The following is a 115343-nucleotide window of genomic DNA, read 5'->3' on the forward strand; positions in this document are numbered from 1 at the left end:
CCCGGAGTCTCGTACTTCAGAGCATCTTGTTGGCCAACCGCTTGACGCATGAAAGCCAATTCCTCATCCGACATGCCAGAGAGTGAAAACTCACTCAGCTCATTTTCCATCTCCATCAGTGCTGCAACAGTGGCATCGGCTCGAACCTGAGCGTCAAACACCACGACGCCAGTTTCAAGATTGCCGGAGAAATAGCCTTGAGCGCCATAGGTATAACCTTTGTCTTCGCGCAGATTTTGATTGAGACGGCTGTTGAAATTGCCCGCTAAGTTGAAGTTGGCTAACTGAGCGAGGAACATTTCACCCGTGGCATCATAAGGTAGGCCGAGTCGAACCATGCGAATGACACTTTGCGGTGCCCCCGGCTTGTCAACCAGATAGATCTTCTGCTCTGTCTGCGCTTTGACTACTTGCGGACGATACAGCGGGGCTACGTCGTCTTTCCACGCTTTCCAAAAGGCCAACTGTTTGTTCACGTCTCGCTTGCTCAGATCGCCGACCACCACAATTTGCGCGCTCTGCGGCGTGTAATGAGACTGGTAGAAGGCTTTCACATCGTCGAGTGTCAACGCTTGCAAAGAAGCAAGCGTGCCATCACTGGAACGGGCAAATAAGGTATCGCCAAACACCACTTGGCGAGTGGCTTGTGACGCCATCCAGCTCGGCTGCTGCTGTTGATACACCGCCCCTTCAATCATCTGTTTCTGCGCTCGGGCAAAGTCCTCTTCTTTGAAAGCGGGCGATTGAACCATTTCTTGCAAAATCTGCAGCGTAGCTGGGAGGTTTTTCTCCAATGCAGACAAGGTAACATTGGTGGTGTAACGCTCTGCCGAAACAGAGATGGTGCTGCCAAGTTTATCGAGTTCCGCTTGAATCTCCTCGGCGCTGCGCTTGCTGGTCCCTTCGTGCAACATCGCCGCGGTTAACTTGGCAAGCCCTTCTTGGCCTTTCGCCTCGAAGCGGCTTCCGGCCGGAAACTTAAACTGCATCAACACCGTGGGGGTTTCATCGCTAACGGCTCCGAGCAGTTCACTGCCGTTGTCAAAATGCAGTTTGTAGAGCTCCGGCATTTGCGCTTTGACTGCTTCACCAACGGGTGGCATTACCGAGCGGTCAAAATCATCCTGCGCTTTACGATAAACCAATTGATCGTCGCTAATTTTCTGATATTCGGGCAGGGTGCGAGCTGGCGTAACAAAGTTGGCTTTTTGTACCGCCAAATCGGTGCGCCCTTTGGGCACCACACTTAAGGTCACCTTGTTTTTGCCAGCAATGAAGTCCTGATAGGCCTGATTGACTGACTCTGGTGTCACCGCTCGCAGTTGATCAAGCTGATCTTCAATGCGATCGGGTTGACCAAAGAAGGTTTCATTGGCCGCAAGTTGACTCACTTTGCCGCTGACACTTTGCAACGCAAATACAGCATCCGCTTCCGCTTTGCCAGTAATTTGCTCTAAACGGCTTTGATCTGCTCCTTTCTGCTCAAATTGCTCCATTGTCTGCATCAACTCTTGATAGAGTTTACTCAGATCGCCTTTCTCTCCCGAATCGCCCATCGCATACACGTAAAACGTGCAAGACAGTTCAGCACAATCTTGGAATGCGCCTGCATCAACCGCTTTTTGCGTCTTGATCAGGTTTTGATAGAGCAAGCTATTATTCCCTGAGCCAAGCAAACTCGCCAGCGCATCCAAGGACGCTTGATGTTCTTCGCCATTGTAAGTTGTCGGCCAACCAATCATCACCATCGGCTGACGAATGCGATCCTCTAAAGTGATAAAGCGGTTTTCGGCCAGTGTGGCAGGTTGCTTCGGTGCGTTTTCTACCTCTGGACCACGGGGAATCGAGCCAAAATATTTGTTCACCCACTGCAAGGTTTGCTCGGTATCAATGTCGCCACCAATGGTGATCACCGCATTGTTTGGCCCATACCAGCGTAAGAAGAAGGCTTTTAGATCATTGACATCCACACGGTCAAGATCTTCAACATAACCAATGGTTTGCCAAGAATAAGGGTGACCTTCCGGATACATGGCTTCGGCCATGCGCTCCCAAATCAAACCATAAGGACGGTTGTCATAGCGCTGCGCACGTTCGTTCTTCACCGTATCTCGCTGAATCTCAAACTTACGCTGAGAAACCGCATCGAGAAGAAAGCCCATACGATCCGACTCCAACCAGAGCATTTTCTCTAGTTGATTGGCTGGGACGGTTTCAAAATAGTTGGTTCGATCGCGGTTAGTGGTGCCATTGAGGCTGCCGCCCGCTTCGGTAATGATCTTAAAGTGCTGCTGATCGCCCACGTTCTCAGAACCTTGAAACATCATGTGCTCAAAGAAATGAGCGAAACCCGATTTTCCGACCTCTTCACGAGCCGATCCCACATGGTAAGTGACATCCACATGCACTAAGGGATCAGAATGGTCCGGAGAAAGAATCACCGTTAAGCCATTGGCAAGACGATATTTTTCGTAGGGAATTTTGACCTTGCCAGATTGCGCTTCTGATTCTTCAACCAATGTCACGCCTTCAGGCAGCGAGGAGAAAAAGGGCACGGAAACCGATTTTACCGACGCACAGCCTGCCAGCACGAACAGCGAGCAAGCACTTAGCATAAATTTTTTCATGCGTTTTCCTTAGAACAAACCGAAATAGAGAGCCGACAGCACGCTGTAGCGGACGGCTTTGCCCAGCGCAATCAGCACTAGACAAGGAAGAAATTTCATACGCAGCCAACCAGCCGCCAAACAGAGCGGATCACCAATCACGGGCAACCAGCTGAAAAAAAGCGCGACATATCCATAGTTGGAGAGCCACCTCATAGCGGTATGACCTTGTTTTTCTTGCTGAGTTCGATTCGGTAGTAAGTAACCCAGCCAATAATTGCTCAGCCCACCGAGGGTATTGCCCAGCGTGGCGATGAAAATCACCTGAACAACCGGAAACTGCTGCAAAGATAAGGTCGCGATCAAGCCGGCTTCTGAACCACCGGGCAGCAAGGTGGCACTTAAAAAACCAGTGAAAAAAAGCACCCAAAGGGCAGAGTCAGAAAACCACAAGGCAAACTGAGCGAAACCTTGATTAAAGGCATCTAGCATTGCATATCAAGCAGTACCTTGCCTCGCGTGTGCCCTGATTCGATCTGTTGGTGCGCCGCCGCCACTTCTGTCATAGGAAATACCTGTTGAATTTCGCTTTTCAACAGACCAACGCCTACCATATACAGCAGGGTGTTTAACTGCTCCGGAGTAGGTTCAACCAACATACCAGAGGCCTCAAAACCGAGCATTTTCGCTTTTTCGCAGATCATCTCCGCCGTCAGCGTGGGCACAGTGATGACTCGCGCATTATCCTTGAGACATTTGAGCGCATCCAAGGCGACTTCGCCACCGACGAGATCGATCAACACATCAACCTCCTGAAGGCGCTCAGACGCAGGAGCAAACTGGTAATTAATCGCGTGCGCGCCTAGTGTGGCCATGTAATCAAGATTGCGTTCACTACAGGTGGTGTACACTTCCGCTTTCGCTGCCACGGCAATTTGCACTGCAATGTGGCCCACGCCTCCTGCCCCGGCGAGAATTAACACCCGCTCCCCTTCTTTGACGCCCGCTTTATTGATTGCCTGAGCCGCCGTTTGCCCGGCTAACGGCAAGGCTGCCGCCGCTTCCAGCGTCACCGAATCGGGTACTCTGCTCAATTGGCACTCGTCTACACACAGATACTGGCTGTAACCACCCCCTTGAAAAGGGAAACCCACAAAGCCTGCAACGGCATCTCCCACGGCAAAATTATAGGCACCATCACCACAGCTCACCACTTTGCCGGCAATGTCATAACCCGGTGTCCAAGGCAGCTTTTCTTTGTTTTGCGCGGCGGCCCAACCTAGCCCTGCTCGAGTTTTGACGTCGATGGGATTGACTCCGGCAAAAGAGACTTTCACCAATACCTGCCCAGCTTGGGGCTGAGGCACCTCAGAACTACGTATTGCCAGAACCTCTGGTCCACCAAATTTGCTAATGACGATTTGCTTATTTTCCATAACGGGCATTCTCTACCGATAAAAAGAAAGGGATGCGAAAGCATCCCCTTGACTATAAACCATTTTGTTTCTTGGCGTTAACCGTGAAAAGACAATTTGACCGACATTTCACGTAACACAGTGTTAACCCACTAACGCCAACAAAATCCCTGCGGCTACCGCACTACCAAGTACACCTGCCACGTTTGGCCCCATCGCGTGCATCAGCAAAAAGTTCTGCGGGTTGGCCTCAAGCCCGACCTTGTTTACCACACGAGCCGCCATAGGTACAGCCGAAACCCCAGCCGCACCAATTAGCGGGTTGATGTCTTCTTTGGAGAACTTGTTCAACACTTTCGCCATTAAAACCCCTGCACCAGTGCCGATGCTAAAGGCCACCGCTCCCAACGCTAAAATACCGAGCGTTTCAATATTGAGGAACTTATCCGCCTGAAGCTTCGAGCCCACCCCAAGGCCAAGGAAGATGGTCACGATGTTGATAAGCTCGTTCTGCGCTGTCTTGGACAAACGTTCCACCACACCAGCTTCACGCATCAAGTTTCCTAAGCAGAACATACCCACTAGCGGTGTCGCCGAAGGTAAAAACAGGATGGTCATCAGCAATACCGCTAGAGGGAAGAGAACTTTCTCAATTTTGCTCACATGACGCAACTGCGCCATTTTGATCTTGCGCTCTTCCACTGTGGTCAGTGCTTTCATGATCGGTGGCTGTATGATTGGCACCAGTGCCATGTAGCTGTAGGCGGCCACCGCAATCGCTCCCAAGAGATCAGGAGAGAGTCGGCTGGCGAGGAAAATCGCCGTCGGGCCATCAGCACCGCCGATAATCGCTATCGAAGAGGCGTCCGCCATGGTGAATTCCATGCCCGGAACATAGTTGAGTAAAATCGCACCAAATAGAGTGGCAAAAATACCAAACTGCGCCGCAGCGCCCAAGAGTAGCGTTTTCGGGTTCGCGATCAACGCACCAAAGTCAGTCATCGCTCCCACGCCCATAAAGATCAGCAATGGGAACACGCCCGTCTCAATACCGACGTGGTAAACGTAATAAAGTAGACCACCCGGCTCGGTAAAACCTGCGTTGGGGATATTGGCCAAGATGGCACCAAAGCCAATCGGCAATAAAAGTAAGGGTTCAAAGCCCTTGCTGATCGCCAAAAACAGCAGCAAGCAGCCAACGGCGATCATGCAGATCTGGCCAAACTCAAAATGCGCGATCCCCGTTTCAGACCAGAGAGTTAATAATCCGTCCATGGTTCTCCCTTATGCCAGACTCAGCAGTGGTGCGCCAACAGTGACGGAATCCCCTTCTTTTACATTGAGCTCTTGCACAATGCCGCTGCGGGCAGCGCGGATTTCCGTTTCCATCTTCATCGCTTCCAAAATCAGCAGGATATCGCCTTCTTCCACCGGAGCGCCTGCTTGCACGTGTACTTTGAAAATATTCCCGGCCAAAGGCGCAGAAACGGCTTCAGCGTCGGCACTGGCTGGCAATGGTGTCGCGGGAGTTGCTGGGGTGGGAACAACACTTGGCGTTACAGAAGTCAGCTGGCCTTCAGGTCCCACTTCAACGTGGAACACCTGACCATCCACACGCACGCTGTAAGCTTCCACTTTGCCGCTGCTTGCTTTCGCGGGCGCGGCTGGTTTGACATCGTCAGCGCTTGGCATAGGCTCAAAGGCTTCTGGGTTACCGCGATTTTTCAAAAACTTCAGACCGACTTGAGGGAAAAGTGCATAAGTGAGCACATCATCCACACTCTCTTCAGCCAAACGAATACCTTCAGCCTGCGCTTTTGCTAGCAACTCGTCCGTCAACACCTCAAGCTCTGCTTGTAACAAATCTGCCGGACGACACACCACTGGCTCTGCGCCATTGAGAACACGCGCTTGCAATTCAGCATTGACTGGTGCAGGTGCTGCGCCATATTCCCCTTTCAGAACGCCCGCCGTTTCTTTGGTGATGCTCTTATAGCGCTCACCAGTGAGCACGTTGATCACCGCCTGAGTGCCGACAATCTGCGAGGTAGGTGTGACCAAAGGGATAAAACCCAGATCTTCACGCACACGAGGGATCTCTTGCAGTACTTCGTCAATGCGATCCGCAGCGCCTTGCTCTTTGAGCTGGCTCTCCATGTTCGTCAACATACCACCGGGCACTTGAGCAATCAGAATGCGCGAATCCACCCCTTTCAACTGACCTTCAAATTTTGCGTACTTTTTACGCACTTCACGAAAGTAAGCCGCAATAGGTTCGAGCTGTTCAAGCTGCAAATTGGTATCCCGCTCGGTTCCTTGAAGCATCGCCACCACCGTTTCTGTAGGCGTGTGACCGTAAGTACAGCTCATTGAGGAAATCGCCGTATCAAGAATATCGATGCCCGCTTCAACCGCTTTTATCGCCGTTGCCGTTGAGAGACCAGTAGTCGCATGGCAGTGCAGCGCGAGTGGGAGGTCACAAGACGCTTTGATGCGCGTAATCAGCTCTTGCGCTTCATACGGCTTAAGTAACCCCGACATATCTTTAATGCACAGCGAATGGCAGCCCAGATCTTCGAGACGTTTAGCGAGATCGACCCAAGTGTCCGCATTGTGAACTGGGCTTGTGGTGTAAGAGAGTGTGCCTTGTGCATGGGCGCCAACATCAATGGTTGCCTTGACCGCCTTTTGAAAGTTGCGTACATCATTCATCGCATCAAAGATACGAAAGACATCCATCCCATTGGTATGTGCGCGCTCGACAAACTTTTCCACCACGTCATCCGCGTAGTGACGGTAACCCAACAGATTTTGTCCACGCAGTAACATCTGCATTGGCGTGTTTGGCATCGCCTTTTTCAGTGCACGTAAACGTTCCCAAGGGTCTTCTCCTAGAAAACGGATACAAGCATCGAACGTTGCACCGCCCCAGGTTTCTAACGACCAATAACCCACTTTGTCTAACTCAGCTGCGATAGGCAGCATATCTTCAATACGCATACGCGTAGCAAACAGTGACTGATGGGCATCACGAAGTACCACATCGGTAATAGCTAGTGGTTTAGACATGCTCATAAACTCCTTTTAATCCTTTCATTTGCTACTTTGCAATCGAGGCGCGATGCTGTTGAATCGCCGCAGAGATTGCCGCCACAACCTGTGGGCTGACAGTGGATGAGGTTGATTGATTTGCTTTAGTCGTTTTCGCTGCAACGAGCTTCTCTGGTACTTCTTGTGGTACCAATGTCGACATGAATCGAATAAGAAAAATAAGAATGGTGAGAAAAATAAACACGACCCCCATCCCTGTAACCATCAGGGTGGCCGCCTCTATTAATTGGCTTCCAATATTTGTCATTTTGCTTCCTTTCTGTGTCATCCTGACAACATCAGAATCGCTATTTCAGCGCTTCTGATTAACCGATTATCTAGAACGGTTAAATTTTGTCAATTTTGTTTAATGAAGGTTTCCGAACAGACCACAATACAGGTTGTTTTTTCACCACACAGATCACATAACTTGAAACAATTCGCCACTTTTTTCTGATTTAAGGTGGACATTAACCACTTTACTGTAGTGAAAGCACTAAAACTGCGATGAAGCTAAAGAAAAGAGAATAACCATTTGAAAAATAAGAAAAGTAAAAACAGAAAAATTTAACAAAATAGCAACAAAAAGAGCATTCATTGAGTGGCAAAGCGCTGGGAAATCGCCTTAGTCGAGAAGAGTAAATCGAAGCGCAAATCAAACCGCTTGCAGCGAGAGAAAGAATAAGTCGGTTAGCAGGAAAAGAAAAAGCCTCGCGAACTGCGAGGCTTTGTCAAAATGGCGCGCTCGAGAGGATTCGAACCTCTGACCGCCTGGTTCGTAGCCAGGTACTCTATCCAGCTGAGCTACGAGCGCGCAATAAACTGTTTTCACCTCAACACTTTTCCTAGAGTAAGAAAAGTGGCGCGTCCGAGAGGATTCGAACCTCTGACCGCCTGGTTCGTAGCCAGGTACTCTATCCAGCTGAGCTACGGACGCGCAGGTGTTTTGATATCGACACAAAAATGAGTCGCTATCAGGAACCAAAGTCCCTTAATAATGGCGCGCTCGAGAGGATTCGAACCTCTGACCGCCTGGTTCGTAGCCAGGTACTCTATCCAGCTGAGCTACGAGCGCGCAATAGACTGTTTTCACCTAAACACTTTTCCTAGAGTGAGAAAAGTGGCGCGTCCGAGAGGATTCGAACCTCTGACCGCCTGGTTCGTAGCCAGGTACTCTATCCAGCTGAGCTACGGACGCGCAGGTGTTTGATATCGGATTTCCAATATCAGGAACTGACGTTCCTTTATATTTGAGAAGAATGGCGCGCTCGAGAGGATTCGAACCTCTGACCGCCTGGTTCGTAGCCAGGTACTCTATCCAGCTGAGCTACGAGCGCGCAATATTCTCTTCAGAAAGAGATGTGAAGTCTATCACAAACAATTTCTTTTGGAACAAAAAAATTGACTCACTTGTCAATAAATGGCGGTGAAGGAGGGATTCGAACCCTCGATACGGGATAAACCGTATACTCCCTTAGCAGGGGAGCGCCTTCAGCCTCTCGGCCACCTCACCGTTTTTTGTTCCGATTTACGATCTGGCGCGCTCGAGAGGATTCGAACCTCTGACCGCCTGGTTCGTAGCCAGGTACTCTATCCAGCTGAGCTACGAGCGCGCATTGTATCGTAAAACGATGTTCGCAAGAATGGCGGTGAAGGAGGGATTCGAACCCTCGATACGGGATAAACCGTATACTCCCTTAGCAGGGGAGCGCCTTCAGCCTCTCGGCCACCTCACCGTCTTGCGGAGGCACATATTACGATTTACCAAAAATAAGTCAAACAATTTCTTTGAAAAAATAGCGCCCTATCGACCAACCGTTGCACATTTAACCAAAACGCATGAGAAATGAACTTTCACTAATAAAAACTAAGCTTTTCAAGCCGAACAACAAAGGCTAATCGAGAGAAAACGGATTCACGCTAAAATAAAAAAAGGCTGACCCACAGGCCAGCCTTATTCAATCAAAGCTTCTGTTTAGTAGTTGCCCGATGCAACGTTACCAGTACCTTTTTCAGCTTGAATGCGCATGTAGATTTCTTCACGGTGAACGGATACTTCTTTCGGAGCATTCACACCGATACGTACCTGGTTGCCTTTAACGCCCAACACAGTTACTGTCACTTCGTCACCAATCATTAGTGTTTCGCCAACGCGGCGAGTCAAAATTAGCATTCTTTGCTCCTTGAGTATTCTCTAAATTTCTTGTTACGAAACTATTATCCAACAAAAGTTATATTTTCGTAAACTACCTTATTTTGGAAAATCAACCCAAAAAGGCTTGTTTCTGCTGAATGTTTAACGCTTCGTCAGAAGTAATGTAAGCATCATGCAGTACATTTGCTGCCAGATCGACACTCTCAGGAGATACAACTAACATACTGGACAACGGAGTCACTGAACAATGGTTGATACTAATCCCTTGTTCAATAAGCGCATCACATGCGTGTTGCATCAACGAGCTCGCTTCCAGACCTACGACAGTCAGCAAGCTTACTGCTTCACTATTACGGATTTTATCGCTGAAGACTAGATCCAACTTAGCACATGCATCTTGTTTTATCAGGATACCTGCCCAATCTGCTTCTTCGATCACATTCCAGATTTCGATGCCTAACATCTGACACTGCTTAGTCAAGCTAGACACCGTTTCTTTGGAGACTTTGATCAGAGCTAAGTCACGTTGCAGAGCAATACCACATACCGTCTGTGTGCCTGTTTCCCCTTTCACTAAGCTGCCTTGATTGACATCAAAAGTCGAAAGAACACGTAGCGGCACACAGTGCTTCCAAGCGTATTGTACGCAAGGCAGATGCAGTACTTTGGCTCCTTTTCTGGCCATCTCTTCCATCGATGGAAAATCGATAATGTCCAGTTTCTGAGCATTTTTAACCACACGTGGATCACACGTATATATCCCATCAACGTCGGTAAAGATTTGACATTCATCTGCTGACAACGCACCAGCCAATGTCACAGCGCTGGTGTCAGAGCCGCCTCGACCTAAAGTGGTGATATCCCCATTTTCATTCACACCTTGAAATCCAGCCACTATCACAATTTGGTCTTGCGCAAGCAGTTCCATGATAGGGGCCGTATCAATGTGTTTAATCGTCGCGTCATTGTGTTGGTTATCCGTCACAATGTTCGCTTGTGCTCCGGTAAGTGAGCGTGCGGCATAACCCAGTTTATTTAGGGTCATGGCCAGCAGAGCCATAGACACTTGCTCACCAGCAGAGAGCAAAACATCAAGTTCACGAGCCGTTGGTACAGCGTCAACCTGCTTGGCTAACGCAACTAGGCGGTTAGTTTCACCCGCCATAGCAGAAACAACAACGACAACTTGATTACCATCATTTTTCGCCTTAATGATGTGTTCGGCCACAGTATGAATTGTGTCAATTGAACCCATTGAGGTTCCGCCGAACTTTTGCACGATAAGGGATTTTTTCACCAGTCTTCACCTTCCCAAGACCAAAGTCTCATTAGGACCACTTCCTATTTACATCGGTAAATCATCCGCAGTAGTTACAATAAAAACCAAGCGATTTAATTGGTTTGTTTAAAATTGCACCAATTAAACCACTTGGTTGACAGAAAAAAATTACGCTCAATCAAAGAAAGCTTTGATTGAGCGTAGGATTTATAAATTACAGACGCTCAGCCAGCCAAGCGTCAACAGACTCTAATGCAGCTGGCAAGGCTCCTGCATCAGTACCGCCAGCCTGCGCCATATCAGGACGACCACCACCTTTACCGCCAACTTGTTGAGCCACCATGTTGACCAACTCACCCGCTTTCACTTTGCTGGTTAAATCGTTGGTAACGCCAGCGATAAGGCCCACTTTCTCGTCCGCCACATTGCCAAGCATGATGATGCCACTGCCAAGCTGGTTTTTCAGCTCATCCACCATACCGCGTAGCGCTTTGTTATCTGCGCCATCAAGCTTGGCGACAAGCACGTTTACGCCTGCGATTTGCTTGACTTGATCAGTCAAACTGGCACTGGCTTGTGAAGCCAGTTTATCTTTGAGCTGCTGAATCTCTTTCTCTAGATTTTTGGCTTTGCTTGCCGCTTCGGCCAACTTCTCTTCGTATTTGCGCGTTTGATTGTCTAGTGCGTCCAGCGCACCTTCACCCGTCACGGCTTCAATACGACGGATACCCGCAGCAATACCACCTTCAGAGATGATTTTAAACAGACCAATATCGCCGGTGTTCGATGCGTGGATACCACCACACAGTTCCGTTGAGAAATCCCCCATAGAGAGCACACGCACTTGGTCGTCGTACTTCTCACCAAACAGCGCCATCGCCCCTTTCTGCTTCGCCGCTTCAATATCCATGATATCGGTTTGGATGGTGTGGTTACGACGGATCTGGGCGTTCACTAAACGCTCCACTTCTTTAAGCTCAGCAGGCGTCACCGCTTCTAAGTGAGAGAAGTCAAAACGTAAGCTTTCCGCTTTAACCAGCGAGCCTTTTTGCGCTACGTGCTCACCTAACACTTGACGAAGCGCCGCGTGCAACAGGTGAGTGGCCGAGTGGTTGAGGGAGATAGCCGCACGACGCTCTGCGTCTACTTGAGCGTTGACTTGCTCACCTTTCGCCAGAACACCTTCAACCATTACGCCGTGGTGGGCAATCGCGTTTGCCAGCTTCTGCGTATCTTCCACACGGAATAGACCCGCTTCAGTTTGCAGCACGCCTGCATCGCCACATTGACCACCAGACTCTGCGTAGAAAGGCGTTTCTTGTAAAATCACGATCGCTTTGTCACCCGCGGAAAGCGCTTGCGCTTCTTCACCTTCGACAAACAGAGCAACCACATCACTCACGCCATGGGTTGCCGAGTAGCCACAAAACTCAGACTGGGCGTCAACTTTGATTTTCGCATTGTAATCGGTGCCAAACTGGCCCGCTTCGCGTGCACGTTGACGCTGCTCTTCCATCGCTTTTTCAAAGCCAGCTTCATCGATAGTGAAGTCACGCTCACGTGCCACATCGTTAGTCAGATCGGCTGGAAAACCATAAGTATCGTAGAGTTTGAACACGGTTTCGCCGTCAAGCACTTTGCCATCCAGAGCATCAAGCGCATCGTTAAGGATCGACATACCACGCTCAAGCGTACGGCCAAAGTTTTCTTCTTCAATACGCAGTACTTTTTCCACTAACGCTTGCTGTTTTTTGAGCTCGTCGCCAGCCGTCCCCATCACCTCAGCCAGAACACCGACTAATTGATGGAAGAATGCACCCTGTGCGCCCAATTTGTTACCGTGGCGAACCGCACGACGGATAATACGACGTAGTACATAACCACGACCTTCGTTAGAGGGCATTACACCATCAACAATCAGGAAGGCACACGAACGGATGTGGTCTGCAATCACGCGCAAAGATTGGTTCGAAAGGTCTTGGTAACCAATAACCTCTGCCGCCGCTTTGATGAGTTTTTGGAACACATCGATTTCGTAGTTTGAGTGTACGCCTTGCATGATGGCCGAAATACGCTCGATCCCCATTCCCGTATCCACTGATGGCTTAGGTAACGGCTCCATTGTGCCATCGGCATGACGGTTGAACTGCATGAAAACGTTGTTCCAGATTTCGATGAAACGGTCGCCATCTTCTTCTGGAGAACCTGGAGGCCCCCCCCAAATGTGTTCGCCGTGATCGTAGAAGATTTCTGTACATGGACCGCATGGGCCGGTATCGCCCATTTGCCAGAAGTTGTCTGACTCAAACTTCTTGCCACCTTTTTTGTCACCGATACGGATGATGCGATCGGCTGCCACACCCACTTTTTGATGCCAAATGTCAAAGGCTTCGTCGTCCGTTTCATAAACAGTGACGAGGAGGCGTTCTTTGGGAAGTTGCAGAACTTCAGTCAAAAATTCCCATGCATAAGCAATCGCGTCTTCTTTGAAATAGTCGCCAAAGCTGAAGTTACCTAGCATTTCGAAAAAAGTATGGTGACGGGCAGTAAAACCGACGTTTTCTAGGTCGTTGTGTTTACCACCAGCACGTACACAGCGTTGGGCCGTAGTCGCTCGTGTGTAGGCGCGTTTTTCTAAACCTAAGAAACAATCTTTAAATTGGTTCATGCCCGCGTTAGTGAACAGCAGGGTTGGGTCGTTATGCGGTACTAACGATGAACTTTCTACGATTTGGTGTCCTTTGCTTTCAAAGAACTTGAGGAACGCATTGCGAACCTCATCAGTGCTCATGTACATGCAGCTCTTCCTGAAAATAGTCGAGTTAGAATTTTGCCGTATTGTAGATCATGCTTAAAGCTTCGACTAGTTTTCTTGCGGAAAAGACGATATGAAATGGAAAAACCGTAAATAGGCAGAAAAATAATACTTATTCACGGCTGACGAGCAAGAAACTGGACACAATCAACTGCATGGAGAGTTACTCTTCCTCAGAAAGTGCATAGCTGATTTGCTCAAAAGAAAAGCCTCGATATTGAAGAAAACGTACTTGTTTGGCATAGGCTTTTTGATCACTCGCCTGCTGGCCTTTAAATTTTTTCCATGCGGTCTGTTTAGCCAATTCAAACCAATCTTGAGGTTCATTGGCCAGCGCTTGTTCAATGATGGCATCAGAGACGCGTTTTTGCGTCAGCTCTTGGCGAACTCGACGCTCCCCATGCCCTTTTGCGACATGCTGGCGGATTTGGCTCTCGGCAAAGCGCTGCTCATCCAAATAGCCATGTTCAACACAAAAAGCAATTACTGTATCGGCTTCTTCACTGGCGTAACCTTTGGCGATCAGCTTCTGCCTTAACTCATATTGACCATGGTCGCGCCGACTCAGGAGTTGAATCGCTGCCTCTTTGCACGTTTGCGCCGTCGAATAATGGGAATACATAAAAATTGACCTGTAAAAAAGCCCTGCACAGCAGGGCTTTGGAATATCGCTAAGATGATTAAAACTCTTCTTGCTCTGGCGCTTCCTCTGCCAGTTCTGCGCCTTCTAGCGGAGTAGGAGAGAGCAACATTTCACGCAGTTTGGTATCCAATACTTTCGCGACTTCAACATGTTCTTTCAGATACTTACAGGCATTTGCTTTACCTTGACCGATCTTATCACCGTTGTAGCTGTACCAAGCACCTGATTTCTCGATCAATTTACATTTCACGCCGAGATCAATCAGCTCACCTTCGCGGTTAAAGCCTTGGCCATACATGATCTGAGTGTTAGCTTCTTTAAATGGCGCAGCGATCTTGTTTTTCACCACTTTGATGCGCGTTTCGTTACCCACCACTTCGTCGCCTTCTTTGATAGATCCCGTACGACGGATATCCAAACGAACAGAAGCGTAGAATTTCAGCGCGTTACCACCGGTTGTCGTTTCGGGATTACCAAACATCACACCGATCTTCATACGGATCTGGTTGATGAAGATACACATACAGTTAGATTGCTTAAGGTTGCCCGTGAGTTTACGCATCGCTTGAGAGAGCATACGAGCCTGGAGCCCCATGTGCGAATCGCCCATCTCACCTTCGATCTCAGCTTTTGGTGTCAACGCTGCAACGGAGTCAACAACAATCACGTCGACCGCACCAGAGCGTGCCAAGGCGTCACAGATTTCCAGCGCTTGCTCACCCGTGTCAGGCTGAGAGACCAGCAGTTGATCGATGTTAACACCCAGTTTTTTCGCATAAACAGGATCGAGCGCGTGTTCCGCATCGATAAAAGCACAGGTTTTACCTTCACGTTGCGCTGCGGCAATCAACTCAAGTGTTAATGTGGTTTTACCGGATGATTCTGGACCAAAGATTTCGACTATACGACCCATTGGCAGGCCACCAGCGCCTAATGCGATATCCAGAGAAAGAGAGCCCGTAGAAATCGTTTCGACATCCATCGCACGGTTGTCGCCTAAGCGCATGATAGAGCCTTTACCAAACTGCTTTTCGATCTGACCTAGCGCAGCGGCGAGCGCTTTTTGTTTATTCTCGTCCATTACTTTCTCCGATTGTGTCGTCGCAAGGCAACCACTTAGAAAACTTTTATGCAGGCTGAATCGGCTTCGTCCTGCTCAACAATTGCCAGTCATTATACTGTTGATTCATACAGTGTCCACCCCTGTATGAAAAAAAATGGCCTTGATAGTCCACAGCGAGATCTTTATCGCATCCGACTATTTGGTGACCAGAGAATCGCTCACAACTTGCAAGGCGTGCAAAACCGCAGCCTGACGGATAGCGGCTCTGTCACCAGGAAAAAGACAAGTTTCTTTTCTCAACCAGCCACTTTTATCCAACCAAGCAAAACATACCGTGCCAACAGGTTTAAGTTCCGTACCACCGTCTGGTCCGGCAATGCCACTAATCGCTATCGCTATCGTCGCGCGTGAGTGGTTTAATGTCCCTCTCGCCATTTCTTCGACAACTTCCTCGCTAACTGCACCATGCTGTTCTAGGGTCTCAGCGCTCACCCCTAGCATTTCCATTTTCGCGTCATTGCTGTAGGTGACAAAAGCCCGATCAAACCAACCAGAACTGCCAGCAATGTCAGTTATCGCACTCGCGACACCGCCACCAGTACACGACTCTGCGGTCGCAAGGATCTGTTTGTGCTGCTTGAGTTGCTCGCCAAGTTGGCCCGAAAGTGTTGTGATTGCGTCCATCAGCGCCATTTTGCTTTCCGATTCTAAAAATAGGGATCCCATCCTAAAACGCACAGCCATGAAACGGAAGCTAATCTCAAAGCGACTAAGCTGCGAATTGAGATGGCAATCTAAAATGCCTATAAGAAAAGCGAAGAATCTAAGTGAATCATCCGAATTTTAAATTCGATACACATGGCACATTTATGCCATAAATCTGTCCTAAACCCCCCGTTACAATCGTTTTAATTCGTTTACTCTTTGTTTATCAATTGAACTGTCATTTTATCAAAGGTGGATATGAAACTTCCTTGGCAATTAGATGATGCAACCGTTTGTTATGAAATGAATGGTTGTGTAGCTGATAGAAAAATGGGCATTGCCGTGCGAGGTTCGTTGCCTCTGCGTAACCTGCCTAAGCAAGCGTATGACGTATCGGTCAAAGATGTGTTTATGTCTGGTGTGATTGAATCCATTATTGCTGAACTGAACCATCTTGAGACAAAGCAAGAAAAATACTTGTATGTAACTAATCGCTATCAAAGCATCAAAGTTTGGATAAATCGCAGCAGTAAAGAGCTTAATGCCGCTAGTGCGACACCGTTTGCCAGTGCCGTCATCAACAATGCTGGACATCTGGTGATGACAGGTGCAACTGCGGGATTTGCCAATACCGTCGTCCCCGTCATTGAAGGGGCGTTAAGTGGCTCAATTGGCAGCAACAACGCGGCATTGGTTGGCAAGGCCGCCAACGCAGCGTTGCAAAAAGGTGCTAGTCAGTTTTCCCCTTTGGCGAAAAATAAATCGGCCGCCACCAGTGCTGACGCTACGGGAATGAGTTTGCTCAAAGGACTCGCCACCGACGGCATTGCATTGGGAGGAAACATCAAAGCCGCGTTCAGCACAAATGACGCGGATGTGAGTTTCGTTGGTGTTCCTATCGAAACCCCTGTATTTCGTGATAAAACCAAGCGAAAAAACAAAGTGAGGGCGTTGCTACAACGGGCCAAACAACTGATTAGCCCTGACAAGCTGATTATCCGTGTTGGATCAGAATTTAATCGCCATCACGCTGGCTGCGTGATTGATCTAGGTGTTCGTGCCATTTCCGTGCACGACCTGATTGATTTCTTGACCATCTATGTGGAAAAAAATCAATTAATTAACTGTTTTCATGACCGCGCGACCGAATCAGCCTTGCTAGGCAAAGTTGAAGTAAGTTAAGCCAGTCAGGCTAGTCTTGGGCTAGCCTGTTGTTCTGACATCCACCGTTGATTTTCATCTTCAGCCACTGACGGATTCTCATTGCGACGCGCTTTTGTTTGCAGCAAGAAATAGAGGATAAAAACTGCTGTAGAATCTGCAATAAAGCCAGCCAATCCTCTTTTTCACTTACGTATCCCTGCCCTTGCCGTTGGTTGTCGCTAGCAAAGGAGGGCGTGACTTGCCATTGCGACAAACTTGCCCGCTCATAACCAATTGGCAGCGCGGCGGCAAAGTCAATCAAACGAACTGCCCCATTTAACGACACGATGAGGATATTAGACGGTTTAATATCCCCATGTACCCAGCCGCAGTGATGGCAATGATCAATCGCGCGGATGATGTTGGGCAGAGCATCGAGAAAAACCACCTGTTCATCACGACCCAAAGTAAGTAATGATCGTGAGCCTTCGTAGTAAGTCAAATGAATAACCTGATGCTCAACATCAACACTTACGGCTTCTTGCACGTAGCGGCTCTTACATGCTTGCAACGCTGCCCATTCTCGCTCTAAAGCGATGCCATCATCTGCCTTTTTGCGCAAAATTGACCAATCATCGCTCCCATCCAACACCATTTGAAAGCGAGTGCCAACCAATGGTGTGGTCGAGTTCTGTTTGCCTTTAGACATCTCTTTGCTACAACGCCTTAGGTAAAAAATACTTAGCGAATAAGCCTTTGTTCAACTCTTGATTGGCATCACTCAGGGTATAGTCAATCACAATGTTACTGTCGCTAAGTTTATAGTTCAGCTTGCGCACCAGACGGGTTGAAGTCGCGGAAGAGTCGCCATCAAACAGTGCACGAAAAAGTGCCCATTGGCCAGTGTAGGCACGTGTTGCCACGCGATTTTCCCCTTGGTAAAAATTGGCACTCAGATAGCCGTCAATCCCCGTAGAAGGCCAGCTCACGGAACTCCACACTCGCGGGCCATGGCGGTAAGTAAAGACGCTTTCCGCTTCACGCAGCTGAAACTCCGTAACATTGGTGTTCATCGAACTGGGGCGCAGCGCTATCTTCAGTGCCAATTCTTGTCCGGTTGGACCGAAGAACAGTTGACTCAATTGTCGTGTCTGGCGCAGTTGGCTTAACGCTTGAGCACTGATTGGCAAAGTGTAGCCATCGACGTGCTTGAGTTTCAACATGCCGTTGTCCCAGTAGACGAATGGCTTGAGCAAGTCATCGACAAATTTATCCACTCGCCCTTGAGGTTTGAAGAAGTGCGCAAAGTCGTTCAGCGCCACTTCACCGCGCCCTTGCAGCGCGAATGGGAAACGCCCTTCTATCGCTTGGGTGTAGAACTGGTAGACCTGTTCATCCCACTGCTTATTGACATGATTCATACTGGAGGCAATCACCTTCTGCCACGATTGCTGAGCGATACTCTTCGTCCAAAGCGCAACCTGACTCGGTGCTTTGGCAGACTGACGTTCGAACAGCACAATGGCATCTTGACTGCCTTCGGCATGCGCCTTGGCGTAGCCATGCATCACTTGAGACGGATTCGGGCTCGACAACGCCGCATCAAAATAGCTGTTGAGGGCATCAAACTCTTGAATCAGACCATCCAGAGGCACCGCATCGCCCGCTTTTCCAGTACCTGTAACGTAGTTGGCATATCCCAAGAACGCCTCATTGACGACAAAGGAAGGTTGCAGCCGCAGCAGTTTTGCCCCCACTGCGCGGTTGAGCTTATCTACCTTACCTAAGTTTTTCGCCACCTTGGTTAAACCAAGCTGACTGGCGACTTTCTTGTTCTCCTTGGTATTAGGCTGCTCTTCCACCGCCAGTGTCGTGTTGACGACAATCGCTTCGAGCACATCCAGCACCGGACTGGTTGCTGGCTCTCTGGCGTTACGCAATGCGTAAGAGAGTTCAACTGGGGTACTGAACGATTTGATGTGGATGTTGCTAATCAGATCTTTCCAGTAATAGATGTAATCGGCAAAGTAAAGACGTTGTAATTGCTTACTTAAATCGGTGATTTCAGTGATTGACGCACCGCTCATATCCCCTTGGATCGACTTAAACTCAGCCAGTTGTTGACGCAGTAGTTCGGATTTTGCGCTTAAATCCAGCTCGCTATAGCCCTGTTTGGTGAAAATTTCCGGGATCAAATAGCCGTGATACTGATCAGAAAAGGTAAACATGCTGTCGAACTTATCGCCAAGTTGACGCCGAATATCCACTTGATTGCGATATTCAGGCAAACTGCGGATGCGAGCGTAGATGAGACGCTCTGGTGATAACCCTTCGAGATTGTTGGCCGCCACTGCGATCAACTCACTATTGGCTTTGAGCGTATGCTGGTAATCACTGCGAAACAGATCATCTAACAGCAATGCTAAAGTCTCAATATTATCCGCAGAAACGTCCCCTTGATCTTTCAAATTATCAAGTAAATACGCTTGCATCTCTTCGAGGTTAAGCCGCTGCTGATCAAACAACATCTGGTAATAACGCAGGATCTCAAAGATCTTACTCGGATTCCCCAAGTTGACGTACACATACAACTCACTACTGATGATCTCTTCCAATTTCGGTAGCAAGATAATGTTGAGCTGCTCTTGGTAAGTAGCATAAATTCGCTGCGCGGTTTCACTTTGTTTAACGCTGACTCGCTGATACCAAGGCTTCGGCGCAATGCCCTCTACCGCGACAGTTCTGAGTTCGTTGAGCACCGCCACCATGTCTGGCACGCTGAGTGGTTTGCCTTGCAGACGGTGGATATCTCCGGTATAGAGACGCATCTGTGCCATAGCATCGGCGCGCCATTGCTCGTCTTGATTCCAGTTGTTTTTCAATACGATACCAGCAACTGAAACCGCCGCAATCACCGCACCTAACATGGCACTTCGTCCAGCTAGATAGGCCACATGGCGAAATTCGTTCACGCCGCTTATCTGCTTTTCCGGCAAGATGACATGACTAAAAAGACGCGGAGAGAAGAAATTGCGTCGACTCGGTAACTGCTCGCGTGTGCTTTGCGTATTGAATTCCGCACGCTCTGCGACTGCTTGGGTTAAGAGGTCAAATTCACGCCCTTTCTGCCCGCAAGAGAGCAAATAAGCCCCACGTAACCACACCGCTTCACGCACGCGGTTCTCACGTCCAATGTCACTCAGTAACTCATTGATACGTTCAAATACAATGCGCAACTGATACGGCAACGCAATTACCGAACCCGATTTTTCACTGCTGATGTTGCGCAGCAATTCAAACTGTTGCTCCACCAACGCGCGCAGTAACTGTTTCGACTGTTCCTCAAACTGATGCTTGGAAAAACGCCGCGTGTTATCACAAGGAAATGTCAGGCCGAAAGGATTGTCCACATCGCAGCCAGAATAGCTTTCAAAAAACTCGACAAAGTCGGCAATCGTGTCTGCTTTGGAGAAGACGCTGTAAACAGGAATGGTTAGCTTGAGCAATCCCCCCATCGATAGCACCGCTTCTTGGATAATACTGCTGAGTTTTTGTCTGTCTTTGCGATCGCCCTGCAGCAATCGGTCACAACCGATGATCGAGACAATACCGTTCACGCCCTGACGCGGGCGATATTTCAAGAGTTGCTGACCAAGGACAGCCCAAAGCGCTTCATCAATGCCTTCATTGTCAAAAATTCGATGGCCAACCTCAATCACCACCGCATGATCATTACTCCAGAATTTGATGTATTGATCGGTATCGCTCTCTTCGCTGTGTTTATCCAACACCGGTTCCAAACTATTTTGTTGCAGCAGCGAGCTCTTGGCATCTTTCTCTCCGCCAAGGACCAAGTACCACGGAAGGTTGTAAAGACTCTCGAGTCGATTACTTCCCTTGCCACGAATTTTCTGCGTCGCCAGTTTGAAGGTTTGCTGGATGAGCTTCGTATCTTGCTTTAGCAACAGTTGTTGATCATGTTGATTCGTGTTGGCAGCCAGACGTTTTCTCTCTCGTAACCAGAGATACCCTCCCCATCCGAGCGCGAGCACCGCCAAACCCAGCGTCAAATAAAAAGTCCAGAAGTAAGGACTTTCACTGGGTAAATACCAACCCAACGCCGCGCAGGTTCCACATATCCCTACAAGCAGCAAGATCACCAATAATTTTTTCATCATTTACTTTTGCGCCCTTCTTATCGTGGCATTGAGACCAAATCTTACATTCAGTTCATTTTTCAATTTTCGAATAGTTGGCAGGTTGTCACCCGCTTTGAGCAACACTTCGATGCCATGCTGCGTTTCTCGCGTGGCAATCTCATAGCCCACAGGCTCTAGCTCGGAAGCCAAACGCAATGCATCAGTCGGCTTAGAAAAGACCGCCAACAGGATTTCCCACTGCACGCTTTTCGTTTCATCCGGCGTAGAAATAGCACTCTCTTGATGCTCCGGTTGCGCTGTTAGCCCTAAATCACTGTCGGTGCTGACATAAATCAGATCTTGCTGTGTTTTATTGAAGCTGACCCCCAGCATGTCAATCGAGCTGAACTGCTCGATGATCGGCTGACTGCGGTTGTAATACCAATATTCAGATGCACCATACCCTCCAACCAATACCAGCAATACCAGCACTAAGGTTTTTCCCACACTAAGCATACGCCAAGGCTGCATACCATCCGGCAGTTCCGGGGTTCTTGGAACTGGCAGAATGGCTTCACTACGGTAGTGGCGAATGATGGCATACACATCCGATTTGATTTCATGCAGGACGTGTTCGTCACGGTGTCGATAACGTCCCTGGAAACCGAGCATCAGCAACACGTATTGCAACTCAATAAAATCGACCAGCTTCCCCGGCTGTTGACTGGCTTTTTCCAGCAATTGAAAGAAGGCTTCACCACCATTGCGCTGCGAGAACACTTTGCTGAGCAGCGAATGGTTCTCCCAGCGAGCTTTTGCCCCCCAAGTGGTATAGAGAATGGCCTCATCGAAAGCCGCGCACAGCACAAAGCAGCTTTTCTCCACAATGCTCGGGTGATACTCAAGGTAAATGCCACGCTGCCTGAAAGTCATGATGGCGTCGAGCAGACGTTGGCGAAAACGTTCAATGTCTCGCGGTGCCCCTTGCCTTGGTAAGGTCACCAGCGTGCCGAGCAGCTCAGTCGCAGCATTGAGCAGCGGGCTACCATAAACCGCCAAATTGTCAATTAAGCGTTCTGTACCAAGCAGATCGGCACTTTTTACATTGCCAGCGCTGTGGGTCGTTTGCTGCTTCACTTCCGCACGACGTACAACCAGCGTCGGTTCTTCATTAAATAATCCGTTCACCTTACACCTATCTAATCACGTGGAATTCGACCTGAATCTCTTCAATACGCTCGTCAATGTGCAAAGCGATTGGCTCATCTTTTTTGATCAGCGCTTGCCAAAGTTCCGATTGGGTATCAACTTCAAAATAGGCGGCATCGTGTTTGGCCTTGAGCTCCGAAGGAGCGTAAGGCAGATTACGCAGCGGCACCCCAGAGAGCGCATTGCGCGCCAGATCGGCAATCGCACTATTGCCTGCCAACTTGGTCGCTTTAGGAAATTCTTCGCTCAGACGCGCCGATCCTAAGTTCGAGGTTGCCACCAACACAAAACGCCCTTCGTTATATAAGCTGCGATCTTGCACCAAAGTGCGAAGCAGGCGGCGCTTGCTAAACAGGTTCATATCCCATTTCAGCGTGGTGACGTTGTCTATCTGCACTTCACGCAGCAGCACCAACAACTCCGCCAATACGCGTGAGAAAATGCCGTACAGATCGCTTTGATTCCAAGTGGCAAACTCTTTAGGCATTTTTCCTTCCAGCCCTTGCATCTGACCGGCCATGGAGATGAGCTCCAGATAGAGCTGCTTGGTGAGCATTGAGCCATCTTCATTCCAATGTTTGAGCTTCGGCAGCCAGCCCCCTAAGGTTTGCAGCCAAAGATAATCGCGCATCAAAGCTTGATAGCTCTTGCTGGCGTTGTCCGCCTGCAAGCGGCTGGCAATGGTGCGCGCGCGATATTGCATCTGGGCAAACACATCAGCAACACCGTCTTTTAGATAGTGAGAGACACCAAACTGCAGGCAATTAGGGACAAACGCTTGATTGAGGACCACTTCGCCTTCGGCTTTGTGCTCACTCACCTGCGCAATAGGCAGCAAGGTGTAATCTTGCAACTCCTCCCCTTCCAATTTCAGCACCACGTTCAGCTCGGCGAGTTCCAGCAACACAGGCTCGCTGTGCTCACGGCTGGTATCAAATACTTGGTGCTCACTGGCGGAGTGACGTAGACGCTGATCATCGCCTACATCCACCGCACCACTTCGCGCAACAGGCAACGCGAGATAGACTTGCTTGTGACTAATGTTCTTCGGGATATCGATAACCAGCCCTTCTTTGATAGAGAAAGGCGTTCCATCTGGAAAAATACCTTTGGCTTGACGCACACCGACTTTGCCGATTTTCAGCAGTGCCATGTCCAGCGTCAGTTGCGAAAGACCATAGCAATTCGGAGCAATTTGGCTGGCAAATTCACGCGTAAAATGTTCCACATAGCGCTCTTGTTGCTGGAAGTGCTGTGGGCTTAAAAACATCCCTTCACTCCAGACGACTTTATTGGTATCCATTGTTACTTGTCTCCCGCCGTTACAGTTAGATTCACGCCATCCAAATCAATCTTGAGGCGAATATTTTCAAACGCGTTGATAGGGTAAATCGCCTTGTTTTTCGCCTCACGAAAATCGGCAAAACCCGCAATCACGCCGACAAATTTGGTTTCGGCATTTAAGTTAAACGACTCACGTTTACTCTCACCCGGCAGCGCACTGGGTAAATGGCGTGTGGCGATCATCGCCGCTTTTAAAGTGCCTTGCTCATCCGAATAGAGTTGCAAGAAATCTGCTTGGTTGAACGCTTCGCTGTCTTTCAATTGATAGACCCGCACCTCCACTGGAGAAGGCTTGCCATCTAAATTCGGATTGATATTGGCCGCTGCGACCACATCCACTGTCAGCCTTGGTATCGCATCTCCTCCCCACAAACTGCAGCCGTTAAGCAGCATCAGAGACGACAGAAAAAAAACGATTTTCTTCATTATTCCTCTCCGGCCAAATTGCGCTGTATACGCAAAGAATCTTGGAAATAGGCGTGAAATTTGATCTGCCAGTCGCGGTTTTGTAGTTGGCGATTGAAGTAACGTTTGTACATATCCCAATACTTAGGTTTGCGCGCAAAAAAGCTCGGCGCACTGAGGTCATTAAACATATTTTCCAGCGTATCCGGTGAAAGTTCAGAAAGCAGACGTGCCAGTGCCATCTCCATTGCTTTTTCCATCTGCTGCAACTGCCGCTCTTCACTGTTTTTGAACTCCGTTAACGCATAAGCGGGTTCACTTGACGAGTGAGATGGAGTGCGAGTCGACGAACTCGATAAAGCAACACTAAAGCTCGGCTCTTGAAAGGGATCATCGTCGATCGCCGAAAAGCTCGGGTTAAAGGCTTTTCGCTCTTGGCGAGCGGGCGCCGCCTGAGTGAGAAAAGGATCATCTTGCAGCACTTGTTGCGGTTCATAAGAGGAAAATTGCGCCTCCGGCTGCGCGCTTTTTTCACCCTCTGGCCATGGTGGCTCAGCGGACGATTCATCTTCCCGATCCAGACTAAAAGGATCATCACCAAATAGGGCGTCAATCGAGGAATGGGCCGGATCAAATACCGTGGCACTGGCTTGTGCAGGGATAAAGCATGAGACCAGCAAACGATAACGGCCAATGTCGAGAACATCACCGTCATTCAGTGTCGATTGATTTCCTTTACCCAGCGGTGCTGTCGCACCATTGATAAATAGACCATTGGTACTGTTATCGAGGATCTGGTAACCGCGACTCGACTTGCGAATGATGGCGTGCGTGCCTGACACAGCACGTGAACTGTCACTCAGTTGCAATGTAGATCCGTAGGCGCGGCCGATTTCTCCCCCCTCTTCAGGAAAGGAGCGGTGCCATTCGGAAATGCTCTCGCCATCGGGAGAACTGATGATTCGGATTGATAGTGGCATATTACTCACTCTTACACTGTTGGGAGGCGAGATTGAACTCAGCGAGAAACTGAGGGTATTTCGCGGTAAACGATTTGGAAAAATAGACGCCCAATGGCTGAGATTGCGCACGGGTTTGCGAAATGGCGCGATAGCTGATGCCCATCTGTTTAATGGTTTCCTCAATCACTTCGTCGTTGCCCAAGATGGCACCTACCTGACCTTGCAGCAAAAGTTCCAACATGGCTTTGGGGGTACGCGGTTTCATGCTGACGCGATAGCCATTTTTTTGCAGCCAGAACCATTTATTGGAACCAAACAGCGCCACCACTTCCACTTGCGCTTTGAACATCACGCTGTTGACATCGGTGGCATCGGAAAGGGAAAACCAGCTCCAGTTCTGCTTGGCAATCGACTCCGAATAGACCGCGTACTCATCCCGTTTGGCATTGCCTGACGCCAAAAAGAAGCCGTGCTGCGACCCCACTTCGGTGAGTAATTGCGCTCTGTCCCAACTGGTCATGGTGATCTGGTAAGGCTGCTGCATGACACGCATAATGCACTTCATCTGCTCGATACCACTGCCTTTCATCTCCCCATTCTCTTGATACTGGTAGGGAAACCACTCTTGGGTGGCAAGTAACAAGCGTTCGGGCCGATTGTCTGCCAGAGCGGGTGACGCCAACAGTGCACACGACAATACGAGTCGTTTTTTTGCCATATAAGGTTTACGGCTCATGGTGCTTCACTCTCCATACTCATTCCGTCGGCGCGGATGCGCTCACCATTTTCGGCATAAATATCGCTCGCCATTTCGATAAGCGAAAATGGGATTTGCGCCTTCACACGCGCCGCTTGTTGAAAACTGATGGATATGTCCGGCGGGGATAGTACGCCAACAGGCAAGGCACTAGGCTCAATGTTTCCCCGTAAGATCTGAATGCCATAAAAGGCCGCTTGGTTGGCGTTATTGACAAAACTGACCCCAACCGACATCAGGGCACTGTCTTGGCGACCATTGACCACTTCTGGCACCACCGTTAACAACGGCAATTTGTCGGCCTGCGCGTTGATCTCTGCTACGCGGTCGAGCAAACTTGAACTGCCCGTCAGCCAGAGAACAGATTGGTCTAACTGTGGGTCCTCGCCGTTCATCACTTGCAGTTGCTGTGTCAGCACTGTGGCTAATTTGCCTTGCTCGCTGTTTTCATCCACCTCAAAAGCCACCACTTGTATACCGTTTTTCTCCGCTTCTTCTTTGAGTGGCAAAAACTGGGTTAAGTAAGCACTGGTGTTACTCTTGGCGTACAAAATGCCCAGTTGTTTCATCTCTGGTTTAAAGCGCAATAGAAAACTCAATGTGACATCGGCAGGCAAATTGAGCGACGTGAAAGCGAAGTTATTGCCGCTGGATTGATAGCTACTGGTCAACCCCAAGAGCACCGGATCTTTGGCATTCACCGTCACCACGGGTAGCTTTCCGCCTGCATACAGCTTGTGCACTTGTACCATCGCAGTCGAGCCAAGGGTGTAGATCAAATCGGCACTTTTCTCTGCCTGTTGCAGCCAAAGTTTCAGTTTTTCGTCACTTTCTGGCAGTAAGAAAACGCGAAAGGTCGCGTTACTTAGCTCTTGCTTATAAACCGCCAATAAAGTGTTCAGCGCCGTGTCATAGGCACTAGAACGACGTGACACCAGCACCCACACTTTGGGGTATTCGCTGCGAGGTATGAAGTCGATATACTCGGCATTAGTGTGTCGTTTCCATGCCTGATCGGTCGATTGCAGTAGTGTCTGCCCCAACCAACTTGGCCACGACTCATTTTGTTCTGAGGCAAATCCGCTACAGGAAAGTGCACTAAGCAGAGTACAAAACGTAAGAAGGATGGCGCGCGAAAAAGGCTTCATCGTGTCACCTCCCGCACCGGATGACGATCAAACAACAGTAACCACAACGCCGCCAACGCAAAAAAGCCGGCCAGCAGATAAAATGCCTGCTGATCGCCCTGATGAGTCAATAGCCCCCCTACGACAATCGCTCCCATCACATGGCCAAGACGCTCCAAAAAGCGGTAGGTTGATGCCACAGTATTGGCTTGTGTGCCTGCACGGCTGTTGACAACATGACTGACGACCGGAGCGTTAATGAATCCATGAGAGATCCCCATGATCAGCATCGACAATGTCGCGATCGCGACAACCCATACGGGTTCTGACAGCGAAAATGCGAAACCAAGCACGCAAAGCGCAGCCGCAGCAATCCCATTGCCCACCGTTAATGCCCACTTGCTGGCACCAGATTGATCAATCCAAGGCGCGACTTTGCGGCTGACCACCAACACCGCTAAAGCGTAAGCCATCAACACCTGACCGATACTCTCTTTATCAATACCGTTTTTACTCAGAAGGATCGGCACGGCAAAACTCACCACGCCGGTGAGCATCATTTTGGTAGGAATACCGACCAGCAACATCGTACGGACAAATGAAGGCACTTTGAGCAGTTGTAGAGAATCTCGCAGCATCGCTTGAACATTGTCTTTCAAGCTGCCATTGGCTTGGTGGGCCATCTTCATACTCGGCAGCAGTAAGCTAAAGAAGAACATCAACGCCCCGATGCCCGCCGACAAAGCAAAAATACCGTGCACACCGATGCTCTCCACCAGCAACGCACCAATCGCAGCTCCAGAAATAAACCCAGCATTGAAACAAAACACGATGATGCCTGCGGCCTGCGTTTTGTTCGCTTGGCTACTAAAGCGCAGAATGTAACCTTGCACGGCAATAAAAATCGCAGCTTGTCCGACACCAGAGAGCAAGCGCGCTAGCAATACACTGAGCAGATGCGAGTCGTAAGCCAGCAACAAGCAACCACCACTAGACAAGAGAATGCCGGCCGCGAGTACTCGGCGAATGTCAAATACCTCCACCAGACGTGAAGCAGGCAGCAGGCTACCCGCAAAGCCAACAAAATAGAGCGTAAAGAAGTACGAAGACCATGCTTGCGTGCCACCATTGGCGAGCGCTACCTCAGTCAGATATTGTGGAAGTACCGGCGCCATTAAAGACTCCATCAGCACCGTCACCAGCAATAAGGGCTTAATGCGGTCAAGTACTTGCTCAGCTTGGCTCTGTTCTTGACTGGCACTGAACAGGCGGATAAAGGCAAAACAAATGAAGGCACAGCCCGCAAACAAAATGGCGAAACTTTTGAGGATTTGCAGCAGTTGACGAAGTAAGATCTTCGGATGAAAGGTCATCGTAACGGCATTGCCCTGTTTATCTACCACTGGGTATCGAGCCAAATTTGCCATCGACATCATGCTTTGCTCTGCGCGAGTCTGTGCGATCAGCGCACCATCTTTCAACACCGTAATCGAGGCTATATCTTCGTTCGAGCGCTTAAAACTTTCGAGCATGTCACCCATGCCTGAAACCTGTGAAGCATCAATCCCCAAACGCAGCACGGGCGCCAAACGCTGTGAGACAATATTTGCCATCGAAGTCGCTTTGCTTTCCAACCCCTGTTTGTAGAGCGTTCCCACCAGCAACATCACACTCACCGCCATGGCCAAAAATACCACGCCAAAGGTGGTGAAATAGATTTTCGGCTCTTGGCTATTGAGCACACCAAAGACAAACACCAGCAAAAACACCACAATAAGCCAGAGCATCGGACGAAAGCTGTCACTGATCGTCTGCGCGACTTGCTCGTCGCTCAGCAGCACATCCAAGCGCCCAACTTGCGCGAATTTGTTGTTGAGTGGAATGGAAATTCGCCCGCCTTCAAGCTGCGCGGACGTATAGCGATAAAGCTCTTGCTCACCAGAGAGAAGACGAATATCCACCACCGAAGGGTCGGAGTTCACAATCGGTGACAAGACTTTCTCAAGGCCAGCGATGTCATGCAGTGGCACGCCAGAACTCAGCACCTGCTCAATACCAATACGCGCCGCCTCAGTTTGCGCCATCACCGCATCTCGCGTCTGTTGCTGATAGCTTTTCAAAGCCTGCGCATAACCCACGACAAAAATCAGCATTAAAGAGAGCACCACGAGCAGTGCCCCCAACATCAAGCGACTATGTTGCTTTACCTTATCCAAGCGCGGCTCCTAAGCTTGAGCCATTTGATCAAACGGCTCACCTAAGCAGTGGGCCACCAGCGCTGGTCTTCTGCTTTTTAAGAACAGCAAGCGGTTAAATACCAACGACTGGATGAGGTCGGTGTAGCTCATGTTCTCACGTTGCAGATCATGACAAACCAAGCTCACTTTATCCCCTTCCGGACGCTTTAGATCGGGTTTGGGATTGGTTTCCAACACGAACAACTGGCCTAAGCTGTCCATACGTAAGTCGACGCGAACTAAGGTCTGCAGTCCCATTAAGCGATAGATTTTCTGCCCGATATCGGCCAGTTGAGTACGCAGTTCAGGATCATTAACCGCCACTAAGCGATCTTGGGTGATTGGTTTCACGTCCATTGAGGTGAAGATCGCCTCATCCTCGCCCAACACGCGTTCGGTGATGGAAAACGCCAGTGGTGATCCTGTGCGCGTCAGCTCACCCTGCTTGAAAACACAATCACCAGCGACCGCGACTACAAACTCTCTCCCCGAAAGATACGGTTCAATCAATACCGTGTTGTTGGTCACTTGCTGCACTTTGGCGACGACATCCGGTAAGGTTTGGCGATCAAACACCGGATAGACATGAATTGATGCGCGGCCAGAAACGGGTTTGACAATATAGCCTTGCGGAAACTGCGCACTGATGGCATCCAGTGCTTTTTGGTTGTTTTCCTCAAAGAAATCTTCGTCAATGCCAATGGTTAAAAACGGCGCAGTCGGAATGCCTGCCGCCGCAATTTCATGCTTGAACAGATGCTTGTTGTCCAAAATGCCCGCCACCATCGGTGAGTGTCCTACGTAAGGCACACCCAACATTTCCAAAGTAGACGGCAGATGGCACATCGCATCAAATCCTTGTAAGCCACCACTGTTGGTGATGGCCAGATCGATTTGCAATGCTTTGAGCTGACTCGCCAGATGAATGTCCTCTGCCAGTACGCTCACCGAAACAAAGCCGGATTCACGCAGTGCGTCGGCAATGTCATGCGCCACGTTGGCGTACGTTTTGGTTGAACGCGGACTCAAGTTGGCAAAAATATAGCTATCACGTTGCGTTTTATCTCCCCCATAAATCACCGCCACTTTCAAATTGCGGCGTATCCAATCCAGTTGTGCTGGCGAAAAAATCATCTCGTTCATGTCCTACTTACCTAAATCGCGTTGCACAAAGTCACCGCCCAAACGAGCGGCGCTGGCAACAAAAATGTCTTATCATCCCTAGCCAGGGTTTATTGTTATGGTGAGCGTGGGCAGACAGCCCACGGTTGGTCCTCAGTTATTCGGCGATCTGGGCAACAAACTGCCCTTCTTGGTATTCAATCGAAATGGTGCGGATAGGTAACCCTGCACTCATTCTGGCAATGCACTGATTGGCAAGCTCCGGCATCAGTTGGCGGTTGATGATCTGTTCGATAGCGCGAGCGCCAGTTTCTGGCGACTGGTTTCTCGCGATCAAGGCACTAATCACCTCCTCCTGATAACTCAAGCTGGCACCGTAGTGCTGGCGAACACGCTGCTCGATGCGCTTGAGCGACAGACGAGCAATCTGCGTCATCTCCTCATCATTGAGCGGGTAATACGGCACGATCGTCGTCCGCCCTAAGAAAGCGGGCTTAAAAAAGCGCTGTAGGTCGGGGAAGATACGTTGAGTCAACTCAGCCACCGCTGGGCGTACATCGACACACGCATTAACCACCGCGCTGTCTGCGGCATTCGAGGTCATGATGATGATGGTGTTTCTGAAATCGATCTCACGCCCTTCGCTGTCTGAGATGCTGCCTTTATCAAAGATCTGATAAAAGATGTCATGCACGCCCGGATGCGCTTTTTCCATTTCATCCAATAGCAATACCGAGTACGGATTTTTGCGTACCGCTTCGGTCAGCACGCCCCCTTTACCGTAGCCAACGTAACCGGCAGGCGAGCCGAGCAGCATCGAGACTTTGTGCTCTTCTTTAAATTCAGTCATGTTGATGGTGGTGATGTTCTGTTCGCCGCCATACAGCAGATCGGTCAGCGCCAAAGCGGTTTCCGTTTTACCCACCCCACTTGGCCCACACATTAAAAATACCCCAATCGGTTTGCGCGGATCGGTCAGCCCTGCCCGTGACAGTCGAATGGCCTGTGCAATCTCTGCAATCGGCGTGACCTGACCAATCACTCGCTGGCCAATGTGCGCTTCCAAATGCATGAGACGATCCACCTCTTGCTTAAGCATGTTGCCGACCGGAATCCCGGTCCAAAGAGCAATCACTTCGGCAATGGTTTGCTGAGTCACTTGCGGCAGCACCAGAGGTTGCTCACCTTGCAGTGCACACAACTGAGCCATTTTCTCTTGGAGTTGCGGCTTGAGAACATGCTGATGCAAATCTTCACCTCTGGCGTAGCATGCATCTAGCTCCGTTTGCAGATGTAAAATCTCGCTCACGCACTGTTTCTCTTCTTGCCAGCGCTGCACCAGCGCCTGATGTTCTGCTTGCAGGGCCAACAAATCTGCCTTGGCCGTCTCTAAACGCGCGTCATCCAGCGACCACAACGCCGCTTCATGAGACAAAATATCGATCTCATTTTGGCGATAGCGGATCTGCTCTGCTAATGCATCAAGCTGGTGTGGCGTCGCACTTTGGCTCAAACCAATGCGCGAACAGGCGGTATCCAGCAGACTGATCGCTTTATCGGGCAGCTTACGTTCAGGGAGGTAACGCACTGAAAGGCTAACCGCCGCATCGATGGCTTCTTGCATCACTTTCACTTTGTGATGTTTTTCTAAGCTGAGCTTGACTCCGCGCAGCATCTGCACCGCATCTTCTTCGCTTGGCTCGCCAACGGCCACCACTTGAAAACGGCGGGTGAGCGCGGCATCGGTTTCAAAATACTGCTTGTATTCCGCCCACGTGGTGGCGGCCAGCGAGCGAAACTCCCCTCGGGCCAACGCGGGTTTTAAAATGTTCGCCGCATCGTTTTGTCCGGCTGCACCTCCTGCGCCAATCAAGGTATGTGCCTCATCGATAAACATGATGATCGGCGTCGCGGACTGTTTGATCTCAGTGATGATGTCTTTTAAGCGGTTTTCAAACTCACCCTTGATACTCGCACCGGCTTGCAGCAGCGAAAGATCAAGGCTGCGCAGCTCAACATTCGCCAGCGAAGGCGGCACATTACCTGCCACGATTTGCTGCGCTAATCCTTCAACAATGGCGGTTTTCCCCACGCCAGGATCCCCCACCAAAATGGGGCTGTTTTGCCGACGGCGACACAAAATATCGATAGATTTGCGGATCTCGCTGCTGCGGCCAGAAATCGGATCCAATTCGCCATTCCGTGCCGCGGCCGTTAAGTTACGTGAATATTTATCCAACGCAGGTGTATTGCCATCACCTTGTATAAGCGACTGCTCTGACACGCGATGGGTTTGAGAAACGGGCGTTTGAGTCAACTGCGCTTGCGTTTTTAACCACTCAGAGGAGAGCTCGCTTATCCACACACTGAGCGCACCGCTATAGGCTCCTTGCTCAATACGTTGTTTGAGCACCAGCAACAGGTGAAACTCATTGATCGCCAATTGGGTATGATTCAATGAAGCTACCATCCAGGCATCTTTGAGCCATTCAATCAATTCAGGAGACAGTGAAGGCGATTGATCGTTGCCGCGAGCAAAGGTGCAGAGCGTGTCATTGAGTCGCGCCATCAATCTATCCACTTGTGCGCCACTGTGCTTAACGGCACGCGCCCATCCCATATTAGGAGCCTGCATTAACTGCACAGACCAATGTTCACGTTCAATGGAGAAATGCCCACGCGTCAAGCACTCTCCAGCCGCAGCTTCTAGGGTAGATTTCAGTTCTGGTGTTAAGCGTTTCACCAAACTTTGCAATTCGATACTAATCATAAAATTCCTAATTCGCCGACAGGGGCAACTCTACATATTGTTCAACGCCGCGGTGGCTTTCCATCCAAGCAGACTGGCCAATTCTCAACCCAGAACTGGCCTGTGCTGAGAGTTTCACTCGAGGCAAATACTGACTGCTAACCTTCATATGCAGTTTGTATTTAATGTTCACCCCCATGTAGGCCCGTACTAAATGGTCGATCGCCCGCACCAGACCTTGGTCATGACGAATAGCCAAATAGTGGCGATAGTTACTCGGGCAGATTTTGATGTTGAGTTTCTGACCAACCATGGCAGTACTTTTGCCGATCAACGCCCCCATCCCTAAGCGTTGGTTTTGTCCGCTTTGACCAAGATGCGTCAGCGAGCACGGCGTGAGAGGCTGGTACTCAAGCCCCGAATGTTCAATCTCGAAGCGTGCAGCAAAGTAATCTTGCAGTATCTCGCGCAGCGCATGCGGGCAGGTGAGCTTCAGTCCTATCACGCCGGTGTACTGAATCAGGTGGCTCTTCGCCATTGCGCTCACCTGCGGTGCCGAGCCGTATAAATTGGCGAGCATCGCCGTGATTGACGCTTGATGACGATTCCAGCTAAAACGCTCCTCTTCCATTTGCGCAACCAAGCTGTGTTTTTGCTCCACTTGGCAATAGAGGCGGAAGTAGCGGTTGTTAAAAGTGTCAAAAAAGTCAACGGGAGCATCATCCCCCAAGTTGAATTGTGCACTTAAAGCCTGACGATACATCGCGCGCGGCAACGTCCCTTGATTGCCAGACAGAGCAGGCAAACCGGTTTTCACCACCCAGCCAGAGCGTGGGCTACGGTACACTTGCGTCACTTGCGCGGCATAGTGCGCCGGCAACATTTCACTGCTAAAGCGCACCTTAGGACGCACTTGGCTTTGCTGCGCCTGATGCTTGAGCAACTGCCAGGTTTGCGCTAGTTCGGCGTCACTTTGTCCCGACAGGAGGCGGTTTACAGTAAGCTCTTGCAACCCGATCTCCTTGGAAACTGCACTAAGATCCCTTCTTGTCCTTCAAGTTTGATCGCCACCTGAGTAAAACTATTAAAGCCTGCAAAGTAGGCGAAAAAGCGATCCAGAAAATGGCTAAATAGCGAGACGCCACCGTTGATGTGCGCGCTATCCAGCGTCACGGTAATACGCGTACCGTAGGCAAAGCAGCCTTTGCCAGAAACTCGGATCGGGGCAACCACCTGCTCCTGCTCTATGTCCATCACTGATTCGATGTAAGCACTGTTGTGCGAACTTTGGTTGTGGTTATACAGATGAAAGACATTCTTTAACGTGGCCGTCGGATCTTCTGTTCCCAAAATACTGTGATAGTTAAAGTGCAGGTGGCTTAAAAGCGCCCAGACATTTTTATTGGCATCTTTGCTGCGCACTGGCAGTGACGGTCGACGTAAAAGTTGCATTCGTGCAGGGATGGTGATGGACTCGCGACACTGGATCTGGCTTGCAACCGTCAACTGCGCCACTTTACTGCCGTTGGTCACTGTTGCCTGGAGTGACCATGTGCGCGCCTCACTCAGACTGCTGAGATGGTTAAGATCGGCAACTTTGAGCGCACTTTCCAAGGCGCCGTTTTCGTGCAATTGTTGAATCAGTTGCCAACGCAGACCACTTTCACTTCCCGCGTATTTCTCGCCATAGATTTGCGGAACCACTACAGCCTTGCCCTCGGTCACATCCATCACTTGATCAACCGAAAAGAGTTCAAGATCTCGGTTTTGTCCGGCATCGAGCATGATCGGATAGTGCTTTTTGAAAAAGTCGACCACCAGAGGATCGGCCATGGTTTGATGTAAATTGACCAACGGCGTGCAAAACAGGGCAAAGTTCTGTTTGGATAGACTGCGTGCCAGATCGACGCTCAGTTCGTCCAAAAAGATCTGCAACTTAAACTGAGATCCTTTTACCTGCGACAGGGCGTGGTGCAAATCGAGACGAAACGCGTTGAAACGTTCTGCAAACATGAAAAATTCAGTCAGCAGTTTAAAACCACCAAAACTGGCCGCCTGATACGGCAAAATGGTTTCATCCACGTCAAAACCGACCGGCGACAACGCATCACGTCCCAGAGGCCAAGTTTCTCCTTGGGCACTGATGCACACCTGCACCGCACTTTGCGACAGGATGTCGTACAAACGTAAGGCAAAATTGGTGTCACCTTTGAGATGCAGTTTGAGCGAATCGATTGCGAGATCAGCGATCGAAAGGCTTGGATCGATTGCCTGAATATGAATTTCCACCAGCGCTTTAGCTTGCTCAGCACCGCGGGGCTTCGTCAGTTCAAACGGAGCAAATGCCACATTGACCGCACTCAGTTGCAAAGGATAAAGGGTGATCGCTTCTGTACTGCGAAAGATCCCGCCGTCGCTCGCTTTATCTTTGAGATCAAACTCAGTGCCCGCTGGGATCTGGTGCGTCGCATTGGCACTGGAATCACACACCAGATCGAGCAATGTATATGAAGGGATCGGTCGCAAGTAGTGTGGAAACAACAAACGGATCAAGCTCTCCGTCAATTCAGGAAACGATTCATCCAACCGCTGTTGCAAGCGGCCATTAAGTAACGCGACGCTTTCAATCAAGCGGGCGACTTGAGGATCGTCGACACTCTCCTTACTGATGCCGAGCGCGCTTGCTGCACCGGGATGACGCGCCGAAAACTGCGCTGCTTCCTCTCGAATAAAGCGCAGTTCTTGTTCAAAATAGGCAAGCAATGAATCAGACAAGAGTAGATTTCCTCACATCAAGCTTGTTGGAACTCAGATCCAAAAATGAATCAAACACCACAGACTCTTCTCCCACGTCCGAATGCATCATGGCTGAAATGCGAAATTGCAGATGATTTAAGCGCAGCGAGCGCTCATTGAGCTCAACGGAAACTTGGCTCAACCTTGGCTCATACGCGCGAATCAGTTCGCTGATGTCGGCTAAAATCACATCACTGTTGGCTTTGCTCTGTGAACGCGTCACATTGCGTACCCCTAAATGCGCGATGGTTTTACGCAACGTTTCGCTCTCGGTGTACTCATGCCACAGGGGAGCACGGCTGGAAATCAAGCCACAGATATTGTCGATAATGGCATCGCGCATGGCGTCGCTATCGCCTTGCCAGCTTTGGGTCAGTTTTGCCATCAAGCTCATGCTTTCTCTCCCACATCTTGGCGGGAAAGTGATGTACTGAGCACCACTTGAGCGTCCATAATTTCGTATTGATACTGTGGTTGCAGCATGATCTGGCATTGGTAACGCGTGTTGTCTTGCGGATCTTCCAATAGCGTCACTTCACACGCTTTGAGCGGGTAACGCGCCATCACGGAATCTTCACCGTAATCCACTTCACTGATGTATTTTTGCAACCAGCGCTCAAGGCTACGTTTACAATCCGCAGCACTATCATATCGCCCGACCTGATCGCGGATTTGCGCTTTGATGTAATGACCAAAGCGACACGCCATCAAATTGGTTTGCAACATGCCCAGCACTCGCGCGGCCTCATTGGGCGCACGCCAAACCGATTGATTGCTGAAAAAACCTTTTTGCTGAGTGAGATACAAACTGCTCAAGGCGATAAAGCCGTGTTCCGCCCAAAAGCCATCTTCTTCACTAAAAATGTCAACTTTGGCCAGTGTCGGCTTGCCCACCGAGCTCTCGACTATCGCGCCATGGCTACCAAATTCGTTGTAAGAGCGCAAAAAGCCAAACCAACTGATACGGTCAAACTCGCGAATCACGTTGCTCGCTAATAAGTAGGCCGCATTACCCCATAAGGCATGTGCGCTTTGGTTAGCCTCATCAAAAATAAATCCGGCCGCATGGTTTTGATAAGCCGCTCGCAGGTGATATTCCGGCAACGCCAAGTGTAAAAAGCGCGCCGACTCTTTTTGCCGAAGTAGCGTCCAAGAGCGATAGTCATGGCTGTCTAAAATGCGATCGATGCGCGCGGCGTCGTGCAACTGGCGGTTGGGATCGTCACCAAAAAAGAACTCATCCACCCCAAGCACCACCGGACACATCGCTCTTTCCGCCAGCTCCGAGAGCAGTTGCAGAGTGTAAAGATCGTCATAATCACACTCTTCGGCGTAATCGGGATGAACTTTGTGGTCGACGACCACAAGGCCAAAAGGTGTGCCGCCCGCGGTATCGAGTTCATTGGCATAGAGTTTTTTAAACAACGCCGTCTGCTTAATATCAAAAGAGAGGTTGAGATCGCTAGACACCTGATTCCAACTAAGATCAAGCACTTTCACTTTGACTCGTCGCTGAGACACTGGCAGTTGTGTCAAACTCTGCAATCCCATCCAACTGCTTTCCAGTTGTTTAAACGACGGCGCTTGGATAACTTGCGACAATTGCTCACTGATGCAACGGTCCAATGCACCGATCAATCGACTGAGCACCGCTTTGAATTGAACAACCTGCTGCAAACGAGCCAGTTCTTCCATCTCCAGCCAAAGTGGCGCGACATGGGGAATGTGTGAGGAAACAAGGTTGATCATGGTCTGTCCAATTCAAAACGGTTCGGGGAGCTCACTCCCCGAACAACAATTAACCGGGGATGTTCGCTACCATACGTAGCGAGGTGGTTAACTCTTCCATCTGCAACCAAGGGCGCAGGTAAGCAACTGCTGAGTAAGCTCCCGGACGGCCGGCTTGCTCTTCTACGCTCACTTTAGCTTCCACCAGTGGATAGCGCGCTTTGGCTTCATTACCGATGGCATTTGGGTTAACGTACTGATGGATCCACGTATTGAGATCTTTCTCTACATCGTTTGGATCGAGGTTTGAGCCAATACGATCTCGCCCCATGACTTTCAGGTACTGGGCAATACGACTGCTGGCCATGGTGTAAGGTAAACGCGCTGAGATCGCCGCGTTTGCTGTCGCATCTGGGTCGGTATAGGTTTTAGGCTTGTGCGCGGTTTGTGCGCCCATAAATACCGCGTAGTTGGTATTTTTGTAGTGCACCAAAGGTAAGAAACCAAGATCGCTCAGCTCTTTCTCACGTTCGTCAGTCAAGTTGACTTCGGTCGGGCACTGTTGGATCAGGTCACCAGCGTTTGAGTGGTAGGTAAAGTTAGGCAGATTTTCCACCTTACCACCGTTTTCAGTACCACGGATTGCGGTGCACCAGCCAAATTGGGTGAACGCTTGAGTCAGTAGCAGACCGTAATCATACGCGGCATTACTCCAAACAAAATCTTTATCAGACTCAACGACTTGAGAACCATCAGCACGCGTTTTCAGTTCTTCAAACTCAAAAGATTTCACTGGTACGGTCGCAGAGCCGTAAGGTTGACGTGCCATGGTTTTGGGTAGAGTCAGCGCGACATAACGCGAGTCATCACTGGCGCGAAATGCATTCCAACTAGCGTATGCTGGCGAGTCAAAGCCTGCCGCTACAGGTTTACCATCTGCAAAAGTGGCAAACGAATTGAAGTCAAACATGCTGGCGTTGGCCGCGGCAATAAACGGCGCGTGAGAAGCCGAGGCAACTTCACCCATGTAACGCAAAAGTGCGACATCTTCGTCGCCATAACCAAACTCGTAGTCGCCGATCAGTGCGCCGTAAGGCTGACCACCGGCGGTACCAAACTCTTCTTGATACACCATGGTAAAGAAGCGGCTGCGATCAATCGCCGGGGCATCTTCAAACTGCTCAAGCAGTTCATCTTTGGTGTAATCAGCCAGTTTGATTTTAAGCTGTGGGCCAAGCTCGCTGTTTTTAACCAGCTTTTGTAGGCCAAGCCATGTGCCTTCCAGTTTCTGGAAGTCACCTTCTTTCATTACATCAGACAGCTGTTCAGAGATTTTACGATCAATCGCGCCGATCGCTTTCTCGATCGTCAGTGTGAGGTTCTTATCCCACGTCACCGTACCTTGCAGTGCTTGTGACGTCAGAATGCTCAACAGCTCTTTGGTGGTATCCGCTGGCGTTTGTGTGGTCGCACTGATGGCGCGATCTAAAATACTCGCCGATGCCTCAACCGCCTGTGCGGTTTGAGCGGCTTGTTGTTGCTCTGTCGACATTATTCCGCTCCTTCCGCTTGAACACCCAGCTCTTGCGCTAAGCCTTGAATGGCATCTGCACTTTGCAGTACTTCTTTGAGCAATCGCTCCAAATCACGAGAGCGATCCGCTTTGCTCAGCAAAACTTTCAGTTGATTGCGCGTTTCCACTAACTGTTTCAGTGGATCAATTTGCTCAACCAAGTTTTCAGGATGGAAGTCTTTCATTGAGCGAAAGCTCAGGTTGACTTCAAATTGGCTATCATCAGCGGCCAGTTTGTTATCCACTTTGTAAGAAAGACGAGGGTGAATTTGCCCCATCACAGTGTCAAAGTTATCTTTATCGATGCCGGTGAATTCGCGCTCTTCCAAATCCACTTTTTCAGACTCAGGTTTATGTCCGGAAAAGTCACCGATAACGCCCACCACAAAGGGCAGCTCTTTGGTTTCTACGGCGCCGTTCGTTTCCACATCGTAAGTGATGCTGACGCGGTTTTTGCTAACGCGCTTGTGTTGTGAATTCAATGCCATTGCTAGGTCCTAGTTCGAGATGAAGAGTGTGGCTTGCGGGGTTTTACTCACGTAAAACCCCTAGGTTGTTCGCTTACTTCGCGCCAGACAGCAACTTACCTTGAGGTAGGTTGTAGGTCACAATGCCACCCTCTTTCACTTCACCACCAATCAGTTCGTAATTGTGTTTCTGTGAAATTTCTACGTAAGAGAATGAAATGCTTTCATAAGGTTGTGAGCCGTCTGTACCGCTTACGTTGTAAGAAACAAGACGTGCGTTAGAAAGCTTCACTTGGAAGTACAGTTTGGCACCTGAACCATCCGACTCTGGCTTAGTGAAAGCGATTTCCACCGTTTTGCCTTCTTTGCCTGGGTTAAACAGGTAAGAAAGCAAATCTTCCGATGCACCATCGGTTTGCTTAGTGATGTTCACTTCACTCATCGCAACCATGCCGGAATCTGCGTTGTTGCCATTACCGATATCCATCGCGACATTACGCACGCCACCCCAGCTGTAAGAGTTAACGGCAAACCAACCTGTGCCATCAAGACCTTCAACCGTTGCGCCACCTTTCACGTCAACGCCATCAATACGCATATAAATACTTGCCATAAAATTCCTTACTTATCTTTACGAGAGAAATACTTACCAGCGCAGCGCAGTGGAGCCGGCGGGTTTCTCTTTCTCAGTTTTTTGGTTTAGAGGAGCCGCAGAAGGCGACGCTTCTGCGGCCTTGACTTCGGCTGGTTTCATCTGTGGTTCAGTAGCTGAAACCGGCGTAATCGAAGGTTGTTGAATGCCGACAGCATGTTGAGTCACATCCGGCAGCAATACTTGGTCGCTATGATCGAGGCCAGCGACATGAAAAATCTTATCCAGCGAACCACTCTCCGCCCCAGACATCATTTCTTGCAGCAATTCAGGCAAAGAGAGATAGCCCCACCGAATGGCTTTTTCTAACAAAAAGGAGATCGGGCTGTGCGGTTCGCTCTGACGAAAATAGTCAGAAATTTCCCGCAGCTGATGAAACGCCAAATCACGGTTAAGACTGTTCATCTGCGCGGTTTGCGAAAAATTATTGCTGGCCGACACTTGCAAATGCCCCGAAGTAAATAACAACGTGTCCGCGCTTTGGGTCACGGGCTGAGACACTTCGCTGACTGGCTCGTTGCTCGTCGCTTGCGCCGTTGCGTTACTACTCACGGCACTTTGTGCCACAGAGCTGTGTTTAAGGCCGGTCAAATGCAAAATGGCATTGTCCAGCTTGTGTAATAGCGATTTCACAAAGTTAAAGTTTGGTGCCACAACCCCCAATGCTTGCGAACGCGTATTCGCCAACGCAGCCATTTTCTCTAACGCGATCATTGCGCTATTCAAGTTATCGAGCTTGCGTTGGATATCACTACGTTCATGGGAAACCACCGCTGTCGCTTGTTGTTTTAGCGCTCCCACTTCCCCTTTGCGTTCTGCGCTCTGGTACTGAAAGAAGGTAATGCCCGAGACAATGGGTAGCGCCAAGACAGGGGCGTACAGCAAACTGCTCTCTTCGCTATCACCAAGCCATTGAAAAAACGCTTTGCTTTTGGCTTCCGCCTGCTCAGCTTTTTTTCCTTGCTCACTTTCCGACTTCAGCTTATCGGCGGGCAAGCATGGATTGATCTCATCCCAATGATCTTCAAGCAGCTGCGCCAGCCACTCTAAAGTGAGAGAAAAACTGCTCGCCGAAGGGTCAAGCTGCAACTGCGCCGCCAAAAACCAGCCAATCAGCTCAATGTCTCGACTGGATGTTTTGAACACGTGCATAAGCTGCTCGGCCAGTACACGCCAGTTTTCAAGGTTTTCATCTTGCAGTGCTTCCAACTCATTTCCGTCTGGATTCTGGCTGAGTTTGCGCAGTGAGGTTTGTGCTACATTGAAGGCATTACGCAGCGGTCGAAAGGCCGCTTTGTCCCCTTTTAAATATTGGCCACAAAACAACTCTGGCGAGATGGGCTGAAGCAGCACCGTCTGATCGTCGTGAGAAAACAACATTTCTTTATCTCAGTTCGCGATTAAATCGTCGCAGCACGAGGCTGTAACTTCGGCAGTGGTTGCGTTACTACCACCGCTATTTCTTCGCCATGCAAAATGCCCTGACCCGTTTTCAACTCAGCCAATCGCGCCGAAACAAAGCCATCTTCACTTGTAAAATCAACGCTATATGCATCGATGTATTCTTGGACATAAGAAACAGATAGATCTTTAAGCTTCTCGATATAGCGGATACCTTTCTCAAAATCCGATTGAGACTTGATCTGGTTATTTGGTGTGATCAGTTGCAAAAACTTATACGGGTGAGCAACAAAACCTGAACCCATCACTAAAGCTGCAATCACTGGGGTATGGATCACCGCACTCTGGAACCATTCTGAGAAAGCTTGGTGGTTGTTCACCATCGCCGTCTTAGAACCACGGTTGTCCCACTCTTGCTTGGCTTTAGCTAACACCGAATCCATCAGCGATATTTGCACCAACCAGTCCACCACGGTAATCACGCGATCAAACATGCCCGTTAGTGCACTGACGAGCGTGCCCACACCAGCAAACGCATCACCAGCGATCTCAAGACCCGTTTTGGTCACACCAACCGCCGCGGTTTTTAACCCGCCAGCTACACCAGCCAGAGAGTGGCGAGCGAGTGCATTAGCGATAACAGATGGGTGGCCGCCAAGTAGCTCGACACCTCGGCCGGCATAAAGTTGAGTGGCAAAATCTTTGCCTTTGAAAATGGCCTGCTTCACGCCGGAATAGATATCTGCTGCGTTTTGCACATAACCCCAGCCAGGAATGCATTCAGAAATGTTGCCGGCAAACTCTGCAACCATCCACGTGGCATACTCCGTCACCCACTTTGAAGCAAAAACGATCTCACCGTAGACACATCTCACTTTCTGCAGCAGGTTTTGGAAAAACTCCGAGATCATCGCTTTGATCTTTCTGATCACCGTATCGGTCGCTTCACCAATCACCGAGATCGCACCAACGATTTTTTTACCCGCATTGGTTTTCTCAAGTGCCGCTTTGGCTAAGTTTTTGGCATCTTCCAGAGGTTCTGCACCCACAATAAAATTGCCGAATAAATCGGTCGAAAAATGGGGAACATGTTTTATTTCAGTTTTGGCTAAAATATAAGTTGCGCCAAAACGAGCATCCGCCATTTCTTGTAACTGGACATCGAGTGCTGTGTTGGTCGTTTTACCAAAAAAACCATCTTTAACACGGCGTTTAAATACCTTGAATTGCATATTCAGAATTCCTTAATGAGTGTAAATTGACGCAACACCACGCCCCTTAAAGCAATAGACTTAAAGGAGTTCAGACCTTTTTCCAGGCACAATAGAACCTAAAATGAGTATGATTTAAGTACAAACTCACTGATTTAAAATTACGAAAGAGTAAGTAAATTGAACTGCAACCTAGCGCAGAAAATCAACTACTTTTAAGATTCAAAACTAACCATTTGCTATTTATCAATAGAGAAATGAATTTTAAAAAATCATTTCCCATAAAAAACACACACTGACTGTTCTGTTTAAGAGACCGTGAAAGTTGTTTTATTATTTCACTTTTTTGAAATTATTTTTGCTATACATATAAAATCATTAGGAAAAACGAATTAAGCCGATTCGTCCTAAGGCAAGTCTTCCGGTACAGTTAACACACTTTTTCAGCCTTCAATTTACAACCAAATATCAATGACTTAATTAAAAGCAACCAACTTCAGTATTGTTATGCTAGAGCGAAAAATCTTGTTAACACATTAGCAACCATCTTAAGCCAACGATTGCATTTGATTTTTTTATTTAAGACAAATGAAGTATATAACGAACAGAAGGCAATAAAAGTACGCTTATGCGCCATATACAAGGGGTAATTAGGTCATCCGTCCACATGCTATTTGGTCTATATTTCACATAAAACAAGTGTCATTCATACATAAGACTTTGAAAAATATTGCTTATATACATAAGCAAGCCATTTAACAACTTAATCTAAATAAGCAATAGTTAATACTAGCTTTTCATGTTCTTGTCAGAATTAATCGAATAACCCTATGTCCTTAATTTAGACAAAAGATAATTTAGTATATTTACTCTAAATAGAAACAAAGAACTATTTATAAGCATTTCTTCTAGGTCGATAATATATTTATATTTTAAATTTTGATTGAAATCGAATCGAAGTCGCCATAGATTATAACCCTATCCCCTCCCGATTTTGCAAAATAAAACATGCACAAATTCGTCTCTCTTTTTCCTTGAATCGACGACGAACCCATAATGTGCTGTGCTTTGCCACTAAATAACTTAGGAATACTGAGCCAATGGCAAATACTCAATTTCTCGTAGCCCAGCGCCCTTTGACGATCAAACTCGATGGGAAAGGGCCTTACATCGCGACAAAACTGCACGGTGAAGAAACCCTTTCGGGTGGATGCACCTTAACGATCGCCATCGCCTCGGACAAGGCGCTTCAGGAAACAATTCTGGGGAAAGTGGCTTGTGCCACGTTTGAGCAACAAGGAAAAAAAAGAACTTTTCAAGGCTTAGTTGTCGGTATCGAACTTATCGAGTTCAGTCAAGAAAAAGGCCTCTACTTTTATCAGGTAGAAACTCAAGATCCATTAGCCATTCTTGCTTTTCGTTATAATCGGCAGATTTTTCAAAAAATGAGCAGCAAACAGATCATTGAAAAAGTGCTCGGTGAGGCCGAGTTTAAGAGCTACTTCAAGTTCTCTGTCAGCGGGAATGGCCGTCAACATGAGTACTGCACGCAAATGGATGAAACCGACCTGCGTTTTATTCAGCGTTTATTATCTAGTGAGGGCTGGCACTATCGCCTTGATCATACCGGCTCCAAGCCAGTGGTTATCATCGCTGATTCCAATCAAAGTTTTACCTGTGCGAAAAAATCCACGCTCTATTTCAAAGATGGTTCACAGGATACAGAAAGAGTCGTCACACAGTGGACTCAACTGCATCGTCTTGGTAGCAACAAACTTTCTCTCGCAGAACACAGCCAAGAGCTCGCGCAAGTTTTCGAAAGCGGCGAACGCAAAAGTATCCAGGCGAATGGCCCTTCGAGTTTGCAGCAGTATCTGTTTGGTCAGGGTGTCGAAGATAAAAGTGCCTTGCGCAATCTGGCTAAGTCTCAAATGGAAGCCTTAGATGCACAAAAGACGGCCTCTCGCTCGGCATCAACACTGGCGGAGCTAGCGTGCGGCATGAAGTTCAAATTGGCTAAACATCCTGTTGCCGAATCCAACCAAGAATACGTCGTCACACAAATCACTCACTGGATTGAGACCGGTGAATCGGGTCGTCAAACACACTATCAAAATCAGTTTACTTGTTTGCCGACTGCCGTGACTTTTCGTCCTTCTCGGATTGCCAAACCTGTGGTGCAGAGCATCCACAGTGCCAGCGTCACAGGCCCTAAAGGCGAAGAAATATACAAAGACAAACTGGGGCGCATCAAGGTGCAATTTCATTGGGATCAAAACGGCAAAAACGATGAAAATAGCTCCTGCTGGCTGCCCGTTTCGCAAGGGATGGCGAGCAAAGGATTTGGCATCCAGTTTATCCCAAGGATTGGGGATGAAGTGTTAGTGCAATACATTGATGGCAACCCCGATCGTCCGGTAGTGGTTGGTTCCATTTACAACAAGAGTAATCAAGCGCCATACTCCGCTGCGACGCAAAGCGGCATCAAAACCCGCACGACACCAAAAGGGAGCAGTCAGCAAGGTAACGAGTTGCGCTTTGAGGATCAAAAGGACAAAGAGCAAGTGTTTCTCCATGCTGAAAAAGATCTGTTGCTGGAAGTGAACAACGATCACACCACCACGATCAAAGGCAAGATGCTCTCCTCTGCGGAGAAAGGGGTTGAGTTGTCCACCAAAGAAAATTTCATCATCAATAGCGAAAAAGATCTGCAAACCAGCAGCAAAGGCAAATTCACCGCCTCTGCGGATAAAGACGTGGCAGTGAAATCATCAGCGAACATTAACCTAGACGCGAGTTCAACCGTCAAAGTGGATGGGCAAAGCATCGCTATCAGCGGAAAGAGCAAGATTGAGCTAAGCGTTGGGGCAAGCAAAATTGAAATCAGCGCTAGTGGAATTAAGTTGGACGCACCGCAAATTAGCATCAATGGTAAAGCCAAAGCCGAAATGAAAGCTGCGATGGTCAGTATCGAAGGTCAGGGAAAGACAGATATTAAAGGAGCGTTAGTTACTGTTGAAGGCAGTGCGATGACTCAGGTAAAGGCTGGCGCTATGGTGCAAATTCAAGGGGCGATTGCCAAGGTAAACTAATGAAATTATTGAAAGTCCCCCATGAAAGCGCGCAAGCGATTCTCAATTTATATGAAGCTAACCCAGCATTGTTGGCACTGTTGTCAGAGGCACACACCCCCTATCAACTGATTCAGGCTGCAATAGAGCAAAGCCTGTTTGCCGATGCAATAACCTTTCTCGCCCACGGCCTGCCAGTGCGAGAGGCCGTTTGGTGGGCCAGCAACTGCGCTGCGTCACGGCATGATTGGACTGAAGAAGAATTAGGTGCAATCCGCGCAGCAAAAGCTTGGGTACATACCCCTGATGAAACCAGTCGCCGCTTTGCTGAAGAGATGGCCAAAATCTCCGGTCTACAAACCGGGGCCGGATGGACGGCCCAAGCCGCATTTTGGAGTGGAGGTAGTATGACCGCTGCCAGCGACCCAGTGGTTCCACCTCCTCCTTATTTATACGCTCAAGCCGTTGCAGGATGCATTAATCTTTCTGCTGTATTACCCAACGGAGAGCACGCCGAACAGCGTTACCACACCTTCTTGGAAATGGGCTTGAATATCGCGCAAGGCGGCAATGGCCAACAATAACTGAATGACACGGAGCCTTTGATGTTACCTGCAGCAAGAGCCGGCGACATGCATGTCTGCCCAATGATGACTCCCGCTTTACCACCAATACCTCATGTCGGAGGGCCACTATTACCGCTGCCCACGACCGTACTGATTGGCAATATGCCTGCCGCGACCATGGGGCAAATGTGTGTCTGCGTCGGGCCACCTGACAGCGTGGTGAAGGGAAGTATGACTGTTTTTATCAACAATAAACCCGCGGCGAGAATGGGCGACTTAACCGCCCACGGTGGTACGATTGTTATGGGACTGCCAACGGTCTTGATCGGCGGATAATCCGGCTGACAGGGGTTCTCCCACTCTGTGCGAGAGCGGGGGTAACTTAAAGGTGTTGATAGCGCTTGCGGTATTCCAAAGGCGTTAAGCCGTTCATCTTCTTAAATAACTCACGAAAATAACGTGTGTCTTCATACCCCACATCGTGGCTGATTTCTTCAATGGTTTTTTTCGATTTTTCCAACCAGTCTTTGGCCACCGAAAGCTTGACTTGTTGAATGTAATGAATCGGTGATTGTCCCGTAGCTGCTTTAAAACGCCGCTTCATTTGCCGCTCGCTCAGGTGAACTTTATCGGCCAATTCGGAAACCGATAGCGCACTACCCGGTTCGGCATGCAGCCAATCCTGCAAGTGGTGGATCAATTCATCGTTATGCTGACGCAAAGGGACAAAGCTCGCCAACGTGTTCTGCTGCACCCGCTCAAGATCGCCAAAAATAAACTGTGTGCACTGCTGACGAATGGTTTGCCCAAACATTTGCTCGACAATGTGCATCATGACGTCGTTGTATTCATACACTCCCGATGTGCAAAAGCGGTTCTTGTCACAGGTAACACGACGCTCTGCATGTAGCTTGGTTTGCGGAAACAATTCGCGAAACAGGTTGGCATAAAACCAGTGAGTCGTCGCCTTAACATCATGCAGCAAATTGGCCTTGGCTAAAACAAACGCGCCAGAACAAATGGACACAATCGGGATATCACACTCTCCCCACTGGTGTATCCAATCGAGGGTCGACTGAGTAACGCTTGCCAAATTTTGATCGGGAAAACCAACCGAACCGACAAGTAAAACATCCGTATGTTTCACAGCTTGGATATCAATGGTAGGTTGAACAACCACTCCACCAATACCGACAATGGGTTGGTTGTCTTGCGTCACAATATTAATGATGGGCGGCGGAGCACCAGCAAGATGCGCAGAGATAGTCAGAATTTCGACTGGCCCAGTAATCGAAGTCAGCGGCCCACCAGCAAAGGCTAGTGCGGTAAAAGTTAACGGTTTAGTTTGCAAAAAATCACCCGTATGGAAGCAAGCAAATTACCTTACCAGAATGCAAGGTTATATTATTTTTGCCTTATCCATGGCACTTTGAGCATCCACACCTTCTTTTTACCCTCAAACTGACAATACAGGCCATCATACATAAGGCAATAAGCTATCGACCTATCACTCCTAGAAGTTGGCAGAGGGACGAAGGTTGCTCGGTATTTGAGCAAGAAGTATACCCCAAGGGAGTTCTCTTTTTTGTCACGCTTTGTAAGAAGTTTGTAACTCACTAAATACTTAAGGTAATACTTTACCAAGCAATCATCCAGCTTGCTAATTAGTAGTATGATACGAGCTCAGTCGCGTGAAATACTCTCCCTTAGGCAATGAAGTGAGAGACGGCTTCAGGAACACAATGCCATGTTACGTTGCGGTGTCTCAATTGCTCTCCTAGTAGGAGGTTTGCTATCCTTACGCCACGTTTTTGCCCATCGTTTTCGGCAATCGCATCAACAAGCAAAGCGGCACATGCAACCTAACTCGATTAGTATCTGCGGGACTTCAAGGGTGTGACAGCCCACTAATAACGCGTTGAACAACAAAATGACAAATAATAACACCACCAAAAGCAAAGAACCCAGCCAAGCCCACACGCCCATGATGCAGCAATATCTCAAGCTGAAAGCTGAGAATCCGGAGATCTTGCTGTTTTACCGTATGGGAGACTTCTATGAGTTGTTTTACGACGACGCGAAGCGTGCTTCCCAACTGTTAGACATCTCGTTGACCAAACGAGGCGCTTCAGCCGGTGAGCCCATTCCAATGGCAGGCGTGCCATTTCATGCGGTTGAAGGGTATCTCGCTAAGCTGGTGCAATTGGGTGAATCCGTCGCCATCTGTGAGCAGATTGGCGATCCCGCTACCAGCAAAGGGCCTGTTGAACGCAAAGTGGTGCGCATTGTCACGCCCGGAACTGTGACCGACGAAGCGCTGCTGTCTGAACGTCTCGATAACCTCATCGCCGCCATTTACTGCCACAATGGCAAATTTGGCTATGCCACTTTGGATGTCACTTCGGGCCGTTTTCAGCTCTCAGAACCGCAAAGCGAAGAAGCGATGGCGGCTGAGTTACAGCGCACATCACCACGGGAACTACTCTTTCCGGAAGACTTCGAGCCTGTGCATTTAATGGCTAACCGGAAAGGCAATCGCCGCCGCCCGGTTTGGGAGTTCGAGCTAGATACCGCTAAACAGCAGCTCAATCAACAATTTGCCACGCGTGATTTAGTCGGCTTTGGGGTTGAGCATGCCAAGCTCGGCCTTTGTGCGGCGGGTTGTTTGATCCAGTACGTCAAAGATACCCAGCGTACCGCTCTGCCACATATCCGCTCGCTCACTTACGATCGTCAAGATCATTCCGTGATTTTAGACGCCGCCACGCGCCGTAATCTGGAGTTGACGCAGAATCTCGCGGGAGGCACGGAAAATACCCTGTCGTCGGTGCTGGATCACTGTGCAACGCCTATGGGCAGCCGCATGCTCAAACGCTGGATCCATCAACCCATGCGTGATCTCAATACGCTCAACGCGCGTTTAGACGCTATCGGTGAAATCAAAGAGCAAGCATGCTTTGCCGAACTCCAGCCGATTTTTAAACAGATTGGCGACATTGAACGTATTCTCGCCCGCTTAGCACTGCGCTCAGCACGCCCTCGAGACATGGCAAGGCTACGACATGCAATGCAGCAACTGCCCGATTTGGAGAGCGAGCTAGCCAACCTAACTCATCCTCATTTACGTCAGTTAAGCCAAGATGCGGCCCCAATCGACGACGTTTGCCTCCTTCTTGAACAAGCGATCAAAGAAAATCCGCCAGTGGTGATCCGCGAAGGTGGAGTGATAGCCAGCGGCTACAATGCTGAACTGGATGAATGGCGTAACCTTGCCGATGGCGCAACCGAATATTTAGAGCAGCTAGAAGCTGAAGAGCGCGATCGTCACGGCATCGACACCCTCAAAGTTGGCTACAACAATGTGCATGGCTTTTACATTCAGGTCAGCCGCGGCCAAAGCCATTTAGTCCCACCTCATTACGTGCGCCGACAAACGCTAAAAAATGCCGAGCGCTACATTATTCCGGCCTTGAAAGAGCACGAAGACAAAGTACTCAATTCCAAATCCAAAGCGTTGGCACTGGAAAAGCAACTTTGGGAAGAACTGTTTGACCTGCTGATGCCGCATCTTGAGCGTCTGCAAAACTTGGCCAGTGCGATTGCCCAGCTTGATGTGCTGCAAAATCTCGCAGAGCGGGCAGACACGCTCGACTACTGTCGCCCCAGTTTGACCAAAGAAGCAGGCATCTACATTTCTGCTGGTCGCCATCCGGTGGTTGAGCAAGTGAGCAGTGAACCTTTTATTGCCAACCCGATTGAACTGCATGCCCAGCGCAAAATGCTGATCATTACGGGACCAAACATGGGCGGTAAATCGACCTATATGCGCCAAACCGCGCTAATTGCGCTGATGGCACATATTGGCTCTTTCGTCCCAGCACAATCCGCCACCATCGGCTCAGTGGATCGCATTTTCACCCGCATCGGCGCTTCGGATGATCTGGCGTCTGGCCGTTCGACTTTCATGGTCGAGATGACGGAAACAGCCAATATTTTGCACAACGCAACACAAAATAGCTTGGTACTGATGGATGAAATTGGCCGCGGCACCAGCACTTACGATGGTCTTTCCCTTGCGTGGGCCAGTGCGCAGTGGCTAGCGACTCAGATTGGCGCTCTCACTCTGTTTGCTACACACTATTTCGAGCTAACCGAACTTCCCAACCAACTGCCCCACTTGGCCAATGTGCATTTGGACGCAGTAGAGCATGGCGATAGTATTGCCTTTATGCACGCTGTGCAGGAAGGCGCCGCCAGCAAATCTTACGGCTTAGCAGTAGCAGGGCTCGCAGGCGTACCTAAAACGGTGATCAAAAATGCGCGGCAGAAACTGTCTCAATTAGAGCAGTTGAGCAAAGGCGATGTCACGGCAAGACCAAGCATGGTGGATGTAGCCAATCAGGTTAGCTTGATCCCTGAGCCTAGCGAAGTGGAACAAGCACTGGCAAGTCTTGATCCTGATGATCTCACGCAATCTGCGTAGCCCTTCAACTTGGATCTGACGCACGCGCTCACGCGTCAAGCCAATTTCTTTACCCACTTCTTCGAGAGTCGATGGCTCATAACCAAGCAATCCAAAGCGACGCGCCAACACTTCTTTCTGTTTCGGATTTAGCTCCTCTAACCAGAAAATCAGTGAGTTACGCATATCTTCATCCTGAGTTGACACTTCAGGATCGGAATTGTTCGCATCGGGAATAATATCCAGCAGCGCTTTTTCACCGTCACCACCAATCGGTGTATCGACAGAGCTAATCCGCTCGTTAAGGCGCAGCATTTTGCTGACATCTTCAACCGGGATATCCAACTGAGAAGCGATCTCTTCTGCCGTAGGTTCGTGGTCGAGTTTTTGTGACAACTCGCGCGCAGTACGCAGATAAATGTTCAGCTCTTTGACAACATGGATAGGTAAACGGATGGTCCGAGTCTGATTCATCAGTGCGCGTTCGATGGTTTGCCGAATCCACCAAGTGGCGTAAGTAGAGAAGCGGAAACCGCGCTCTGGGTCAAATTTTTCCACCGCTCTGATCAGGCCAAGGTTACCCTCTTCAATCAGATCAAGTAACGCTAATCCACGGTTGCTATAACGGCGAGAAATCTTCACTACCAAACGTAAGTTGCTTTCAATCATACGTTTACGTGCTGCTTCATCCCCACGCAATGCGCGTCGAGCGTAAAGTACTTCTTCTTCTGCGGTCAGTAAAGGTGAGAAACCGATCTCTCCGAGGTAAAGCTGAGTCGCATCCAAGCTTTTGTTGCTGGCATCAAACTCTTCTCTCAGTGCGGTATTGGTATTGGAACTGTTGTCTTCTTTATCGCTAACTTCGATATCAGAGTCGTTCAACTCTACATCCATTTGATCAATATCGAAATCATCAACTTTGGTTACTGCATTGCTGTTACTCATAACGCCTCCCCCTGGCGAGTTAGCAAGGCATGTTGTTTAGCTATGCCGCTGCTAGTTATGTCGCAAGTTGTTTTTCAAAGTTTTCATTAAGGTAAATAGCGATTTGGATTCACCGACTTACCTTGGTAGCGGATTTCAAAGTGCAAGCGTACAGATTTGGCGCCAGAGCTCCCCATGGTAGCGATTTTTTGCCCGGCAGTAACACTTTGTCCTTCCGTTACTAGCAACCGATCGTTGTGAGCGTAAGCGCTTAAGTATTTATCATTATGTTTCACGATAATCAGATTACCGTATCCACGCAGCGCATTACCTGAATAAACTACCACTCCTGCTGCGGTTGAAACTATCGATTGACCTCGCTGTCCTGCAATATCAATCCCTTTGTTTCCTTGTTCTCCCGCAGAGAAACTCTTGATAACTCTCCCTTTTGTTGGCCACAACCACTTGGCTATTTTGTCATTATCTGGCTGGGTTGGTTTTGCTGTTGGAATAACATTTTCTTTACCTTTAGGCTCAACATACTCCTTTGATTTGGATTGTTCAACCTTCCCAGATGAATCTTTTTTAACCACTTCAAGCGGCTTTTGCTCACTTTTTTCGATAGAGTTTTTACTCGATTTTAACGTTTCAGGAGGAGAAACTGGCACGCTTTTCGGTGGGACAACAGGCGCAGAAACTATAACTGGTGCAGCTTCGGTCAAATTGCCAAATTTGGGGGCAACGTATGCAGGCCCCCAAAGTTTGAGTTTTTGCCCGGGAAAGATGGTGTACGGTGGCGAAAGGTTGTTGTAACGGATGAGATCATTTACATCTTTATTTGTGACATAAGAAATGAAATAGAGCGTGTCACCCTTTTCCACTTCATAGTAGCTGCCTCGATAGCTGCCGCGCTCTACGGATGAGTAGTCTTTCTCCAATCCTGAAACGGGCGCAGGCGAGTGTGCTGCGCAGCCAACTAACTGCACCGCACCAAGCAAGCTCACTAGCTGAAATGTTCTAAAAAGGCTCACGCTCACTCGCTCCCCCTACGCCAGTTCGCCAGCGACTAAGGGAACAAAGTTGACGCTTTCAATCACGCTAGAGGTAATTTGATCATCACGGCGTTCAATGCACAGCAGCTGCTGCTCTTCGGTCCCCACAGGGATCACCAGTCGCCCCCCTTGTGCTAATTGCTCTATTAAGGCATTTGGTACATTTTCTGCTGCCGCCGTAACAATAATGGCATCAAATGGGCCTTTGCTTTCCCAGCCCTGCCAGCCATCACCATGTTTGGTGGAGATATTATAGATATCCAACTGCTTAAGTCGGCGCTTCGCTTCCCATTGCAGCGCTTTAATTCGCTCAACGGAGTAGACATGATCCACCAGTAGCGCCAGCACAGCGGTTTGATAACCCGAACCCGTTCCTATCTCCAGCACTTTACTGTCCCTTTTCAGGCGTAAAAGCTCGGTCATCTTGGCCACGATGTAAGGCTGAGAAATGGTCTGACCTTGTCCAATCGGCAATGCGTTGTTGTCATAGGCCTGATGCATCATTGCCTGAGAGACAAAATTTTCTCTTGGGATACGATGAATCGCCTCTAATACCGCTTGATCTTGGATGCCTTGGGCAACAAGAAACTGCACCAAACGACCTGCGTGTGGATTACTCATGGCTTGCATCCTTTAACCAACCGTCCATCGCCCGTAGCGACTCATGCGCAGTCAGATCCACTTGCAGAGGCGTTATCGACACGACACCTTGCTCAATCGCAAAAAAATCGGTCCCCATACCCGCATCTTGCTCTTTCCCAGGAGGGCCGAGCCAATAAATCGTATGACCTCGAGGATCTTGCTGTTTAATCATATTTTCAGCGTGATGACGAGCGCCTAATCGGGTGACTTCAATTTGCTGCAACTGCTCAAATGGCCGATCAGGAATGTTGACGTTCAACAGACGATTGGTTGGAATGGGGCAAGTTAAATGTTGCTCAACCAACTGACGCGCTATTTTGGCTGCGCTGGAAAAATGGTGCTTGCCGACCAGAGAAAAAGCAATGGACTGAACACCGAGAAAATGTCCTTCCATTGCCGCCGCCACAGTACCAGAATAGAGCACATCATCGCCTAGATTGGCACCGTGATTGATCCCGCTCAGCACCAGATCCGGCAAATTATCTTTTAGCAATTCATTGAGCGCAAAGTGCACGCAATCGGTCGGTGTGCCCTGCACAGAATAAACATCGTCACCAATGCGATTAACACGTAATGGTTGTTCTAACGTCAAAGAGTTTGACGCGCCAGAGCGGTTTCTATCTGGAGCCACAACAATCACCTGTGCTATCTCACGCAATTCATCGGCTAACGCGTTAATCCCTTCGGCAAACACGCCATCGTCATTGCTTAGTAGAATCCGTAACGGTTTATTCTGCTTTTCATCCATCATTATTGGTACTCTCTTTCGAACGCTATTTCCTGCACTAATTCACGCACAATCGAAGTCGCAAAGGAGCCAGCATCCAGTGCAAAGCGCAGCGTTATCTCATCTCCAACCACTGACCAAGTGAGGTTTTGTGGTTTCAAGCTTATGGCTCGTCGATCATGGCGCATGCGATTGCCGCAAATCAACGCCATCAAATCCGTTTCTTCATCCAGTATCGGCTGCTCTAGTGCCAGCGCCAAAGCTTGCGTGGGCAGTGCGTTATCGCCTGCTAAGGCTGCACTAATCATCACCTCTCCACGTTCAAAACGCGCTTGAGCCTGAGGTAAAGTCGTTGCATCGATCGTTTCTTGCCCCTCTTGAGACAAGACAACATCCCCGTCGATCACTTGGTCAAAGATCCCGTGCTGCAAGCGAGCGGACACGATGCGATTGAAAATCCACGAGCGTGCTGTCGATAGATACATGCTGCGTTTATTTTGGTTGCGAGTGCGCACATTTTCTCGCCCCCAACGGCGAGCCTCATCAAGATTATTGCCATCGCGACCAAAGCGCTGGCTACCAAAATAGTTTGGCACACCAACCTGTTGGATTCGCTCTAAACGGCGTTCTACGTCCGCCACATCCGTCACTTCGCTTAAGGTCACCACAAACTCATTGCCGAGCAAATCGCCCGGGCGAAGCTTCTTATTGTGACGAGTCACGGCCAAAATTTCGATGCTCGGATACTGAGCAAGAAAAGCCTCAAAGTTGGGAATGCCGCCAGTAGGCAAATGGACACTCAACCACTGCTCTGTCACGGCGTGGCGATCTTTAAGGCCTGCCCAACTAACGTTTTGCGATGGTACCCCGCACACCTTTGCCAATTCATTGGCGACAAAACTGGTGTTTTCCCCCGTTTTTCGGATATGCACCATCAGATGCTCACCTTGACCAGTGAAGGAAAAACCCAAATCCTCTTTGACTTGAAAGTGCTCAGGTTTGGCTTTGATTTTGGCTTGTGCCGTCGGCTTACCCGCGAGGTATGCCAAAGAAGCGAGGATATCTGTCATGCTTTTTTCCACTGCCATGCAGCTTGTAAACGATTTATTCTTTAATCAACAATACAACGGCTTCCGTTGCAATGCCTTCTTTACGTCCGGTGAAACCTAAACGTTCGGTGGTGGTTGCCTTCACATTAATATTGCCAACGTCGGTTTGCAGATCCTCTGCAATTGCTTGACACATGGCCTCAATGTAAGGCGCCATTTTCGGCGCTTGGGCGATAATAGTGATGTCAGCATTGCCCAAACGATAGCCTTGTTCTTTCACTCGGCGATAAACATCTTTCAACAATTCACGGCTATCGGCACCTTTCCATTGATCATCGGTATCAGGGAAATGACGACCAATATCACCCGCAGCAATCGCGCCAAGTAAGGCATCGCTGAGTGCGTGCAGAGCCACATCTCCATCCGAATGCGCGATCAACCCTTGCTCATAAGGCACTTTAACCCCGCCAATAATCACGGGGCCTTCTCCACCAAATTTGTGCACATCAAAACCATGGCCAATTCGAATCATTGTTTATCCTTCTGCTCGGCTTAAATAGAATTCCGCTAGCGCCAGATCTTCTGGCTGAGTAATTTTAATATTGGTCGCTTTACCGGTAATTAAGGCGGGTTGTTGCCCCTGCCACTCCAACGCGGAGGCTTCATCGGTGATGGCCACATTGTGGGCTAGTGCCTGCTCAAGCGCGACGGTCAACATCTGAGTTTGAAACATTTGCGGCGTTAATGCGTGCCAAAGGGCGTCACGAGAGACCGTATGGTCAATGTCCCGTTCTGCGTTAGCGCGCTTCATCGTGTCACGCACTGGAGTGGCCAAAATCCCGCCAACCGGATGAACTAGGCAGGCGCTGATCAAGGCATCGATATCCTCAAGCGAAACGCAGGGCCTCGCCGCGTCATGCACTAAAACCCATTTTGCCTCTAGATGCGTTTGCACATATTTAAGGCCAGAAAGCACCGAATCCGCGCGCTCTTTACCGCCACTGACTCGGATCACTTGCGGCGAATGCGCTATCGGCAACTGGGCAAAATAAGGGTCATCATCGCTGATCGCCACCACCACCTGCGCGATCAACGGATGCGCTAGCAGCTTATTCAAGGTGTGTTCCAACACGGTGTGCTCGCCGATAGATAAATATTGCTTGGGACGATCGGCTTGCATCCTGCTGCCCACTCCAGCTGCAGGAACTATCGCGACTAAAGATGGAGTCATTTTCGGCATCTTATTGATTTTCCTCACCGACAAGACGGTAGAAGGTTTCGCCTTCTTTCACCATGCCGAGTTCATGTCTGGCGCGTTCTTCAATGGCATCTAACCCCTGTTTGAGATCATCAATTTCTGCATACATTTCGCTATTACGCGACTGTAACTTGCTGTTCACTTGTTGCTGGACTTCGATATCACGCTCGGTGGCGTAATAATCCGACACACCGTTTTTACCAAACCAGAGTGTGTATTGCAGCAGCGCAAATAGCAGTGTCAAAACTAAAATAAACAGACGCATGAGCGATTTTACTTGTGGCCTATCAGGGGAAAGAGTTATGAAGCCCTTTTTATAGCACAATTAGCGGGTTGGCTCTATAGAGGGTTAGTGCAACAAGGGGGGCGCGCTCACCGTGCGCTTTCCTATCGATAAAAAAACACCCCGCAAACGCAGGGTGTTTTTAAAGTTTCAATCTAAGCGATTAATTCAATTAGGAATTAAGCTTGGCCTTTCACTTCTTTAAGACCGCTTCTTTGAAACATGGGGGTGCGCGCTCACCGTGCGCTTTACTATCGATAAAAAAACACCCCGCAAACGCAGGGTGTTTTTAAAGTTTCAATCTAAGCGATTAATTCAATTAGGAATTAAGCTTGACCTTTCACTTCTTTAAGGCCGCTTCTTTGAAACATGGGGGTGCACGCTCACCGTGCGCTTTCCTATCATTAAAAAAACACCCCGCAAACGCAGGGTGTTTTTAAAGTTTCAATCTAAGCGATTAATTCAATTAGGAATTAAGCTTGACCTTTCACTTCTTTAAGACCGCTTCTTTGAAACATGGGGGTGCGCACTCACCGTGTTTTTTCCTCTAGAAAAAAAACACCCCGCAAACGCGGGGTGTTTTTAAAGCTTCAATCTAAGCGATTAATTCAATTAGGAATTAAGCTTGACCTTTCACTTCTTTAAGACCGTTGAAAGGTGCACGCTCACCTAGCGCTTCCTCGATACGGATAAGTTGGTTGTACTTAGCAACGCGGTCAGAACGGCTCATAGAACCAGTCTTGATTTGACCTGCTGCAGTACCTACCGCTAGGTCAGCGATAGTTGCATCTTCAGTTTCGCCAGAACGGTGAGAGATTACTGCTGTGTAACCTGCGTCTTTAGCCATCTTGATTGCAGCTAGAGTCTCAGTTAGAGAACCGATTTGGTTGAACTTAATTAGGATAGAGTTGGCGATGCCTTTCTCGATACCTTCTTTCAGGATCTTAGTGTTCGTTACGAACAGGTCGTCACCAACGATCTGGATTTTCTTGCCCAGTTTCTCAGTTTGGTATGCGAAACCTTCCCAGTCAGACTCGTCTAGACCGTCTTCGATAGAAACGATTGGGAACTTCTCAGTTAGCTCTTCTAGGAAGTCAGAGAAACCGTTAGAAGTGAAGATACGACCTTCGCCTTTTAGGTTGTACTCTTTCTTCTCTGCATCGTAAAACTCAGACGCTGCACAGTCCATCGCTAGAGTGATGTCAGTACCTAGAGTGTAACCAGCTGCTGCTACTGCTTCAGCAATAACTTCTAGCGCTTCAGCGTTAGATTTTAGGTTAGGAGCGAAACCACCTTCGTCACCAACAGCGGTGTTGTAACCTTTAGATTTCAGAACTTTCGCTAGGTTGTGGAATACTTCCGCGCCCATGCGAACCGCTTCTTTCAGAGTTTTCGCGCCAACTGGCTGGATCATGAACTCTTGGATGTCAACGTTGTTGTCTGCGTGCTCACCACCGTTGATGATGTTCATCATTGGTAGAGGCATAGAGAATTGACCCGCAGTGCCGTTTAGCTCAGCGATGTGCTCGTATAGAGGCATGCCTTTTGATGCAGCAGCTGCTTTCGCGTTAGCTAGAGAAACCGCTAGAATTGCGTTTGCACCAAAGTTAGATTTGTTTTCAGTACCGTCTAGGTCGATCATGATTTGGTCAACAGTTGCTTGGTCTTTTGCATCTTTGCCAACCAGAGCATCTGCGATTGGGCCGTTCACTGCAGCAAGAGCTTTCAGTACGCCTTTACCTAGGAAACGAGCTTTGTCGCCGTCACGTAGTTCAAGCGCTTCGCGTGAACCAGTAGATGCGCCAGATGGAGCAGCAGCCATACCTACGAAACCGCCTTCTAGGTGTACTTCAGCTTCAACAGTAGGGTTACCACGTGAGTCGATGATTTCACGACCTAGAACTTTAACGATCTTAGACATTAATGTTTCCTCTCGTTTAAATATAAATGTCAAATTTAAAGGGCCGCCGCACAACCTTCGCGACCGCCCGTATCCTTTTACTTCAGTTCGCCGCGCGCATTTTCACCCGCTGCTTTGATAAAGCCAGAAAACAGTGGATGCCCGTCACGTGGCGTTGAGGTGAACTCTGGGTGGAACTGAGCCGCAACAAACCATGGGTGGTTCGGGTTCTCGATCATTTCAACCAGTTTCTTGTCCGCTGACAGGCCAGAGACTTTTAGACCCGCTTTTTCAATTTGTGGACGAAGATTGTTGTTCACTTCATAACGGTGGCGGTGACGCTCATGGATCGTATCGCTACCGTACAATTCACGCGCTTTGGTGCCTTTCGCCAAGTGACATAACTGCGAACCTAGACGCATGGTACCACCAAGATTTGATGATTCAGTACGCTCTTCGACGTTACCTTCACTATCAACCCATTCAGTAATCAAACCGACCACAGGGTACTTGGTGTCTTTATTAAATTCGGTTGAGTGTGCTCCTTCCATACCCGCAACGTTGCGCGCGTATTCAATCAGAGCAACTTGCATACCTAAGCAAATACCTAGGTAAGGAACTTTGTTCTCACGAGCGTATTTCGCCGCCAGAATCTTGCCTTCGATGCCACGGTCACCGAAGCCACCGGGAACAAGAATGGCGTCCAGTCCCTGTAGAACCTCAAAACCTTTGGTCTCTACGTCCTGTGAGTCTACATATTTAATGTTAACGCTCAAGCGATTTTTCAGGCCTGCATGTTTAAGCGCTTCGTTTACCGATTTATACGCATCTGGCAGTTCGATGTATTTGCCAACCATGCCGATGGTGACTTCACCTGTTGGGTTGGCTTCTTCATAGATAACCTGTTCCCATTCAGAAAGGTCCGCGTCTGGCGCTTTGATACCAAAACGAGCACAGACCAGATCATCCAAACCTTGTGATTTGATCAACTGAGGAATTTTGTAGATAGAGTCTACGTCCTTCATTGAAATCACCGCTTTCTCAGGAACATTACAGAACAGTGCGATCTTCTTACGTTCGTTCGCTGGGATCATACGGTCAGAGCGGCAAACGAGAATGTCTGGCTGAATACCGATAGACAGCAGTTCTTTCACTGAGTGTTGAGTTGGTTTGGTTTTCACTTCACCTGCTGCCGCTAGATAAGGTACCAGCGTCAAGTGCATGAACATGGCACGCTCACGGCCAATTTCAACCGCTAGCTGACGGATGGCTTCCATAAATGGCAGCGACTCGATATCACCCACAGTACCACCGATCTCAACGATAGCCACATCGTGACCTTCTGCGCCAGCAATAACACGGTCTTTAATCGAGTTGGTGATATGAGGAATAACCTGAATGGTGGCACCTAGGTAGTCACCACGACGCTCTTTCGCCAGAACGTCTGAGTAAACACGACCTGCAGTAAAGTTGTTGCGCTTAGTCATCTTAGTGCGGATGAAACGCTCGTAGTGACCAAGGTCTAGGTCGGTTTCAGCGCCATCTTCCGTAACGAATACTTCACCGTGTTGAGTGGGGCTCATGGTGCCTGGGTCAACGTTGATGTATGGATCAAGCTTCATGATGGTCACTTTAAGACCACGTGCTTCTAAGATCGCTGCTAGGGATGCTGCTGCAATACCTTTACCTAGAGAGGATACAACCCCGCCAGTAACAAAAATGTAATTTGTCGTCATGTTTAACCTGAAATTGGTTGAATGAGGGAAATGGATTTCTTCTGGACGGGACGAAAATATACCAGAAGACCCTAACCGCCACAACGTGAAATCTATCACACGCCAATTTTTTATTTTTTGCTTCAAATCAAAGTGAACTAACAGCAATCAAGCCTGTGGGAAATTAGTTGAGCCCTTTTTTTGCCACTTTATCTGCCGATTTTTAGCCCTTCTCTTGGGCTTTTACCTGATCCCAAAACCCGTCCAATTCTTGCAAACTGCACGCGCTCAGTGTTTTGCCACACGCAGCAACTCGCTGCTCGACAGCGCGAAATCGACGAGCAAACTTGAGGTTGGCTTTGGCCAGCGCCACTTCAGGGTTAACCGAAAGATGCCGGGCCAAATTGACCGTCGCAAACAGTAAGTCACCCAACTCCAACTCCACTTTGTCCGCTTGCACATCCACTTGCAGCGCCTCTTCCATCACTTCATCCACTTCCTCGCGCACCTTGTCTACCACTGGGCCAAGTGAATCCCAATCAAAACCGTAGCGCGCACACTTTTTTTGAATCTTTGTGGCACGTAATAATGCCGGAAGCGAAGCTGGTATTGAGTCTAGAATACTTTCTTCACTTTTGCCTGCTAAGGCTTTCTCTTTTATTTTTTCGGCTTCCCAGTTGGCATTGAGCTCCGCTTCATCCGTAAATACCTGCTCGGCGAACACGTGCGGGTGGCGACGCGTGAGTTTCTCATTGACCGTTTCCACCACCTGCGAGAAATCAAACAGGCCCTGCTCTTTCGCCATCTGGCTGTAAAAAATCACCTGAAACAGTAAATCACCAAGCTCCTCTTTGAGATTGGGCCAATCTTGCTTGTGAATCGCATCCACCACTTCATAGGTTTCTTCGATAGTGTGAGGCACCACGCTGTCAAAAGTTTGCTTACGATCCCACGGGCAGCCATTTTCAGGATCGCGTAGCTTGGCCATGATCTGTTCTAGCTGTTCAATTGGATGAGTCATTTTGCTTCCTTTGTAGACAATTCGTTTGTAAAAAATGCGTTTGTAAAAAAGGCGAGTAGTCTGCACCACTCGCCTCTCATTTAAACGATTTGCGATCAGCAGAGTCGTTTGACTGACATCACATCACGCACTTGCTCGACCCGCTTCATGATGCGGTTGAGCACTTCGATGTTAGACACCTCAAGCTCAAAGTCCATCACATTCAGATGAGTGCGATAGTCCATGCGACTCTTCATGCTGATCACTTTAATTTTCTCGTTCGCCAGCATGGTGGTGATGTCTTTCAGCAGGCCACTACGCTCCATCGCTTCCACACGCACCGTCAGCATGTAAGAGCCGACCACACCACGTCCCCAAACAGTATCGATGATCCGCTCTGGTGCGTGATGGCGCAATTCGTCCAACTGTTCACAATCGCTGCGGTGCACCGAGATACCACGACCTTGGGTGATGTAACCGCAGATCTCATCGCCCGGGATCGGTTGGCAACAGCGTGCGAGGTGGGTCATCAGGTTATCCACACCCTCAACCACCACAGCATCTTTGCGCGGGCGACTTGGCGATGTGCCTTTGCTTTCCGCTTCCTGCAGTTTTTCTAGCGCTTGTTTGTCTTCTTCTTCCGCGGTCGGTTTATTTACCAAGGCATTGATATGGTTGACGATCTGGTTGATACGCAAATCACCACTGCCGACCCCGACATACAGCTCGTCCGACGTATTCATGTTGAAACGCTTGAGCGCGTATTGCTCCGCGTCTTTCAGCGTGGCGCCAATCTTCGCTAACTCGTGCTCCAAGATCTCGCGTCCTGCTTCGAGGTTTTTCTCGCGGCTTTGCTTGCGGAACCACGCGTTGATCTTGGCGCGTGCACGCCCCGAGGTAACAAACCCCAGCGATGGGTTGAGCCAATCACGCGAAGGATTCGGCTCCTTCTGGGTGATGATTTCGACCTGATCGCCCATGTGCAGTTTGTGAGTGAACGGTACGATGCGCCCTGCGACCTTGGCACCAATACAGCGATGGCCAACTTCGGAGTGAATATGATAGGCGAAATCGAGCGGCGTCGCTCCCATCGGTAAATCGACCACATCACCACGCGGAGTAAAGGCGTAAACACGATCATCAAACACTTGGCTACGCAGTTCGTCGAGCATCTCACCCGAATCGGACATCTCTTCCTGCCAATCCAGCAGTTTACGTAGCCAGGTGATTTTCTCGTCATAGCCGCTGCGGGCGCTGCTACCTTCTTTGTATTTCCAGTGCGCCGCAACCCCAAGTTCAGACTCTTCATGCATCTGCTTGGTACGGATCTGGATTTCGATGGTTTTCCCTTCTGGACCCAAAATCACCGTGTGGATCGACTGATAGCCGTTGGGTTTAGGGTTGGCGACGTAATCGTCAAACTCGCTCGGCAAATGTTTGTACTTGGTGTGCACCACACCGAGCGCGGCATAACAATCTTGCAGTTTGTCGGCGATAATGCGCACTGCGCGCACATCAAACAGCTCATCAAAGGCGAGCCCCTTCTTCTGCATTTTGCGCCAGATGCTGTAAATGTGTTTTGGTCGCCCGCTGACTTCGGCTTTGATGCCGCACGTTTTCATCTCTAAAGAGAGATCTTCGACGAAATCCTTGATGTACTGCTCGCGAACGATGCGTCGCTCCGCCAGTTGCTTGGCGATCTGTTTGTAGGTGTCTGGCTGCTGGTAGCGGAAAGCGTAATCTTCGATTTCCCACTTGAGCTGACCGATCCCCAAACGGTTCGCCAGCGGCGCATAGATATTGGCACACTCTTTTGCCGCCGCGCGGCGCACGTCGTCCGGCGCTTGTTTGACTTCAATCAGGTTGCAAATCCGCTCTGCGAGTTTAATCACTACGCAGCGAAAATCATCCACCATGGCCAACAGCATACGGCGGACGTTGTCTACCTGAGCGGAACCCGCACTGCCTTCCAACGTGATGTTCAACTGACCAATAGCGGCCATTTCATCCACGCCATCAATCAGCTTAATGATCTCTTTGCTGTACTCTTCTTCCAGCGCTTCACGGGCAAAAGCACCACTTGAAACCAAAGGAAACAGCTGTGCGGCCACCAGCGTCGCTTTATCCATCGATAAAGTGACCAAGATCTCGATCATCTCCCGTCCACGCCACAACAGCAGCTCGGCCTGTTCATGGCCAGCCAAGATGGTCTGGCAGTGACGATACACTTCAATCAAGCGAGTGGAGATGCTGTTATCCTGTTTCAAGCTGGCAACCCAGCTTTCCAATTCAAACTGCTCTTTGGGGTTCAAATGTGCGCTTCTTACCGCAACCATCTTGTCATCCTAATTATTCTTTGTTCGTTTCGACTAACTGCATCCGGGTTAGTTCGCTTTGCTTCGCCTGAGTGATGACATTTTGCACTGAGTTACTTCTCAAACAGTGCCATCGACTCAAGGTGACTGGTATGTGGAAACATATCCAGCATCGCCAATTTGGTTAAGGTATATCCCTGCGTAAGCAGGCTCTGACTGTCCCTTGCAAGGGTAGCAGGATTACACGAAACATAAACCACTCTTTTCGCACCCAATACGGATACCTGATCGATGATGCCGCTTGCACCAGCCCGAGCGGGATCGAGTAGAATTTTGTCAAACTGCTCGCTTGCCCAAGGTTGGCCGATAAAATCCGCCTCAAGATTAGCGTGAAAAAATTGCGCGTTATTGATCTGGTTCAACGCCGCGTTCTCGGCGGCATTGTTGACCATTTGCGCGACCCCTTCCACTCCGATGACTTGCTTGGCTTTGCTCGCCAAAGGCAAGCTGAAATTACCAAGGCCGCAGAAGAGATCCAGCACGCGCTCATCGGCTTGTGGCTCAAGCCACTCCAATGCTTGCGCGACCATTTTCTGGTTGATATGCGGGTTGACCTGAATAAAGTTGTTCGGCGCAAAAGGGACCTTGACTGTGCATTCCTGATAGTAAGGCTGCTCGCCAACAATGCGCTCAAGCTGGTCACTTTCCGGCATGAGATAAAGTGTTAGCGCATGTTTCGTCGCAAACTGCACCAGCGCGGTTTCATCTTGCGCCGCCAACTTCGCCGTGTGACGCAGTGCCACCACCACGCCATTATCGGCTGCAACCAGTTCAACATGGCCCAAAGTTTCCGGTTTATCAAAGCCACTCAGTAGCGCTTTCAGTTCAGGCAAAATCTGGTTGAGCGGCGCGGCCAATACCGGGCAAGCAGTGATGTTCTCAATCTGCTTACTCTGTTTGCGGCGAAAGCCAAATTGCAGTTGGCGCGTTTTCTTATCCAGCATCAGGCTAAAGCGAGCGCGGCGGCGATAGCCTTGGTCAGGCCCAGTCACGACGGGAGCGAGTTCGATTTCACGTCCGGCGAATTTTTTCATCAATTGCAGCAACGCCGCCTGTTTGTATTCCAACTGCGCCGGATAGTTGAGATGCTGCATGTCGCAGCCACCGCATTGACCGTAGTGCGGACAAAAAGGCTCGATACGCTGCTCACTGGCTTGCAGCACTTTAATCAGCTTGCCACGGGCGAATTTACTCTTCTCTTCCACCAGTTGCGTCACCACGGTTTCCCCCGGCAGCGTTCCTTCAATAAACAGCGGTTTTTGCTTGAGATAGGCGATGCCCGCGCCTTGGTTGTCCAGCCTTTCAATCTGTACTTGCAGATGTTTGAAATCCGGTTGCGTTTTCTTTTTCGGTTGGAAAAAACGTGCCATGCTCTAATGCCTGAAATAAATTGCTCAAATTTGTCCTCACAGCGTCACTATTCTTTAGCGCCGCCGTTGTACCCACAGGATGATCTGATTATGCTTGTGCGATGATTCGATTGGGTCACTTCGCTTTTTGTGACGCCTATTTTCCCATATCCCGACCTTGATGTAATTAGATAACATGACCAGATATGGCTTACGTGCCCGCGTAATTACTCTTACTCTCGCTCCGACCTTAATCATAGGTCTATTGCTCAGCAGTTTTTTCTCTTTTAATCGATATCGGGATCTGGAACGTCAGGTGATCACCACCGGTAACAGCATCATTGAGCCCCTGGCGATTGCCAGCGAGCCTCATCTTTTGAGCGAAAGCCGTGAAGCGGTGCGCCGCTTGATCAGTTACGCCCATCGCAAAAACTCTGAGCTGGTGCGCAGTATCGCCGTATTTGATAGCCATCATGAGCTGTTTGTTACTTCCAACTTTCACCCCAATTTCGAATCACTGACGTTTCCCAAAGACAAGCCGATTCCGCTGCTGGGCGATTCTGAGCTGCACGACACCACCATGATTCTACGAGTTCCGATCCTTTCCGAGGGGCACTATCTCAGCAACTTGGTCGAACCCGAGCAAGCCACGCGCGCGGTCGGCTACATCGCGGTCGAGATGGATCTCTCGTCACTGCGCTTGCAGCAATACCAAGAAGTCTTCTCCGCTTTTTTAGTGTTAATACTTGGCCTTGGTCTGGCTAGCGTGTTCGCCTCGCGCCTGATGCAAGATGTTACCCAACCGATTACCCATATGAAAAACGTGGTGGACCGCATCCGCCGCGGCCAGTTGGACATTCGCATCGAAGGCAAAATGCATGGTGAGCTGGATTCACTGAAAAACGGCATTAACGCCATGGCCGTCTCGCTCTCGGAATACCATGTTGAGATGCAGCACAGCATCGACCAAGCAACCTCCGATTTGCGCGAAACGCTTGAACAGCTCGAAATTCAGAACGTCGAACTGGATATTGCCAAAAAACGCGCCCAAGAAGCGGCGCGGGTAAAATCGGAATTTTTGGCTAACATGTCTCACGAGCTGCGCACTCCACTCAATGGTGTGATCGGCTTTACTCGTCAGATGCTCAAAACTCAGTTGACCAACAGCCAGACCGATTATCTGCAAACCATTGAAAAATCGGCCAACAACCTACTCAACATCATCAACGACATTCTCGATTTCTCTAAACTGGAAGCGGGTAAGTTGGCGCTGGAAAACATTCCGTTCGATTTCCGAGAGAGCTTGGAAGAGGTGATCAGCTTGCAAGCCACCAGCGCCCACGAAAAAGGGTTGGAGATCACCTTAAAAGTGGATCCGAAAATTCCTCCCGGTCTGGTGGGTGACCCGCTGCGTATTCAGCAAGTACTGACCAACTTAGTCGGTAACTCGATTAAGTTCACCGAAAAAGGCAACATTGATGTCAGCGTCGAAATGCGCGCCCAAGCAGGCGATGCGGTCGATCTGCAATTTATGGTGCGAGACACTGGCATCGGCATCTCAGAGCGCCAACAAGCGCAGCTCTTCCAAGCCTTTAGCCAAGCAGACGCGAGTATTTCACGTCGCTACGGCGGTACTGGGTTAGGTCTGGTTATTACACAAAAACTGGTCAGCCAAATGGGCGGGGAAATCAGCCTCACCAGCCGCCTGCACCAAGGCTCAACCTTCTGGTTCACTCTGCGTTTGCACTCAACGCAAATGCCAATGAGTGACCTGCTCGAATCCGAGTATCTGCAAGGCAAAGAGCTATTGTTGGTGGAGCCCAACATGCAAGCGGCGGCAGTCACGCAGCAACTATTGGCGCAAGAAGGCATTCACGTGGTCTACCGCTCGACCTTGCCAGATGAGAGCAAAACCTACGATTTCGTTCTGCTCAACTTGGCCGCCAATCAAAGCTACGACTTGCACACCATCGAAAACTGGCTCAGCCGTGCGCTGCAACTGTCCGCCAACACGGTGCTCGGCATTCCTAGTACCGAACTGGCGCTGGCCGATCAACTGCTGGGACATTTTGATGTGCAGTGTTTGACCAAACCACTGAGCCGCCGAAAGCTGTTGCAAAGCTTAATCGCCACACAAACCGCTCAACCAGAACTTGAGCAAAGTCAGCCGACACTGCAAGAGGATAAAGCCGCACTCACCGTACTCGCCGTGGACGATAACCCAGCCAACCTCAAACTGATCACCGCCCTTTTAGCCGAGCGTGTGACACACGTCGTGGCGTGCAGTTCCGGGCAAGAAGCGGTCGAGTTAGCGAGCAAAACGCCATTTGATCTGATCTTTATGGATATCCAGATGCCACAAATGGATGGAGTCACGGCGTGTAAGCAGATCAAGGAAAGAGAGCTTAATCACCAAACTCCGGTGATTGCCGTCACCGCGCATGCCATGAGTGGAGAGCGAGATCGCCTGCTCAAGGCGGGGATGGATGACTATCTGACCAAACCAATCGAAGAGCACATCTTGCAGCAGGTTCTTGTGCATTGGAATCCCAACACTTGCGATCAACAACTCAACAAAATCGGCCCTTGCTACGCCGAAGTCGCCCAAGAGCCAACGACAACGTCGCAAACAGAGCACAAAGCGGACGTGATTATTGATTGGCAGGCGGCGTTGAAACAGTCCGCCAACAAAGAAGACCTCGCTAAAGACATGCTTAGAATGCTGACCGAGTTTATTCCCGATGTTGAACAGATAGTCGAACAGGCACTGGACGACAGCCAGTATCCGCGAGATGAGTTAATTCATGTCATTCACAAACTGCATGGCAGCAGCTCTTACTGCGGTGTACCACGCCTGAAATCACTGTGCGCTACGCTAGAGCACGCATTGCGCTCGGGGGTTGAGTTGGCCGAACTTGAGCCTGAGCTGTTCGAACTGCAAGATGAGATGGTCAAAGTTACCGCCACTGCACAGTTTTATCTCAACTAGAGAGACACTCGTCTTTGAAAGGGATGAGAAAAGAGGAGCGGAAGGAAAAATTCCGCTCACGATAAACCACTACGATTCGAAGATCACGGTCGCCACTGCATAGTGGCGCTCATCGGAAATCGACAAATGGCTATGGACAACCTGTCTCTGCTCAGCAAGCTGCAACGCTTTACCGGAAAGATGCAAACAAGGCTTGCCATGCTCATCATTACTGACGGTGAAATCATGAAAGGTCACGCCATGAGCAATGCCCGTGCCTAAGGCTTTGGATGCCGCCTCTTTCGCCGCAAAGCGTTTGGCAAGAAAGCGCCCTTGCTGCTTCGTCGAGTGGAACACCGCCAGTTCAGATTGGCTCAGAATGCGCTCGGCAAAGGCTTCACCACTGCGAGCGAGTGCTTTTTCCACCCGCTCGATTTCAGCAATGTCAGTGCCAAGCCCTACAATTGCCATCTTACTTACGAGCCGCAACCATGATCGCTTTCATATCTGCGACCGCTTTTTCTAGCCCGTCAAACACCGCACGACCAATGATGGCATGGCCGATGTTCAACTCGTAGATCTCCGGTAACGCAGCGATCGGTGCCACATTGTGATAAGTGAGGCCGTGACCGGCGTTCACTGTAATGCCCAGATCGGCTGCATAGCTGGCGCCAGCGGCGATTTTCTTCAGTTCGTTGAGCCGATCCGCTTCGGTTTCTGCGTCGGCATAGTGACCAGTGTGCAACTCAATAAACGGCGCGCCACAAGCTTTCGCCGCATCAATTTGCTCACGGTCGGCATCGATAAACAGTGACACTTTGATGCCCGCGTCAGTCAGTTTTTGCGTCGCCGCTTTGACCTTCTCCAGATGACCAGCCACATCCAAACCGCCTTCGGTTGTCAGCTCTTCACGCTTTTCAGGCACCAAACAGACGTATTCCGGTTTAGTTTGCAGGGCAATTTCAACCATCTCGTCGGTGACGGCCATTTCCAGATTCATTCGCGTCTGGATGGTTTCGCTCAAAAGGCGCACGTCGCGATCGTTAATATGGCGACGATCTTCACGTAGGTGAACGGTGATACCGTCGGCACCTGCGCGCTCGGCAATTTCTGCGGCGTGGACAGGATCAGGGTACTTAGTCCCACGGGCATTACGCAATGTCGCGACGTGATCGATGTTAACACCCAGATAAATTGAGCTCATTTTTCAATACTCCTTGCTCGGGGAATTCGTGTCTGTATGAACAATTCCCGACTTTTTAAAGGTTTGCCGCCAAGATACGGCTTTAAGGCTATACGTGTAAAGCGTTTTGCCGCTTTAAGTTGTTCTCGGGTAACAAAGCGCCGCTCGCTAATCGCAATCAGTTCATTGCCGTAAAAAGTCAGATTATCCATACGTACTGAGGCAATAAACCCTTTTTGCTCACGATAACGGTAAGTCATGTCGGGGGCGACCGCTTCACCGCTGCCTGCGCAGTGCAAAAAATCCACGCCGTAACCCATCGCTGACAGCAGCGCCAGTTCAAAACGGCGCAAAGCGGGTTCTGGGTTGTCGTTTTGCGCCAACTCAGTTAACGCAAATAGATAATCATGAAACAACCCCGGCATCGCCACTTCCGCCGCCAAAACACGTCCAATCAGCTCGTTAACGTACATGGCCGAATACAGGGAGATCCCCGAGAGTGGCAAGCCAAGGCTGATCGGCTCGGCTTGGCGCAGAGTTTTCATTGACCCTTTGCCTGACCATTTGAGCAATAGCGGGGTAAAAGGCTGCAGCGCCCCTTTTAAATTGGAACGCTTGCTACGCGCGCCTTTCGACAAAATAGTCAGCCGACCATACTCCTCGCTAAAAACGTCGAGGATCAGGCTCGATTCGCTGTAAGGGCGACGATGCAAAATAAAGCAGCGTTGTAAGCCGTCACTTGGGTTCATTTTGCGACTGTTTCATCCATAAAAATAAGGAGCCAGTTGGCTCCCTACGGTCATGATTGCGGAGCGACACGTTCGCCTGCCCAATCACAGATCATCAATGTATCCGAGCGAGCGCAAGGCGCGTTCATCGTCTGCCCAGCCAGATTTCACTTTCACCCACGTTTCTAGGTAGACTTTGCGGCCAAACAGCTCTTCCATATCCAGACGCGCTTCGCGGCCGATGGTTTTGATCTTCTCGCCACCTTTCCCGATCACCATTTTCTTCTGACCACTGCGCTCAACCAAGATCAGCGCATTGATATGAAAACCGTCGGTTTCCGGGTTGTAGTCAAAGCGTTCAATTTCCACCGTAACCGAGTATGGCAGCTCTTCGCCTGTAAAACGCATCAGCTTTTCACGCACAATTTCAGACGCCATAAAACGCTGTGAGCGATCGGTAACATACTCTTCAGGAAAGTGGTGTACCGCTTTAGGGAGATGCTCACGCACGTGCTTGCGCAGCACGTCAATGTTCTTACCTTGTTTGGCGGAAATGGGCACCACATCAACGAAGTCCATCTTCTTCGACATCTCCATCATGTGCAGCATCACTTCATTGCGATCTTGCACGTTGTCCACTTTGTTCACGCACAGCACGACAGGGAAGTTGGCTTTTTGTAACTTGGTCAACACCATCTCATCATCAGCCGTCCAGTTGGTACCGTCGACCAAGAAAAACACCAGATTAACATCGCTCAGTGACGAGTTAGCGGCGCGGTTCATCAAACGGTTGATGGCACGCTTCTCTTCAATGTGCAGCCCCGGCGTGTCAACGTAGATGGCTTGGTAATCACCTTGCGTATCGACACCCATAATACGGTGACGCGTGGTTTGCGGCTTGCGTGAGGTAATGGAAATCTTCTGCCCTAAGATCTTATTGAGCAGGGTGGATTTCCCCACATTAGGACGACCAACAATGGCGATAAAACCACAGTGTTGATTCTCAGGCGAAGAAGGTTGTTGCTTCTCTTCTGATGCGAAAAACGCGTCGATATCGAATTCGTTATCAGCCATTGGTTAATTGCTCCAGAGCCGTTTCAGCAGCCGCTTGTTCTGCCTTGCGGCGGCTGGTACCTTTTCCGATCACAGGCTTGTCCATACCTGCGACATCACACTCAACCGTGAATTCTTGGTTGTGTGCTTCACCTTTAATATTAGTCACTGTGTAGACCGGCAGCGGTTTTCTTCTGCCTTGTAAAAACTCCTGCAAGCGGGTTTTTGGGTCTTTTTGAGATACGCCAGGCTTAATGGCTTCTAGGCGAGTGTTGTACCAGCTTAAGACGATGCCACGGACCACTTCCTGATCGCTATCCAGATAAATGGCGCCAATAATGGCTTCGACCGCATCAGCCAGAATCGAGTCGCGACGAAAACCGCCACTCTTCAACTCACCTGGACCTAATTTTAAGTAATCTCCCAGACCAAACTCACGGCCCAGCTCTGCCAATGTGTTTCCGCGCACTAAGGTCGCACGCATGCGGCTCATATCCCCTTCATTCACTTTGGGAAAGCGGTGATAGAGTTCATCAGCGATGACAAAACTTAAAATTGAATCGCCCAGAAACTCAAGACGTTCATTGTGTTTACCATTGGCGCTGCGGTGAGTCAGCGCCAGATTGATCAGCTCAGCATCGTTAAATTGATAGCCGAGCTTCTTACTTAGTTGATCAATAGGAGAATTCATACTCTCTCGATAGTCATTTATGTTAGTGAATGCCGCCGATGCGGTTAAAACGCACTCCGGTTGGGATCCATGATGGCAAGAAACTGTCGGCGCTGCGATCAAATTCAAAACTGATCCAGATAGCGACGGCTTTACCCACCAAGTTCGCTTCTGGCACAAAGCCCCAGAATCGGCTGTCAGCGCTATTATCACGGTTGTCGCCCATGACAAAATAGTGCCCTTGTGGAACCACCCATTCGTTTACGCCACTACGAGGACGATAAGCACTGATGCGATCGCTGCGCGTAGTATCAATCAGAATCCGGTGTTTCACTTCGCCCAAGGTTTCATCCAACTGCATGAGGGGAATGCCACCTTGCGAGAACTCGCTCTCAACCACATTGTTGCGCGCCACCAATTGGCATTCATTCTGCCCTTTCGCCTGAATACAAAGTTCTTTGTTTCTGTCGTAGCGCACCGTATCTCCCGGTAAACCGACGACACGTTTGATGTAATCAACGTTCGGTGAAGGCGGATATTTAAACACCACAATATCACCACGTTCCGGTTTGCCCGTTTCGACCAATTGAGTGCGCCATACCGGATCTTTCAAGCCGTACGCGTACTTTTCCACCAAGATGAAATCGCCGACCAGCAAGGTTGGCATCATAGAACCCGATGGGATTTGGAACGGTTCATAGATAAAAGAGCGCAGAATCAGTACAAAACCGATCACTGGAAAAATCGACACGCCATTTTCAATCCACCACGGCTGCATTTTCGCTTTTGCCAGTGTCGCGGCATCCAGACCTGCGTTGGTTTGCGCTTCAATTTCCGCCACTTTCTGTTGACGTTGTTTGCTCCAAACCAGCTTTTCTAGTACCCAAATGACGCCAGTCACTAGAGTGGCGATAACCAGGAGATGTGAAAATATCGTCGCCATTGACTTCCCTTATCTAAAAAATACGAAAGTGAAAGGGCGAGAACCCTTTCACTTGTTCAGTTTCTATCGTCGTATGACCGATGTCAGGCGGATAAAGTTCAAGGAAATTAATCTTTACCCACATGCAGAATCGCAAGGAACGCTTCTTGCGGTAGCTCAACGTTACCGATCTGCTTCATGCGTTTCTTACCTTCTTTCTGCTTCTTCAACAGTTTTTTCTTACGGCTCACGTCGCCACCGTAACATTTCGCCAATACGTTCTTACGCAGCTGTTTCACGGTTGAACGGGCGATAATGTGGTTGCCGATGGCCGCTTGAATTGCGATATCAAACATTTGGCGAGGAATGAACTCTTTCATTTTCTCAACCAACTGACGACCACGCGTCTGCGATTGATCTTTATGAGTGATGATCGCCAGCGCGTCAACTTTGTCGCCGTTGAGCAGAACGTCTACGCGCACCATGTCTGACGCTTCAAAGCGTTGGAAACCGTAATCAAGCGAGGCGTAACCACGTGAGGTTGATTTCAAGCGGTCGAAGAAATCCAGTACCACTTCAGCCATTGGAATATCGTAGGTTAGCGCCACTTGGTTACCATGGTAAACCATGTCAACCTGCGTGCCACGTTTCTCAATACACAAGGTAATGACGTTACCGAGGTAGTCCGCTGGCACAAGAATGTTACAACGCGCGATCGGCTCGCGAATCTCATCAACGTCATTAATGGCCGGCAGTTTCGCTGGGCTATCGACATAGATGGTTTCTTTGTTGGTTTTGAGTACTTCATACACTACGGTCGGCGCGGTGGTGATCAAGTCAAGATCGTATTCACGCTCAAGACGCTCCTGGATGATCTCCATATGCAGCATGCCAAGGAAGCCACAACGGAAACCAAAGCCAAGTGCCGCTGATGTTTCAGGCTCATAGAACAGAGAAGCGTCGTTGAGGCTCAGTTTGCCAAGGGCATCACGGAACGCTTCATAGTCATCAGAAGAGACAGGGAATAGACCTGCATACACCTGTGGTTTGACTTTCTTAAAGCCCGGCAGCGGTTTTTCTGCGCCATTTTTTGCCAGCGTCAAGGTATCGCCCACTGGCGCGCCAAGAATGTCTTTAATACCACAAACAACCCAGCCTACTTCGCCAGTGTTGAGCTCGGTGGTATCGATTTGTTTTGGCGTAAAAATACCAAGGCGATCCACGCCCCACACCTGACCCGTGCTCATCACTTTGATCTTGTCGTTCTTCTTCAACTGACCGTGTTTGATTCGCACCAGCGACACCACACCAAGATAGTTGTCAAACCAAGAATCGATGATCAGCGCTTGCAGCGGCGCCTCTGGGTCGCCTTCTGGAGCTGGAATGGCAGAAACAATCTTCTCCAGCACTTCGTCAACGCCCAAACCCGTCTTGGCTGAACAACGAACCGCATCAATGGCATCAATACCGACGATGTCTTCGATCTCTTCCGCCACACGCTCAGGTTCGGCTGCTGGCAGGTCAATTTTGTTCAGAATTGGCACCACTTCCAGATCCATTTCGATAGCGGTGTAACAGTTCGCAAGCGTCTGAGCTTCTACCCCTTGACCAGCATCCACCACCAGCAGAGCGCCTTCACAAGCCGCTAGCGAGCGCGATACTTCGTAAGAGAAGTCCACGTGCCCTGGAGTATCGATAAAGTTAAGCTGGTAGGTTTCACCATCTTTAGCTTGGTAGTCGAGTGTCACACTCTGCGCTTTAATGGTGATACCACGCTCACGTTCAAGTTCCATTGAGTCTAGAACTTGCTCTGCCATTTCACGGTCGCTCAATCCACCACAAACTTGGATTAAACGGTCTGATAGGGTCGATTTACCGTGGTCGATATGGGCGATAATCGAAAAGTTACGAATGTGCTTCATAGATTTGGGGTGACTAAACTCTTTAATTCTGGGACATAGAAACGCCGCTCAAAGGCGGCATTTCTGTTAAGTTGGCAGATTCTACCCAATTTCAGGGCGGGACGCATCATAATTTAGGCAATAGGCGCACCGAAGGTTCGCAGCAAAATAACCTGTTGTGCGCTTTGCTGTTCAGTAGCGCTGGCGAGTTTTTTCGCTGTCAATAAGCCCAATCCAGCCCCGATGGCCGAAGCGGCGATGACGATCCCTTCCCCCAATCCAAGCAAAGGAACCAACAATAACTGGCCAATCATGGCGCCTAATATCAACGCCATTAAAGGGACAACATAGACAATCAATGCCGAGCGCAGCACGTTTTGTTCTGAGATGCCGATTTCGACCACTTCTCCCACCTGCAAAGGCTGCTGGGTTTGCAGGTGCCACGCTAACGCTTTTTTTCCCACGGCTTTACTGACAATACCTGTGCCACAGCTCTTTTGTGAGGCGCAACTATTACAACTGGTTTGCTGCTCGCAGCTCAGTTCAACTGAAAAATGCTGTTGCTGAGCAGTCACTTGAGTGACCGTCGCCAGTGCCGTCATCATTGCGAGCTCTCCTTAACCTGCAAGGTGGAGAAGGTCACAGATTGGATAATACGCTGCGCTGTGGCGGGAGGAATATCACCCACCACGGAGATCTCGTAGTTACCACGCACTGCACTATTGAGTGTACGGCGCCCTTGGCGCACCAATTGCCCTTTGAGCGAATGAGCATCTTTTTCACTGACATACACAGAAAAGCTGAACAAACCGTCACTAAACAGTTGGCTCTCAACCATCTGTTCTGTTAACCCTAAACGGTAACGATTGAGTTCATTCGGCTCAAACCCTTCCGGCACCCAAGAGACTTTCCAATTACTTTGATCGACGGCACCTTTAGGTAAGCTCAGTACTGCAGGCAACTGGACATCTTTCAAGCCGCTCATCAGCTCAGCAATCTGTTGATTAACGGAATAGGAGATGGTTCTAAACTGCTCAAGTACTTCCCCATCACGATCCACCAAATCAGCTCGCAATGGCAACTTGCTCTGTTCATCGATCCACATAACGTAGGAATAACGCAAGCCGTCTTTAGGAACAATCCGGATCACTTGCGAAGGCGTGCCCGCTTCACGTGCTCGGCCCACTTGAACGTAATCGTAGTAACGATGCAGATGTTCAATGTCGCTGCCAAGCATGGGCATCACGGGAGCAACCATTTCTCCGGCTTCGATGGTGAAAGGCTCAATGCCCGGTTCGATATAACTGACTTCACTGCCCCGTTTGATCACTTCACGTACCGGACCACTTAAATAGACCAGATGCGCATATTGCAGATCATCTTTGTTGGCATGACGGTACAACAAAGGCTCGATGCTGTTCTTCTTGATGAGAATATAAGCTAGTTCATAGCTCAAATTTTGGCTGGCTTCGCTCATTTGATGCAACAAAGCCTCTGCTGGCTTGTCGCTAGCAAAGGCTTGAGGAGTCATCACACTGAACAGAGCACAAACGCTGAACAGGAATTTCTTCATTCAATTTCCGATTTAAGTTGCTCATCCTCAAGCATGGATGAATCACTATTTAATCTTAACTGGAGTTCGTAGTCGCGTAACATAGCATGAACCCGCTTACGCTGCTCTTGCAAAGACGCATCACTCATCGATTTTTCTACCGATTCGCGTGTCAAGCTCACAGGCTCTGCGCTGCCTGCAAAAGGAATGGTTTGCAAGACAGGTAACTGTTCCGCTTGAGGCACGCTAGAATCACCGCCGCCATATTGCTGAACACCGATGATCACCGCCAGTGAAACACACGCTGCAATCGCCACCTGACCAAATTGAGAGAGCCAAGCAGGTAGCTGCTTTTTCGCTTCTCGCGGAGTGGGCTGCGATTCACGCGGAACTTGACTCAGTTCCACAATGCGCTGCTGATGAGTACTATGTACCGGCTCGTCTTCCAATGCTAAGGCAACACTTTCAGCGATATTCCATTGTGGCTGGCTTGGTCCTTCTCCACGCATCACATCACCAATCAAATGATAATGACGCCAAGAGTCAAGGCTGTCTTGATCTTGCTCGATTTCTCGCAACAAGGCCAAATCGACTGTTTCACCATCCATGAGTGCCGAGAGCTTTTCTTTATCAGCCATTCTTAATTCACCATTGTTATTACTGGTACTAGCGTTGTAAAAGAGGTTGAATTTTCTTTTCCACCGCCTCACGAGCACGGAAGATACGCGAACGTACCGTTCCTACAGGGCAATCCATCACTTCTGCAATTTCTTCATAGCTCAAGCCATCTAGCTCGCGCAAAGTCATTGCGGTTTTCAAATCTTCGGGTAACGCATTAATCGCATCGAAAACGACTTGTTTCAGTTCGTTGGACAACGTTAAGTTCTCTGGGTTCGATATTTCTTTTAAGGCGTTACTTGTCTCATAAAATTCAGCTTCTTCAGCATCCACATCAGTGGCAGGAGGACGACGACTCTGCGCAACAATATGGTTCTTGGCAGTGTTTACCGCAATTCGATATAGCCAAGTATAAAAGGCACTTTCGCCACGAAAACTTGGAATCGCACGATAAGCTTTAATAAAAGCTTCCTGAGCAACGTCGGGGACATCACCAGGATTACTGACATATCGGGAAATAAGATTGCATACTTTATTTTGGTACTTGATCACCAAGAGGTTGAATGCTTGCTTATCGCCACTCTGAACTCGCTCAATCAATACTTGATCGGTAAGCTGCTCGTTCATTCGAGCGGATACTCCTATTCGTTATGACCCTTCTCTTCACAGATATGGGCAATAATTATGCATAATGTAGTATTGACACCACTGTTTACTTGAGCACTATTGTGACTTGCGACCAACAAGAAAGTTCCACGCTTTCTTAAATATTTTGTCAATATTGGTTCGTGATGTGATGTAATAAACACGCTTTGCCATTGATTCTGGATGGACAGAGTGAGAAATGCAATGGCGGTTTGTGCTGACTAGGGCTTTTCTTCGCCGACAGTGTTCGGTGTGTTATGCAGATTGGATGCACATGAGGTGCTGAATATACCAAAGTGAACCAGTTCACTTTAGCTCGGGATTTTGAAAATTTTATGAACGCAAACCGTGAACATGAATGTGATGTGTTAGTGGTGGGCAGTGGTGCTGCGGGTTTATCGTTAGCCTTGCGAGTCGCCAATCACTGTAAAGTTATCGTGTTGAGTAAAGGGCCACGCAGCGAAGGCGCGACGTTTTACGCACAAGGTGGTATCGCCGCTGTTTTTGACGAGTCAGATAGTATCGAGTCGCATATCCAAGATACGCTGATTGCTGGCGATGGACTGTGTGAGCGAGAGACGGTGAAGTTTATCGCCGAGAATGCCAAAGAGTGTGTGCAATGGCTGATTGATGGCGGCGTGCCTTTCGATCGAGAAGAAGATGACTCCGATGACGAGCCACGCTATCACCTCACCCGAGAAGGCGGACACAGCCACAGACGCATCCTGCACGCTGCCGACGCCACGGGCATGGCGATGCAAACGTCCTTGCAAGACAACGCGCACAATCACCCCAACATCCAAGTTTTAGAACGTCATAACGCCCTTGATTTGATCACCGAAGACAAAATTGGCGGCGACAAAAACAAGGTGATCGGCGCGTACGTATGGAACCGCAACGCTGAACACGTCGAAACGGTTCGTGCTAAGTTTGTGGTGTTGGCTACGGGCGGCGCCTCCAAAGTGTATCAGTACACTTCAAACCCAGATGTTTCCTCGGGAGACGGCATTGCGATTGCTTGGCGTGCCGGATGTCGTGTCGCCAACCTTGAGTTCAACCAGTTCCATCCAACCTGTCTCTACCATCCAGAAGCACGCAACTTCCTGCTGACAGAAGCCTTGCGCGGCGAAGGCGCTTATCTGCGTCGTCCAGACGGCTCGCGCTTTATGCCGGACTTTGATTCGCGCGAAGAGTTAGCACCGCGTGATGTCGTCGCGCGCGCGATCGACTTTGAAATGAAACGTCTGGGCGCGGATTGTATGTACCTCGACATCAGCCACAAGCCTGCCGATTTCATCACTAAGCACTTTCCGATGATCTACTCGCGCCTGATGGATTTAGGCATCGACATGACCAAAGAACCTATTCCAATTGTTCCTGCCGCTCATTACACCTGTGGTGGCGTTATGGTCGACAAAAACGGCCAAACCGACTTGGAAAATCTCTACGCGATTGGCGAAGTCAGCTACACGGGTTTGCACGGCGCGAACCGCATGGCGTCGAATTCGCTGCTCGAATGTGTGGTCTATGCCTGGGCCGCCGCCAAAGACGTGCTGAAAAAACACAAGCACGTCACGCTGGCACCCTCACTCCCCAACTGGGATGAAAGCCAAGTGACTTGCAGTGATGAGGAAGTGATCATCCAGCACAACTGGCATGAACTGCGCCTGTTTATGTGGGATTACATGGGCATCGTTCGCACCGACAAACGCCTTGAGCGCGCGCTGCGACGCATTCAGTTGCTGCAGCAAGAAACACACGAGTACTACAGTAACTTCAGAGTTTCCAATAACTTGCTTGAGCTGCGTAACTTACTACAAGTGGCGGAACTGATGGTTCGCTGCGCCATGCAACGCAAAGAAAGCCGAGGCTTGCACTATACCTTGGATTATCCTGAGCAAATGGAGCACAGTGCGCCGACCATTCTCACCCCAGAGCGTTAATTGCTACGTTCTGTCAGTCATGCAAGGGAGCTAGGTTAGCTCCCTTTTCGTTTGCAGCTGCTTGATGACGACCAGCAGTTGGCGATATTCGTCTTCTTGACAACTGTCACGCCAAATCAAAAACCGTTCACCCGAGGCGGTTTTTAAACTGATAAACCACCAATAGAACTGACTATTGACCCAAGCAAGCTGCCATTGTTGCTGGCCCAATTTTAAGCGCCCCGAAAAAGACAAAGAGAGATGACCCAACAACTGCGGATAGAGGATGTCTCGGTTTTGATAACGCTGCAGCAAAATGGTGAATAGAGGGAAAAGCGTCACCAGCGGCAAGGAAGAGTAGACTAAAGCCCACAAAGCAAGACTGAACACGCCAGCACTGAGCCAATGGGCTTTACGAGATGAAAAACAGGTAAGATTAACGTACCTTGCTGAGGTTGTGAGCGACAATTTTATCGACCATTGAGGCATGCCCCAAGTTCTCACTGCGTCCGTGGCCCATGATCCAAGTAAACAAATCCGGATCATCGCTTTCCAACAGCGACACAAAATCGCGCTGTTCGTTTTCACTTAGGCTTTCAAAGCACTCTTCAAAAAAAGGCATGATCACCACATCCAGCTCCAGCATGCCGCGACGACAAGCCCATTTGATGCGCGCTTTTTCTTCCGTAGTGTACATCGGTTATTCCTCACCTTATGTTTTTATTGAGGCGGAGTGTAACAAGGCTGTCAGCCCGCCACTAGTGTGTCTGTCACAAACTGCAATCTCACCTACTGAATAAAACCCTGTTTTTGCTGTGCTGACAAAGCGTGCAGCGCGGATTAACATAGAGACAAATGACGCTGCGATGCCAAGCGAGCATCCCTTATCGTCGCATTACCAACCGTATTGATAGGTATTTTTCTTATGCAATGGAAGAATCTGTTCTCCCGCCTCGAATTGAGCAGCAGCGAAGCGTTGCCAGAATTGGCGGTCAGCCTGCTGGACAACCTAAGCCTAGTGACCATCACTGGCAACGACAAAAAGTCATACCTGCAAGGTCAAGTGACTTGCGATGTGGTCTCGCTGCAAGCGGATCAAGTCGTTTGGGGTGGACACTGCGATGCCAAAGGCAAACTTTGGTCGACCTTTCGTCTGTTTCATTTTCAAGATGGCTACGCCATGCTGCAAGACCAATCTGCCGTTGAAATTGAACTGCAAGAGCTGAAAAAATACGCCATTTTTTCCAAAGTTGAATTTCAAATCAGCGAAAAAGTATTACTTGGGATCTGCGGCATCAAAGCAACAGATTGCATTGACTCACTTAGCGGTGAGGCACGCGGCCCACTGCGTGCGCTGGAGCACGCCACCGCCGTGCAACTGACGGACAAACAGTGGCTTTTGATCGTTGAACCAGAAGCAGTCGAAAGTCTCTTGGCCAAGTTCAATGCCCCTTTAACCACGCATTCGCTCTGGGATTTGTATGACATTTTACAGGCAGCGCCGCGCATTCCCCTATCCGCTCAAGGTGAACATATTCCACAAGCGGTCAATCTGCAGGCTGTGGGCGGGATAAGCTTTAAGAAAGGCTGTTACACCGGGCAAGAAACCGTCGCTCGTGCCAAATATCGCGGCATCAACAAACGCGCGATGTATATCGTCTCTGGCGACAGTCCGCTCGCTCTGAACGCACAGCAGCCAATTACGCTCGAACGCAGCGTAGGAGAAAACTGGCGTAAAGCGGGTGAGCTAATGCACTGCTATCAATTTAGTGACCAACAAGCGTTAGGCTTGATGGTGTTGCCAAACGACCTCGATCCAGAGACAGAACTTCGCCTCGCAGAGCAGCCTGAGACTCGCTGGCGCATCCTGCCACTGCCCTATTCCCTGGCCGATGAGTGATCCCATCGCTACCGCGCTCACGCAGTATCTCCAACAGCAGCAGGTGAGTTATCACCTGCTTCCCCACCAAAGGCCTGCGACCAGCATTGAAGACGCGGCTCAACAAAGAGGGATTCGCCCGGCACAGATGGTAAAATGCATTTTACTGCGAGATATGAGCGACCGCTATGTGTTGGCCTGTGCCCCCGGCGATCGCAGTGTTGATCCGAAAAAAGTTCGCGCACTGTTCGGTTATCGACGTATGACGTGTGTCGACAAAGCCGAAGTGGCCGCAATCACTGGCTATGAGATTGGCACGGTGACACCTTTGCTATTAAAGACCAACATGCCAATCGTGTTCGACTCAACCCTACTGAGCGAGCCATGGGTGACGATCAGCAGCGGCAATTTGATGGCAGGGCTCAAACTGGAACTGAAAAGTTTACTATCACTTTGCCAACCGCAACTGGCTGCCATCTGTCGCGAGCCGAGCGACCTCTGAGTTTGAGATGCAAACAATGTGAACGCCCTCACAATTTATTGACTGACATCACAACTAAAGAAATCTCATATGGAATTTTTAGTCATTTAAAAAACATAAATAGTCACAAGGATTAAATTAGGCTACTCTGATTTGGCTGAGTGAGTTTCGTACAAAAACCATCTCAGCCTAAGTGAATCCACTGACACTGTTCAGTAAATCCACTTTTGTGTAATGCATCTGTGACTATTCGCCCGCTGCTGCGGGCTTTTTTTCTTTTCTTTCCAGCTCAGCTTCGCGTAACAAAAAAATATCAACTATTCTTATTTCTGTAACAAAACCATTGCCTAATACGGCACGTATCAGTCAATGTGCCGTGGCTCTCGTGTCAGTTGCAGACGCTCAGATGGGCATCAATAGTGTTTTTGGGGTAAATATCACTAAATTCATTCAATTGACTTTTGAAATCGCCAATGACAGCACAATTATCTAAATGCGCAATACTTAGCTCTATATTGACCTGCACATATCACATTATCCAGATACGCCAATCGGTATAATGATGGTGCAGATTGAGAAAAAGGAGACCTATATGAGACTGTTTAAGCGCTATACGCCGGGTATGATAGCCAAGCATGTAAGTCGTCTTTTTAAGGGAAGAATTTATATCTATGGTGTGGGCAAGTTTGAGTTTGATAACGGAAAACTCATCTTGCCTGAGAAAGCGGATAAAAAACATTATCAGACTGTCAAAGAAGTGAATCAGGAAATTATGCGGCTTCGATGCGCCTATGCTTAGCATAGTGATTGAATCAAAAAGAAGGGCTGGAGAACCAGCCCTTTTGCATCTTTATGCGCAACCACTTGCATTTAATTGTGCGTCACAGACCTACGTGCCAGATCAGGCAATTCTCCTTTCAGACCTAACGCATACTGCATGATTTCACTCTTGGCTCCCGGCAGTTTTCCCGCCACCGTCATCCCCACGCCACGTAGCAGTTTTTTCAGCGGGTTTTGCCCGGCAAACAGATCGCGAAAGCCTTGCATTGCGGCGATCATTTTAGCCGCTTCGGCTTTGCGCCAGCGCTCGTAACGGCGCAAATTGCGCTGAGCACCAATGTCTTGGCCACTGCGCCACAACGCCAGCACCTCTTGCGCTAAGCTCGCTGCATCCAACAATCCAAGATTGACTCCTTGCCCAGCCAAAGGGTGAATGGTGTGCGCCGCATCGCCCACCAGCGCGACCCTTTCACGCACAAAATCGCGTGCATAGCGCATTTTAAGTGGCACAGCAAAGCGCTCGCCAACCACTTCACATAGCCCTAAACGCACATCAAATTCACTGGTCAGCGCTTTATTAAACTGCTCATCACTCAATGCCATTAAGGCTTGCGCTTTATCCGGTTCACAAGACCAAACGATCGAGCTCATGTCGCCTTGAGACATAGGTAAAAAGGCTAACGGGCCATCGGGGGTAAAGATTTGTCGCGCCACGCTTTCGTGCGCTTCCATGGTACGCACATTTGCCACAATCGCGGTATGACCGTAGTCCCAGTGAGTTAACGGAATATCTTGCTGCTGTCTCACCCAAGAGTTTGCCCCATCGGCTCCGACCACTAACTTGGCCGTCAACGCCTGGCCATTATCAAGCGAGAGCCAAACCTCGCTTTCACCCACCGCCATAGACTGGCATTGCGCCGGCATTAAAAGCGTCACGTTATCCATTTTTTCCACCTGCTCTAGCAGAGCCAGTTGGATAACACGATTTTCGACAATGTGACCAAGGTTATCCTGCGCCATGCTCGCTGCGTCAAAATTGATGTGGGCAAAACTGTCTTGCTCCCACACTTCCATCGACTGATAAGCCGCCGCACGGCGTTCAATAATGCCTTGCCAAGCACCGAGTTTACGCAACATGATTTCGCTCGAACGACTCAGCGCCGACACACGCACATCGGGCAGCTCACCAAGTTGTGTTTCTGGCACTCGGCCTTCAATGACTGCAACGCGCAGCTCGCTCTCTTTGAAGGCGGCGGCTAACGCCAGTCCGACCATGCCACCACCAATGATGGCAATATCTACACTTTGCATCATGCTTTGTTTACTCGTTATCGGCTCACCAGCCCTAAAGTCTGGCGAAGTAAAGGTTGTTTTAACAGCGAAAAATTATCCATCAACCCTAAGCCAAGATTACGCCCGAGGCGCAAGCTAAGGTAATCATTGGAAAAAATATGCACTAAGGCACTGGTCATTTGAATCGTATTACGGCGGTCTGCTGCGCGTCTTTGCTTGAAGCGCATCAGCGTTGGGTAATCACCAACATCTTGCTCTGAACTGACAATTTCTTCAGCCAAGCTGGCGACATCACGAATACCCAAATTAAACCCTTGCCCTGCGATTGGATGCAAGGTTTGCGCAGCGTTGCCCACCACGGCAAAGCGGTGGGAAATGTTTTGCGTTCTATGGTGCAATACCAATGGATAGCTCGCACGTTGCCCCACTCGTTTGAATGCGCCTAAACGCCAGCCAAACGCCTGTTGCAACTGGCCGAGAAACTCGCTGTCAGGCAACGCCATGACTCGCGCCGCCTCTTGCGGAGGCAAGCACCAGACTAATGACATGCGATTGTCAGACATCGGCAGTAGCGCCAGCGGGCCATGTTCAGTAAAGCGCTCAAACGCCCGACCGAGATGCAACTCCTGAGTAACAATATTGGCAATGATCGCGGTTTGCTGGAAATCGTGCTTTTGCAACGCGAGGCCAAGTTGCTCACAGCAAGACGAGACGGCCCCATCAGCGGCGACCAACAAACGCGAGGTCAACGATTGGCCACTTTGCAACGTCAAGTGAACTTGTTGCGAGTCACGCTGCACATCAATAACGGCATCAGGCAGATAAACGTCAATCGACGGATGATGTTGTAGCCGCTGCTGATAAAATCGCCCAACGTCGGCCAGCTCCACCACATAGCCTAACGCCTCCTCCCCCACTTCTTGCACGCCAATGTCCGTCATGCCTGCATGCGAACGGTCAGAAACGTGAATATGGCGGATCGGTGTGGCGAAAGGCAACATCTCGTCCCAAAGGGCAAAACGTTTCAATAAGGTAACGGTACCGAATGAGAGCGCAATCGAGCGCGAATCAAAGCCGGGGTGGGATTGCGTCTCTACCGCATGAGGCTCAACCACCGCCACACGCAATCTATTCCCACTCAAATGGGCAATCGCCAAAGCCAAAGTGGCTCCTGCCATCGCACCGCCCGCAATCACAACATCATACTGCGCCATCGCCTACTCCCTCAGTGAATCGTTGGGTTATCTTGCTTCTCAGCTTTCGCGCCGAATTCTGCGTGGATGATCAAAGCGCACGCTTTAACGTGCTCAATTACCTGTTCGAGCAGTTCAGCTTGTTCCGCTAAATCTTCTTCTTCGTCGATACCGAGGCGGGCTATTTCTTCCATGTCTGACAGCGCTTCTTTCGCTACTGTCGACGCTTGGTTCACTGTTGCCCCTGCAAGACCAAGGCCTGAAATAAAGTGATTAACCCAATCAGACAAGCCATCAGCCAAAGCAAACAGCGCCTCGTCTCCTGATTCATCTGGTAAGAGTAGATTGAGCTCGATCTCACTGCTGGTCAATTCGGCACTGGTCGCTTTAAAGAGATTCTCGGCCAATGCTAACGCTTCACTTGGCCATCCCATACCATCATTGGTGTAGTCAAACAGCATTGGCTGCCAACTCAGAGAGTTAAGTGGCAATCCACCGCTCAACATGCCACACAACAAGCCGTGTAACTCAGCAGGTGTCACGGCCAAACTGGCCATTTTTAATAAATCAGACGCTTGTGGATAGTTTGGCAATTGAATTTCACTCATGATTCAGTCTTGTGATGAAAAATTGGTAGCGCCAATCGTACCATTTAGACCGATGGGCGAAAACGACGACGTCACGGTTTTCTGGATAGCAATTAAGCAAATTGTCCAATTACTGTCACTTTGCCATGACATTTCACTCAGAGGCATGGTGAAAAGCTTGAATCTTCATAGCGCTTTACCTATAGTTTGCTCCTCGGTCGTTGTTGAGTACAATACCTAAGTAAACGCGTTACAGAGTTAATTCATCATGAGCAACCAAGCGGTAGACGTTGAAATTCTTGGCAAAATGACCCGTGTCAGCTGTCCGGCAGGGCAAGAACAGGCATTGGTTGCCGCGGCTCAAGATCTCGATCGCCGATTGAAAGAGATGAGTGAACGTACTAAGGTAACTAATGAGACCCAATTGTTGACCTTCGCAGCACTCAACATCTGCTATGAACTCAACAGTAAGTTCAGTGAAGAGAATCAACAACAGGTACTCCTTACTGAACGGATGGAAAAATTGACCGCTTCTATTGAAGAAGCCTTAAGTAGCGTCAAGCAAGGATTGCATCGCTAAAGAATTTACCCTGGAGTGTTTGTCAGCGGGATTTACGTCCCTGAGCCGATAAGCAACAACCAAGGGTTGGTACTTGATAGCTATTGAGCAAGCTTGGCTCGCACCGAGAAGCCTACGGTTATCATTGCCGATCCGCCTTGAACCAGCTGGTTCAAGGGCCATAATCCGCAACGGCACTCTGGGGTACCCTTTCTATGCAGACATTGTCTCGTCAAGATTTTCGCCGCTTAATCCGCACCAAACGCAACGCCCTGTGCAGCGATACTCAATATCAAGCCGCTCTCGATCTTATCCACCAATTTTCTCAGTTAAGCGAGTTGCCGCAAGCGCAGCACATCGCACTCTATCTCTCTTCAGATGGAGAGTTAGATACCTCGCCGCTGATCCACTGGCTGTGGCAACAAGATAAAGCCGTCTATCTGCCGGTCATTCATCCTTTTTCTCAAGGACAATTGCTGTTTTTGCATTACACACCAAAAACGGCTTTAGTCTACAACCGCTACGGCATTCTTGAGCCCAAACTCGACCTAAGGCTGATTCAACCACTGGCAAAATTGGATTTGATTTGCACTCCATTAGTTGGCTTTGATCGCCACGGACATCGTCTCGGCATGGGAGGCGGTTATTATGATCGCACGCTCTCGGGCTGGTTTACTACCGGAGTAGGCGCCAAGCCGATCGGCATTGCTCACGATTGCCAATACGTGGAAGCGTTGCCCGTCGAAGCATGGGATATTCCTTTGCCCAAGATCGTGACTCCAAGCCAGATCTGGCAATGGGAAATCGAGCGCTAACTCGCTATAATCGCGCGGCACCGTTTACCCCCTTCATCAATTCAGGAGATGAGCATGACTCAAGATGAAATGAAAAAAGCCGCTGGTTGGGCAGCACTGAAATATGTAGAGAAAGGCAGTATTGTTGGCGTTGGTACTGGCTCAACCGTTAATCACTTCATCGATGCTCTGGGCACCATGAGCGAAGAGATCAAAGGAGCGGTTTCTAGCTCCGTCGCTTCTACCGAGAAACTCGAAGCACTGGGCATAAAAGTGTTTGATTGCAACGAAGTAGCCTCTCTGGATATCTATGTCGACGGCGCTGACGAAATCAACGCCGATCGCGAAATGATCAAAGGCGGTGGCGCCGCGCTCACTCGCGAGAAGATTGTTGCGGCGATTGCCGACAAGTTCATCTGTATTGTTGATGGCACAAAAGCCGTTGACGTACTGGGCAGCTTCCCTCTGCCTGTTGAAGTGATCCCAATGGCTCGCTCTTATGTCGCTCGTCAGCTCGTTAAGCTTGGTGGTGACCCTTGCTACCGCGAAGGTGTTATCACCGACAATGGTAACGTGATCCTCGATGTCTACGGAATGAAGATCACCAACCCTAAAGAGCTAGAGAGCCAAATCAATGGTATCGCTGGCGTGGTCACCGTTGGTTTGTTTGCTCATCGCGGTGCCGATGTGGTGATCACGGGTACACCACAAGGGGCAAAAATCGAGGAATAATTCGCTGGCTTTGTGCTTATTTCCGTTATTTGCTTACAGACGGTGCCTTAGGGCACCGTTTTTTATCACTTTCACTAAGAAAATTATCTCTTATTCCGTAATTTTCTTACCCAAAGCAAATTTTTTTTGTTACTTTATTGAACAGAAGACGCACAAGGAAACGTTTGTCCTATAACAAAACTGTTAATTTTATCACTTTTAGCCGTTTTGCCGCATGTGCGCCACATTAGCCCACCTTTCCATTTTAAGGACGATAACAATGGCCAAAGTTTCACTGGAAAAAGACAAAATTAAGATCTTACTTCTTGAAGGCCTTCACCCATCTTCGGTAGAAGTACTGCAATCCGCTGGTTATACCAATATCGAGTACCACAAAGGTTCTCTTTCAGAAGAAAAACTTATCGAAGCGGTTAAAGATGCGCACTTCATCGGCATTCGCTCCCGTACCAACCTAACCGCAGAAGTGATCAATGCAGCACAAAAGCTGGTTGCGATTGGTTGTTTCTGTATCGGTACCAACCAAGTAGACCTTAATGCAGCGGCCAAACGTGGTATTCCAGTGTTCAACGCGCCGTTTTCCAATACCCGCAGCGTAGCGGAACTTGTCCTTGGGCAAATTCTCCTGTTACTACGTGGCATTCCTGAGAAAAATGCGCTGGCACATCGTGGTATTTGGAAAAAAAGTGCGGACCATTCCTATGAAGCGCGTGGTAAACGCCTAGGTATTATCGGCTACGGCCACATTGGCACTCAGCTGGGCATTATTGCTGAAAACTTAGGGATGCGTGTTTACTTCTACGATATTGAAAACAAGCTTTCACTAGGTAACGCGACGCAAGTGCACACTATGAGCGAGCTGCTTAACAAGTGTGATGTGATTTCGCTGCACGTACCCGAAACCCCAGATACCAAAGATATGATGGGAGCGGAAGAGTTCGCGCGCATGAAGCCAGGCTCTATTTTCATCAACGCCGCACGCGGTACTGTGGTGGATATTGAAGCGCTCTGCCACGCCTTGGAATCAGGCCATTTGGCGGGCGCGGCTATCGATGTATTCCCAGTGGAGCCAGCAACCAACGCCGATCCTTTTGAGTCGCCATTGCAAAAATTCGACAACGTCATCCTCACCCCGCACGTCGGCGGTTCGACGCAGGAAGCGCAGGAAAACATCGGCGTTGAAGTGGCAGGCAAACTGGCTAAGTACTCTGACAACGGTTCAACGCTGTCTAGTGTAAACTTCCCTGAGGTTTCTCTGCCAGAGCATCGCAGTTGTTCACGTCTGCTGCACATCCACCAAAACCGTCCGGGTATTCTGACGCAAATCAACACTATTTTTGCCAAAGAAGGGATCAACATCGCGGGTCAGTATCTACAGACCTCGGCTGATATCGGTTATGTGGTGATTGACGTTGAAACAGAACGCTCTGAAGAAGCACTGGTGAAACTAAAAGAGATTGAAGGCACGATCCGCGCGCGCATCCTGCACTAACCGTACATTCACTAACAATCATACAAAAGGGCAGATTCTTCTGCCCTTTACTTTTGCCACTTCGCTTTTATTCCGCGAGCTGATAGATCACATCCACCTGATCACGAATGATCAAACTGGAGTCCTGGTAACTGTTTGACTCCGCTTTTGCATCCATCGCCATAGAGCGCATCAGCACTGGCTGCACATTGGGTTGGTTGTAGTTAATCTGCCAGATTTCGCCCAAGTTTTTACCGAAACCTTTCGCCAGTGAACTGGCTTTTTGCCGCGCATCATTAATCGCTTCTAAACGCGCTTGTTGCTGATATTCTGCTTCATTGCTGACTTTAAGCTCGACGCTGTCGATCTGATTGATCCCCGCATTCAGCGCCAGATCTAAATAGTTGTTGAGTGCCGAAAGGTCGTCGACTTGCACCGTGACGCTGCGTGAAGCGCGATAGCCAATGAGTTCAGGCTTAGCATTGTTTGGATAGTGATACTGCGGAGCAAGATAGAGATTGGAACTGCGAATACTCTCTTTACCGATGCCAGCTTTGTTGAGACTAGTGAGGAAAGCATCGACCGTACTATCAACCGACTGCTTGGCCGACTCCGCGGTCATGCTAGATTCCACCACTTTGACAGAAAACACCGCACTGTCGGGAATCGCAACAACTTCACCATAGCCCGTCGTCGAGAGGTGGGCAAAATTCAGTGTATTAGCCAAGGCTGGCGAGCTGGAGATTAGCGCACTCACAAGTAGGTAGGGAGAGAACCGTTTCATTTATCAAACCTTCTATTATCAGACACTTCTGATAATAGAAGGTTTGGCCAATTAACCAATATCTGGCGATGATTTCTTACACAATTTTGACGCGCTCAGCACGTCCCTACTGCGGAAGGTGGGCCTGTGCATAGCTGACAATCGCTTGGGATATTTCTTGCAAAATGCCCGTCTCCAATTGCCAGTGATGCCAGTAAATACGGTTGGAAAGCAGAAAACCTGGAGTAATATCCACCAATTCGCCCGAGAGCAACTCTCTTTCAATTTGTAATTTTGGGATCAAACAGTAAGCGATGCCCGATACCGCTAAGCGTACAAACGCCTCAGAACTGCCGACGTTATGATTGATCACGCTGTCTCTGGCAATATTGAAATGATCTGCAAGAAACTTACGATGCAAATCATCATACTGATCGTAGGAAACCGCAGGCGCTTTGCTGAGCGTCTGGTAGTTCACGCCCTGCTGGAAATAGCGGCGAACAAAGTCCGGACTGGCGACACACACATAATCCATTCGGCCTAAATAATCGGCTCGACACCCGGTAATTGGCTGAGATTCCAAACTGATCGCCCCAGCTACTTCGCCACTTTTCAGCTTTTCAATCGAGCGTGACTCACCATAAATGGCCAAATTGAGTTCCACTTGTCGCTGTGTCATCACCTCTTTCAGCGCGGGCAACAGCCATGTTGCGAGGCTGTCAGCATTGGTGGCCAGAGCCAGCTGCACCGGTCTTGATACGTCGTCGTTCATCAGCTCGGGGATCAATTCATGCTCAAGCAGGCGAATGCGTTGATACAAACCAATCAGTTTCTTGCCAACGGGAGTCGGTTTAGGCGGCTGCTCGCGAATCAATACTGGCTGGGCAAGGAACTTCTCCAACTGTTTCACTCGCTGGGAGATGGCCGATTGGGAGATAAACAGCTCCTCTGCTGCCCGCTCAAAACCGCCTTGTGTTACCACGGCATTAAGCGCCTCTATCCATTTGTAATCCAATCCGCGCATCCGACTCCCCTACTCTTAATCAACGATTAGATATTCTTATATATGATTAAAATCATTAATTACACTTATTAAAACAAAAGAGCTACCTTGCTCACATTCTCTTATCTGTATCACTTTTTATCTGGGGTTTACCGTGAATTTCTGGCTGTTATTACAGGGATTTGGCTTAGGCGCGACCATGATTATTCCCATTGGCGCACAAAATGCTTTTGTGCTGAATCAAGGCATTAAAAGACAACATCATTTGACCACGGCGGCTATTTGCAGCGTACTGGACATGATTTTTATCTCTCTGGGCATTTTTGGTGGCGGCGCGATTTTATCGCAAAATGAGATGCTACTGACTTCCGTCACCTTAGGGGGAATTGCTTTTCTTGCCGTGTACGGTTTCATGTCGCTGCGCAGTGCGCTAAAACCGGGCAACGCCACTGAAAATAAACAGGAGATCACGGCACGCGGGCGTCGTACCGTGATTCTTGGCGCTCTAGCGGTCACGGTACTTAATCCACACCTCTATTTGGATACCGTGGTGATTCTTGGCTCAATTGGTGGTCAGTTTGAAGGGCACGATCGGATTGCTTTTGCTCTCGGCACCATTTTGGCTTCTTTTGTTTGGTTTTATACCTTATCGATTGGCGCCGCCAAACTCGGCCCAACGTTGTCAAAACCAAAGGTGAAACGCGGAATTGATATGCTGGTGGCCGCCATGATGTTTACTATCGCCTTTGTGCTAACCAAAGGGCTATATCTGCAGTACAGCTAACCTTACGCGCGCGGCGTATTTTGTTTCCTGATAAATAAAAAGCGAGGCTTGTCGCCTCGCTTTGCTCTGTTCTCAATAAAGATAACAAGTTAGTTCATTTTGTTCAGGTGAACATCCATTTGCGGGAATGGGATCTCGATACCGTTTGCATCCAGCGCCTCTTTAATCGCCTGCATGTTGTCAAAGTAGACTGGCCAGTAATCGGAAGTTTTCACCCAAGGACGCACAACAAAGTTAACAGAAGAGTCTGCCAGCGTGTGTACCCCAATAGTGATATCTGGATCTTTCAAAATACGCGGATCTTTTTCCAAGGTTTCGCGCAGCACCTGTTTGGTTTTCTTCAGATCCGATTTGTAAGAAACACCAATTACCATATCCACACGGCGTGTTTCGTGACGAGAGTAGTTGGTAATTGGTCCGCCAATTACCGATGAGTTCGGTACCACCACCATTTTGTTGTCTGGCGTTTTGAGTACTGTCTGAAAAATCTGGATCGCTTCAACGCTGCCTGCAACGCCACCTACTTCGACATAATCGCCCGACTTGAAAGGACGGAAAGCGACAATCAGCACACCTGCGGCAAAATTGGACAAAGAACCTTGCAAAGCCAAACCAATCGCTAAACCGGCGGCACCAATCACAGCCACCACGGAAGCCGTTTGCACGCCAAGACGGCCAAGAGCAGCAATCAGCACAATCACAAACAAGAGATAACGTACTAAGCCGTGAATAAACTGCACGACTGCCTTATCCATCTGTTTGCTTTCGAGCACTTTCGCGACGCTGTTTGCCACCGCTTTCACTATCATGTTACCAATGAACAGAATAATGATGGCGGAGATAATATTCACGCCATATTGAATAAATAGGTCTGAGTTGTTCGTCAGCCAAGTTTCAGCCTGTGCCAGACTGTCTACAAGTGGAGTTTCAATCCCCACAGATTCACCTGCCATAATTTGTTTCCTCAATCTGTTACGAGCCTGTATGTATACGTGGCTAATTAGCGTGCCATTGATACGACAATGCACCGCAAGGCAGCACTCATATCAATCTGTACAAGGTTAAGCAATTCTCGTCATATGTGCCAGAAATTTCACCATAAGTGATTAACAAGCATAAAAAAACCCGCTCAAATGAGCGGGCTTTTAGCAAAAATTTGCGACGAATTATAGTACGTCTACTGCGTTCAGGTCAGCAAAGGCTTTCTCAAGACGAGCAACCATAGAAGCTTGACCAGCACGTAGCCATACGCGTGGGTCATAGTACTTCTTGTTCGGCGCATCTTCACCCGTTGGGTTGCCGATTTGACCTTGTAGGTAATCGTGGTTTTCTGCTTCGTACTGACGGATACCATCCCAAGTTGCCCACTGAGTATCAGTATCGATGTTCATTTTGATCACACCGTAAGAGATAGACTCTTTGATTTCTGCTTCAGTAGAACCTGAACCGCCGTGGAATACGAAGTTCAGAGAGTTGGCTGGAAGACCAAATTTCTCAGAAACGTACGCTTGAGAATCACGTAGGATAGTTGGAGTCAGAACAACGTTACCTGGCTTGTAAACGCCGTGTACGTTACCGAAAGAAGCCGCGATAGTGAAACGGTGGCTCACTGCGTTCAGTTTCTCGTATGCGTAAGCAACGTCTTCAGGAGAAGTGTACAGCTCAGAAGAGTCCATATCTGAGTTATCAACGCCATCTTCTTCACCACCAGTACAACCCAGTTCGATCTCGATTGTCATGTTCATTTTCGCCATGCGCTCTAGGTACTTAGCACAGGTTTCAACGTTCTCTTCTAGAGACTCTTCAGAAAGGTCTAGCATGTGAGAAGAGAATAGCGGCTTACCAGTTTGAGCGAAGAACTCTTCACCAGCGTCTAGCAGACCGTCGATCCATGGTAGAAGTTTCTTAGCCGCGTGGTCAGTGTGCAGAATCACTGGCACACCGTATGCTTCAGCAACAGCGTGAACGTATTTCGCGCCCGCTACTGCACCAAGAATTTGTGCACCTTGACCTTCCAGTTTAACGCCTTTACCTGCGAAGAAAGCCGCGCCACCGTTAGAGAACTGAACGATAACTGGTGCTTTCACTTTCGCAGCCGCTTCTAGTACACCGTTAACAGAATCTGTGTTCACACAGTTCACTGCTGGAAGAGCGAAGTTGTTCTCTTTAGCTACTTGAAATACTTTTTGTACGTCATCACCAGAGATAACACCAGGTTTTACGAAATCGAAGATCTTAGACATGGATGGAATCCTATTTATCTGTCGTTTTAAAAACAAAACTTGTTAAGTTTAAATTCTTGCAAACGTTTGCTCACAACGGGCGTCATTCTAGCAGAAGAAACCGGCGCATGCAGCAAACAAGAAAGCGGGAGATTTCTCCCGCCCTCGACATATTGATTAAGCTTTAGCGCGTGCTTCTAGCATTTCAACCGCTGGAAGTACTTTACCTTCTACGAACTCAAGGAACGCACCGCCGCCAGTAGAGATGTATGATACGTCGGCTTTGATACCGAACTTGTCGATTGCCGCTAGCGTGTCACCACCGCCTGCAACAGAGAAAGCTGGAGACTTAGCGATCGCTTCAGAAATGCCTTTGGTACCCGCTTCAAAGTTTTTGAATTCAAATACGCCTACTGGGCCGTTCCAAAGAATGGTTTTCGCGTTTGCGATGATTTCCGCTAGTGCTGCCGTTGAATCTGGACCAAGGTCGAAGATCATGTCGTCGTCTTGAACTTCAGAAACGTGTTTGATTTCTGCTTCTGCGTTCTCATCGAATGCTTTAGCACACGCTACGTCAGTAGCAACAGGAATTGCACACTCTTTCATCAGTTTTTGTGCAGTTTCAACTAGGTCTGCTTCGTACAGAGATTTACCTACATTGTGGCCTTCTGCTGCGATGAAAGTATTAGCGATACCACCACCAACAACCAATTGGTCAGCGATTTTTGATAGCGATTCAAGCACTGTCAGTTTGGTAGATACTTTAGAGCCACCAACGATAGCAACTAGAGGACGCTCTGGGTTGCTCATCGCTTTACCTAGCGCTTCAAGCTCAGCAGCTAATAGAGGGCCAGCACACGCTACGTCAGCAAACATGCCAACGCCGTGTGTTGATGCTTGCGCACGGTGAGCGGTACCGAATGCATCCATTACAAATACGTCACACAGTGCCGCGTATTTCTTAGAAAGTTCTTCGTCGTTTTTCTTCTCGCCTTTATTAAAGCGAACGTTTTCAAGAACAACCAACTCACCAGCGTTTAGCTCAAGACCGTCTAGGTAGTCTTTCGCCAGTTTCACTTCGCAATCTAGCGCGTCGTTTAGGTAGTTCACAACAGGTTGTAGAGAGAATTCTTCTGCGTATTCACCTTCCGTTGGACGGCCAAGGTGAGACGTAACCATCACTTTCGCGCCCGCTTCTAGGCACAGTTTGATCGTTGGCAGAGATGCGATGATACGTGCATCTGAAGTAACTTTGCCGTCTTTTACTGGCACGTTTAGGTCAGCACGGATAAATACACGTTTACCTGCGAGATCCAGGTCAGTCATCTTGATTACAGACATGTTGTGTCCTCTCAAATATTAAAAATAAAGTTTTTGAAAACTCGGCAACCCTGCCAAGCCTGTTAATTCTTTAAACTGGACTTGATATGGAGTTACTGACAATTTATTTCAAGCCTAGAAATAAATTTTCTCCGCGGCGACTACAGACTACTTAGCCGCCTGCATTGCGAGCGCAGTATCCAGCATGCGATTCGCAAAGCCCCATTCGTTATCGCACCACACCAGCATTTTCACCAAATGCCCGTTACTGACTCGTGTCTGCGTTCCATCCACAATCGCACTATGCGGATCGTGGTTGAAATCGATGGAAACCAATGGCGCTTCAGTATAGTCAACAATGCCATGTAATGTACACTGAGACGCCTTCACTATGGTTTGATTTACGTCATTAACTTTCACATTTGTATTAATTGTGACGCTCAAATCCATCGCAGTGACGTTGACTGTCGGCACTCGCACCGAAATAGCTTCAAATTTGTTGGAAAATTTCGGGAATATTCTTTCAATTCCTTTATGCAACTTAGTGTCCACAGGAATAATGGACTGGCTGGCCGCGCGAGTACGGCGCAGATCGGTGTGGTAAGCGTCAATCACCTGTTGATCGTTCATTGAGGAGTGAATGGTGGTGATGGTTCCAGATTCAATGCCAAAAGCGTCATCGAGTGCCTTAATAATTGGCACGATGCAGTTGGTAGTGCAAGAGCCGTTAGACACGACTTTATGCTGCGCGGTCAGCGTTTGATGATTGACGCCATAGATGATGGTGTTGTCCACATCGTTCGCTCCGGGATGAGAAAATAGTACTTTCTTCGCGCCCGCCTTGATGTGCTCTTGCCCATCGGCTTGAGAGCCGTACACGCCAGTACAATCAAGCACTAAATCGACGTCTAAATCGCGCCAAGGGAGTAAATCGATCTCGGCTAGATGAAGAATACGCACCGTATCCATGTCACCGTTGCTGTGATGAATGTAAATGTGTTCTTGGTCATTGCTGATTTTCTTACCAAAACGACCATGCGAGGTGTCGTATTGTAGCAAATGGGCCATGGCATCCGGCTGGGCCAGTTCGTTCACCGCCACCACCTTGATCTGCTGATGCTTACCGCTCTCATATACGGCTCTTAAAACATTACGACCGATACGTCCAAATCCATTGATCGCAACTTTTAGCATTTATCCTTCGCCCTAACTACAATTTTGTGTCACAGATACTACCTGATCAGGCCGAAAAACGCACCTGTTGAATCATAGTAAAGCAGGTTCAAAAAGGCCGAGACAGTACTCGGCCATGTTACAAAGGTGATTAAAAGGCGACGTCTAAACCTAACCAGTAACGACGACCATCTTCGATATATCCGTATTCTTCGTAACTGATTTTCTCGTCCAGCAAGTTATAGATCGCACCTTTGATACGAGTGTTATCGGTTAACTGATATGTCACACCTGCGTCCACAAAAGTATAAGCGGGCTCTACGATACTGTTTCTTGATGGTCCCGTAACCGGATCCATCTCTTTCCCTCGGTAGGTGACTTTCGCCCAACTCTCTAGATCTGCTGTTGTCTGCCAAGTCACATCAACGTTAACCAGGTGCTTTGGTAGTTGCTGTAGCGGCATACCTTTGTACTCACCTGTTTTTTGCTCTGAGTCGGTAAATGTGTAGCTCGAGCTGAGGTAAATGGTTTCCGTTAGCGACGATGCAAAGGTTGCTTCAATACCTTGTGTGACCGCTTCATCCACGTTAACACGGTACGTTGGATCGGCGCCCCATTGGTTTGGCCCATCTGTACAAATGGTATCCGGACAAGCAACACGCGTGATCTTGTCTTTGAATTCATTATGGAACGCAGTCAAAGAAACATCTAAGCCAGCGTCACCTTGATACAAGACGCTGATTTCTTTGTTTAACGACGTTTCAGGATCAAGGTCTGGGTTGCCGTAAATGTTACCGCCACCGCTAACTTGTGCCCAACCAGGAGTAATTTCACGTAATTGTGGCGAGCGGAAACCTGTTGCCACACCGCCTTTCACCGTCCAAGAAGAATCTACACGCCATACACCATAAGCACGCGGGCTGAAGTGCGCACCATAGTTTTCATCATGATCTAAACGGCCACCCAGCGTAATGCTAAACGGTTCGGCGATTCTCCACTCATCTTCTATGAAAACGGCCCACTGCGTATTTGATGCTTTGCTCTTCAATGACGCTTGGTTAGAAGTAAAGTCCTCAAGTTCCGCGTGAGTTCCATCCACACCTGTCGTCAGCGTATGGTTTCCAATGCCTGTCACTAAGCTCGATTTGAAGGTGGTGTTAGTGATCGTCATCTCACGAGATTTGTTCTCGCTTTCTTCACGTTGTAAGTAGGTATCTGATATGCCAACCGAGTCCCAGTTGCCACTGTGGCTTAACGTTACATAACTACGACGATATTCGTTGAGTGAATCTTCACAACCTCTTCGGCATCCCGTCGTTGGCACTGAAAGGCCAACGTTCCCGCGACGATTTTGGGCCGAAGTCCCTCCCTCTATTTGCACAGAATGGCGATCATTGATCTGGTAGGTCAGTTTTGAAGAGAGACTCTGCATATCTTTATCTTCATAACCGTATTCAATATCATCTTCTTCTCTTGCGGTGTACTGACCGTATACTTGGAGAGATAGATTTTCGGCTAGCGGCCCATTGACGAAGAAATTCGCACTCTGCTCTCCGCCCGAACGACTGTTCTCTTGCAGAACGGTGCTTAGCTGAACATTACCAGTCCACTCCATCGCATCTTTTCGCGTGATCACGTTGATCACACCGCCAATCGCATCAGAGCCATAAAGCGTCGACATTGGGCCACGAATGACCTCAATTCGCTCAATCGCTTGAAGAGGAGGCAACCAACCTTGTTCGATACCAGGGCCATCACTATTTGGACGAGTTTCACGCGTGCTTTGACGCTTACCATCGACCAGTATCAAAGTGTATTTAGAGCCCATACCACGGATACTGATGTCGGTAGTATCACCACCGCCTGTCACGACAACACCCGGGACACTTTTTAATGCGTCAGTAACATCACGGTAATAACGAGAGTCTAACTCCTCACGCGATATCACACTAATGCTTGCAGGGGCGTCAGCTTGAGATTGTTCATAACTTGATGCTGTTACAACCACAGTTTCCATTTTGGAAACCGCATCATTGGCAAAAACATGCGGGACACTAACGAAGGCTAAAAAACCAGTCGCAGTAATAACTGGCAGTCTAAAAGTAGACATCTACATCTCCATAATTGATAATGATTATCATTTTGTAGAATTGAATTATTCACAATTAGAACGAGATGCATAGTGATACTTATGGAACGGCCTTTCCCATTTGTGGAATCCGTACATAACGCAGTAAGGAGCAGGTGAAATATGCACGATTTATCATCAATTCGAGCCTTTGATGCGCTCAATCAGCATAAAAGTTTAACAGCTGCTGCAAAGGCTCTTAACCAACCTAAATCAACACTGAGTCGTCGCTTAGCACAACTGGAAGAAGATTTCGGTCAGGCACTGACCGCAAGACAAGGTAACCGATTAGTACTGACAAGAGCGGGAGAAATTTTTGCCAACTACAGTCGTCAGATTCTTGATCTAAGTGAAGAAAGTTATGAGGCGTTGCAAGATTTAACGAACCAAGTTTCAGGACCACTACATATTATTTGTCACACAGCATTAGTGAGAAGTTGGCTAGGTGGCATACTCAACCGCTTTCTTGCCGATAATCCTGACGTTAGGGTTCAACTCATTAGTGACTTTTCTGAAGCGCACCATGACCCTGACTTGTTCATCTGGCTCGGTGAACGCAAAGACCTCGATTGGCGCAAAGAGGTGTTAGGCTCTTTTCGTTATACACCTTTTGCCTCTCCAGCTTATCTAGAACAACACGGTTCGCTCCTCCACCCCAAAGAACTTGAAGCACATCCTTGGATAGATTTTGGCTCGGTACAAGAAAACGGATTAATGCTCACACACCCTCAACACGGTGACTTCTTCTTAGAGCCATTTGCTAGTCGCTTATACTGCGACAACATCGCGATGCAGATCGACAGTATCGCGAATGGTCATGGTATTGGATTGTTGCCGACTTGGACCGCAAGCGTCTATGAGAAGCATCACCCAGGTCGAATTACACCTTGCTTGGAAGGTTGGCTTTCGGAGCCTATTTCCATCAACTGTTACACGCCCGCAGGAAGGCTACCAAGGCGCTTATCCGTACTTTTAGACTATATTAACCAAAGCATTCCACAAGGTTGGAAAAACTGACAAAAAGTAAAAAGGCCATCGCAATGATGGCCTTTCTAACTTTAGCGTTTAACAGTTGTCGCTTACGTTCGACTGTTTAGACGGTCCAGTAATTACGCTAGCAATTCTTTCGCTGTGTTCACCACGTTTTCTACCGTGAAACCGAACATTTCGAACAACTGGTCAGCAGGTGCTGATTCACCGAAAGTCGTCATGCCGATGATACGACCGTCGAAACCAACGTACTTGTACCAGAAATCTGCGATGCCCGCTTCGATAGCGATGCGTGCTGTTACGTCTGATGGTAGTACTGCTTCACGGTAAGCCGCGTCTTGCTTGTCGAATGCATCGGTTGATGGCATGGACACTACGCGTACTTTCTTACCTTCTGCGGTTAGTTGTTCAGCGGCTTTCACTGCTAGCTCAACTTCAGAACCTGTCGCGATTAGGATCAGCTCTGGCTTGCCATCGCTGTCTTTTAGGATGTAACCACCTTTGGCGATGTCTGCCACTTGCTCAGCGCTGCGTGATTGCTGCGCTAGGTTTTGACGAGAGAAAATCAGCGCTGATGGGCCATCTTTACGTTCAATCGCCAGTTTCCATGCGACCGCCGATTCCACTTGGTCACATGGACGCCATGTGCTCATGTTTGGCGTTAGACGCAGAGACGCGATTTGCTCAACCGGTTGGTGAGTTGGGCCATCTTCACCCAAGCCGATAGAGTCGTGCGTGTACACTTGGATGTTTTGCACTTTCATCAGAGCGGCCATACGCATTGCGTTACGTGCGTATTCCATGAACATCAGGAAGGTTGCGCCGTAAGGAACAAAACCGCCGTGCAGCGCGATACCGTTCATGATCGCTGTCATACCAAATTCACGCACACCGTAGTGGATGTAGTTACCCGAGAAGTCGTTTGCTTCTAGCGACTTAGAACCCGACCACATGGTGAGGTTAGAAGGCGCTAGGTCGGCAGAGCCGCCCATGAATTCTGGCAGCATTTTACCAAACGCTTCGAGCGCGTTTTGCGATGCTTTACGTGAAGCAATGTTTGCTGGGTTGGCTTGAAGATCGGCAATGATTTGGTTTGCTTTCTCTTCCCACTCTGCAGGAAGTTCACCGTTTACGCGGCGTTTGAACTCTGCGGCAAGCTCAGGGTACTCGGCTGCGTATGCTTCGAACTTCGCGTTCCAAGCGGCTTCTTTTTCAGCGCCAGCTGCTTTTGCATCCCACTCTGCGTATACATCAGCAGGGATTTCAAATGCAGGGTGTTCCCAACCTAGGAACTCACGTGCTGCGGCAATTTCTTCCGCACCTAGTGGTGCACCGTGACAGTCGTGTGAACCCGATTTGTTTGGTGAACCAAAACCGATGATAGTTTTAGTACAGATAAGCGTTGGGCGAGGATCCGCTTTCGCAGCGATAATTGCTGCGTTGATCGCTTCCGCATTGTGACCATCCACTGCTGGGATAACGTGCCAGCCGTATGCTTCAAAACGCTTAGGCGTATCGTCAGAGAACCAACCCTCCACGTGACCGTCGATAGAGATGCCGTTGTCATCCCAGAATGCAATCAGTTTACCAAGGCCTAGCGTACCCGCTAGAGAACATGCCTCGTGCGAGATACCTTCCATCAGACAGCCATCACCCATGAACACGTAAGTGAAGTGGTCAACGATGTCGTGGCCTTCTTTGTTGAACTGCGCTGCGAGCGCTTTCTCAGCCATTGCCATACCAACCGCGTTGGTGATGCCTTGACCTAGAGGGCCCGTCGTTGTTTCGATACCCGGCGCGTAGCCGTATTCTGGGTGGCCCGGAGTCTTAGAATGCAATTGACGGAAGTTTTTCAGATCATCGATAGAAAGCTCGTAACCGCTAAGGTGCAGTAGCGAGTAAATCAGCATAGAGCCGTGGCCGTTAGACAGCACGAAACGGTCGCGGTCAGCCCACTCTGGGTTTGATGGGTTGTGGTTTAGGTGGCCGCGCCAAAGAACTTCAGCGATGTCCGCCATACCCATAGGTGCCCCTGGGTGGCCTGAGTTTGCTTTTTGTACGCCGTCCATGCTGAGTGCGCGGATTGCATTAGCGAGATGTTTACGAGATGGCATGTCTGCTCCTGAGTGCATTAAGCGATGTAATAAGAAAAATTGCGCTGGCTATTTTCGCAAAGCAATCTCTGCTCTGCAAACGATTTACCCGAGAAAAACCCAGAACAAACCATGCTCTACTTCACTGAAAGTGAAATAGAGCAAATTCTTCGCACCAGCAAGGCAAACGATTACTTTTGGTTCATACTAAAAAATCACTTGTAATTCGAGTATTCAAAACTAGAATGGACGTCTAGATGTAGAAACACCTACAAATCGTATTTCATTCCCGGAGCTGAGAGCAAGTATTCAGCTGCGAAAATTAATCAAAAGTGGAGCTCTCATGGCAAAGCACCTGTTCACTTCTGAGTCAGTATCAGAAGGCCATCCAGACAAAATTGCAGACCAGATTTCTGATGCGGTTCTTGATGCGATTCTTGAGCAAGACCCGAAAGCACGTGTTGCATGTGAAACTTACGTAAAAACCGGCATGGTCATGGTCGGTGGTGAAATTACCACTTCTGCCTGGGTTGATATCGAAGAACTGACGCGCGAAACCGTTCGCGAAATCGGCTACGTTCACTCAGACATGGGCTTCGACGCCAACTCTTGTGCTGTTCTCAACACCATCGGCAAACAGTCTCCTGACATCAACCAAGGCGTTGATAAAGCCGACCCTAAAGAGCAAGGTGCGGGCGACCAAGGCATTATGTTCGGTTACGCATGTAACGAAACCGAAGTACTGATGCCAGCACCAATTACCTACGCGCACCGTTTGATGGAACGTCAAGCGAAAGTACGTAAAGATGGCACACTGCCATGGTTGCGCCCCGATGCAAAATCACAGGTTACTTTCCAATACGATCAAGGCAAAATTGTTGGTATTGATGCGGTTGTCCTGTCTACTCAGCACTGTGATTCTATCTCGACACCAGATCTGCGCGAAGCAGTGATGGAAGAGATCATCAAGCCTGTTCTTCCTTCAGAATGGCTAAACAAAGAAACCAAGTACTTCATCAACCCAACCGGCCGTTTCGTTATCGGTGGTCCAATGGGTGACTGCGGTCTGACGGGTCGTAAGATCATCGTGGATACCTACGGCGGCGCAGCGCGTCACGGTGGTGGTGCTTTCTCTGGTAAAGATCCATCGAAAGTAGACCGTTCTGCCGCTTACGCAGCGCGTTACGTAGCGAAAAACATCGTCGCAGCGGGCATGGCAGATCGTTGTGAAATCCAACTTTCTTATGCAATCGGTGTGGCCGATCCAACCTCTATCATGGTTGAAACGTTCGGTACCGAGAAAGTGTCGCACGACATCATCATTGAAGCCGTTCGCCAGTTCTTCGACCTACGTCCATACGGTCTGCAAGAGATGCTGAATCTGCTTCAGCCAATCTACAAGAAGACCGCTGCATATGGTCACTTCGGTCGCGAAGAGTTCCCTTGGGAAGCAACCGACAAAGCAGCACTACTGCGTGAGTTTGCTGGCATCAAATAATCAGCCTCTTCTCGAACAGAAAGCCTCTGCTACAATGCAGGGGCTTTTTATTATGCGTATAAATTGATTATGCGTAAGAAAACAAATTTCGCCGTTTGAAGAAGAGCCCATGTTGCACCACGAACTAGCCGAACAATCCTCGCAAGTCCTCGCCCACTGTATCGCCTTAGCCGAACAACGCTTTCAGCGCACTTTCCCTCTGCCCAAACTCAGTTTTAACGTTCGAGGCAAAACGGCAGGTAAAGCTTACTTGCAACTGAATGAGATACGCCTCAATCCCGTCTTATTCAACGAAAATCCTCGCGCGTTTTTGCAAGAGGTGATTCCGCATGAAGTCGCCCACCTCATCACCTATCAGGTGTTCGGGCGCGTTAAGCCTCATGGCAAAGAGTGGCAAGCGATGATGAAAGGTCTCTTCAATCTACCAGCAAGAACGACGCATTGCTTTAATATCCATTCGGTCCAAGGGAAAACCTTTCAATATCGCTGCGCCTGCGCCGAGTACCCACTGTCAATTCGCCGCCACAACAAAGTGCAACGTCATCAAGCCAGTTATTGCTGCACAAAGTGCCGTCAGCCTTTGCAGTTTACCGGATTACAACTCAGTTAGCGGCCTGTCTAAGCTCGCCCTCAGTGCAGTTTTGACTCAGCTTTAACAATTCGCTCACTACTTCGCGGCAAAACTGAGTGCTACAATCTAAAAAGTCATACTTTTCTAAGACTTTTTAGATGAAATACCTATTTTCACTACTGGCGGCTCTCAGCAGCTTGCATGTACTGGCTGCGCCCCCGGCCAACTTCTCTGCGGCGAAGAAAGAGGCGCTACAAATTTACCAAGATTATCCGGTCAGTTTTTACTGTGGCTGCGAGATTCAATGGCAAGGAAAGAAAGGCATTCCAGATTTGCAATCTTGTGGTTATCAAGTGCGTAAGCAACAAAATCGTGCCAGTCGTATTGAGTGGGAACATGTGGTGCCCGCTTGGCAGTTCGGCCACCAGCGACAATGTTGGCAAAACGGTGGACGCAAAAATTGCAGCAGACATGATGTTCAGTTTCGCTCGATGGAAGCGGATCTGCATAACCTCACGCCAGCAGTTGGCGAAGTCAACGGCGATCGCTCAAACTTTAACTTTAGCCAGTGGAATGGCGTGGATGGTGAGACCTATGGCCGCTGTGAAATGCAGGTCAATTTCAAAGCGCGTAAAGTGATGCCGCCGGATCGCGCGCGGGGATCGATTGCTCGCACTTACCTCTACATGAGCCGAGAGTACGGCTTCCAACTGTCGAAACAGCAGACTCAGTTGATGCAAGCATGGAATAAAACTTATCCCGTATCGGAGTGGGAATGCATACGCGATGAGCGAATTGCCAAAGTTCAGGGCAACCACAACTCTTATGTGAAGGAAGCGTGTCAAACGCGATAGAAAAATCCCAGTGTCGCCACTGGGATTTCATCATACTTACTCTTTCGCGCCGATATCCTCAAGATAACCAAAGCGTTCTTTACGCTCTTGCGGTGGGGCATAACGCATTTCGCCGGACTCATCGTAAGAACGACCAACAATTTCACACCACCCTTTCCCTAGCGGCATTGTCTTTGGACGCATTGTGCTGCTAGGCATATTGGCGCGAATGTCATTTTCACTCACATTCAAAATGCGTTGTGCGACCAACACGGCACGATCACGCACATTAGCATCGGCGAGACGATTGCGCTGTCCCCACAACACTTTCCAATCGTTACAGCTATAATACGTCGTTTGTGGAACCGACAAGAACGCCACTTCTGAGTACACCTTGTACTTTTTGTACATCATGTAGCTTTCAAACAGCATAGCGACATCCTCTTGTGGCGTAGAGTAGCTGTAAAATGCCGCCGCGCCATCACGTTCAAATTCGCCACCAGCCTGCTGCCCTGTAGACTGACGAACTCTATTGGTCATGGCTTCACCATGAAATGAGACTTGTGCCGCTTCCAATAACAATGCAGAGGTAAGGGGCTGACTGCTGGTCAACTGCTTAGCCACATGATCAGCGGATTCAATCTCGCTGTAAATAGTGCCGCTATCGGCCAATTGCAACAAGTCATTTGGCGGTAGCAGATCGTTCGCGTGCGCCAGTTCATGAGACAACAAACGGAATAGACCCGGTGCAATTTGTTCCGTTTTACGCTCCCCATTGCGCGTAGCATCGTAATCATTTGAGTAGGTGACATAGTCAAATAATTCGCTATCCAAATAGCGAGTGGCGCTGTCATAGCTGAACTGTTTTGAAAATGCCTGACGATAATCTTCTTGCTGGTAAATCGTGCTCCAATCGCTCGCATTGCGCCACAGGTAGGCGGCATCAATATACATAGAAGCGGTCGATGGATGATAAAATGACGGGCGAATATCATAACTGAGCACTATAGTGTTCAGTGGCTTAAACATATTCAGCAGGTCCTGATCGTTGATTTCACGTAGCGCGTCAATAAAGCTTTCCGCCATCCAGGCATGAGAAACCAATAAACGGGAACGAATATCCTCAATGGTGACATTTTGCTGCCTATCAGCACCGATTGGGCGAATTTTTTCTAACGAGCAAGAGCGTCGCTGCTTGTAGATCTTGGCACACTCCAGCGCAGCGTCTGACAATTCAGAGGCTTGATAGGCATAGATTTTACTCAATGATGGGTCACCTTTGATGTTTGGTGAACCGGGGCCACTTGGGCCATCAGATGAAGAAGAGCCGCCATTACAGCCAGCTAAAGTCATCAGCAGAGCACAAGCCACTGCCAGTTTGGTCTTTTTCATAACACTATCCATGATTATTGTACTTATTAATTTGTTTCAACTTTGCCAGCTTGAATACGTTCGCCACCGCAAAGCGGCATACAAAATATTCACAAAATCAATGAATAACAATCACTTTGGCGGAAAATTACGACCTTGCGCTTAAATTACCATACTGACTTGTTTTTTCTCCTCTGAGCATCCATGTTAATCTCTAATTCATTCTGTCTGTTGCAGGAACTCGAAACACAATGCGCATCCCTCGAATTTATCACCCCGAAACACTCCATCTGCACCACATTGTCGCCTTGCAGGAAGACGCCGCTGGCCATATCGGCCGCGTTTTGCGCATGAAAGAAGGGCAAGAAGTGCTGCTGTTTGATGGCAGTGGCGCACAATTTCCAGCCGAAATCACCGAAGTGAGCAAAAAGCAGGTGTTGGTCAAAGTGACACAGCGGGAGGAAAACAGCAGCGAGTCACCTTTAGATCTCCATTTGGGGCAAGTGATCTCGCGCGGTGAAAAGATGGAGTTCACCATCCAGAAATCCGTTGAACTTGGGGTCAATACCATTACGCCACTGATTTCGGAGCGATGCGGCGTTAAATTGGATGAAAAACGCTTTGAGAAAAAACTCGCTCAGTGGCAGAAAATAGCCATTAGCGCTTGTGAGCAATGCGGACGGAACATCATCCCGGAGATTCGCCCCATTATGTCGCTTGAAGCTTGGTGCGCGGAAGAGTACGACGGCCTAAAGCTTAATCTGCACCCTCGGGCCAAATATTCAATCAACACGCTACCGGCGCCGGTCAACAAAGTGCGCCTGCTGATTGGTCCTGAAGGGGGCCTCTCTGCAGAAGAGATCGACATGACACAAACCTATCACTTTGAAGAGACCCTACTCGGTCCACGCGTGTTGCGTACTGAAACCGCAGCACTAACTGCTATTACCGCGCTACAAGTTCGTTTCGGCGATTTGGGTTAATACGGAGAACACACATGATCAAACTCGGCATCGTAATGGACCCTATTTCGTCCATTAACATCAAGAAAGACTCCAGCTTCGCCATGTTGCTGGAAGCACAACGTCGCGGTTGGGAAATCCATTACATGGAGATGAATGATCTACACTTAGAGCAAGGCGTGGCGATTGCCGACACCAAAGTGGTCGAGCTAAAAGAAGATCCTAACGGCTGGTACCAATTTAAGTCAGAGCAAACCATTGAACTGGCTGAACTGGATGCGGTGTTGATGCGTAAAGATCCACCGTTTGACACAGAATACATTTACGCCACCTACATTTTAGAGCGCGCAGAAGAACAAGGCACCTTAATCGTCAACAAGCCACAAAGCCTGCGTGATTGTAACGAGAAACTCTTTACCGCTTGGTTCCCAGAGCTGACGCCAATCACCATGGTGACGCGCAAAGCAGAAAAGATAAAAGCGTTTCGTGAAGAGCATGGCGACATCATCCTTAAACCGCTTGATGGCATGGGTGGTGCATCGATTTTCCGAGTCAAAGAGAACGATCCGAACGTCTCGGTGATCATCGAAACCTTGACCAATCACGGACAAAACTACGCGATGGCGCAAACCTTTGTGCCAGACATCAGCAATGGCGACAAACGTATTCTGGTGGTAGATGGCGAGCCCATGCCTTACTGTTTAGCGCGCATCCCAGCCAAAGGGGAAACGCGCGGTAACCTCGCCGCCGGCGGCCGTGGTGAAGCTCGCCCACTGAGCGAAACCGATAAGAAAATTGCACTAGCCGTCGCACCAACGCTGAAAGAAAAAGGACTGATTTTTGTTGGTTTGGATGTGATTGGCGATAAGCTCACCGAGATCAACGTGACCAGCCCAACTTGTATTCGCGAGATTGAAGCGGCGTTTGATATCTCGATTAGCGGTAAATTGATGGATGCGATTGAGCGCCGCCTTGAAGCCAAAGCTTGAGCACTCAAGAGCCAGTTGGGGCCGGATGGCCCCTTTGAAGGGGAGTCATGTATGAATTTGACCAATCATTTTCTGGTGGCCATGCCGGGGATGAAAGATCCCTATTTCCAGCACCGCGTGATCTACATTTGTGAACACAATGAAGAGGGCGCGATGGGGCTGATGATCAACGCGCCAATCGACATCACCGTGGGCAAAATGCTGGAACAGGTCGATGTGCAGCCAGTTCATCCACAGTTGCATACACAAAGCCTGACCAAACCGGTGTACAACGGCGGCCCAGTTTCCGAGGATCGCGGTTTTATTCTGCACCGCCCCAAAGATTACTACGAGTCAAGCATTCAGATGACCGATCACATCGCCGTCACCACGTCCAAAGATATTTTGACGGTACTCGGCACGGAAGCGGAACCGAGCAGTTATCTCGTCGCTTTAGGCTATTCAGGCTGGAGCGCTGGACAGTTGGAAAGCGAGCTAGCGGAAAACTCTTGGTTAACCGTCGAAGCCAGCCCGGAAATCATTTTCGATACCCCTATCGCCCAGCGTTGGCAAAAAGCGGTACAGATGCTGGGCATTAATGCCATCCAACTTTCCAATCAGGCAGGGCACGCTTAACTCGCGGCCCTTCACTCACTTATTGTTACTTAGGTTATTTATGTCACGTACCATCATGGCTTTCGATTTTGGCACCAAGAGTATTGGCAGCGCCATTGGCCAAGAAATTACCGGCACCGCATCGCCGTTAAAGGCCTTCAAAGCCAACGATGGCATTCCAAATTGGGACGAGATTGAAAAGCAGATCAAAGAGTGGCAGCCCACGTTACTCGTGGTCGGCTTGCCGACTGATCTGCACGGAAAAGATCTGCAAACCATCACGCCTCGGGCGAAGAAATTTGCCCAGCGGCTGCATGGCCGTTTCGGTTTGCCCGTAGAGCTGCACGATGAGCGCCTTTCCACCACCGAAGCACGCGCCGAACTGTTTTCGATGGGCGGCTACAAAGCGCTAAGTAAGGGCAATGTCGATTGTCAATCTGCGGTGATCATTCTAGAAAGCTGGTTTGAAGCGCAGTGGGGCTAACAAGGCGAGGAAAATTGCAAGAGAGGGACAGCTTTCCCTCTCATTGCAGAAAAGTCCGAGCTTAATCCATATCGATCTTCACATTGGCCAAGGATCCGGTGTTATTGAGATCGCCGCGCTGGGTTTTGAGCATCAAACGCAGATCGTTGGCCGAATCGGCACTGTGCAACGCATCTTCTTCGTTGATCTTACCTTCCACCACCAACTTATACAGCGATTGATCAAAGGTCTGCATGCCGATTTCTTTGGAGCGCGCCATGGTCGCTTTCAACTCATGCAATTCGCCGCGGCGGATCAAATCCGACACCCTTGGACTGTTGAGTAACACTTCAAACACACCGTGACGGCCTTTGCCGTTTTTATCACGCAGTAACTGCTGACCTATCACCCCTTTGAGATTCATGGATAGATCAAACAGGAACTGCTCTTTTTGCTCTTTCGGCACTAAATGCAGGATCCGCTCCAACGCTTGGTTGGCGTTGTTGGCATGCAGAGTGGCCATGCACAAGTGGCCCGTTTCGGCAAAGGTCATGGCGTATTCCATCGTCTCTCGGCTGCGGATCTCGCCGATGAGGATCATATCTGGCGCTTGACGCAGCGAGTTTTTCAGCGCCACTTCGTAACTTTCGGTATCGAGCCCCACTTCCCGCTGAGTGACAATACAGCGCTTGTGCTCGTGGACAAATTCAATCGGGTCTTCCACCGTAAGAATGTGACCACTACGATGGCTATTGCGATAGCCCGTCATCGCCGCCATGGTGGTGGATTTCCCCGATCCCGTCGCTCCCACCACCAGCACAAGACCGCGTTTGGCAATCGACAAATCTTGCAGCACTTGGGGCAACTTGAGTTCTTCAAACGTCGGAATATGAGTTTCAATGCGGCGAATCACCGCGCCGGGTAGCTCTCGCTGATAAAACGCACTGACGCGAAAACGGCCAGAGTCACGCACAATCGCGAAGTTTGATTCACGGGTTTTACGAAAATCGGCGCGCCGCTCTTCATCCATTGCACCGTCGAGAAACTGCGCGACCTCGGCTTCTGAGAGCTTAGCGCCTTGCGGGCGCAACTCGCCATCGACGCGAAACAGCACCGGCGCGCCTACCGTAATATACAAATCCGACGCTTTAAGAGAGAGCATCCCTTCCAGCACTCGGTTTAACTCAATACTCATGCTGCTCTCCGCTAGAATTTGATCGCTTCGACTTCGATTTTGCTGTCCACTTCTTCTTTGCCGACTTTACCTTGAGCAAGCAACTGCCGTGCGTTTTGCTCCATGGTTTGCATACCATGCGCCGCGCCTGTCTGAATGATCGAATACATCTGTGCCACCTTATCTTCACGGATCAAGTTGCGGATCGCAGGCGTCGCCATCATGATCTCATGACACGCGACACGACCACCACCAATCCGCTTGAGCAGCTTCTGGGCGATCACCGCGCGCAGCGATTCAGAGAGCATAGAGCGCACCATGTCTTTATCACTGCCGGGGAACACATCAATGATCCGGTCCACCGTTTTTGCCGCGCTGCTGGTGTGCAACGTGCCAAACACCAAGTGGCCCGTTTCAGCGGCGGTCAGCGCGAGACTAATGGTTTCCTGATCGCGCAACTCACCGACTAAAATCACGTCTGGATCTTCACGCAGCGCGCTACGCAGCGCATTTTTAAAACTGTGCGTATCACGGTGCACTTCGCGCTGGTTGATCAAACATTTTTGGTTTTGGTGAACAAACTCAATCGGATCTTCAATGGTGAGAATGTGCTTGTTGTAGTGGCGGTTGATGTAATCCACCATCGCCGCCAATGTGGTGGATTTACCTGAGCCTGTCGGCCCTGTCACCAATACCAGCCCTTTTTCACTGCGCACAATTTTCTCAAAGATTTCTGGCGCATCCAGCTCTTCTAAGGTTGGGATCTTGGTTGGAATGGTACGAAACACCGCCGAGCAGCCACGCGACTGGTGAAAAGCATTGACACGAAAACGCCCCACGTTGGGTAATTCAAACGAGAAATCGACTTCCAGTTTTTCCTCAAATTCACTACGCTGAGAATCATTCATGATTTCGAACACCAGACGATGAACATCAGCATGACTAAAAGCGGGCACGCCGAGCTTTCTTACATCGCCATCTATGCGTACCATAGGCGGAACGCCAGCAGAAAGATGTAGATCCGAGGCGTTATGCTTTACACTAAAATCCAGTAACTCAGTGATATCCATTATTTTTCCTTACAAAAACTTGCTATGACTAGTATTCAACAAAACATTGAACATATCACCACACAGATCCGTCGCTCAGAACAAAAGTGTGGACGAGCTCCAGAGTCGGTGCAACTTCTGGCAGTAAGTAAAACTAAACCTGTCGAGGCAATTCTCGAAGCGTACCATGCAGGACAATGCGCTTTTGGTGAAAACTATGTGCAAGAAGGGAGCGAGAAGGTCGACTTTTTTGCCAAGCATCATCCAGACAAAAGCATTGAATGGCACTTTATTGGTCCTATTCAGTCTAATAAAAGCCGTTTGGTGGCGGAGCGTTTTGCCTGGGTGCACACCGTGGATCGCGAGAAAATCGCCCAGCGTTTGAATGATCAGCGCCCAGCAGATCTGCCGCCTTTGCAAGTGCTGATTCAGGTTAACACCAGCGGCGAAGCCTCAAAATCCGGTGCAAGCGAAACAGAAATATTTGCCCTCGCTGAGTTGATTTCGCACTTACCCAACCTCACTTTAAGAGGGTTGATGTCCATCCCGGAAAATGTCGATGACTACGCCGCGCAACTGGCTGCTTTTAAGCAATTAGCCGCCTTGCAGCAGCGCTTGCGCCAACATTATCCTCAGGTGGATACCCTTTCGATGGGCATGAGCGGAGACATGGACGCGGCAATCGCAGCAGGCTCAAGCATGGTTCGCATCGGCACAGCCATTTTTGGTGCACGGGATTACGCAAACAAAGCGTAAAAGACGCGCCAGCACACTGACATAAGCGGAATTGATAGAGATGGAACAGAAAAAAATTGCCTTTATTGGTGCAGGAAACATGGTACGTGCGATTGTCTCTGGCCTCGTGGGCAACGGATACCCTGCAACACACATTACCGCCACAGCGCCAAGCGAAACCCGCAGGTTGCCACTGGAGCAAGAGTTTGGTATTGGCACCACGGCGGATAATCTCGCTGCCGCTCGTGAAGCGGATGTGGTGGTCCTTTCCGTCAAACCACAAATGATGGAAGAGGTGTGCAAACCGCTGCAAGCGCTCGACTTTCAAGGCAAACTGGTAATTTCCATCGCCGCTGGCATCAGTTGTCAACGCCTCAAGCAGATGCTTGGCACCACGCAAGATCTGGTGCGCGTAATGCCCAACACGCCATCGCAACTGGGGCTAGGAATGAGCGGACTGTATGCACCCGACTCGCTAAGCGATGCAGACAAAACATTTGCGCAAAACCTGATGCAAGCGGTCGGAAAAACTTGCTGGGTGGCACAAGAATCGGCCATCAATAACGTGATTGCTGCAGCAGGCAGCGCGCCAGCCTATTTCTTTTTGTTTATGGAAGCGATGCAAGCAGAAGCGATGGCACAAGGATTTGATAAAGCCACCGCGCGTCTGCTGGTGGAGCAATCTGCGCTGGGCGCGGCCAGTATGGTGGTCAACAATCCGGATAGCGAGCTTTCGACCTTGCGCGAAAACGTCACCTCCAAAGGGGGCACGACCGCCGAAGCGATCCGTACATTTAACGATCACCAGCTCAGTGACATTGTCGCCAAAGCGATGCGCGCTGCGGTAGAACGCGCACAAGAGATGGAAAAACTGTTTTAATTACCCTGCTGCCTCAGGCAGCATAACCTTTTAAGGGGCATTTATGAGTTCAATGAGTTTCCTGATTTCGACGCTGTTCGATCTCTACATCATGGTGGTGATCTTACGGATCTGGCTGCAAGCCGCACGCGCCGATTTCTATAACCCATTTTCACAATTTATCGTCAAAGCGACCCAGCCAGTGATCGGCCCGCTGCGCCGTGTGATCCCATCGATTGGCAGTATCGATCTCGCCACTGTGCTGTTTGCCTACCTGCTGTGCGTGCTGAAATTTGTAGCCTTGGTGATGGTTGCGTCAGGCGGCTCCGTCAGTTTCAGCGCCGATTTTCTCTTCCTCGGCCTACTATCATTAATCAAAGCCGCAGGTGGACTGCTCTTCTGGGTGCTACTGATTCGCGCGATCCTAAGCTGGGTAAGTCAAGGCCGCAGCCCGATTGAATACGTTTTCCATCAATTAACTGAACCTATGCTGGCACCGATCCGTCGCATCCTACCGGCTATGGGCGGTTTTGACTTAAGCGTGCTGGTGCTGTTTATTGTGCTGCAATTTGCCAATTTCCTGATGGGCGATCTCATCGGCCCTATCTGGTATCAACTATAATGAGCCAAGCTGCTTGGCAAGAGGGGCAAGATGTGGTGCTGCGGCTCTACATCCAACCCAAAGCCAGCCGTGATAAAATTCTGGGTTTGCATGGTGATGAGCTGAAAATCGCCATTACCGCGCCGCCCGTGGATGGCAAAGCGAATGCCCATCTAGCTAAATTACTGGCCAAGATGTTTAAAGTCGCCAAAAGTCTGGTTGAGATTGAAAAAGGCGAGCTTGGCCGTCACAAGCAAGTGCGCATCCATGCCCCGACACAGATACCAGAGGAAGTGAAAGCCATCTTGTGATGGCTTTTTGTTTGTCACACACTACAAGGTGTAAGGAAGTTTACAATGAAAAAATGGATCGCCGCCCTGTTGACTTGCTTGGTCGCCCTACCGACTTGGGCTGGCCAATTTAAAGAGATCAAAGATACCGAAGTACACTACGTGGCGCTGAGCTCAACCTTCTTAACGCCGCAAGTGGCGAAGAGTTATGGGCTGAAACGCAGTGAGTATTCCGCCATCGTGAATATCAGCGTGCTGGATAAAAGCCGAGTCGGCAAACCTGCGCTAACGGCAACGGTCAAAGGGCAAGCGAAAAACCTGCTCGGGCAGATCCGCACCTTAACGTTTAAAGAAATACGTGAAGGCGAGGCGATTTACTACATCGCAGAGCTACCGGTGAATCATGAAGAGTCACTGACGTTTGATTTAGACATCAATGCAGGCCTCAAAGGGGCAGGCAAACTCACCTTTACGCAAAAATTTTATATAGAAGAGTAACAACAAGCATGAAGAAGATCGTATTGGCCACTGGCAATCAAGGCAAAGTGCGCGAGATGGCGGATTTATTGGCCGATTTTGGTTTTGACGTGGTCGCGCAAAGCGAATTTAACGTCTCTGAAGTGGCTGAAACCGGCACGACTTTCATTGAAAATGCCATTATCAAAGCGCGTCATGCCGCCAAAGAAACGGGCTTGCCAGCCATTGCCGACGACTCTGGCCTTGAGGTCGATTTTCTTCAAGGCGCGCCCGGTATCTATTCCGCACGTTACGCAGGCGAGAAAGCCTCAGATCAAGAGAACTTAGAAAAGCTATTAACCGCGATGGAAGGTGTGCCAGAAGCGCAACGTACCGCTCGTTTCCATTGTGTATTGGTTTTGATGCGCCATGAAAACGACCCTACGCCGATCGTCTGCCACGGCAAATGGGAAGGCCGCATCCTAACCCAGGCACACGGTGAAAACGGCTTTGGGTACGACCCCATCTTCTTCGTACCGGAGGAGAACTGCGCCTCGGCTGAACTTGCACCTGCGCGGAAAAAGCAGCTTTCACATCGTGGCAAAGCGTTGCAACAGCTGTTTGCCACTCTGAGCCAGCAGCCATTAGCGTAAGGCAGCATGATGTTAAAGCCCCCTGCTCTCAGTTTGTATGTGCACATTCCTTGGTGTGTACAAAAATGCCCGTACTGCGATTTCAACTCTCACGCTGTAAAAGAAGCGATCCCGGAGCAGCAGTACATTCTTGCCTTGTTGGAAGATTTGGATCGCGACATTGAGAAATATCGTCTCAATGATGCACCGCGCCCGCTGCACTCAATCTTCATCGGCGGTGGCACACCCAGTTTAATTTCCGCAGAAGGGATAGCGCAGCTTTTGCAAGGCATTGAGCAGCGGATTGCCTTCACCCCAGAGATAGAAATCACCATGGAAGCCAACCCAGGTACGATAGAAGCCAAACGCTTTGCTGGCTATCGCGCTGCGGGAGTGACGCGTATTTCGATCGGTGTGCAAAGCTTTGAAGCGGAAAAACTCGAACGCTTAGGACGGATCCATGGTCAGCAAGAAGCGGTCGCTGCCGCGCAGCTTGCTCACCAAATAGGTCTCAACAGTTTCAATTTGGATTTGATGCACGGTTTGCCGGATCAAAGTATTGATCAAGCCTTGGCGGATCTCGATAAAGCGATTGAGCTCAACCCACCGCATCTCTCTTGGTATCAGCTCACGATCGAGCCGAACACCATGTTTTACTACAAACCACCAGTGTTACCTGATGATGATGATTTGTGG

At 49.2% G+C, this 115343-nt stretch carries 102 protein-coding genes, 8 tRNA genes, 1 other RNA gene and 1 pseudogene (2 of these 112 running past the window's edge); 31 read left to right on the forward strand and 81 right to left on the reverse strand.

The genetic code is table 11. The annotated features are described in order from the left end of the window. The 20 genes from EWA64_RS05920 to pncC form a co-directional block, all read right to left on the reverse strand. On the reverse strand, positions 1 to 2627 hold the 5' portion of the coding sequence (locus EWA64_RS05920; protein ID WP_061893447.1) for a M16 family metallopeptidase. 232 nt of this gene lie to the left of the window's left edge; 2627 of the gene's 2859 nt are visible here — the first part of the coding sequence; it begins with the start codon at positions 2625 to 2627; its stop codon lies off the left edge, out of view. 9 nt (positions 2628 to 2636) lie between these two features. Next, positions 2637 to 3098 carry a YqaA family protein gene (locus EWA64_RS05925; protein WP_061893446.1) on the reverse strand — a complete coding sequence of 154 codons (462 nt, stop codon included), beginning with the start codon at positions 3096 to 3098 and terminating at the stop codon, positions 2637 to 2639. Next, positions 3092 to 4042, reverse strand: coding sequence for an NADP-dependent oxidoreductase (locus tag EWA64_RS05930; protein ID WP_061893445.1), 951 nt, complete (start codon positions 4040 to 4042; stop codon positions 3092 to 3094). The genes EWA64_RS05925 and EWA64_RS05930 overlap by 7 nt, the downstream gene beginning before the upstream one ends. A gap of 123 nt (positions 4043 to 4165) precedes the next feature. Next, a complete protein-coding gene (locus EWA64_RS05935; protein ID WP_061893444.1) occupies positions 4166 to 5296 on the reverse strand; it encodes a sodium ion-translocating decarboxylase subunit beta in 1131 nt (376 codons plus the stop codon). 9 nt (positions 5297 to 5305) lie between these two features. Next, complete coding sequence (gene oadA / locus EWA64_RS05940; protein WP_139045617.1) at positions 5306 to 7090, reverse strand: sodium-extruding oxaloacetate decarboxylase subunit alpha; 1785 nt, start codon at positions 7088 to 7090, stop codon at positions 5306 to 5308. Positions 7091 to 7121: 31 nt separating this feature from the next. Further along, the gene (locus EWA64_RS05945) at positions 7122 to 7379 is read right to left on the reverse strand and encodes an oxaloacetate decarboxylase subunit gamma (protein ID WP_039430467.1); all 258 of its coding nucleotides are present in this window, start codon (positions 7377 to 7379) and stop codon (positions 7122 to 7124) included. Positions 7380 to 7848: 469 nt separating this feature from the next. Next, positions 7849 to 7925, reverse strand: a tRNA-Arg gene (locus EWA64_RS05950). 46 nt (positions 7926 to 7971) lie between these two features. Continuing rightward, positions 7972 to 8048 (reverse strand) — tRNA-Arg (locus EWA64_RS05955). Positions 8049 to 8109: 61 nt separating this feature from the next. Beyond that, positions 8110 to 8186 (reverse strand) — tRNA-Arg (locus EWA64_RS05960). A gap of 46 nt (positions 8187 to 8232) precedes the next feature. Continuing rightward, a tRNA-Arg gene (locus EWA64_RS05965) sits at positions 8233 to 8309 on the reverse strand. A 62-nt stretch (positions 8310 to 8371) separates the two neighbouring features. Beyond that, positions 8372 to 8448, reverse strand: a tRNA-Arg gene (locus EWA64_RS05970). A gap of 84 nt (positions 8449 to 8532) precedes the next feature. Beyond that, positions 8533 to 8624, reverse strand: a tRNA-Ser gene (locus EWA64_RS05975). Between the two features lie 23 nt (positions 8625 to 8647). Further along, positions 8648 to 8724 (reverse strand) — tRNA-Arg (locus EWA64_RS05980). Positions 8725 to 8755: 31 nt separating this feature from the next. Further along, a tRNA-Ser gene (locus EWA64_RS05985) sits at positions 8756 to 8847 on the reverse strand. 239 nt (positions 8848 to 9086) lie between these two features. Continuing rightward, positions 9087 to 9284 (reverse strand): carbon storage regulator CsrA, encoded by a 198-nt coding sequence (gene csrA, locus EWA64_RS05990; RefSeq protein WP_039430468.1) that lies wholly within the window; start codon positions 9282 to 9284, stop codon positions 9087 to 9089. Between the two features lie 91 nt (positions 9285 to 9375). Next, positions 9376 to 10563: an aspartate kinase gene (locus EWA64_RS05995; RefSeq protein WP_061893040.1), complete on the reverse strand. Its 1188-nt coding sequence runs from the start codon at positions 10561 to 10563 to the stop codon at positions 9376 to 9378. Positions 10564 to 10759: 196 nt separating this feature from the next. Then, on the reverse strand, positions 10760 to 13342 hold the full coding sequence (gene alaS, locus EWA64_RS06000) for an alanine--tRNA ligase (RefSeq protein WP_061893041.1): 2583 nt from the start codon (positions 13340 to 13342) through the stop codon (positions 10760 to 10762). Between the two features lie 181 nt (positions 13343 to 13523). Continuing rightward, on the reverse strand, positions 13524 to 13982 hold the full coding sequence (gene recX / locus EWA64_RS06005) for a recombination regulator RecX (RefSeq protein ID WP_061893042.1): 459 nt from the start codon (positions 13980 to 13982) through the stop codon (positions 13524 to 13526). A 58-nt stretch (positions 13983 to 14040) separates the two neighbouring features. Then, entirely contained in the window at positions 14041 to 15084 is a 1044-nt protein-coding gene (recA, locus tag EWA64_RS06010) for a recombinase RecA (protein WP_061893043.1), read from the reverse strand. A 177-nt stretch (positions 15085 to 15261) separates the two neighbouring features. Continuing rightward, on the reverse strand, positions 15262 to 15750 hold the full coding sequence (pncC, locus tag EWA64_RS06015) for a nicotinamide-nucleotide amidase (RefSeq protein WP_061893071.1): 489 nt from the start codon (positions 15748 to 15750) through the stop codon (positions 15262 to 15264). Positions 15751 to 16029: 279 nt separating this feature from the next. Between pncC and EWA64_RS06020 the strand changes: the two genes are divergently transcribed. After that, on the forward strand, positions 16030 to 16953 hold the full coding sequence (locus EWA64_RS06020) for a hypothetical protein (RefSeq protein WP_061893044.1): 924 nt from the start codon (positions 16030 to 16032) through the stop codon (positions 16951 to 16953). A gap of 10 nt (positions 16954 to 16963) precedes the next feature. Here the strand turns inward: EWA64_RS06020 and EWA64_RS06025 are convergent, their stop codons facing one another. The 20 genes from EWA64_RS06025 to EWA64_RS06120 form a co-directional block, all read right to left on the reverse strand. Beyond that, entirely contained in the window at positions 16964 to 17623 is a 660-nt protein-coding gene (locus tag EWA64_RS06025; RefSeq protein ID WP_061893045.1) for a protein kinase domain-containing protein, read from the reverse strand. Positions 17624 to 17630: 7 nt separating this feature from the next. After that, on the reverse strand, positions 17631 to 21092 hold the full coding sequence (tssM, locus tag EWA64_RS06030; protein WP_061893046.1) for a type VI secretion system membrane subunit TssM: 3462 nt from the start codon (positions 21090 to 21092) through the stop codon (positions 17631 to 17633). Continuing rightward, positions 21093 to 22241, reverse strand: a complete 1149-nt coding sequence (gene icmH, locus EWA64_RS06035) for a type IVB secretion system protein IcmH/DotU (RefSeq protein ID WP_061893047.1) — start codon at positions 22239 to 22241, stop codon at positions 21093 to 21095. A 7-nt stretch (positions 22242 to 22248) separates the two neighbouring features. After that, a complete protein-coding gene (gene tssK / locus EWA64_RS06040) occupies positions 22249 to 23565 on the reverse strand; it encodes a type VI secretion system baseplate subunit TssK (protein ID WP_061893048.1) in 1317 nt (438 codons plus the stop codon). A gap of 2 nt (positions 23566 to 23567) precedes the next feature. Beyond that, complete coding sequence (tssJ, locus tag EWA64_RS06045) at positions 23568 to 24032, reverse strand: type VI secretion system lipoprotein TssJ (RefSeq protein ID WP_061893049.1); 465 nt, start codon at positions 24030 to 24032, stop codon at positions 23568 to 23570. Beyond that, a complete protein-coding gene (locus EWA64_RS06050) occupies positions 24032 to 24991 on the reverse strand; it encodes a type VI secretion system-associated FHA domain protein (RefSeq protein WP_061893050.1) in 960 nt (319 codons plus the stop codon). The genes tssJ and EWA64_RS06050 overlap by 1 nt, the downstream gene beginning before the upstream one ends. 1 nt (position 24992) lies before the next feature. Then, positions 24993 to 25691 carry a substrate-binding periplasmic protein gene (locus EWA64_RS06055; protein WP_139045590.1) on the reverse strand — a complete coding sequence of 233 codons (699 nt, stop codon included), beginning with the start codon at positions 25689 to 25691 and terminating at the stop codon, positions 24993 to 24995. Between the two features lie 14 nt (positions 25692 to 25705). Further along, complete coding sequence (locus tag EWA64_RS06060; protein ID WP_082796574.1) at positions 25706 to 26878, reverse strand: ABC transporter substrate binding protein; 1173 nt, start codon at positions 26876 to 26878, stop codon at positions 25706 to 25708. Then, positions 26875 to 29073 (reverse strand): MFS transporter, encoded by a 2199-nt coding sequence (locus EWA64_RS06065; protein WP_061893052.1) that lies wholly within the window; start codon positions 29071 to 29073, stop codon positions 26875 to 26877. The genes EWA64_RS06060 and EWA64_RS06065 overlap by 4 nt, the downstream gene beginning before the upstream one ends. A gap of 9 nt (positions 29074 to 29082) precedes the next feature. Further along, entirely contained in the window at positions 29083 to 30237 is a 1155-nt protein-coding gene (locus EWA64_RS06070) for a D-alanine--D-alanine ligase family protein (RefSeq protein ID WP_061893053.1), read from the reverse strand. A 136-nt stretch (positions 30238 to 30373) separates the two neighbouring features. After that, on the reverse strand, positions 30374 to 32986 hold the full coding sequence (gene tssH, locus EWA64_RS06075) for a type VI secretion system ATPase TssH (RefSeq protein ID WP_061893054.1): 2613 nt from the start codon (positions 32984 to 32986) through the stop codon (positions 30374 to 30376). Between the two features lie 7 nt (positions 32987 to 32993). After that, the gene (locus EWA64_RS06080) at positions 32994 to 33977 is read right to left on the reverse strand and encodes a type VI secretion system baseplate subunit TssG (RefSeq protein WP_061893055.1); all 984 of its coding nucleotides are present in this window, start codon (positions 33975 to 33977) and stop codon (positions 32994 to 32996) included. Continuing rightward, positions 33959 to 35740 (reverse strand): type VI secretion system baseplate subunit TssF, encoded by a 1782-nt coding sequence (gene tssF, locus EWA64_RS06085; RefSeq protein ID WP_061893056.1) that lies wholly within the window; start codon positions 35738 to 35740, stop codon positions 33959 to 33961. Before tssF ends, EWA64_RS06080 begins: the two co-directional genes overlap by 19 nt. Beyond that, positions 35733 to 36155 (reverse strand): type VI secretion system baseplate subunit TssE, encoded by a 423-nt coding sequence (gene tssE, locus EWA64_RS06090; protein ID WP_061893057.1) that lies wholly within the window; start codon positions 36153 to 36155, stop codon positions 35733 to 35735. Before tssE ends, tssF begins: the two co-directional genes overlap by 8 nt. Further along, positions 36152 to 37510, reverse strand: coding sequence for a type VI secretion system contractile sheath domain-containing protein (locus tag EWA64_RS06095; RefSeq protein ID WP_061893058.1), 1359 nt, complete (start codon positions 37508 to 37510; stop codon positions 36152 to 36154). The genes tssE and EWA64_RS06095 overlap by 4 nt, the downstream gene beginning before the upstream one ends. A gap of 49 nt (positions 37511 to 37559) precedes the next feature. Beyond that, a complete protein-coding gene (gene tssC, locus EWA64_RS06100) occupies positions 37560 to 39041 on the reverse strand; it encodes a type VI secretion system contractile sheath large subunit (protein ID WP_061893059.1) in 1482 nt (493 codons plus the stop codon). Next, positions 39041 to 39550, reverse strand: a complete 510-nt coding sequence (tssB, locus tag EWA64_RS06105) for a type VI secretion system contractile sheath small subunit (RefSeq protein WP_061893060.1) — start codon at positions 39548 to 39550, stop codon at positions 39041 to 39043. Before tssB ends, tssC begins: the two co-directional genes overlap by 1 nt. 73 nt (positions 39551 to 39623) lie before the next feature. Next, positions 39624 to 40142 (reverse strand): Hcp family type VI secretion system effector, encoded by a 519-nt coding sequence (locus EWA64_RS06110; RefSeq protein WP_047110056.1) that lies wholly within the window; start codon positions 40140 to 40142, stop codon positions 39624 to 39626. Between the two features lie 33 nt (positions 40143 to 40175). Continuing rightward, on the reverse strand, positions 40176 to 41561 hold the full coding sequence (locus EWA64_RS06115) for a type VI secretion system protein TssA (protein ID WP_061893061.1): 1386 nt from the start codon (positions 41559 to 41561) through the stop codon (positions 40176 to 40178). A gap of 20 nt (positions 41562 to 41581) precedes the next feature. Beyond that, positions 41582 to 42814 (reverse strand): hypothetical protein, encoded by a 1233-nt coding sequence (locus EWA64_RS06120; protein WP_061893062.1) that lies wholly within the window; start codon positions 42812 to 42814, stop codon positions 41582 to 41584. 1079 nt (positions 42815 to 43893) lie between these two features. Here EWA64_RS06120 and EWA64_RS06125 point away from each other — a divergent pair. The 3 genes from EWA64_RS06125 to EWA64_RS06135 are packed head-to-tail and all read left to right on the forward strand — an operon-like array spanning position 43894 to position 46766. Continuing rightward, the gene (locus tag EWA64_RS06125; RefSeq protein WP_061893063.1) at positions 43894 to 45885 is read left to right on the forward strand and encodes a type VI secretion system Vgr family protein; all 1992 of its coding nucleotides are present in this window, start codon (positions 43894 to 43896) and stop codon (positions 45883 to 45885) included. After that, a complete protein-coding gene (locus EWA64_RS06130) occupies positions 45885 to 46448 on the forward strand; it encodes a DUF6931 family protein (protein WP_061893064.1) in 564 nt (187 codons plus the stop codon). The genes EWA64_RS06125 and EWA64_RS06130 overlap by 1 nt, the downstream gene beginning before the upstream one ends. Before the next feature lie 21 nt (positions 46449 to 46469). After that, positions 46470 to 46766 carry a PAAR domain-containing protein gene (locus EWA64_RS06135; RefSeq protein WP_061893065.1) on the forward strand — a complete coding sequence of 99 codons (297 nt, stop codon included), beginning with the start codon at positions 46470 to 46472 and terminating at the stop codon, positions 46764 to 46766. 46 nt (positions 46767 to 46812) lie between these two features. Here the strand turns inward: EWA64_RS06135 and EWA64_RS06140 are convergent, their stop codons facing one another. After that, the gene (locus EWA64_RS06140) at positions 46813 to 47781 is read right to left on the reverse strand and encodes a GlxA family transcriptional regulator (protein WP_061893066.1); all 969 of its coding nucleotides are present in this window, start codon (positions 47779 to 47781) and stop codon (positions 46813 to 46815) included. Between the two features lie 579 nt (positions 47782 to 48360). Between EWA64_RS06140 and mutS the strand changes: the two genes are divergently transcribed. Continuing rightward, entirely contained in the window at positions 48361 to 50913 is a 2553-nt protein-coding gene (gene mutS, locus EWA64_RS06145) for a DNA mismatch repair protein MutS (RefSeq protein WP_061893067.1), read from the forward strand. On the opposite strand, the pseudogene rpoS reads toward mutS, so the two are convergent. The 13 genes and pseudogenes from rpoS to rlmD form a co-directional block, all read right to left on the reverse strand. Further along, positions 50890 to 51837 (reverse strand): annotated as a pseudogene (gene rpoS / locus EWA64_RS06150) (RNA polymerase sigma factor RpoS); the annotation flags it as partial. The gene mutS and the pseudogene rpoS sit on opposite strands and share 24 nt — an antisense overlap. An 86-nt stretch (positions 51838 to 51923) precedes the next feature. Then, positions 51924 to 52847 carry a peptidoglycan DD-metalloendopeptidase family protein gene (locus EWA64_RS06155; protein WP_061893073.1) on the reverse strand — a complete coding sequence of 308 codons (924 nt, stop codon included), beginning with the start codon at positions 52845 to 52847 and terminating at the stop codon, positions 51924 to 51926. A gap of 15 nt (positions 52848 to 52862) precedes the next feature. Beyond that, positions 52863 to 53489 (reverse strand): protein-L-isoaspartate(D-aspartate) O-methyltransferase, encoded by a 627-nt coding sequence (locus tag EWA64_RS06160; protein WP_061893068.1) that lies wholly within the window; start codon positions 53487 to 53489, stop codon positions 52863 to 52865. After that, positions 53482 to 54258 (reverse strand): 5'/3'-nucleotidase SurE, encoded by a 777-nt coding sequence (surE, locus tag EWA64_RS06165; protein ID WP_061893074.1) that lies wholly within the window; start codon positions 54256 to 54258, stop codon positions 53482 to 53484. The genes EWA64_RS06160 and surE overlap by 8 nt, the downstream gene beginning before the upstream one ends. A 2-nt stretch (positions 54259 to 54260) precedes the next feature. Then, positions 54261 to 55307, reverse strand: a complete 1047-nt coding sequence (gene truD, locus EWA64_RS06170) for a tRNA pseudouridine(13) synthase TruD (protein ID WP_061893075.1) — start codon at positions 55305 to 55307, stop codon at positions 54261 to 54263. A gap of 34 nt (positions 55308 to 55341) precedes the next feature. Continuing rightward, positions 55342 to 55818: a 2-C-methyl-D-erythritol 2,4-cyclodiphosphate synthase gene (gene ispF, locus EWA64_RS06175; RefSeq protein WP_061893069.1), complete on the reverse strand. Its 477-nt coding sequence runs from the start codon at positions 55816 to 55818 to the stop codon at positions 55342 to 55344. 3 nt (positions 55819 to 55821) lie between these two features. Beyond that, on the reverse strand, positions 55822 to 56526 hold the full coding sequence (gene ispD / locus EWA64_RS06180) for a 2-C-methyl-D-erythritol 4-phosphate cytidylyltransferase (RefSeq protein ID WP_061893070.1): 705 nt from the start codon (positions 56524 to 56526) through the stop codon (positions 55822 to 55824). Between the two features lies 1 nt (position 56527). Continuing rightward, positions 56528 to 56809 (reverse strand): cell division protein FtsB, encoded by a 282-nt coding sequence (gene ftsB / locus EWA64_RS06185; RefSeq protein WP_039430478.1) that lies wholly within the window; start codon positions 56807 to 56809, stop codon positions 56528 to 56530. A gap of 637 nt (positions 56810 to 57446) precedes the next feature. Further along, positions 57447 to 58748, reverse strand: coding sequence for a phosphopyruvate hydratase (eno, locus tag EWA64_RS06190; protein ID WP_045571231.1), 1302 nt, complete (start codon positions 58746 to 58748; stop codon positions 57447 to 57449). Positions 58749 to 58825: 77 nt separating this feature from the next. Then, positions 58826 to 60463, reverse strand: coding sequence for a CTP synthase (gene pyrG / locus EWA64_RS06195; RefSeq protein ID WP_061893225.1), 1638 nt, complete (start codon positions 60461 to 60463; stop codon positions 58826 to 58828). A 202-nt stretch (positions 60464 to 60665) separates the two neighbouring features. Further along, a complete protein-coding gene (gene mazG, locus EWA64_RS06200) occupies positions 60666 to 61463 on the reverse strand; it encodes a nucleoside triphosphate pyrophosphohydrolase (protein ID WP_061893227.1) in 798 nt (265 codons plus the stop codon). Positions 61464 to 61558: 95 nt separating this feature from the next. Continuing rightward, the gene (relA, locus tag EWA64_RS06205) at positions 61559 to 63778 is read right to left on the reverse strand and encodes a GTP diphosphokinase (RefSeq protein WP_061893224.1); all 2220 of its coding nucleotides are present in this window, start codon (positions 63776 to 63778) and stop codon (positions 61559 to 61561) included. A gap of 92 nt (positions 63779 to 63870) precedes the next feature. Further along, positions 63871 to 65187: a 23S rRNA (uracil(1939)-C(5))-methyltransferase RlmD gene (gene rlmD / locus EWA64_RS06210; protein WP_061893223.1), complete on the reverse strand. Its 1317-nt coding sequence runs from the start codon at positions 65185 to 65187 to the stop codon at positions 63871 to 63873. 175 nt (positions 65188 to 65362) lie between these two features. Here rlmD and barA point away from each other — a divergent pair, with 175 nt between their 5' ends. Then, on the forward strand, positions 65363 to 68155 hold the full coding sequence (gene barA / locus EWA64_RS06215) for a two-component sensor histidine kinase BarA (protein ID WP_061893222.1): 2793 nt from the start codon (positions 65363 to 65365) through the stop codon (positions 68153 to 68155). Positions 68156 to 68224: 69 nt separating this feature from the next. Here the strand turns inward: barA and acpS are convergent, their stop codons facing one another. The 11 genes from acpS to rpoE form a co-directional block, all read right to left on the reverse strand. Next, positions 68225 to 68605, reverse strand: a complete 381-nt coding sequence (gene acpS / locus EWA64_RS06220) for a holo-ACP synthase (RefSeq protein ID WP_039430485.1) — start codon at positions 68603 to 68605, stop codon at positions 68225 to 68227. A gap of 1 nt (position 68606) precedes the next feature. Continuing rightward, on the reverse strand, positions 68607 to 69338 hold the full coding sequence (pdxJ, locus tag EWA64_RS06225; protein ID WP_061893221.1) for a pyridoxine 5'-phosphate synthase: 732 nt from the start codon (positions 69336 to 69338) through the stop codon (positions 68607 to 68609). Beyond that, positions 69335 to 70066 carry a DNA repair protein RecO gene (recO, locus tag EWA64_RS06230; RefSeq protein WP_061893220.1) on the reverse strand — a complete coding sequence of 244 codons (732 nt, stop codon included), beginning with the start codon at positions 70064 to 70066 and terminating at the stop codon, positions 69335 to 69337. Before recO ends, pdxJ begins: the two co-directional genes overlap by 4 nt. A gap of 84 nt (positions 70067 to 70150) precedes the next feature. Next, entirely contained in the window at positions 70151 to 71119 is a 969-nt protein-coding gene (gene era / locus EWA64_RS06235; protein ID WP_061893219.1) for a GTPase Era, read from the reverse strand. After that, positions 71112 to 71789 carry a ribonuclease III gene (gene rnc, locus EWA64_RS06240; protein ID WP_061893218.1) on the reverse strand — a complete coding sequence of 226 codons (678 nt, stop codon included), beginning with the start codon at positions 71787 to 71789 and terminating at the stop codon, positions 71112 to 71114. The genes era and rnc overlap by 8 nt, the downstream gene beginning before the upstream one ends. A gap of 22 nt (positions 71790 to 71811) precedes the next feature. Continuing rightward, complete coding sequence (lepB, locus tag EWA64_RS06245) at positions 71812 to 72711, reverse strand: signal peptidase I (RefSeq protein ID WP_061893217.1); 900 nt, start codon at positions 72709 to 72711, stop codon at positions 71812 to 71814. A gap of 107 nt (positions 72712 to 72818) precedes the next feature. Further along, entirely contained in the window at positions 72819 to 74612 is a 1794-nt protein-coding gene (gene lepA / locus EWA64_RS06250; RefSeq protein ID WP_061893216.1) for a translation elongation factor 4, read from the reverse strand. A 113-nt stretch (positions 74613 to 74725) separates the two neighbouring features. After that, positions 74726 to 75196, reverse strand: coding sequence for a SoxR reducing system RseC family protein (locus EWA64_RS06255; RefSeq protein ID WP_061893215.1), 471 nt, complete (start codon positions 75194 to 75196; stop codon positions 74726 to 74728). Beyond that, entirely contained in the window at positions 75193 to 76164 is a 972-nt protein-coding gene (gene rseB, locus EWA64_RS06260; protein WP_061893214.1) for a sigma-E factor regulatory protein RseB, read from the reverse strand. Before rseB ends, EWA64_RS06255 begins: the two co-directional genes overlap by 4 nt. Beyond that, positions 76161 to 76781: a sigma-E factor negative regulatory protein gene (locus EWA64_RS06265; protein WP_039430494.1), complete on the reverse strand. Its 621-nt coding sequence runs from the start codon at positions 76779 to 76781 to the stop codon at positions 76161 to 76163. Before EWA64_RS06265 ends, rseB begins: the two co-directional genes overlap by 4 nt. 28 nt (positions 76782 to 76809) lie before the next feature. Further along, positions 76810 to 77388, reverse strand: coding sequence for an RNA polymerase sigma factor RpoE (gene rpoE, locus EWA64_RS06270; protein WP_039430495.1), 579 nt, complete (start codon positions 77386 to 77388; stop codon positions 76810 to 76812). A 353-nt stretch (positions 77389 to 77741) separates the two neighbouring features. Here rpoE and nadB point away from each other — a divergent pair, with 353 nt between their 5' ends. Beyond that, positions 77742 to 79349, forward strand: a complete 1608-nt coding sequence (gene nadB / locus EWA64_RS06275) for an L-aspartate oxidase (protein ID WP_061893213.1) — start codon at positions 77742 to 77744, stop codon at positions 79347 to 79349. Positions 79350 to 79379: 30 nt separating this feature from the next. Here nadB and EWA64_RS06280 read toward each other — a convergent pair whose 3' ends face one another. Both EWA64_RS06280 and EWA64_RS06285 read right to left on the reverse strand, forming a co-directional pair. Next, entirely contained in the window at positions 79380 to 79874 is a 495-nt protein-coding gene (locus EWA64_RS06280) for a protein YgfX (protein ID WP_369435818.1), read from the reverse strand. After that, complete coding sequence (locus tag EWA64_RS06285; protein WP_039430498.1) at positions 79765 to 80025, reverse strand: FAD assembly factor SdhE; 261 nt, start codon at positions 80023 to 80025, stop codon at positions 79765 to 79767. Before EWA64_RS06285 ends, EWA64_RS06280 begins: the two co-directional genes overlap by 110 nt. A 228-nt stretch (positions 80026 to 80253) precedes the next feature. On the opposite strand from EWA64_RS06285, the gene ygfZ reads away from it, so the two are divergent. The 3 genes from ygfZ to EWA64_RS06300 all read left to right on the forward strand — a co-directional run bounded on the left by ygfZ (position 80254) and on the right by EWA64_RS06300 (position 82487). Beyond that, on the forward strand, positions 80254 to 81228 hold the full coding sequence (gene ygfZ / locus EWA64_RS06290) for a tRNA-modifying protein YgfZ (RefSeq protein WP_061893211.1): 975 nt from the start codon (positions 80254 to 80256) through the stop codon (positions 81226 to 81228). After that, positions 81221 to 81709 (forward strand): aminoacyl-tRNA deacylase, encoded by a 489-nt coding sequence (locus EWA64_RS06295; RefSeq protein WP_061893210.1) that lies wholly within the window; start codon positions 81221 to 81223, stop codon positions 81707 to 81709. The genes ygfZ and EWA64_RS06295 overlap by 8 nt, the downstream gene beginning before the upstream one ends. Positions 81710 to 82280: 571 nt before the next feature. Further along, positions 82281 to 82487, forward strand: a complete 207-nt coding sequence (locus tag EWA64_RS06300; RefSeq protein ID WP_039430501.1) for a DUF1107 domain-containing protein — start codon at positions 82281 to 82283, stop codon at positions 82485 to 82487. Positions 82488 to 82558: 71 nt separating this feature from the next. Here EWA64_RS06300 and EWA64_RS06305 read toward each other — a convergent pair whose 3' ends face one another. Genes EWA64_RS06305 through EWA64_RS06315 form a run of 3 tightly spaced genes read right to left on the reverse strand, consistent with a single transcriptional unit; the run spans position 82559 to position 85562 of the window. Continuing rightward, positions 82559 to 83782 carry an FAD-dependent 2-octaprenylphenol hydroxylase gene (locus EWA64_RS06305; protein ID WP_061893209.1) on the reverse strand — a complete coding sequence of 408 codons (1224 nt, stop codon included), beginning with the start codon at positions 83780 to 83782 and terminating at the stop codon, positions 82559 to 82561. Between the two features lie 14 nt (positions 83783 to 83796). Continuing rightward, the gene (gene ubiH / locus EWA64_RS06310) at positions 83797 to 84975 is read right to left on the reverse strand and encodes a 2-octaprenyl-6-methoxyphenyl hydroxylase (protein ID WP_061893208.1); all 1179 of its coding nucleotides are present in this window, start codon (positions 84973 to 84975) and stop codon (positions 83797 to 83799) included. Between the two features lie 11 nt (positions 84976 to 84986). Next, on the reverse strand, positions 84987 to 85562 hold the full coding sequence (locus EWA64_RS06315; RefSeq protein WP_061893207.1) for a YecA/YgfB family protein: 576 nt from the start codon (positions 85560 to 85562) through the stop codon (positions 84987 to 84989). 247 nt (positions 85563 to 85809) lie between these two features. Between EWA64_RS06315 and EWA64_RS06320 the strand changes: the two genes are divergently transcribed. The 5 genes from EWA64_RS06320 to serA all read left to right on the forward strand — a co-directional run bounded on the left by EWA64_RS06320 (position 85810) and on the right by serA (position 89115). After that, a complete protein-coding gene (locus tag EWA64_RS06320) occupies positions 85810 to 86121 on the forward strand; it encodes a cell division protein ZapA (RefSeq protein ID WP_045571254.1) in 312 nt (103 codons plus the stop codon). A gap of 4 nt (positions 86122 to 86125) precedes the next feature. Then, positions 86126 to 86310: non-coding RNA, 6S RNA (gene ssrS, locus EWA64_RS06325), on the forward strand. A gap of 5 nt (positions 86311 to 86315) precedes the next feature. Further along, entirely contained in the window at positions 86316 to 86915 is a 600-nt protein-coding gene (locus EWA64_RS06330; protein WP_061893206.1) for a 5-formyltetrahydrofolate cyclo-ligase, read from the forward strand. A 54-nt stretch (positions 86916 to 86969) separates the two neighbouring features. Continuing rightward, complete coding sequence (gene rpiA / locus EWA64_RS06335; protein ID WP_061893205.1) at positions 86970 to 87626, forward strand: ribose-5-phosphate isomerase RpiA; 657 nt, start codon at positions 86970 to 86972, stop codon at positions 87624 to 87626. A 259-nt stretch (positions 87627 to 87885) separates the two neighbouring features. Continuing rightward, positions 87886 to 89115 (forward strand): phosphoglycerate dehydrogenase, encoded by a 1230-nt coding sequence (serA, locus tag EWA64_RS06340; RefSeq protein WP_061893204.1) that lies wholly within the window; start codon positions 87886 to 87888, stop codon positions 89113 to 89115. A gap of 67 nt (positions 89116 to 89182) precedes the next feature. Here the strand turns inward: serA and EWA64_RS06345 are convergent, their stop codons facing one another. Together EWA64_RS06345 and EWA64_RS06350 are read right to left on the reverse strand one after the other, a co-directional pair. Beyond that, positions 89183 to 89878 (reverse strand): oxidative stress defense protein, encoded by a 696-nt coding sequence (locus tag EWA64_RS06345; protein ID WP_061893203.1) that lies wholly within the window; start codon positions 89876 to 89878, stop codon positions 89183 to 89185. A 106-nt stretch (positions 89879 to 89984) separates the two neighbouring features. After that, the gene (locus EWA64_RS06350) at positions 89985 to 90881 is read right to left on the reverse strand and encodes a LysR family transcriptional regulator ArgP (protein ID WP_061893202.1); all 897 of its coding nucleotides are present in this window, start codon (positions 90879 to 90881) and stop codon (positions 89985 to 89987) included. Positions 90882 to 91014: 133 nt separating this feature from the next. Between EWA64_RS06350 and EWA64_RS06355 the strand changes: the two genes are divergently transcribed. Beyond that, positions 91015 to 91644 carry a LysE/ArgO family amino acid transporter gene (locus EWA64_RS06355; protein WP_039439464.1) on the forward strand — a complete coding sequence of 210 codons (630 nt, stop codon included), beginning with the start codon at positions 91015 to 91017 and terminating at the stop codon, positions 91642 to 91644. An 89-nt stretch (positions 91645 to 91733) separates the two neighbouring features. Here the strand turns inward: EWA64_RS06355 and mscS are convergent, their stop codons facing one another. From mscS to EWA64_RS06380, 5 genes are all read right to left on the reverse strand, one after another. Continuing rightward, on the reverse strand, positions 91734 to 92597 hold the full coding sequence (gene mscS / locus EWA64_RS06360) for a small-conductance mechanosensitive channel MscS (RefSeq protein ID WP_061893201.1): 864 nt from the start codon (positions 92595 to 92597) through the stop codon (positions 91734 to 91736). Positions 92598 to 92810: 213 nt separating this feature from the next. Further along, positions 92811 to 93887 (reverse strand): class II fructose-bisphosphate aldolase, encoded by a 1077-nt coding sequence (fbaA, locus tag EWA64_RS06365; RefSeq protein ID WP_061893200.1) that lies wholly within the window; start codon positions 93885 to 93887, stop codon positions 92811 to 92813. Positions 93888 to 94043: 156 nt separating this feature from the next. Continuing rightward, positions 94044 to 95207: a phosphoglycerate kinase gene (locus tag EWA64_RS06370; RefSeq protein ID WP_039436082.1), complete on the reverse strand. Its 1164-nt coding sequence runs from the start codon at positions 95205 to 95207 to the stop codon at positions 94044 to 94046. Between the two features lie 147 nt (positions 95208 to 95354). Then, on the reverse strand, positions 95355 to 96380 hold the full coding sequence (epd, locus tag EWA64_RS06375; protein WP_039431673.1) for an erythrose-4-phosphate dehydrogenase: 1026 nt from the start codon (positions 96378 to 96380) through the stop codon (positions 95355 to 95357). A 130-nt stretch (positions 96381 to 96510) separates the two neighbouring features. After that, the gene (locus tag EWA64_RS06380) at positions 96511 to 98469 is read right to left on the reverse strand and encodes a ligand-gated channel protein (protein WP_082796590.1); all 1959 of its coding nucleotides are present in this window, start codon (positions 98467 to 98469) and stop codon (positions 96511 to 96513) included. A 141-nt stretch (positions 98470 to 98610) separates the two neighbouring features. Between EWA64_RS06380 and EWA64_RS06385 the strand changes: the two genes are divergently transcribed. Further along, entirely contained in the window at positions 98611 to 99504 is an 894-nt protein-coding gene (locus EWA64_RS06385; protein WP_061893199.1) for a LysR family transcriptional regulator, read from the forward strand. 92 nt (positions 99505 to 99596) lie between these two features. Here the strand turns inward: EWA64_RS06385 and tkt are convergent, their stop codons facing one another. Continuing rightward, positions 99597 to 101591, reverse strand: coding sequence for a transketolase (gene tkt, locus EWA64_RS06390; RefSeq protein WP_061893198.1), 1995 nt, complete (start codon positions 101589 to 101591; stop codon positions 99597 to 99599). A 322-nt stretch (positions 101592 to 101913) separates the two neighbouring features. On the opposite strand from tkt, the gene metK reads away from it, so the two are divergent. The 3 genes from metK (at position 101914) to endA (ending at position 104493) form a co-directional block, all read left to right on the forward strand. After that, complete coding sequence (gene metK / locus EWA64_RS06395) at positions 101914 to 103068, forward strand: methionine adenosyltransferase (RefSeq protein WP_039430517.1); 1155 nt, start codon at positions 101914 to 101916, stop codon at positions 103066 to 103068. Between the two features lie 109 nt (positions 103069 to 103177). Next, positions 103178 to 103678 carry a SprT family zinc-dependent metalloprotease gene (locus EWA64_RS06400; protein ID WP_061893197.1) on the forward strand — a complete coding sequence of 167 codons (501 nt, stop codon included), beginning with the start codon at positions 103178 to 103180 and terminating at the stop codon, positions 103676 to 103678. 119 nt (positions 103679 to 103797) lie between these two features. Then, the gene (endA, locus tag EWA64_RS06405; protein WP_061893196.1) at positions 103798 to 104493 is read left to right on the forward strand and encodes a deoxyribonuclease I; all 696 of its coding nucleotides are present in this window, start codon (positions 103798 to 103800) and stop codon (positions 104491 to 104493) included. Positions 104494 to 104529: 36 nt separating this feature from the next. Here the strand turns inward: endA and EWA64_RS06410 are convergent, their stop codons facing one another. After that, positions 104530 to 105864 (reverse strand): hypothetical protein, encoded by a 1335-nt coding sequence (locus EWA64_RS06410; RefSeq protein WP_061893195.1) that lies wholly within the window; start codon positions 105862 to 105864, stop codon positions 104530 to 104532. Between the two features lie 230 nt (positions 105865 to 106094). On the opposite strand from EWA64_RS06410, the gene rsmE reads away from it, so the two are divergent. From rsmE to ruvX, 4 genes are read left to right on the forward strand one after another with little or no spacing between them, the layout of a single operon-like run. Beyond that, the gene (rsmE, locus tag EWA64_RS06415) at positions 106095 to 106826 is read left to right on the forward strand and encodes a 16S rRNA (uracil(1498)-N(3))-methyltransferase (RefSeq protein WP_061893194.1); all 732 of its coding nucleotides are present in this window, start codon (positions 106095 to 106097) and stop codon (positions 106824 to 106826) included. A gap of 14 nt (positions 106827 to 106840) precedes the next feature. Further along, complete coding sequence (gene gshB / locus EWA64_RS06420; protein WP_045572511.1) at positions 106841 to 107794, forward strand: glutathione synthase; 954 nt, start codon at positions 106841 to 106843, stop codon at positions 107792 to 107794. 51 nt (positions 107795 to 107845) lie between these two features. Next, positions 107846 to 108409, forward strand: coding sequence for a YqgE/AlgH family protein (locus EWA64_RS06425; protein ID WP_045572510.1), 564 nt, complete (start codon positions 107846 to 107848; stop codon positions 108407 to 108409). A gap of 40 nt (positions 108410 to 108449) precedes the next feature. Further along, positions 108450 to 108872, forward strand: coding sequence for a Holliday junction resolvase RuvX (gene ruvX, locus EWA64_RS06430; RefSeq protein WP_039430523.1), 423 nt, complete (start codon positions 108450 to 108452; stop codon positions 108870 to 108872). Between the two features lie 61 nt (positions 108873 to 108933). Here ruvX and EWA64_RS06435 read toward each other — a convergent pair whose 3' ends face one another. Beyond that, on the reverse strand, positions 108934 to 110040 hold the full coding sequence (locus EWA64_RS06435) for a PilT/PilU family type 4a pilus ATPase (protein ID WP_039431675.1): 1107 nt from the start codon (positions 110038 to 110040) through the stop codon (positions 108934 to 108936). 17 nt (positions 110041 to 110057) lie between these two features. Next, a complete protein-coding gene (locus tag EWA64_RS06440; protein ID WP_039430524.1) occupies positions 110058 to 111095 on the reverse strand; it encodes a type IV pilus twitching motility protein PilT in 1038 nt (345 codons plus the stop codon). Positions 111096 to 111119: 24 nt separating this feature from the next. On the opposite strand from EWA64_RS06440, the gene EWA64_RS06445 reads away from it, so the two are divergent. The 7 genes in view from EWA64_RS06445 to hemW are tightly spaced (at most 45 nt apart) and all read left to right on the forward strand, a layout consistent with a single transcriptional unit that may run on beyond the window. Then, entirely contained in the window at positions 111120 to 111830 is a 711-nt protein-coding gene (locus tag EWA64_RS06445) for a YggS family pyridoxal phosphate-dependent enzyme (protein WP_061893193.1), read from the forward strand. A gap of 40 nt (positions 111831 to 111870) precedes the next feature. Further along, positions 111871 to 112689 (forward strand): pyrroline-5-carboxylate reductase, encoded by an 819-nt coding sequence (gene proC, locus EWA64_RS06450; protein WP_061893192.1) that lies wholly within the window; start codon positions 111871 to 111873, stop codon positions 112687 to 112689. 43 nt (positions 112690 to 112732) lie between these two features. Continuing rightward, positions 112733 to 113290: a YggT family protein gene (locus EWA64_RS06455; protein ID WP_039430527.1), complete on the forward strand. Its 558-nt coding sequence runs from the start codon at positions 112733 to 112735 to the stop codon at positions 113288 to 113290. Continuing rightward, a complete protein-coding gene (gene yggU, locus EWA64_RS06460; protein ID WP_039430528.1) occupies positions 113290 to 113580 on the forward strand; it encodes a DUF167 family protein YggU in 291 nt (96 codons plus the stop codon). The genes EWA64_RS06455 and yggU overlap by 1 nt, the downstream gene beginning before the upstream one ends. A gap of 45 nt (positions 113581 to 113625) precedes the next feature. After that, the gene (locus tag EWA64_RS06465) at positions 113626 to 114057 is read left to right on the forward strand and encodes a DUF4426 domain-containing protein (RefSeq protein WP_039430529.1); all 432 of its coding nucleotides are present in this window, start codon (positions 113626 to 113628) and stop codon (positions 114055 to 114057) included. 8 nt (positions 114058 to 114065) lie between these two features. Beyond that, positions 114066 to 114668, forward strand: a complete 603-nt coding sequence (locus EWA64_RS06470; protein ID WP_061893191.1) for an XTP/dITP diphosphatase — start codon at positions 114066 to 114068, stop codon at positions 114666 to 114668. Positions 114669 to 114677: 9 nt separating this feature from the next. Then, positions 114678 to 115343, forward strand: the 5' portion of a protein-coding gene (hemW, locus tag EWA64_RS06475; protein ID WP_061893190.1) for a radical SAM family heme chaperone HemW. The gene runs 507 nt beyond the window's last position; 666 of the gene's 1173 nt are visible here — the first part of the coding sequence; it begins with the start codon at positions 114678 to 114680; its stop codon lies off the right edge, out of view.

Source organism: Vibrio cidicii, assembly GCF_009665415.1.
Lineage (GTDB): Bacteria > Pseudomonadota > Gammaproteobacteria > Enterobacterales > Vibrionaceae > Vibrio > Vibrio cidicii.

Excerpts from the sequence above, each read along its gene's own strand:
- EWA64_RS05925 (WP_061893446.1), bottom strand. The coding sequence starts at position 3,098 with ATGCTAGATGCCTTTAATCAAGGTTTCGCTCAGTTTGCCTTGTGGTTT.
- EWA64_RS05930 (WP_061893445.1), bottom strand. The coding sequence starts at position 4,042 with ATGGAAAATAAGCAAATCGTCATTAGCAAATTTGGTGGACCAGAGGTT.
- EWA64_RS05935 (WP_061893444.1), bottom strand. The coding sequence starts at position 5,296 with ATGGACGGATTATTAACTCTCTGGTCTGAAACGGGGATCGCGCATTTT.
- oadA (WP_139045617.1), bottom strand. The coding sequence starts at position 7,090 with ATGTCTAAACCACTAGCTATTACCGATGTGGTACTTCGTGATGCCCAT.
- EWA64_RS05945 (WP_039430467.1), bottom strand. The coding sequence starts at position 7,379 with ATGACAAATATTGGAAGCCAATTAATAGAGGCGGCCACCCTGATGGTT.
- csrA (WP_039430468.1), bottom strand. The coding sequence starts at position 9,284 with ATGCTAATTTTGACTCGCCGCGTTGGCGAAACACTAATGATTGGTGAC.
- alaS (WP_061893041.1), bottom strand. The coding sequence starts at position 13,342 with ATGTACATGAGCACTGATGAGGTTCGCAATGCGTTCCTCAAGTTCTTT.
- recX (WP_061893042.1), bottom strand. The coding sequence starts at position 13,982 with ATGTATTCCCATTATTCGACGGCGCAAACGTGCAAAGAGGCAGCGATT.
- recA (WP_061893043.1), bottom strand. The coding sequence starts at position 15,084 with ATGGACGAGAATAAACAAAAAGCGCTCGCCGCTGCGCTAGGTCAGATC.
- pncC (WP_061893071.1), bottom strand. The coding sequence starts at position 15,750 with ATGGACGCAATCACAACACTTTCGGGCCAACTTGGCGAGCAACTCAAG.
- EWA64_RS06020 (WP_061893044.1), top strand. The coding sequence starts at position 16,030 with ATGAAACTTCCTTGGCAATTAGATGATGCAACCGTTTGTTATGAAATG.
- EWA64_RS06025 (WP_061893045.1), bottom strand. The coding sequence starts at position 17,623 with ATGTCTAAAGGCAAACAGAACTCGACCACACCATTGGTTGGCACTCGC.
- tssM (WP_061893046.1), bottom strand. The coding sequence starts at position 21,092 with ATGATGAAAAAATTATTGGTGATCTTGCTGCTTGTAGGGATATGTGGA.
- tssK (WP_061893048.1), bottom strand. The coding sequence starts at position 23,565 with ATGGATACCAATAAAGTCGTCTGGAGTGAAGGGATGTTTTTAAGCCCA.
- tssJ (WP_061893049.1), bottom strand. The coding sequence starts at position 24,032 with ATGAAGAAAATCGTTTTTTTTCTGTCGTCTCTGATGCTGCTTAACGGC.
- EWA64_RS06050 (WP_061893050.1), bottom strand. The coding sequence starts at position 24,991 with ATGCCACTATCAATCCGAATCATCAGTTCTCCCGATGGCGAGAGCATT.
- EWA64_RS06055 (WP_139045590.1), bottom strand. The coding sequence starts at position 25,691 with ATGGCAAAAAAACGACTCGTATTGTCGTGTGCACTGTTGGCGTCACCC.
- EWA64_RS06060 (WP_082796574.1), bottom strand. The coding sequence starts at position 26,878 with ATGAAGCCTTTTTCGCGCGCCATCCTTCTTACGTTTTGTACTCTGCTT.
- EWA64_RS06070 (WP_061893053.1), bottom strand. The coding sequence starts at position 30,237 with ATGAACGAGATGATTTTTTCGCCAGCACAACTGGATTGGATACGCCGC.
- tssH (WP_061893054.1), bottom strand. The coding sequence starts at position 32,986 with ATGATTAGTATCGAATTGCAAAGTTTGGTGAAACGCTTAACACCAGAA.
- tssE (WP_061893057.1), bottom strand. The coding sequence starts at position 36,155 with ATGAGCTTGATGGCAAAACTGACCCAAAGCTGGCAAGGCGATAGCGAC.
- EWA64_RS06095 (WP_061893058.1), bottom strand. The coding sequence starts at position 37,510 with ATGATCAACCTTGTTTCCTCACACATTCCCCATGTCGCGCCACTTTGG.
- tssC (WP_061893059.1), bottom strand. The coding sequence starts at position 39,041 with ATGTCGACAGAGCAACAACAAGCCGCTCAAACCGCACAGGCGGTTGAG.
- tssB (WP_061893060.1), bottom strand. The coding sequence starts at position 39,550 with ATGGCATTGAATTCACAACACAAGCGCGTTAGCAAAAACCGCGTCAGC.
- EWA64_RS06110 (WP_047110056.1), bottom strand. The coding sequence starts at position 40,142 with ATGGCAAGTATTTATATGCGTATTGATGGCGTTGACGTGAAAGGTGGC.
- EWA64_RS06115 (WP_061893061.1), bottom strand. The coding sequence starts at position 41,561 with ATGTTGTTTTCTCACGACGATCAGACGGTGCTGCTTCAGCCCATCTCG.
- EWA64_RS06120 (WP_061893062.1), bottom strand. The coding sequence starts at position 42,814 with ATGCAATTCAAGGTATTTAAACGCCGTGTTAAAGATGGTTTTTTTGGT.
- EWA64_RS06125 (WP_061893063.1), top strand. The coding sequence starts at position 43,894 with ATGGCAAATACTCAATTTCTCGTAGCCCAGCGCCCTTTGACGATCAAA.
- EWA64_RS06130 (WP_061893064.1), top strand. The coding sequence starts at position 45,885 with ATGAAATTATTGAAAGTCCCCCATGAAAGCGCGCAAGCGATTCTCAAT.
- EWA64_RS06135 (WP_061893065.1), top strand. The coding sequence starts at position 46,470 with ATGTTACCTGCAGCAAGAGCCGGCGACATGCATGTCTGCCCAATGATG.
- mutS (WP_061893067.1), top strand. The coding sequence starts at position 48,361 with ATGACAAATAATAACACCACCAAAAGCAAAGAACCCAGCCAAGCCCAC.
- EWA64_RS06160 (WP_061893068.1), bottom strand. The coding sequence starts at position 53,489 with ATGAGTAATCCACACGCAGGTCGTTTGGTGCAGTTTCTTGTTGCCCAA.
- surE (WP_061893074.1), bottom strand. The coding sequence starts at position 54,258 with ATGGATGAAAAGCAGAATAAACCGTTACGGATTCTACTAAGCAATGAC.
- truD (WP_061893075.1), bottom strand. The coding sequence starts at position 55,307 with ATGACAGATATCCTCGCTTCTTTGGCATACCTCGCGGGTAAGCCGACG.
- ispF (WP_061893069.1), bottom strand. The coding sequence starts at position 55,818 with ATGATTCGAATTGGCCATGGTTTTGATGTGCACAAATTTGGTGGAGAA.
- ispD (WP_061893070.1), bottom strand. The coding sequence starts at position 56,526 with ATGCCGAAAATGACTCCATCTTTAGTCGCGATAGTTCCTGCAGCTGGA.
- ftsB (WP_039430478.1), bottom strand. The coding sequence starts at position 56,809 with ATGCGTCTGTTTATTTTAGTTTTGACACTGCTATTTGCGCTGCTGCAA.
- eno (WP_045571231.1), bottom strand. The coding sequence starts at position 58,748 with ATGTCTAAGATCGTTAAAGTTCTAGGTCGTGAAATCATCGACTCACGT.
- pyrG (WP_061893225.1), bottom strand. The coding sequence starts at position 60,463 with ATGACGACAAATTACATTTTTGTTACTGGCGGGGTTGTATCCTCTCTA.
- mazG (WP_061893227.1), bottom strand. The coding sequence starts at position 61,463 with ATGACTCATCCAATTGAACAGCTAGAACAGATCATGGCCAAGCTACGC.
- relA (WP_061893224.1), bottom strand. The coding sequence starts at position 63,778 with ATGGTTGCGGTAAGAAGCGCACATTTGAACCCCAAAGAGCAGTTTGAA.
- rlmD (WP_061893223.1), bottom strand. The coding sequence starts at position 65,187 with ATGGCACGTTTTTTCCAACCGAAAAAGAAAACGCAACCGGATTTCAAA.
- barA (WP_061893222.1), top strand. The coding sequence starts at position 65,363 with ATGACCAGATATGGCTTACGTGCCCGCGTAATTACTCTTACTCTCGCT.
- acpS (WP_039430485.1), bottom strand. The coding sequence starts at position 68,605 with ATGGCAATTGTAGGGCTTGGCACTGACATTGCTGAAATCGAGCGGGTG.
- pdxJ (WP_061893221.1), bottom strand. The coding sequence starts at position 69,338 with ATGAGCTCAATTTATCTGGGTGTTAACATCGATCACGTCGCGACATTG.
- recO (WP_061893220.1), bottom strand. The coding sequence starts at position 70,066 with ATGAACCCAAGTGACGGCTTACAACGCTGCTTTATTTTGCATCGTCGC.
- era (WP_061893219.1), bottom strand. The coding sequence starts at position 71,119 with ATGGCTGATAACGAATTCGATATCGACGCGTTTTTCGCATCAGAAGAG.
- rnc (WP_061893218.1), bottom strand. The coding sequence starts at position 71,789 with ATGAATTCTCCTATTGATCAACTAAGTAAGAAGCTCGGCTATCAATTT.
- lepB (WP_061893217.1), bottom strand. The coding sequence starts at position 72,711 with ATGGCGACGATATTTTCACATCTCCTGGTTATCGCCACTCTAGTGACT.
- lepA (WP_061893216.1), bottom strand. The coding sequence starts at position 74,612 with ATGAAGCACATTCGTAACTTTTCGATTATCGCCCATATCGACCACGGT.
- EWA64_RS06255 (WP_061893215.1), bottom strand. The coding sequence starts at position 75,196 with ATGATGACGGCACTGGCGACGGTCACTCAAGTGACTGCTCAGCAACAG.
- rseB (WP_061893214.1), bottom strand. The coding sequence starts at position 76,164 with ATGAAGAAATTCCTGTTCAGCGTTTGTGCTCTGTTCAGTGTGATGACT.
- EWA64_RS06265 (WP_039430494.1), bottom strand. The coding sequence starts at position 76,781 with ATGGCTGATAAAGAAAAGCTCTCGGCACTCATGGATGGTGAAACAGTC.
- rpoE (WP_039430495.1), bottom strand. The coding sequence starts at position 77,388 with ATGAACGAGCAGCTTACCGATCAAGTATTGATTGAGCGAGTTCAGAGT.
- nadB (WP_061893213.1), top strand. The coding sequence starts at position 77,742 with ATGAACGCAAACCGTGAACATGAATGTGATGTGTTAGTGGTGGGCAGT.
- EWA64_RS06280 (WP_369435818.1), bottom strand. The coding sequence starts at position 79,874 with ATGATCCGGATTTGTTTACTTGGATCATGGGCCACGGACGCAGTGAGA.
- EWA64_RS06285 (WP_039430498.1), bottom strand. The coding sequence starts at position 80,025 with ATGTACACTACGGAAGAAAAAGCGCGCATCAAATGGGCTTGTCGTCGC.
- ygfZ (WP_061893211.1), top strand. The coding sequence starts at position 80,254 with ATGCAATGGAAGAATCTGTTCTCCCGCCTCGAATTGAGCAGCAGCGAA.
- EWA64_RS06295 (WP_061893210.1), top strand. The coding sequence starts at position 81,221 with ATGAGTGATCCCATCGCTACCGCGCTCACGCAGTATCTCCAACAGCAG.
- EWA64_RS06300 (WP_039430501.1), top strand. The coding sequence starts at position 82,281 with ATGAGACTGTTTAAGCGCTATACGCCGGGTATGATAGCCAAGCATGTA.
- EWA64_RS06305 (WP_061893209.1), bottom strand. The coding sequence starts at position 83,782 with ATGATGCAAAGTGTAGATATTGCCATCATTGGTGGTGGCATGGTCGGA.
- ubiH (WP_061893208.1), bottom strand. The coding sequence starts at position 84,975 with ATGGCGCAGTATGATGTTGTGATTGCGGGCGGTGCGATGGCAGGAGCC.
- EWA64_RS06315 (WP_061893207.1), bottom strand. The coding sequence starts at position 85,562 with ATGAGTGAAATTCAATTGCCAAACTATCCACAAGCGTCTGATTTATTA.
- EWA64_RS06320 (WP_045571254.1), top strand. The coding sequence starts at position 85,810 with ATGAGCAACCAAGCGGTAGACGTTGAAATTCTTGGCAAAATGACCCGT.
- EWA64_RS06330 (WP_061893206.1), top strand. The coding sequence starts at position 86,316 with ATGCAGACATTGTCTCGTCAAGATTTTCGCCGCTTAATCCGCACCAAA.
- rpiA (WP_061893205.1), top strand. The coding sequence starts at position 86,970 with ATGACTCAAGATGAAATGAAAAAAGCCGCTGGTTGGGCAGCACTGAAA.
- serA (WP_061893204.1), top strand. The coding sequence starts at position 87,886 with ATGGCCAAAGTTTCACTGGAAAAAGACAAAATTAAGATCTTACTTCTT.
- EWA64_RS06345 (WP_061893203.1), bottom strand. The coding sequence starts at position 89,878 with ATGAAACGGTTCTCTCCCTACCTACTTGTGAGTGCGCTAATCTCCAGC.
- EWA64_RS06350 (WP_061893202.1), bottom strand. The coding sequence starts at position 90,881 with ATGCGCGGATTGGATTACAAATGGATAGAGGCGCTTAATGCCGTGGTA.
- mscS (WP_061893201.1), bottom strand. The coding sequence starts at position 92,597 with ATGGCAGGTGAATCTGTGGGGATTGAAACTCCACTTGTAGACAGTCTG.
- fbaA (WP_061893200.1), bottom strand. The coding sequence starts at position 93,887 with ATGTCTAAGATCTTCGATTTCGTAAAACCTGGTGTTATCTCTGGTGAT.
- EWA64_RS06370 (WP_039436082.1), bottom strand. The coding sequence starts at position 95,207 with ATGTCTGTAATCAAGATGACTGACCTGGATCTCGCAGGTAAACGTGTA.
- epd (WP_039431673.1), bottom strand. The coding sequence starts at position 96,380 with ATGCTAAAAGTTGCGATCAATGGATTTGGACGTATCGGTCGTAATGTT.
- EWA64_RS06380 (WP_082796590.1), bottom strand. The coding sequence starts at position 98,469 with ATGTCTACTTTTAGACTGCCAGTTATTACTGCGACTGGTTTTTTAGCC.
- EWA64_RS06385 (WP_061893199.1), top strand. The coding sequence starts at position 98,611 with ATGCACGATTTATCATCAATTCGAGCCTTTGATGCGCTCAATCAGCAT.
- tkt (WP_061893198.1), bottom strand. The coding sequence starts at position 101,591 with ATGCCATCTCGTAAACATCTCGCTAATGCAATCCGCGCACTCAGCATG.
- metK (WP_039430517.1), top strand. The coding sequence starts at position 101,914 with ATGGCAAAGCACCTGTTCACTTCTGAGTCAGTATCAGAAGGCCATCCA.
- EWA64_RS06400 (WP_061893197.1), top strand. The coding sequence starts at position 103,178 with ATGTTGCACCACGAACTAGCCGAACAATCCTCGCAAGTCCTCGCCCAC.
- endA (WP_061893196.1), top strand. The coding sequence starts at position 103,798 with ATGAAATACCTATTTTCACTACTGGCGGCTCTCAGCAGCTTGCATGTA.
- EWA64_RS06410 (WP_061893195.1), bottom strand. The coding sequence starts at position 105,864 with ATGAAAAAGACCAAACTGGCAGTGGCTTGTGCTCTGCTGATGACTTTA.
- rsmE (WP_061893194.1), top strand. The coding sequence starts at position 106,095 with ATGCGCATCCCTCGAATTTATCACCCCGAAACACTCCATCTGCACCAC.
- gshB (WP_045572511.1), top strand. The coding sequence starts at position 106,841 with ATGATCAAACTCGGCATCGTAATGGACCCTATTTCGTCCATTAACATC.
- EWA64_RS06425 (WP_045572510.1), top strand. The coding sequence starts at position 107,846 with ATGAATTTGACCAATCATTTTCTGGTGGCCATGCCGGGGATGAAAGAT.
- ruvX (WP_039430523.1), top strand. The coding sequence starts at position 108,450 with ATGTCACGTACCATCATGGCTTTCGATTTTGGCACCAAGAGTATTGGC.
- EWA64_RS06440 (WP_039430524.1), bottom strand. The coding sequence starts at position 111,095 with ATGGATATCACTGAGTTACTGGATTTTAGTGTAAAGCATAACGCCTCG.
- EWA64_RS06445 (WP_061893193.1), top strand. The coding sequence starts at position 111,120 with ATGACTAGTATTCAACAAAACATTGAACATATCACCACACAGATCCGT.
- proC (WP_061893192.1), top strand. The coding sequence starts at position 111,871 with ATGGAACAGAAAAAAATTGCCTTTATTGGTGCAGGAAACATGGTACGT.
- EWA64_RS06455 (WP_039430527.1), top strand. The coding sequence starts at position 112,733 with ATGAGTTCAATGAGTTTCCTGATTTCGACGCTGTTCGATCTCTACATC.
- yggU (WP_039430528.1), top strand. The coding sequence starts at position 113,290 with ATGAGCCAAGCTGCTTGGCAAGAGGGGCAAGATGTGGTGCTGCGGCTC.
- EWA64_RS06465 (WP_039430529.1), top strand. The coding sequence starts at position 113,626 with ATGAAAAAATGGATCGCCGCCCTGTTGACTTGCTTGGTCGCCCTACCG.
- EWA64_RS06470 (WP_061893191.1), top strand. The coding sequence starts at position 114,066 with ATGAAGAAGATCGTATTGGCCACTGGCAATCAAGGCAAAGTGCGCGAG.